This is a genomic window from Pararhizobium gei (genome assembly GCF_029223885.1).
GTDB classification, from domain to species: Bacteria; Pseudomonadota; Alphaproteobacteria; order Rhizobiales; family Rhizobiaceae; genus Pararhizobium; species Pararhizobium gei.
Window position 1 is genome coordinate 171,011 of the sequence record NZ_CP119410.1, and the last position, 100,869, is coordinate 271,879.

Consider the following 100,869-nt stretch of genomic DNA (forward strand, 5'->3'; position numbering starts at 1 on the left):
CGGTGACGAAACGGATGACCGAGAGCGGAACGCGGGGTTCCATTATTAACATGTCGTCGCAGATGGGGCATGTCGGAGCGGCGAACAGGACGTTGTACTGCGCATCGAAATGGGCACTGGAGGGATTGACGAAGGCGCTGGCCGTCGAAGTGGGCGTGTACGGGATTCGCGTCAACACCATCTGCCCCACATTCATCGAGACGCCGCTGACACGGCCGTTCTTCGAAGATCCCGCCTTCAAGGAGGCCGTTCTGAGCAAGATCAAGCTGGGTCGTCTGGGCCAGCCGAGCGACGTCACCGGCGCTGCGGTATTTCTGGCGTCCGACGCATCGGCGATGATGACGGGAAGCGCTCTGATGCTGGACGGCGGATGGACGGCCGAGTAAGCGTCTGCCTAAAAGCCTGTTCCCCTGCACGGCATCTAGGGCGAAACGTGCTCAGAATCAGTTGACGAGCGGCTGTCTGGTCGGCGGACCATACCAGCAGCGGCGAGTCCGAAGGGCTGCCCGGGATCACCTCCCAAGCCGGGCAGCCCACCCGTTCCTGCTGGCCCCCTTGCCTTGGAGGAACGGAAAGACACGCGCCGAAAACGGGGATGCATGCCGCAGAGACGGGAATTCTGACGGTCGTCGCGGAGCACCTAGTCAAATCACAAATCCATCGCTCTCACCGAGTATGCCTCCATGCCCGGTTGTCTTCGGCAGGTTACATACCTATAGCTGGGGCAAACAGGATTTGAGATGCTATGGATCAGGATAAAAGCCTGCAGAAGCTTGTTCCGGCGGTCGAACGCGCCGCCGGCGTTCTCGATATCGTATCGGCTTCTAAACGCTTTTTGACTCTATCCGAATTGTCGCGTGAGACAGATCTCCCGAAAAGCACCGTGCACAGCCTCTGCCTGACCATGGTGCAGCTTGGCATGCTGATCCGGCGCTCAGACCAGACCTTCCAGCTCGGCCCGCATCTGCTGCGCTGGTCCCATGCCTTCGACATGCAGACCGACGTGGCGACCGAATTCTCCCTTCTGTGCGCGGACCTGTCGATTGCGCCTGAGGCGACGGCGACACTGTCGGTACAGGAGGATGTAGACATGGTCTTCATCGCCATCAGGCAATCCGGGGCCGGCCATCGCTTCAATGCTCGTCCGGGGATGCGGATCGCCGCACCGTTCGTGGCATCCGGCAAGGCGATCCTGTCGAAATGGTCGGACTTCGAGATCCGCAGACGGTTCGCTGATGGCCTGCCGAAACCGCTGACGGCGGCGTCCGTTCATGGCGTCGATCGGCTGCTGGAAGAAATTCGGTCGATACGGGAAACGGGCCTTGCCGAGGACGTCGGGCAGTGCCTCGACGGCGTGACCAATGTAAGCGCCCCGGTTCTGGATGCTCTCAACCGGCCATTGGCTGCCGTGATGCTCAGCCTTCCGACCGAACTGGCCGAAAGCACCGCGCTGGCGGAGGCGTCAAACACCGTGGTGGTCCTCGCCGACCGGTTATCGCGCCGTATGGGCGCCGACCTGCCACAGTCAACCTGACCGGCTGCGGCGGGTGCTACACGCCACCGGACGCGGTCTCGATTTTCCTCCTGTGAGCAGTGGAACGGTCGATCGAAAGATCCGCGCCCATGCGATGCGACAACCGCGTGGCGATTCGCTGGACGTTGGCAATGATCCTCGGTCGCTCGGCCTGGGTCAGCAATTCGGCCGGCAGGCTGACGGCGACGCCAGCGATCGGCCGGTTGCGGCTGTCGAGAACCGATGCGCCGAAACAGACGATCCCCTCGGCGACTTGTTCATGATCACAACTGTAGCCCGTCTTGCGTATCTCCCGCAATTCGTCGAGCAGCGTCTCGATTTTCTGCACGCTCTTCGGCGTAAGTCCGGCGGGCAACCCATCCGGAAAGAGCCTGCGCACCTCGAAGTCGCTGATATGGCTGAGAAAGGCCTTGCCCGTGGCCGTGAAGGCCGCCGGTAGCCGCATGCCGGCTCGAAACTCGATCAGGGAGTGGCTGACGACGGAATTTCGCGCGGCGAGGTAGACGACTTCCGCGCCCTCCAGCACCGAGAGTGTGATCGTCGCACCCGGCAGTTCCGTTTCCTGATCCCAGATCGAGGCAAATTCCGCAGCGACGTCCGACTGCTGCGTGAAAGCATTGGACCAGCGCATGACGTGGGGGCCGAGCTGATAGGTCTGGTCGTTGCGTCTGAGCAGAAGTTCGAGCTGCACCAACGTGTGGCACAGCGTGTGAACGGAGCTGCGGGCAATCTTGAGCTCGCGAGAAAGATCCGACAGGCTCAGGAAGCCTTTAGACCGCGCGACAAGATCCAAGATCCGTGTGCCTCTCTCAAGGGCCGGCGCAAACTTCACCTTACTTTCCAGCTGATCCATGGCGGGTCCTTAAGATGCGTCCTGCGCCTGCAGAATTCGCTTGACATATGTTTAACCTGAAGATTAGGTTTCCGTCCAGAGGAAATTGTTCGATATACGGAACACAATTCGGTTTACGGGACGGTATATTCTATTTCGAATATGATTTTCCGCCGGATGACTGCAAGATGGGAGGCAAACATGGTTATGACCGTCCGGGACTGGGCTGTGCGCTTTGGTGAGGCGTCCGATCGCGACCAGACGATTGGCGCGATGGCAAGGTATTTTACCTGCACATACATGTGGGACATGGGCACCCAGAAAGTCATCGTCGAGATGGTCGACGGGAAGGTCTACCGGGTCAATACGGATCCCCAGCCACTCGACGCCTATGACTTCGTGCTGCGCGCCAGCGCGGCCACCTGGCGCGAATTCGCGCAGCCCATTCCGGCGCCGATGTATCATGGCATCTGGGCCGCCAGCTTCCGCCGCGACCTCAAGATCGAGGGCAATATCCTCGTGATGATGCAGAACCTGCGGAACTTCACCGTTCAATTCGAGCTGCTGCGCAAGGTGGGCGTCCCCGTCTGATGCCCGGCTCTCCCATCACACATTACAGGGGTTTCGCATGGCCAAGCATTCACCGGTCATCGGCCGCTACGTCACGATCGATGTAGACGGCTACGAATACAAGGTCTTCTACCTGAGGAACGGCAGCGGCACGCCGATCCTGTGCCAGCATACGGCTGGTTGCCACAATCACCAGTGGCGCGGCCTGCTCGAGGACGAGCACATCACCAAGACCTATGACATCATCGCCTACGATCTCGCGCGTCACGGAAAGTCCGACCCACCGCACAATCGCGAGTGGTGGAAGGAAGAATATACGCTGACGGCCAGCCACTACATGAACTTCATCATCGCGCTCAGCGATGCGCTGGAACTCGACCGGCCGATCTTCATGGGATCGAGCTTCGGCGGCAACGTGGCGCTGCAGTTGGCACTGTATCACCCCGACAAGTTCCGAGCGGTCATTCCAGTCGAGGCGGCGGAGCATGCTCCCGGCTTCTTCCTCGACTGGTGGCGCCACCCGCATGCCAATGCGGCGCAGGTCTGCGCCAGCGGCGTCTGGGACCTGATGGCGCCCCAAAGCCCGGACATGGATCGCTGGCTCACCTGGCATTATTACACCCAAGGCTCTGAAGTCTTCAAAGGCGACCTGTTCTTCTACTCGATCGATCACGATCTGCGCGGCAAGCTGGGCAATATCGATACCAAGCGCTGCCCGGTCATCATGATGACCGGCACCTACGACTTCCTGACGCCGCCGGAAGCGACCGAAAATACGGCGAGGCAGATCCCGGGCGGCATTTACATCGAGATGGAGGACATCGGTCATTTTCCGATGTCGGAAAACTATCCCCTGTTCGCCGTCTACCTGAACGAAGCGCTTCGCATCGTCGAAGCCCGCACCTGACCAGAACCGGAACGGAGGAGGGTTTCGACATGAAGATCGTAGAGTTCGACGACAAGGGACAGCGGGTCGAGGTGGAGGGAAACTCCAACGCGGCAAAGCCGCGCCAGTCGGCGCTGGCGGCACGGCCGTCCTTTGCCGCCAAGGCGAGAGAGCTTCCTCGCGAGCGACGAAAGTCATCCGGTATAGAGTTGCACATGTTCCAGACCGGGACGCTGAAGACCAAGACGAAATACGTGAAGATGAACCAGGGCGAGGGAAACTACGAGATTCCCGTGCCGTGGTACCTGATCAAGCATCCACAGGGAAATGTGGTCATTGACGGCGGCACGCCCGTCGAGGCGGCGATCGACAAGCGGGGCCACTGGGGTTCCGTCGTCGATGTCTACGATCCGGTCATGGCACTGTCGGACAATTGCGTGGACCAGCTGAAACTGGTCGACGTGGCGCCGCACGACATCCGCTTTGTTCTGCAGTCGCATCTGCACCTCGATCACACAGGCGCGCTCGGGCGCTTTCCGAAGGCGCAATACATCGTCCAGCGGGCCGAATACGATTACGCCTTCAAGCCGCACTGGTTCTCGGCGGGCGCTTACATCCGCGCCGATTTCGACCGGCCGGGCGTGAACTGGAAGTTTCTCGGCGGCGAATTCACCGACAATTACGATCTGTTCGGAGACGGCACGGTCCGCACCATCTTCACGCCGGGTCACTCGCCGGGCCACCAGTCCTTTCTCATCACATTGCCCAAGACCGGCCCGATCCTGCTGGCGATGGATGCTGCCTACACCGTCGATCACTGGGAAAACCGCACGCTTCCGGGGCTGGTGGTGTCGTCGGCGAAGGCAGCCGATTCCGTTGCCAAGCTGCGCCGCATCGCGGCTGACACGGGCGCCATGGTGGTGACGGGACACGACCCGGACACATGGCCCGATTTCCGCAAGGCCCCTTACGACTTTTATGACTGAGCAAACGAACATTGGGAGGAGACCTGACATGTTTCGGACTTTGGCACTAACGACGACACTACTGGCACTAACGGCATCGACGACGCTCGCGGAAGGTCTTGACGAGATCAACCCCGAGGTCGCAAAGCGGCTCTACAACGCGGAGATGCTTGACCCCGGTCAGCCGATCAAGCCGAGCAAGTGGCGCGACTTCGTCGCGAAGAATCCGCCGCCGTGGAAGATCGGCTACGCGTCCTCCTATGCCGGCAACACATGGCGCGCCGCCGTCATGGACGAACTGCAGAACAAGATCGTGCCGGAATGGAAGGCGCTCGGCCTCGTGTCCGAGGTGGTGATCACCCAGTCGAACCTCAACGATTCGACGCAGATCCAGCAAATGCGCCAGCTTGTCGATCAGAAGGTGGATGCAGTAATCGTCTGTTGCTCAAACCCGACGGCGCTGAACGCCAGCGTCAAATATGCCGCCGACAAGGGCGTGCCCGTCTTCTCGCTGACCGGCTACCTGACGTCGGAATACTCGGTCAACTCCTCGGTCAACTACCAAGTCGCCGGCTACGAGATCGGCAAGGACATGGCCGATCAGCTCGGCGGCAAGGGTAAGGTTCTGGTCGTTGAGGGCATTCCGGGAACATCGGGTTCCGACAGCCAGAATCGCGGCGTTCTCGCAGGGCTTGCCACGGCACCGGGGATCGAGATCGCCGGCAGCGTCGCTGGCATGTGGACCGACCAGGTGGCGCAGGGCGAGGTGCAGAAATGGCTTGCGACCAATCCCGGCAAGCTCGATGGCATCGTCGTGCAGTCGGCGGCGGAAATGGGCGTACTGCGCGCCGTTCAGCAATCGGGCCGGGGCGATATTCCCGTGGCGATAGGCGGCGAACTCGGCGCGCTTTGCTACTGGCGCAACAATCCTGATTACATCCGAAATTCCTATCAGGTCTGGCCGCCAGCCGACGAGATCGGGCTAACCTGGAACATTATGATGCGGACGCTGCAGGGGCAGGGGCCGAAAATCCAGTCTATCCTCGTCGATCCGGTCAAGCTCACCCATGACGATCTCAAGGCCGTGATGAAGGAGGATTGCTCCGTGGACACCGCCGAATGGCTGAAGGTCGGCGCGGACCGCTGGGGCGGCGCCTCGTCCTATCTCGACGACTTCTTCCTTCGCCCGGCCGATCCGAAGGCTTTCAAGCCAAAGTAAGCCGGCGGCTGCTCCCAAAAGCTGCCTGAGCACAGCAGGGGCCGCGACAGCCCCTGTCACCACCCTTTATTTTCAACTGCGTGAGTCCGTAACCATGGCCGCCATTGTATCTGACGATGCCGTATCGGCCGGCCGGGACACGATCCTGGTTCGCAACGTCAAGAAATATTTCGGCCCGACCCGCGCGCTGGACGGGGCCTCGTTTTCGGCGCGCGCCGGAGAGATCCATGCGATCGTCGGCGGCAATGGCTGCGGCAAGAGCACCATGGCCAAGGTCGTCTCCGGCATTCTTCCGGTCGACAGCGGCACCGTCTCCATTCTGGGCGAAACGCCCTCCACACCCGCCGAGAGCCGGGCGCTGGGCATCTCGACGGTCTATCAGGAAGTGATGGTGGCCGACGAAAGCTCGGTGGTCGACAATATCTTCATGGGTGCCGACCGCCTTTTTGCCAAGACCCTTTCGCAGGAGCGCAAGGTGGCGCGGGCCAGCGAACTGATGGAGGAACTGGCCGGCGAGCCGGTCGATCCGCATGCCCTGGTTGGCACGCTTCCTCTCGGCCTCAAGCAGTGGATCACCATTGCCCGCGCGCTTCTCTCGGAGCCAAAGATACTCATCCTCGACGAAAGCTCGGCGGCGCTCGATTTCGACAGCACGGAACGTCTGTTTTCGAAAATGCGGGCCTTGCGGGATCGCGGCACGACGGTGCTGATCGTTACGCACCGGATCGCGGAACTGATTCGCATCTCGGACCGCGCCACCGTGCTGCGCGACGGCCGCGATGTCGGCGTCCTTGAAAAATCCGAAATTACCGAAAAAAACCTGCTGGCGCTGATGACCGGCGAGAACCGGAGTGCCGGGCACCATAGCGCGGTCGCGCCGCAGCCGAAGACGGCGGAGCGGGCGCTGAAGGCGCGGGGCCTGGCGATCTGGCCGGAGGGCCGGTCCTTCGATTTCGACCTGCGCCGCGGTGAAATCGTCGGCGTCGCCGGTCTGGACGGGCAGGGGCAGGATGCGTTCGTGCGGGTTCTGGCCGGTGTAATGCCGGCCGCACGCGGCCTCGTGCAGGTCTCCGACCGCCACGATAACTGGCAGCCGGTCCGCACTCTGGCGGAGGCCGTCAAGGGCCGCATCGCCTATGTCTCCGGCGACCGCAAGCGCGAGGGGATTTTCGCCTCGCTCTCGATCTTCGAGAACATGGCGATGCCGCTCTACCGCGAAAAGAAACGCGGCGGCATTCTCGGCATCATCGATCGCGCAACGCTCGGCACCATCTTCAAACGCGAAGCCGACAACCTTCTGATCAAGTTCGGCCAGAAGGAAGACCGGATCACCTCGCTCTCCGGCGGAAATCAGCAGAAGGTTCTGATCGGTCGCGGCTTTGCCATGCGACCGGATGTCATCGTTCTCAACGACCCCGCGCGCGGGATCGATGTCGGCGCCAAGGCCGAACTCTACAAGCATCTCCGCACCTTCGCCGACGAAGGCCGGGCGGTGGTCTACATGTCCTCGGAAATCGAGGAATTTCTCGGCTTCGCCACCCGCGTCATCGTCTTTCGCGACGGCGCGCCGTTCGATGCCTTCGACGGGCGCAAGCTCGATCCGAAACAGGTTCTCGAGGCGATGTTCGGGCAAACGACCGGCCAGGGCCTCTCGACCCAATACGGCCTGACGCGCGGGCGCGCCGACGCTGCGCCCGCCGATACCGCGCTTGCCGGCTCCGGAGATGGCGTCCGGGTGCGCGTCGAGGTGCCGGAAGCCATCAGGGCGCAGATGCAGGCTGCAACCGGACGTCTTCCGCAATCCCAGGTGCCGGTGGAGAGGCTGGTGGCGGCGGTCGCGAGCGATGTGAAGCTCGCGCCCAAGACCATTCGCGTCGTCGAGTTCGACAACGAGGGACGCAAGCGGGCGGAGGGTGCACGATGAGCCAGCCCCTGTCCGGAACCGCGCCCCGAAAGGCCGCCGCGCAAACCGAAGCGCAGGGCGGGCGCTCCAACCCCTTCCTGCTGATGCCGATCACTCTGTTCTTCGCGCTGCTCGCGCTGGCCGTCCTGCGCTCGCCGAGCCTTATGACGTCGTCGGGCATCGGCGCGGCCATCATCGTCGCGACGCCTCTGATCCTCGCGACCTACGCCCTGATGGCCTCCGCCATCTCCGGGCGCGGAACGGTGGACCTGTCGATCGGGCCGCTGATCGGCTTCATCAACGTGACGCTGATCCAGCTTCATGGCGCGGGCCTGCTCGAAAATCCGATCGCCGTCTTCCTCTATGCCATGGCGGTCGGCGCGCTCTATCAGTTCGTCTTCTCGCTGATCGTCATCTTCGTGCGCGTCCAGCCGATCATCGTATCGCTGTCGGGCTATCTGGCGCTGACCGGCATCAACCTCGTCATCCTGCCGCGACCCGGCGGCGTAGCACCGCCTTTCATGGCAGAATGGGGCTATGGGACCACGATCTTCTCGCCGATCCTCGTCATTCTGCTTCTGGCATCCGCCGCCTGGCTGCTGTTCACCGCGACCGCCTTCTACACGCATCTCCGGCTGATGGGATCGGACGAGCGGGCTGCCTACACATCCGGCGTGCCGATTACCATCGTCCGCATCGGCGCGCATCTGATTTCGGGATGTTTCGCCGGCCTCGCGGCGATCTGCTTCACGGCGCTGATCGCGTCCGGCGATCCCTCGCAGGGCACGACCTATACGCTGATCGCCGTCACGGCGCTGGTTCTCGGCGGTGCGTCGCTGGCCGGCGGGCGGGGCGGGGTGTTCGGATCGGCGCTGGGCGCGCTCAACCTCTATCTCATCACTTTCGTGCTGGCGACGTTCAACTTCGGCACGGTGCAGAGCTTCGTCACCAATCTCGCCTACGGCACGATCCTGGTCGTCTCGCTGCTCCTGACGCTGCTGATCCCGGTCATCCAGCGCTATATCCGCAATTTCTCGCCGCTGCTCTATTTCGTCGCCCTGTCGGTCGTCGTCCTCGGCGTCATCCTGCATGCGACCTTTGACTATGCCGCACTTGGCGCGGCCGGCGCTTTCCTGCCGGGACCGCTCGACATGCAGGCAGCGCTGACCGGCCCGCTGGAAATCGCCACGCTGTCGTCCGCCACCGAAGCCCTGCGGCTTTCCGCGGCACCGCTCGTCCTGTCCGCGCTGCTTCTGGTGGTCATCGCGGTCTTTCTCCGGCTGGCGCTCGGCCAGTCCGATCGCCGGACCATCGCGCCCGCCGTCGCCGTCATCGTGGCGGCGCTCGTGCTGGCCGGAGCCTATGCGGTCTCCGACACGGTCGGCAGCCCAGACGTGGAGGTCAGCGAGTGATGGAAAACCTGCCGCAGCCCAGTCTCCCGGCGCTCATCCTCGGCCTTGTGACCGGCCTCGTCCTCACCGCCATCGGCGTGGGCTTCGGCTTTGCGCAGGGGCTGACCGTCCAGATCATCATCCTGTCGGCCATTGCCACTCTCATCCTGTTCGTCTGGGGCTGGCGCTACGTCCTCGGCCTCTTCCTGAGACGAGCGCCGGATACGGTCACCGACGGTCCCAGCCCCTTGAGACAGGCGTGGAACCAGTATCGCTGGCCGCTGTTCGGGCTGGCGCTGATCCTGCTGGCCTTTCTCGTGCTGTCGCTGACGGTCGAGGGCTTCTTCAACATCTGGAACGTGCTGTCCCTGTTCATCCTTCTGGGCATTCTCGTCCTGACACGGACGCTCGGCCGCCAGTTTCAGCAGAATCGCTCCGCCTTCATCGGCATCATGGTGCTGGCCGGCCTGTTTTCCGTCGGATCGATGAACATCGAAGGCTTCGCATCCGGCAACAATATCAAGTCGATGCTGCTTTTCGCGTCCTTCCTCGGGCTCGCCTCCATCGGGCAGACGCTGGTCGCCCTTCTCGGCGGTCTCGACCTGTCGATACCCTTCATCATCGGTGCTGCGAATGTCGGGCTTCTCTATCTTATCAGCCTTGGCGTTCCGCCCTGGCTTGCAACGATCGTCGTGCTGGCGATCGGCGCGACGCTCGGCGTCATCAATGGGTTCCTCAGCTACAAGCTACAGGGCCAGGCGCTTATCGTGACGCTCGGAACCGGTTTCGCGATTTCGGGCGGCGTACAGATCGTCACCTCGATCGGTTCGCAATATTCCGGCAACGTCTTCGGCACCGTGCCAGCCTGGCTTGCCAATCTCTCGGCCATGAACGGCACCACGTTCGGCCTGCCGTTCCCGCCGGTCATCGCCATATGGGGCGTGATCGCGCTCATCCTCATCGTCGGCATGCGCCTCACCGTCTACGGCCGGTTTCTCTATGCCCTCGGCGTCAACCGGACGTCGGCCAGCCGGGTGATGATTTCCGAAATGCGCTACTGGGTCATCGCCTATGCGCTGTCCGGTTTCTTCGCTGCCATGACCGGCAGCCTGCTGCTCGGCTGGTCGGGCGGCGGCTTCATCGGGGTCGGCGACCAGTATCTGTTCCTGACGCTGGCGGCCGTCGTCGTCGGCGGGACCTCGCTTCTGGGCGGGGCAGGCGGCTACGGCTTCACCGTCATCGGCGTGCTCGTCCTGCAGGTGCTTTCGAGTTTTCTCGTCGGCATCGGCCTCAAGTTCGAGTGGCAGCAATTCATCTTCGGCCTGCTGATCCTGCCAATGGTCGCGCTCTACGCCCGCTCTCCACACATCCGAACACAGATCTGAGGACATCTCCATGAAACATATCACGATCCGCAAAGGGGGACATTGAAATGGCGGTGTTTCAGACAACCGACCTGACCGCGGCGAGCTATTCGGTGGCGCTGTTCGGGCTGGCCGCAACGACGATCCTGCTTCTCATGGGAACGGCCTGGGTGGGGCGGACATGGAAAGTGCCGATCGCGCTCTGCGCCATCGCCGCCCTCGTCGGCATCGGCGCGACCTTCGAGGGACGCGCGGCATGGGCCGCCAACGGCAGCGTGCCGATCGTCTATCACTATGTCGGCTGGATGGTCTCCATGCCGCTGCAGATCATGGCCATGTTCTTCTTTGCCCGGACGGCCGGCAAGTTGGGTGCCGGTTTGTTCTGGCGCCTGCTGATCGTTGCCGTGCTGATGGTGTTCGTGCGCTATCTCGGCGAGGCCGGCTTCATGCATCCGACGCTCGCCTTCCTGATCGGCCTCGTCTTCTGGCTCTACATTCTCGGTGAGTTGTATTTCGGGCAGATGGACGATGTGGTCCGGTCCTCCACCGGGGACTATCTGCGGCGCGGATATTTCTGGCTGAGGCTGATCGTCACCATCGGCTGGGCGATCTATCCGCTCGGCAATTTCCTGACCGCCTTCGCAGGCATTCCCGACGATGGCAGCCTGACGGTCGCCTATAACGTCGCCGACATTCTCAACCGCATGGCCTTCGGCATCGCCATCCTTGCCACCGGCGCGCTCATTTCCAACGAGGTGCGCCATGCGTAACGCACGTCGCCTGCCCGCCACCCCCGCACCTTCAGAAGGAGAACGTCCATGAACGGCGCAAACGTCATTGCCATCATCATTCTCGCCGCGATCGTCATCGCCGTCGCGGCCTATCTCCTGCACTGGCTGTACCGGCGCTCAACCAAGGATGTCAGCTTCGTGCGCACCGGCTTCGGCGGCGAAAAGGTCGTCATGGGCGGGGGCGCGCTGGTGCTGCCGATCCTGCACGACCTGACCGAGGTCAACATGAACACGCTCCGGCTGGAAGTGACGCGCGCCCGCGAAAAGTCGCTTATCACCAAGGACAGGATGCGTGTCGAACTGACCGTCGAGTTCTACGTCCGCGTCGCCCCCAATGACGATGCAGTCGCCACGGCTGCGCGCAGCCTGGGCAATCGCACCATGAATGCCGAGCAGCTGAAGGACCTCATCCAGGGCCGGTTCGTCGATGCCATGGGTGCCGCCGCCGCCAAGATGACGCTGGAACAGATCCACGAAAACCGGCAGGCCTTCGTGCGCGAGGTGAAGACCGAAGTGGCGGACAGCCTCGAACTCGACGGGCTGGAGCTGGAATCCGTCTCGCTCACCTCGCTCGACCAGGCGGATATCAAGCTGTTCGATCCTTCCAACACGTTCGACGCGGAAGGCCTGACGCTTCTGACCGAGCAGATCGAAAGCCGCAAGAAGAAGCGCAACGATATCGAGAAGGATACCGCCGTCGCCATTCGCGCCAAGAACCTGGAAGCGGAAAAGCGCAGCCTCGATATCCAGCGCGACAGCGAATATGCGCGCATGGTCCACGAAGCCGAGGTTTCCATCCAGCGCGCCACGCGGAAATCCGAGATCGCTGCCGAGAACGCGGTACGGGAACGCGAGATCGAATCGGTGAAGATCCGCGAACGGGAAACCGTCGAGCGGACGCGGATCGAGATGGAGCGCCAGATCGAGATGCTGGAGATCAAGCGCCGCGAAACCGTACAGATCGAGGAGCAGGCGCTGGATATCGCCGTGTCGCTCAAGTCGAAGCAGCGATCGGAGGCCCAGACGGAGGCCGAGAATGCACGGGCGTCGATGGTCGAGGCGCAGGAACGCGTCCAGACCATCCGCGACACCGAGGTCGCCAATCGTCAGAAGGCGATCGAACTGATCGACGCCGAGCGTGTGGCGGAAGCGGACGGCGCCCGTCAGCGCATCTCGGCACAGGCGGAAAAGGCAGCGGCGCAGGATCTCGCCGATGCCGACCGCATCACCGTGGCCGCACTAGAAGAGCGGCTTCGGGTCGAGGCCGACGGCAAGCAGAAGCTCAACGTCGCCGAGAACCTGCGGTCCGACAGCAGCCGCAAATCCGCGCTGCACAAGGCCCTGGTCGAAAACCTTCCCGCCATCATCCGCGAAAGCGTCAAGCCGATGGAGCGGATCGAGGGCATCAAGATCCTTCACGTCGAAGGCCTGCCGGGTCTGTCGGGCGCTGTGGGAAGCGGCGGCCCGATCGGCGCCGAACCGTCAGGCCCACGGGACGGCAATCTGGCCGAACAGGTGGTCAGTTCCGCCTTGCGCTACCGCACGCAGGCGCCGTTCGTCGATACGCTGCTGGGAGAGATTGGGCTGACGGGCGATACGATCCACAGGGCCCATACGCTCAGTGACCTGTCGAAGATCGTCTATACCGAACCCTCGGCGCCGGAGCCGCGCGCCAAGGGCAAGGGCAACTGAATACGCCAGGGGACCGGGCGGCGCACGCCGCCCGGTCCCGGTCCTTCCATGAATTTTCCGCTGGAGCCTGAACGATGCTTTCGCCTCTTCCGATCGTCGAACGCAGCATCCTTGTCTTTTCGACATGGGCCGTCCTCGGCTTCCTCGGCCTCGGCCTTCTGCTGGAAGGACTGACGCGCGACAGCGTCACGCTGTCATCGCTCGGCGTCGGCGGCATCGTTCTTGCCTTCGTGGTCCACATCGTCATCAACGGCGTGTTCGACACCGGTTTTTCGCCCGGTGAAACGGCCCTTGGCATTGGCGCCTACGGGTTGCTGGGGCTGGTCTTCGTCATCGGCGCCATAACCGGGGAAACGACCATGGCGGACTTCTATTCCGGGCTTATCTTCTTCGGCGTGCTGGCCTTGGGGTTCCTGACCTATCTGTTCACCCGGCATGGATTGCGCGGAGCGTTCTCGCGCTTCCACGTGAAGCCCGCCTCGCTCGGTGAGGGCGCATAATGATCTGGCTGTCGCTCTACGGACTATTCTACATCGCGATGACGCTCTATTGGGCGCGCGTCGGTGCCCGCGAAAATGGCGACTTCGAAACCTACTTTTCGGCCGGCCACGCCCTGTCGCCCTGGGTGTCGGCGCTGGTGCTGGCCGGGGCCAGCCTTTCGGGCTGGGCCATCCTCGATGCATCGGCCGAAGTCGGGCATTCCGGTTTCGGGTTTCCCGCCCTGCTGCAGGCCGGCATTGCGCTTGCGCTGCCCGGTGTCCTGTTCTTCAAGCGCATCTGGCTGGTCGGCCAGAGATTGCGGCTGTCCTCCCAGAGCGAATTGCTGCGCAGCTATTACGGCTCCGAATTCCTCGTCTGCGTGTCGACCGTCATCGCCGTGCTGTTCGCGGTCGCCTTTGCCGGCCTGCAACTGTCGGCCCTGTCCCGGCTGGTGGAAGGGCTGACGGGCGGTGCGGTCTCGGCGCCGGTTGCCGCGACGCTGCTGGCGGTGGTTCTTTTCGGCTATGTGGTGATCGGCGGCATGCGCATCGTCGGCTATCTCGGCGCCATCCAGGCCGTGCTGGCCGCAGCATCCGTGGTGGGTTTCGCCGGCTTTGCCCTCATCGCCGTCGGCGGTTTCGGCGCGCTGAACGCGGGACTTGCAACTCTTTCGGCGGATCCTTTGCAGGCCGGTCGCTTCATGGTTTCGGGCGTGATCCAGTTTACTACCGGCGCGGGTCGCGAGGCTGCGGCCGGACACGAGGGAACGGCGCTGGCCAGCCTGTCGATTGCTTTCGCGCTCATGGGTTTCCAGGCAAGCCCGCTGGCACTGAAGGTCATCCTGTCGATGCGCACTCCACGTGCACTTGCGGCCGGCCAGACCTGGGTGATGGCCGGCGCCTATGGCGGGCTGGTCGCGCTGTGCGTCGGAACGGTCGGTGCGGCCTCTCTCATCCGGCCGGATCTGGGGCTTTCCGGCCTGCTGGCGAGCCTGTCGCCGTGGTTTGCCGCCTGGCTGTTCATCGGCCTTCTGGCCGGGGTGCAGCTGATGGCCGGGCTCGGCCTGCTGACCGCCGGCGAGGCACTTGTCCGGCATCTCTACAAGCCTTGGTTTCACGGGCGTCTCGGCCGGCGGGACACCGTGACCCTGACGCGTGTCGTCATCGGGCTTCTTGCCATCGCCTCCGTCCTCATGCAGGCCCTGACGCCCGTCACGCTGTCGATGCTGGGATCGCTGGCTCTTCCGCTGTCCTTCCAGCTGTGGACCCCGCTTCTCGGCATCACTTGGCTGCGGTGGATCACCCGGCCGGCGGCCGTCACCGGCGTTGGCTTCGGCATTGCCGGCGTGCTTCTGACCGAACCTCTCGGCATTGCCGTCCTCTCGTTCTTCGGCCTTGACGTTCCGTGGGGACGGGCGCCGTGGACCCTGCATTCGGCCGCCTGGGGCATGGCGGCAAACCTTGCCGTCACCCTGCTGGTGTCGGCGTTTACCCAGCGTCGCGGCTTTTCCGAAGAGGCGCAGGAAATCCGCCGGTTTCTCGGCATTGCATTGAGAACGAGTGCGCGGGCGCGGGCGCTGCGCTCCACGGCCTGGTCCGTCTCGCTCGCATGGCTGTTCCTCGCCGTCGGGCCGGGGCTGGTGTTCGGCAACGGCGCATTCCTCGGTCCGGACCGGCAATGGCTCGTCGGCATGCCGTCGCTCTGGGGCTGGAGTCTGCTGTTCTGGGCGCTGGGCGTCGGCCTCGTCTGGTTCCTGTCCTACAAGATGGAAATGGCCAGTCCTCTGTCCATGGACATTCCCGCCTATGCACCCCACCCGAAGCTTCGCGTTCATCAGGACGCGCAGGAACGCGACCGCGTGCGCGCGCTTGTCGTCACCTCCGCCGTCGCCTTCGCACTGATCGTTCTCACCGCGCTTGGCTTTAGCCGCTGAGCAACAGGCAGGAATCCCCCATGCCCCCCTTCGTCTTCAACACATCCAGAAGCATCCAGTTCGGCGCTGGCGCGCTGGCGCGGCTCGGGGAGATTGCCCGGCCGCTGATCGGCTTGCGCGTGCTTCTGGTGACGGATCCCGGTCTGCGATCGACCGGCATCGTCGATCGCGCCCTTGCAGTGCTGTCGGATGCCGGCATGGAGGTTACGCTGTTTTCGGACGTACAGGCCGACCCGCCGGAAGCGATCATCCTGCGGGCGGCTTCCCTCGCGCAGGAGGCGGGCATTCAGGGCGTGATCGGCCTCGGCGGCGGGTCCTCGCTCGACGTAGCGAAGCTGGTGGCACTGCTTGCTGTGGGCAAGGAGAGCCTTGCCTCCGTCTACGGCGTCGGCAAGGCGCAGGGGCCGAGACTGCCGCTCATCCTCGTTCCGACGACGGCGGGAACCGGTTCCGAGGTCACGCCCATTTCCATCGTGACAACCGGGGCATCCGAAAAGATGGGCGTCGTGTCGCCCGTCCTGTTGCCGGATGTCGCGATCCTCGATCCCGGACTGACCACCGGATTGCCGCCTCACGTCACGGCGGCGACCGGCATCGACGCCATGGTCCATGCGATCGAGGCTTTTGCTTCCGCCAGTCCGAACAACAATCCCCTGTCGCGCATGCTGGCCGTTCAGGCCTTGCAACTGATGGCGCCCGCCCTTCTGACGGCGGTCCGTAACGGAACCGACGCCACGGCGCGGGGCGACATGCTGCTCGGCTCCATGCTGGCGGGACAGGCCTTTGCCAATTCGCCCGTTGCTGCCGTTCACGCGCTCGCCTATCCGCTCGGTGGCCATTTCCACATTCCGCACGGCCTGTCGAACGCGCTGGTCCTGCCGCATGTCCTGCGCTTCAATGCGGTGACGGTGGCCGGGCCCTACATCGATCTTGCCCCGCATGTCTTTCCGGCCCTTGGGCGGCTCGAAGGTCAGGAGAGGGCAGCGGCCTTCTGCGAAGCCCTCGAACAATTGTCCCGCGACTGCGGCCTTCCGCAGCGGCTGAGGGACATGGACATTACCGAGGACTGGCTGCCGCGTCTTGCGCGCGACGCAATGAACCAGACGCGGCTGCTCGTCAACAATCCGCGCGAGATCACCGAAGCGGATGCGCTGGCCATTTACCGGGCAGCCTACTGACCAAACTGCGGTTCAATCGATGCGCGACGGAGATCGTTTATGTGAACGACCGTTCCGATCAGGACAGGGCGTGCAACGCGATGTTGACGAGGGGCGCGAGCAGGACGTTCAACAGTCCGACTGCGACCATCATCAGGCCGGCGATGGTACCCTCCTCTTCGCCGATCTCGCTGGCTTTGGCGACGCCAGCACCATGGGCGCCCATTCCAAACATGGCGCCCCGGGACAGACTCGATCGAAGGGGTACGACGCGCATGACGATCTGTCCGATGATGGCGCCAAGGATGCCGGTGACGATAACAAACACGGCCGTGAGATCCGCAACGCCGCCGATATCTCCCGAGACGCTCATTGCAAAGGGCGTGCTGATGGATCTCGGCAACAGGCTCAGGCGCAATGGGCCATCGATGCTGAGCAAACTCGCCACCGCCCACGCCGACATCATCGCCGCCGCGCTACCGACGAACGCACCGGCGAGAAGAGGCAGCCAGTACCTACGAACGAGCGAGCGCTGGTTCCAGATGGGAACGGCGAAGGCGACGGTTACCGGTCCGAGAAGCGCGACCAGCCAATGTGTGGATCCGATATAATCGGCGTAGCTGACATGGAGAAACCCCGTGAGGACAATGAGGATTGTCGGCACGATAATCAAAGGCGACAGAAGCAGCACATGCCAGCGCCAATACGCCCAGCGCGCGGCGAGGTAGAGGCCGATCGTCAAAGCTGGCCACTGAAGGTAGGTGAGGAATCCAGCAAGCATTTTATGGCTGTTTCGGGCGAACGGCGAGAGACATGACGATCTCGACTGCAACGCCGGTCATGGTCATGACCACGAAGGTTCCCGATACGATGACGAGCAGGACCTTGAGACCAAGCAGGCCCAGCAACTCGTGATGATCGATGATGGCGAGAACCGCGGGAATGAAGAACAGCAGCATTTCGCCGATAAGCCACCGTGCTCCGCCCCCCAGACTGGCAGGGCGAATGATGCCGCATGCAAAAAGCGCAAGCACGATCACCATGCCGATGACGCCACCGGGGATCGGAAGAGAGAGAGCGGTCGCAATTGCGTTGCCGACGAGCCAGAACAAGCAGATCACGACAGCTTGAAAGAGGTGGCGACCGTACTGCAAAATATCACGCATAATGTGCTCCATAAACCTTGCAGTAATTTACACGGAGCTGTCGTATTCGTAAAACGAATTGAATTCACGTAAAGAAGTCTTGAAGGGAATACTGATGGAGCTGCGTGCGTTGAAAGCGTTTGTGGAGGTTGCGCGGCAGGGCAGCTTTTCTCTGGCTGCGAAATCGCTCTTTCTGACGCAATCTGCTGTCAGCAAGTCTGTGAAGCAGCTCGAAGACGATCTCGGCGTCATCCTGCTCGACCGGCTGGGTCATCGCTCGGCAATGACCACCGCCGGCGAGGTCGTCTTTGTGCGGGCGGTGAAAATGCTGACGGAGCGTGACGATCTTGTGACGGAACTGAGCGAGTTGCGTGGGCTGCGCCTCGGCAAGTTACGGCTGGGGCTGCCGCCCATCGGAAGCGATGTCCTTTTTGCGCCGCTGTTTACGATCTATCGCAGCCGCTATCCCGGAATCGAGATACAGCTCGCCGAATACGGAAGCAAGAAGCTGGAAGAACTGGTGCGATCGGGTGAGGTCGATCTCGGGGCCTCGCTGTTGCCATTGCCGGACGAGTTTGAATGGCGCAGCGTTCGGGAAGAACCCATGGAGGTCCTGTTGCCTGCTTGGCACGCCCGCTCACGAGATGAAAAGCTTGCGCTCGGCATGCTCAAAGATGAGCCTTTCATCTTGTTCGACAATGACTTTGCCTTGAACGCGCTGATTCTGAAGGCATGTGAAGAAGCGGGCTTTCAGCCCAACATCGTCGCACGAAGCAGTCAGACCGGTTTTATCGTGGAATTGGTCGCATCCGGTCTCGGGATCGGATTTCTCCCGCGGTTCATGGCGGAGGGCCGCAAGCACTCTGGCGTTTGCCACCGCCCTGTAATCGACCCCTCCATTTCATGGCATCTTGCATGGATGTGGAGGAAAGGATCCTATCTATCGCATGCGTCCCGCGCGTGGCTGGATCTGGACCATGAGCCCAACATGCTGCTGCAGAGTTGACCGGGCCGCGACTGCAAACGGCCCGATCCACAATACTTACAGCGCACCGGAATCTTTTGCTGCTGGCAGCAAACGGCGCTCATTTCACTTGAGAATTGACAAGTATCCGGTTGCTGGCCAAACGTAATGGAACTGCATTTTTGACCGGGTCGGGAGGACTGGGCCGTCGGATGGGTGCCGTGCGCGGGAGGCGCATGCCGTTTCACTGTTTCAACAGCGAAACGGCGGCGGCATGGATAGTTCTGGAGGAACATCATGAAGGGTGACTATCGTTCATTTCCGACCGCGGCGACACCCGCACGTGAGAGCGGAGCCTTGGGTACGGGTGCCGATATGGGCACTCTCCTTGGAAACAAATACGAGATCGGCGGCAGCAGGCTTTTGCATTCTTCCGTCGATCTGGGATGGCGCAGTTCGGTCACGGCTGAGGTGCGTCGTCATGAAGAGTTGCATTGCGAACCTTTCGTGCAGCAGGTGAACGAGGTGATCATAGCGCTGTCGGGGTCGGCGCAGATCCGTCGGCGCGCGGATGGAGCGGAGCAAAAATTCGTGTCCCGCCCCGGTTCGGCCTGTATTTGTCCAAGAGGCGTCGCGGTCAAATATCTGCATATCCATGCCGGTTCCCTGGATATGCTGCACCTGTACCTTCCACAAAATCTTTTTGGAAATCTCGAATGCTCCGACAACAGTCCGATCGACTCCGGCCTGATGTATACGGGCGGTTTTTTTGATCCTCTGGTGCAGCATATCGGACTGGCGATAGCCGAGGAGATGCAAACGGAAGGTTCTACTGGCCGTATACTGCTGGATTCTCTCGGGGTCGCACTCGCCGCCAGAATGCTGCAGCATTACACGCGCCAGGACCCCAAAAATTTCACGGGGTCCTATATGGACTCGAAGGCGGCCGGCGGGCTTGATCGTCTGCGGCTGAACCGCGTTCTGGACTACATGTATCAAAATGTCGGCGCGGATATATCGTTGGAAGAGTTGGCGAGCGTCGCGTGCCTGAGCATCTATCATTTTGCCCGGGCGTTCAAATTGGCGACGGGCAGTGCGCCACTTCATTATTTCACGGACTTGCGCATATCCCGCGCCAAGGCTTTGCTGACAGACTCGGGTAAAACGCTGGAGGATATCGCGTCCTCGACAGGTTTTTCATCCGGGGCGAACTTGACCCGAGCGTTTAAGAAATCTGTTGGGGTATCGCCGACCCAATATCGAACGGGCGGTTGATCACAAAAAGAGGCTGCTGGATTTATGCTTCGGGCGTGATGGTCGGCAAATTCTGTGCGCCTCGTCATACTTTCGCGCGTTGAACCGCAAAGCCGAATATCCATCCCTACAGGGCTGCAAATATGCTCAGCCCTCCGTCATGATCTGCACGGTCATGTCCTTGTTGTGCTGCCAATACACGAGGAATAGGCAACACGCCTTCCGGGTCGGAGCATCGACTAGGAAGTCCTTTGCGATGTCGATGCGGCGGTCGTGAAAATGGTAGGAACGCTCAAACAGCAATTGCTGCTATTAAAAAAGCAAGATGCGGACTGGCGGGTGTCGATATGCTGTTTAGCTTATAAAATCAGCGGGACACCAATTAAGGGCGGCATCCGTACAGGCAATAAATGAGTTACAGCGACGGATCGTTGCAAGTCATGTGTGCACTTAGATATTTGACATGAAATGCCGTTCATCATGACGACGATCGGATTAAAACGTGTATCTGGAATGCGGCACTGCGACGAGAAATAGAGCTGGAGACGGGGACGGATAAAATTCGGTTTGGCTCGTGCGGAGGATGTCGGGCGAGTTGATTGAAACCGAGCTTAAGGACTGTCATCGTTAGGCAGTCGTAGACGAAGCGAGGAGGCTACGTCGTGGGCAAAATGAGCAACACCGCTGCAGACCGCAAGCCGCATGTGTCACCAATTGTTAAATCGTTTGTTCAAACAAGTGTCGGCCCTATAGAGGTCGCCTGTTTCGGCATTGGAGCAGGCGATCCCGTCATTCTCATCGGTCATGGCTTGGGAGGGTGGACTTCGCTGGCTCAAATTGCACTGCAATTGGTAGAAAAAAAGCCGGATCTGCGTATTCTCGCTTGGTCAAGACCTCGGTTTAAGTTGAGTGCCGTCAACGAGCAGACAACTGCTGCGTTTGAGCCGCTGCTTTATGAGGCCAATGTCGTTCTTCCGGCTCTGATGAATGCAATGCAGATTGGCGCGGCGCAATTTTTGGCGCACTCAGACGGAGCAACGGTCGCAATGATGTTTGCAGGGCTCTTTCCTGAGAGGACATTAGGTGTCGTTGCCTTGGCTCCATATGGAGTAGCAGATTCTTACCTCCGCTCGGCTTTGGAGGCATTGCCAATCCAGGAAATGGGTGAGAAATTTCCTGAAATCATCTCTGTCGATGATCCTCAGCCTGCAGTGGCTTATCGCACTTGGCGTCACCAAAGAATTTCGGAGTGCCATAGAAACTGGTCAGCCCTGGCGCTGTTTGCTCAAATCTCTGCCCCACTTGTCGTCGTGCAAGGGACGCTCGACAGGTTTTTGAGTACTAGCCAAATGAATGCAATTTCCAGCTGTATCCTTGGGCCTCTCAACTGGATCACACTGCGAAACGCCGGTCATTTTCTGCATCTCGAAGTCCCTGAACAAATTACGGCATTGGTTCTGTTGCATCTGCGGAGTGTTGGCGCACTGCCAGCTAAGGTAACCCTGTAATAGGATGATCTCGACTTCCAGTCCGCAAATCGCATTTCAGCAAAGTCAGCTCGGGTCAACGGCAAACCAGCGACGTCGGGATCATCGTGACCCAATCGGTATTCTAAATTGAGGAGGAACTCTGGCGGCGTAGCTGACTAGCCGCCAGAAAACAAACGGTAAGATCTGCATCTTGCGACGGTGAGATACCCTGGCACGTTCGGCCCTGTTGGACCGATACTCACTGTTGCCTCCCTACCGGCGGTTCTGGTGCGTTGATATTCACCAGAGTCGCCTGACTTGTCTCGGAGAGTCATCAAGCTGTTCGTAGACCAAGGAGAGCGTCGGCATTGCCGTGGGCGATTCGCTCCCTGTCCGCGGGAGAAACCGGGAGGCTGTTGAGAAACGCCACGCCGGCGGTATTCGCGGCGTACGGATAGTCGACTGAGAACAGGATGCGATCCGCACCAAAAGCGGTCAGCGCGGCGAGAAACGCGGACGTGTCGAAGAAGCCACTGGTCGTGATCCAAACCTGATCCAGAATAGTTTGCGATACGGTCCGCAGCCGTCCCGCTTCTGCTCCCGTCCCGAAGGTCTAATCAACGCGTTGAGCAGCATTGGGAGCAACTCACCCAAGTGACCGATGATGAGCTTCAGACCCGGGTTCCGATCGAGCGTGCCGGACAGCACGAGGCGAAGAATGTGAATCGCCGTTTCAGAATGCCAGCCGAAGCCGGCGTTGGACAGCAGATACGATGAAATTTCGCCCGGCAGTCCGCTATAATAAGCATCCCGCACTGCACGTGGCGGCGGTCCGGGATGAATATAAAGCGGGGACCCGAGCGCCTCGGCACGCGCCAGGATAGGAGCGAACCGCGGGTCGTCCAGGAACAGTCCATCCGTGGTCCCATTGATGGAGGCCCCGCGAAAACCGAGCTTTTTCACGCAGCGCTCCAGTTCGTCAGCCGCCGCCGCGGGTTCTTTCATAGGCAAGTGGGCGAATGCCGCGAAACGATCCGGATTTTTTTCGACCGCAATGGCAAGTCGATCATTGTAGTCGCGCGCAAAGCTTATGCCTTCTTCTCCTGCCAGCAACTCGGCGCCCGGACCTATGACAGACAGCACTTGCAGGGTAAGTCCGGCCTGGTTCATCGCATCGATGCGCCCCTCCTGTATATCGCCCAGCGCCTCGTTGAGAGGTCCCGGCCCCCAATGACCGCTCGACGGCACCCAGCCGGCTTCTACGGCAACCGAAGCCGGAATTCGTTGGGTCATTTCAGGGAGCATGACATGCTCCTCTAAAGCAATGATACGCATGATCTCGTTTTCTCCATTGGACGGCGGAAACTCTGAAAGTACGCCGGCAGCAATGTCAGTATCGCGTCTATTAATGGCGTGATACGCGTCGAAATGACTATCGATATCGAAAATCTGCCAATCGCACCCGTCCGAGCGCCGACGGCAGCCGCGTGGGACGTCGAGTTCGCGACACCCGCGATGGCGTTGCTTGTCGGGTACGACGAGGACTGGGTTGAGTTGCCGCTGCACGAGCATGCGAGCGGGCAACTTATCATCGCGCTGAGCGGTGCGGTAATGTGCCATGTTCCAGGGTCTTTATGGATCGTCCCGACAGGATGCGCCGTGTGGGTTCCGGCCGGCCTTCGCTACCGCAGCCCGGCATCGCCGCACTCGCGCATATGCATGCTGTTCGTTAAACAGGATGCCGCCTGCCTGCCTTATAATTGTTGCACCCTCGAGATTACCCCCTTGGTGAGGGAGATAGTCCTGCGCCTCGTTGGCACGACCGTAGGGAGCGACGCCGACGAGCACGAACTTCTTCTGATGAAGGTATTATTGAGGGAACTGGAGGGGATGCCGACTGGCGGACTGAGGCTCCCGGTTTCGTCCCATCCGAAGATGGTGGCGATCCAGGAGGCGCTGATGGCGCACCCGGGCGACCGCACGACGCTTGCCGAATGGTCCGGCCGAACCGCGACCAGCGAGCGCACCCTGGCCCGCTTGGTGTTCAGGGAAACGGGAATGACCTTCGGCCGATGGCGGCAGCAGCTCCATCTGCTTGTTGCGCTCTCTAAGCTGTCCGACGGAGTGCTCGTACAGCAAGTCTCCGATGCCCTTGGCTACGAGTCGGCAACGTCTTTCATAACAATGTTCCGTAAGGCATTGGGAACAACGCCGTCGCGCTACTTCGACCGCACAGTTGCCGATCCGCAAAGGCTTAGAAGGTAAAGTCACCAAGCCGAATAGTTTGGTAAGTCCCTTAAAAAGCAAACCATGTTCGTTTCTCCATTATCGGTGCGACTTGCTGCAAAGGCGTTTGTACGGCGATCTTCTGGACTGTGAGGCGAGCGGCGGCGTAGCGATCAAAGGCCTTGAGAAGGATTGAGGACCAGTTCACTTTAAATCGGCGTCTGTCTCTACTTAAATTGAGGCCTACATCTTGCTCGATTCAGAGATTTCCGCCGCTGGCATTCCCGGTGCTGCTGTTTCCCTTGATCGGACCACCCAATGTGGCCTTGAACCACTCGACCACCCGGTCGATGATCGGCGGCTGATACCAGGTGAGATCGCCATGACCTGCGCCCTCGACAAGAACGTACTCAACCTTGTCGCCCTTCTTCTTCAGGGCCTCAAAGAGCTGCACGCTCTGGAGGGGCGAAACGAGCGTGTCGGCGCTTCCATGCATGATGAGGAACGGCGGCTTGCTGCCTTCGACATGGCCCATGGGACTTGCCTGTAAGGCCTTCTCGGGGTCGCTACCGATCGATGCACCGGGGAAATCCCCAAACGCCGTGCCGTTCACCAGCAGCGCCTCGGTCACCGCCGGTGATTGATGCACCTTTGCGATATCATCCGGAAAGCCGTCGCCAATTTCCAGAAGGTTCGAGATCCCGTACATCGTCACGGCCGCCTGGACGTCGGAGGATTTGTCAAGAAACTGCCCCTTGTCGAAGCTCTTCTCGCCATTCGTCATGCCCATCATCTGCGACACATATCCGCCGGCGGAATCCCCGAGCACGCCGATGCGGGCAGGATCGATACCGTATTCGTCCGCATGTTTGCGCAGATAGCGGATCGCAGCCTTACCGTCCTCGACGAGAGCTGGATACTTGTTCGGAACCGTGCGGTATTGCGCAGCCGCGACCACGAAGCCCGCCTTGGCGAGCGGCATGCGTAGGTCTATGAACTTCTCATGATCCGCCGAGATAAAGCCGCCGCCCGGAAAATAGACAATCGCCGGTTTCAGATCTTTGGTCCGCGGCACGAGCAGCGACATTTCAAGCTGGGTGACGGCTCGAACTTGCTTGATTTGCGTAAAAACCACGCCGCTGATCTCATCGATCTGGCCTTGTGTTTTTTCGACGCGGACAACCTGCGCGCCCTCTGCGTAGCCCGGAAGCGAGGTTTTATCGTCAGCTTGAACAAGACTGCTGGCCACTGTGGTTGCTCCCCAAAACAAGGTGCCAAGAAGTATCTTCTGCTTCGTCTTCATTTCGATTTTTTCCTACGGATGGGATTAGATCACGCCTTAGACGGTGGTTGGTACATTGCATATCAAGAGCCCGCACGTCCGGCGGCTACGTTACGCTCACGCCGGCTTTCGCTTGGATGCGCTTTCGACGGTCGTCCAGAACTTCTCGGCCAACTCCGTCATCCGCGATCGGGATCGGATCAGCACGATCTTGACCGGCACCATCCACTTCTCGTCGCCGGCGATTGCGAGCTTTCCTTCAGGCTCCAGCTCGGAACTGGCAAGGCTGCTTGGTATCCAGGCAACGCCTTTCCCTTCCAATGCCAACGCTTTCAAGACCATTGCCAAATGGGATGTGAACACACGAGCGAGATGCAGTTCGCTCCCCACGTGGGGCAGATTGGCGGCCAAGATTCGCCCCATTCCTGATTTCTCGTCGAACGAAATATGTGCGACCGGATCCGATGGCGTGCCTGGCAGCTTGTAAATCGGCGCTCCCTTGTCATTCTTCTGCGCAACCGGGAGAAGGACGTCGCTGGCAAGTTCCATGTACTTGAAGTCTGCGTCATGCAGACGAATTCCGCTGTTCGGATGGAAGTGGCAGAGCAGAAACTGGGCTCGGCCTTCTGCCATCATCCTCTCGCACTCGTTCATATTATCCGAAAGGAGCCGGATCGGGACGGTCGCCACCGACGAGCCCAGACTTTGGACCCAACCCGGGAAAAAGGTGAAGGACAATGCATGCGTCGCCGCAAACGTTAGGGTGGCGGTCGCAGCCCGTTCGTGGCTCAAGTCCTGAACGGCCCGTTCGATTCTTTGAAGAATATCGTTTGCGGCATCGAGCATGATTTCGCCGGCGGGCGTAATCCTGATGCGGTGTGTCGAACGGTCGACCAGAACCGATCCGCTCCAATCTTCAAAAGCCTTTATCCGTCGACCAAAAGCGGGCTGGGTGATGTTGCGCAGCTCCGCTGCCCTCGAGAAATTGAGGGTGTCGGCGAGTGCTCGCAAGTCCAAAAGCCAGGCAGTATCCATCTCATTCTCTCACTTCCGGCACCAATTGAAGCCGAAACGGCATTGGACCGTCAATCGCTTGTTCGCGAATGTTGCGTTGAGGAGTGCCGTTGTTGGAGACGACGGCAAATGGGAGGAAGAAATGAAGTTACTACCGATCATAGCGGCCTTTACGCTATCAGTCACCTCGGTTTTTGCGGCCGATTACCCAGAGCGCAACATATTCATGGTGGTTCCCTACGCAGCGGGCGGGCCAACCGATACCATTGCCCGGCTGACCGCAGACGCCATGTCGAAGTCTCTCGGCAAGCAGATCGTCGTGGAGAACGTTGCGGGCGCAGGTGGAACGATCGGTGCCCGGCGCGTGGCGGACGCCGACCCCGACGGTTACACCATCCTCGTCCATCATATCGGAATGGCGACCGCACCAGCCCTCTACAGACAGCTACCCTACAAACCGACGGAAGCTTTCGAATCGATCGGCCTCGTCAGCGACGCCGCGATGACGGTGATTGCGCGCAATGAGTTCCCGGCTTCGACGTTTCAGGAACTCGTCGCCTACATCAAGCAGAACGGTAACAAGGTAACCTATGCCCATGCCGGGATCGGAGCCGCGTCCCACCTCTGCGGCACGTTGTTCATGTCAACAATCGGAACCCAGATGACGACCGTTCCGTACAAGGGAAACGGCCCGATCATGACGGATTTGCTCGGCGGCCAGATCGATATGACCTGTGACCAGGCGACGAACACGGTCGGTCCGATCACGCAGAAGCAGGTGAAGGCATATGCGATCACCAGCGATGCACGGGCTGCCACGCTGCCCGACGTGCCGACGACCACCGAGGCCGGATTGCCTGAATTCAAAGTCGGGGTCTGGCATGGCGTCTACGCGCCCAAGGGCACTCCGAAAGAAGTCCTGGACAAGCTGACGACGGCACTCCAGGCCGCAATGGAAGACGCTACCTTGAAAGAACGCTTCGCGCAGATCGCCACCATGCCTGCGACGAAGGAGCAGGCGACCCAGGAGGCGCTTCGTACGAAGCTCGATTCCGAAATCAAGCGGTGGGATCCGATCATCAAGGCTGCCGGTCAGTTCGCAGATTAACGGTGATGGTTCGACTGCGGGGTAAAGCCCGCAGTCGAACGGAGGGCTTCCATGGATATCAAGAATATTGCCGCCTCCGGCACGCTGCTGGCTGTCGGGATCGGGTTCGGCATATCATCCATATTTACAATGGATGTCGGATCCGCGCTCAGAATGGGCCCGGGCTATTTCCCTCTGATCCTGTCGATCGTCATCACGGTGATCGGCATCGCCATCGGCATAAAGGCCCTCAGGGACACTGAAGGCTTTCACCCGCAGATCGCACCCTTGCGGGCTCTGGCCGCCATCATCATCGCGCCGATCCTGTTCGGCCTGACCGTCCGTGGCCTGGGGTTTGTGCCAGCGGTTGCGCTCACCTCGTTGTCCGCGGCAACAGCGGCGACCGGGCAAAGGCCGCTCGTCGTTCTCGCCATCACGCTCGGCATTACCGTGTTCTGTCTCGGCGTCTTCTATTATGGCCTCGGGCTGCCCGTCCGTCTTATCGGCCCCTGGTTGGGAGTTTAGGCTATGATGGACCTCATCGGAAATCTCGGGCTCGGCCTGAGCGCCGCGCTGACGCCCTACAATATTCTCTTTTGCTTCGTTGGCACGCTGCTCGGAACGCTGGTCGGCGTTCTGCCGGGGATAGGTCCGACGGCAACGATCGCCATGCTCCTGCCGATCACCCTGTCGCTTTCGCCCGAAACATCCCTGATCATGCTTGCCGGCATCTACTACGGCGCACAGTACGGCGGCTCGACGACGGCAATTCTGATCAATCTGCCGGGCGAATCCTCGTCGGCCGTGACGGCCCTGGATGGATACCAGATGGCACGGCAGGGGAGGGCCGGGCCGGCGCTTGCGGCCGCGGCGTTGAGTTCCTTCTTTGCCGGCACCATCGCGACGGTGGTTGTGGCCGCCCTCGCACCGCCCTTGACCTCGATCGCTTTGAAATTCGGCTCGCCCGAATATTTCGGGCTGATGGTGCTGGGTCTTGCCGCTTCCATCGTTCTTGCGCGCGGATCGGTGTTGAAAACGATCGCCATGGTGTCGATGGGCCTCGTCTTCGGACTTGTCGGAACCGACATCAATACCGGAGCGATGCGCTTCACGCTTGGTCGACCGGAACTGGCAGACGGATTGAATTTCGTGGCCGTCGCCGTCGGTCTTTTCGGCATCGCAGAAATCCTGCGAAACCTGGAGACGACGATCGAGCGGACCTCCGTTATCAGCCGTGTGGCAGGCCTCTGGCCAAGTCGTGCAGATTTCAGGGCTATGATCGGTCCAGCGTGCCGGGGCACTTTGCTCGGATCGGCTCTCGGCGTTCTTCCGGGCGGCGGCGCGATCCTGGCGTCGTTTGCGTCCTATGCGCTTGAGAAGAAAATCTCCAAGACGCCGGAGCGATTTGGCCAAGGAGCGATCGAGGGTGTGGCGGGGCCGGAGGCCGCGAACAACGCCGGGGCGCAGACCTCGTTCATTCCCATGCTGACCCTTGGCGTGCCGGCCAATCCCGTCATGGCGCTGATGATCGGCGCGATGATCATCCAGGGGATCGTGCCGGGACCACAGGTTGCAACTGAGCAACCCGTTTTGTTTTGGGGCCTCATCGCCTCGATGTGGATCGGCAACCTGCTTCTGGTCATCCTCAATTTGCCTCTAATAGGCTTGTGGGTTAAGCTTCTGACCGTTCCCTACACGGTGCTCTTTCCGGCCATCCTCGCCTTCGCCTCCATCGGCGTCTACAGCGTGAACTCCAACACGTTCGATCTCTATGTGATGGCAGCGTTCGGTGTGTTTGGCTACGCTCTGTCGAAGCTGGATTTCGAGCCTGCGCCCATGCTGCTGGGCTTCGTCCTCGGGCCCCTGCTGGAGGAGCATCTGCGCAGGGCGATGACGATTTCGCACGGCGACGTTTCCGTCTTCTTTACCCGGCCCATCAGCGCAGGACTTCTGACGGTTGCCCTCATCGTGCTGATTGTCGCCTTTCTTCCTAACATCGCGAGACGTCGCAAACAGGTCTTCGTCGAGGAAGACTGATAGAATTGGAGCATGACTTTGGAAAAAAGAACCAACCGCATACACAAGATCGCTTCCATCGCCGGTGACGGCATCGGCAAGGAAGTCGTTCCCGAAGGCCTCCGGGTTCTTGAAGCGGCGTCGAAGAAGTTCGGCTTCGAGCTCCAGATCGACACCTTCGACTTTGCCTCCTGCGACTACTACGTGAAGCACGGCCAAATGATGCCGGAGGACTGGAAGGCGCAGATCGGCAGCCATGATGCCATCTTCTTCGGCGCAGTCGGCTGGCCAGAGATCGTTCCCGACCATATCTCGCTCTGGGGCTCGCTCATCCGGTTCCGGCGCGAGTTCGACCAGTATGTCAGTCTGAGGCCCGTGCGGTTGATGCCGGGCGTGACCTCGCCGCTGGCCGGGCGTGGTCCAGGGGACATCGATTTCTACGTCGTCCGTGAAAACACCGAGGGCGAATATTCATCGGTCGGCGGGCGCATTTTCCCGGGAACCGAGCGGGAAACGGTTCTCCAGGAAACGGTGATGACGCGCATCGGCGTCGATCGGATCCTGAAATTCGCCTTCGATCTCGCGCAGACGCGCCCCCGCAAGCGGCTGACCTCCGCCACCAAGTCGAACGGTATCTCCATCTCGATGCCCTATTGGGACGAGAGGGTCGAGGAGATGGCGAAGTCCTATCCGGATATCGCCTGGGACAAATACCATATCGATATTCTCTGCGCCCATTTTGTTCTCAATCCCGATCGCTTCGACGTGGTTGTGGCATCAAACCTGTTCGGCGACATCCTGTCTGATCTGGGACCGGCCTGCACCGGTACGATCGGCATCGCGCCGTCGGGAAACATCAACCCGGAGCGGAAATTCCCCTCTTTGTTCGAGCCCGTCCACGGATCGGCGCCGGACATCGCAGGACAGGGCGTTGCCAATCCGATCGGCCAGATATGGTCGGCCGCGATGATGCTGGAACATCTTGGAGAGTATGACGCCAGCGCAGCCGTGATGGCTGGCATCGAGACCGTTCTCGCGGACCAAAGGCTGCGGACACGCGACCTTGGCGGAAGCGCGGATACCGTCACCTGCGGAACTGCCGTCGCGGAGACTCTTGGATGACATGACCGGCTTAGGTAATGAGTGCGCCGGCAGGTAACCACTATTTGAAGCCAAAGCGGCATAGGCGGCAATCATTGCTGTGGAGCCGGATAGAGCCGGTGCAGTCAGTTCCCCTTGTTTCTGCCGCATATTCTTCATTCCATTTCGTCGAACTGTGAGAGATGCCATGCCGAAACGGCACTAATACAAATCGTCAGAGCATTGGAATGTGCGGCTACCCCCGGCTACCAAGGCTTTAGTCCTCTCGTCTGATCGCTACGAAGGTGCGGCAGAGAGGCCACATTCGCTACCTACCTAAAAACTGAACGGGAGATCCAAATGCGTATCGTCGACGTCTGCGAAGTCACCAAGCCCATCGCTTCGCCCATCCGCAATGCCTATATCGACTTCTCGAAGATGACAGCCAGCCTCGTCGCCGTCGTCACCGATGTCGTCAGGGACGGTCGCCGCGTCGTCGGCTATGGCTTCAACTCGAACGGTCGTTATGGCCAGGGTGGCCTTATCCGCGAACGGTTCAAGGACCGTATTCTCGAAGCCGATCCGGCAGACCTGATCAACGACATCGGCACAAATCTCGACCCGCACAAGATCTGGGCGAAAATGATGATGAACGAAAAGCCCGGCGGTCATGGCGAGCGGTCGGTCGCCGTTGGCACCATCGACATGGCGATCTGGGATGCGGTCGCCAAGATCGAGGGCAAGCCGCTCTTTCGCCATCTCGCCGACATGAAGGGCCGGGAAGCCAACCCGAAGGTCTTCGTCTATGCCGCCGGCGGCTACTACTACCCAGGCAAGGACAACAGCGCGCTGCGCAAGGAAATGCGCGGCTATCTCGACCGCGGCTACAATGTCGTGAAAATGAAGATCGGCGGCGCCTCCATTGACGAAGACCGCGGCCGCATCGAATCCGTCCTGGAGGAAATCGGCTCGCAGGCGAAGCTTGCAGTGGATGCAAACGGTCGCTTCGATCTGGAGACCGGCATCGCCTATGCCAAGATGCTCCGCGACTACCCGCTCTTCTGGTACGAGGAAATCGGCGACCCGCTGGACTATTCGCTGCAGGCGGCGATCTCCGAATTCTACGATGGCCCGATGGCGACCGGCGAAAACCTCTTCTCCCACCAGGATGCCCGCAACCTGCTGCGCCACGGCGGCATGCGGCCCGACCGTGACTTCCTGCAGTTCGACTGCGCGCTTTCGTACGGTCTCGTCGAGTACCTTCGCACGCTCGACGTGCTGCGCCAGTTCGGCTGGTCGCCGTCGCGCTGCATCCCGCATGGCGGTCACCAGATGTCGCTCAACATCGCCGCTGGCCTCGGGCTGGGCGGTAACGAGAGCTATCCGGATCTGTTCCAGCCCTATGGCGGCTTCCCGGACGGCGTGAAGGTCATCGACGGCCACATCACCATGCCGGAACTGCCGGGCATCGGCTTCGAAGGCAAGTCCGACCTGATCAAGGTCATGCGTGAACTCGCCGAGTAGTGGTGTCGTGCGTCGGGAGCGTTCATGAAGCTCCCGACGCTTTTTCTTAGACTGATACGCAGCGCGATCTGGCGCGCACCTATTTTCCGTTCACAGCATGATACGCGTATCAAGCCCGTACCGGGGCGGGGCGCCGAGATGGTCGCGCAGGGTCGTTCCCGAGTAGTCGTGATGAAATAGTCCGCGTTCCTGCAGGAGAGGGACCACCTGATCGACGAGCGCATCGATACCGTCCTCGTAGACGTCGGGCGACAGCCAGAAGCCATCGGCCGCACCCGCCTCGAACCAGGTCTGCATATGGTCGGCAGCTTCGACCGCCGGGCCGGCGATGACCGGGTGGTAGTCGATCACGCCATGCGCCAGAATATCCCGCAGGCTCCAGCCCTCCCGAGCGATGTCGAGGGCACGGGCCGACCGGGGATCGCGCGGTGAAGGGCGAGCAGTCACAAGTTGAGCCGTTGACAGCGGCTCGTCGAGCCGTGCCGCGTCTAGCTGCAATCCCAACATCTGCCCGAGATATTCTACGCGCTGCGGGAAGGTTTCCCCGCTGACCGTAATCCGGCGATCAAGCCCGCTTCGTCTGTCGGGCGTGATCGTCGTCATGAGGCCGGGGAAAAACTTTATCTCGTCAGGATCGCGACCAACACGTTCCGCAGCGTTGCGGAGCGCCATGCGCTGGGCACGGGCCGCCTGGATGGTGTAGACCGCCCCGATCACGCCGCTTGCATAACGGGCCGCGACCTCCAGTCCCTGATCGCCGCCGCCCGCCTGGAAGATGACCGGCTGACCCTGTTCGGATGGCGGCAGCGGCAGCGGACCGCTGGAACCAACGTAGTTTCCCTGAAGATTGATTGGCCGTATCCTCGAAGCATCCGCGAAACGCCCCGACGCGGCGTCGTGCAGCCATGCTCCCTGTTCCCAGCTACCCCAGAGGGCCTGAACGATCTGGATCGACTCGTGCAACCGCTGATACTTTTCGCTACGGGGCGGAAGATTGCGACCATAATTGGCGGCGATCGCCGGATCGCTGCTAGGGACCGCATTCCATCCCGCCCGGCCATGGCTCATCAGGTCGAGAGCCTTGAACTGCCGTGCAAGGTTATAAGGCTCGTTGAATGTGGTCGAACCGGTCGCGACCAACCCGATCCGTTCGGTCCCGCGCGCGACGGCCGCGAGCGTTATCATCGGATCGATGTTGATCATCGGTGCTTCGGTTTCGACATTGCCGGTCAGCGCCGGAAAGTCCGGCATGAACAGGAACTGAAACTTGCCCCGTTCCGCCGACTGGGCATAGCGCACCTGGCTGTCGAAGTTCGTGTAGTTCCGGGGATCGACCCCGGCCATGCGCCATGCACCCGGCTGGGAGCCATAACCGTTTCCGAAATGCATTCCGATCATCATTTTACGCGACATTGTCGATTCCATTTTCCGGCACCCCCGCGGTTTACGGGCCGCGGGTCATCAGTTTTTTTACCGGGGATTATATCCGTTGCTACCGAGTGGCTATCTACAGGAACAGGGCCCTGTTCAAACGCACGAGGAAATCCGCGTCGGGATTGCTCTTCGTATCGCCAAGCCTCTCCTGAACGGCAGCAACGGAAAGGTCTCGCCGCTTTGGCAACCGGGATCTTTCCGCGGCGGCGAGTACATAGGGCATCTCTAAGGCCGTGAGGTCCGTGCAATAAACGGGAGAGCCCGGCTGCTGGCGCCACGACTCCGCAAGCGTTCCAGCATCGACCGCGTCAAATCCCGTGTCGCCGACAAGCGCCATGGCGACAAGTCGGTCGCGTTCATTGTCTGCAGCGACCGGTATAGCGATCCGATCCGGGTGCCCAGCAGGTTTTCCCAGTCGGGCGAAAGAATCGGAACCGATTGCATTCCAAGCCTTTGCGACTGGTCGGCCGAGTTGTCTGGATACCCAGACGCTCTCGGCTTCGCCCGCCTCGATATCGGCGATCTCGGTGTCGCGCATCGGATAGTAGTTGGACGTGTCGATAACGACGACGTCCTTTGGAAGAGCGGCAAGTTTGGCAGCGATTTCGGGCAGGCGGTTGAGAGGGATCGAGAGAATCAGGACGTCCACGTCCTCGACGGCCTGTTCGAACGTTACGGCGCGTCCGCCGAATGCAAGCACTGATGGCGCGATCGTCTCAGGACCACGTGAGTTTGCCACCTTCACATCGTACCCAGTTCTGCTGAGTTCACGGACCAGCGTTTTTCCGATGTGGCCCGCGCCAAGAATACCAACTTTCATGATGTTTCCTGCCCTGCTCACGCTGTTACGGCGCGGTTGCGGGCGACGATGTTGTCGTGGGTCAGGCTCTCGCCCCCTTCCATGAAACCCTTGATCAGAGTCTCGCGGTTGTCCGCCGAGCGGTTCGGGTCTGCTTTTCCAAGAGCCGTTTTCAGCTCGTCAGCCGTCAGTTCCGTGCAATAGGCAGGCGTGCCCGGCTGCTGTCGCCATGAGGTCGCAAGGCCCCCGGCATCGAAGGCGTCGAAGCCTGTCGCCTCGACCAGTTCCAGCACGCGCGATTTCTTTTCAGGATCGTCGCCCGCGACCGGAAGGGCGATGCGGCCGGGTTGCGTCTTGTCTGCGCCTTTCTTGGCAAGGGTCTCGGCAAGCACTGCGTTCCACGCCTTGATGATGGGCCGCTCGATCTGCTCGGTGACCCAGACCGCTTCCGGCTTGCCGTCATCGATCTCGGCGATCGCACCGTCGCGGAACGGATAATAGTTGGATGTGTCGATAACGACGACGTTCTCGGGAACGGTCTGAAACAACGCGGCGAGATCGCGATGCGCTGCGAACGGGATGGAGAGGATCACCGCATCCACACCTGTTACGGCATCTTCCCGGGTCGTTGCCGTCGCACCGACTTCGGCGGCAAGGTCGCGGATCGATTCCGGCCCCTTGGAATTGGCAAGCTTGATCTCGTGCCCTGCCGCCGCGAGCTTGCGTGCCAGTGTCGAACCGATGTTGCCTGCGCCAATGATTCCGACCTTCATTGTCATTCCCTTGCTGAGAGTATTGAACTCAACGCACTCCGATGGAGACGTGACTTTTCGTGCTCCGAAGAATAGGTATAGCTAGATGATACGGCAAGAACCTACTTTAAAGTGGGTAACCCACCTGGAGGTAAGTATGGCTATAGAGAGAGACTGGCGCTGCGACGATCCCAAGCGGCAGTTGATCTGGGCAGCAGCGACCAGGGACGCTCTTCAGGTCCTTGAGGGCAAGTGGAAAATTGTCATCATCTGCCAGCTGTTTGGTGCGAAGGGGCCGCTAAGATTTTCGGAACTTGAGAAGCGTGTAGAGGGCGTGAACCAGAAAATGCTCATCCAGCAACTCAAAGAACTGGAGAAAGACGGTATCGTCACGCGAACCGTGTTTCCTCAGGTTCCGCCCAGGGTAGAGTATGCGCTCAGTGAGATGGGGATCGCCCTTGGTCCATCCATGGCGGAACTGATTGACTGGGCTTTTATGCGACGTGACGCACGTGCTGCGGTGTCGCAGGATCCCGCGTAAGCGGCAATACCACTCCCAGCGACCCGGGCGTCGCGCATTGATTTTTAGCAGGCTGTTCGAAGGTTTGCGGGTAGAAGAGAGGGAGACGCCAACAGGCGCTTGCCAGAAGGAATTAATCGGACAACCCATGCTCCAACAGGAGTCTGGCTGCATCGCGGTTTGCTTCAACAATTCCACCGTTAGGAATGGATTGCGCCATCACAAACGAACCCTGAACGAGTGACAGGATTTGGATGACGGCTTGCTCAGGCTTATCTAAAGCGAGCGGCTTAATCAGCGATTCAACGAATTCATGCAGTTCCGTGAAATACTCGGCAATTGTCGCCTGCACCTCTGGAGTGTTTGCCTCGGGTCCGAATTCTGCCAATCCTCTCGCAAACGAACAACCGCGGAAAGTTTTTGCCCTGAGAGGTTCATCTATCGCGTCGAAAATCGCGAGCACCCGCTCAGGCGGTGATAGGCCAGGCTTTTCGGTCGCGGTCGCGAGCATCTGGAACCAGATGACTCTCTTGTGGCGCAGATAGGTAGCGATGAGGGTGGCCTTCGAGGGGAAGTGCTTGTAAAAAGTCATCTTCGCCACGCCGCTCTCGGCGATGATCCGGTCTATCCCGACAGAGTTGATGCTAAGCCGGTAAAACAGGTCAGACGCAGTCTTCAATATGCGTTCTCGCGGCGCGAGGGCTTCAAGCGAGTGCCCATCCACATCTACAAACTCAAGCACGCTGCGCGTCTGCATTTCCGTCACCTCAGATCATTGGCCGACATATAGACAGACTATTCTGTAAATTCCGGGATTGCAAATACATACAGGTCTGTCTATTGACGGTTTACGGCCAAAGGATTTCAAAGAGAGAGAACTGAAGATGAGCGGAAAAGTCGTTATTGTCACAGGCGCAAGCAGTGGTTTCGGAAACCTCACGGTGCTGGAACTCGCAAGGCGGGGCCATACGGTGGTTGCGACCATGCGGGACGTTGAGGGAAGAAATGCTAAGGTCCGAACGGACCTTATCGACTCATCGAAAGCCGAAGGCCATGAGCTGCAAGTCCTTGAAATGGACGTCGCCGACGAGGCCTCGGTCAATTCCACGATCGACCAGGTCTTCAAGCAGCACGGAAAGATCGATGTTCTGGTCAACAATGCCGGACTTATGCCCGTCGGGGTCACCGAAGCCTACACGGTGGCAGACATCGAACGGCTATTTGCGGTGAATTTCTTCGGCGCCGTACGGGCAGACCGCGCTGTTCTGCCGCATATGCGTGCCGCCGGCAGCGGACTCCTCGTGCACGTGACATCCCTGATGGGTCGGGTGGTTTTTCCGTTCTTCGGCACCTACTCCGCGAGCAAGTTTGCGCTCGAGGGGCTTGCCGAAGCCTATCGGTATGAACTGAAGGGCTTCGGAATCGACTCCGTCATTGTCGAGCCGGGGCCATTCCCGAGCAACCTCATCTCGTCGAGCCCGGAGCCATCCGACCAGACCGTGCTTGCGTCCTACGGCGAGGTCGCGGCGATCCCCGGTCAGATCAAGGCCCACGCCAATGATGGACAGGACGAGGCCAATCCCCCGCGCCCCCAACGCGTGGCCGATGCCATCGCGGAGCTGGTCGAGGCCACGGAGCGGCGTCCATTGCGCACGGTCGTCATGCCCGAAGGTCTGGACTTCGGCGTTCATCGACTGAACGAGGCCGTACGCCCGATTCAGAACGAGATGCTGACTTCGTTTGGCATGTCAGAGATGCTGTGACAGGAGCCCGACGATGAGCGCACTCTACAGCACCAAAGTCACCGCGATCGGTGGCCGCAGCGGCACCGTCCTCAGCGAGGACGGTCTTCTTGATCTTCCGCTGGCGCTGTCCGCGACGATGGCGGCAAGGGCGGTGCGACTAATCCCGAGCAACTGTTCGCGGCCGGCTATGCGGCCTGCTTCGAAAATGCGGTGATCCACATCACACGCAACAAGGCGATCAGGGTGAAGGATACTGACATCGTGGTCGTGGCCGAAGTGGGTTTGCAGCCAAATGGCAGCGGTGGTTTTGCACTTTCAGTGGCGCTCGAAGTGGCGATTACTGGGCTCGATCAGGCAACGGCTGAGGAGATCGTGCAAGTGGCGCATGCGACGTGCCCCTATTCGAACGCGGTAAGGGGCAATATCGACGTCGCCATCACCGTTAAGACGACCTGATGTCGATGCGGGAGGCGGATAGGACGGAAGGGCAACAACGCGTCGATCCCTAACCTGCACTGTAAAGTTAACTGAGAAACGATTAAAATGTGGGATCTGTCGGCATGGCCAGATCTGCACGTGATCTTCTCTATCGTCGCCACCGGTTTCCAGCGGAAGTGATTGCCCATGCCGTATGGCTCTATTTCCGGTTTCCGCTCAGCCTGCGCATGGTCGAGGATATGCTGGCAGCTCGAGGTATCATCGTCTCTCACCAGACCGTAAGATTGTGGGCAGAGAAATTCGGCAGGCAGTTCGCCAATGATATCCGGAAGCGATCAGCCGGTAGGCTCGGTGACAAATGGTACCTCGACGAGGTCGTCATCACCATTGGAGGGAAGAAACACTGGTTATGGCGCGCCGCCGATCAGCATGGCTTCGTCCTCGACGTTCTGGTCCAAAGCCGCCGCGATGCCAGGGCTGCCAAGCGGTTGATGCGCAAGCTTCTGAAAGGGCAAGGTTCTGCCCCGCGCGTTACGATAACCGACAAGCTTCGATCCTATGGTGCGGCGAAGCGGGAGATTATGCCGGCGTCGAGCATCGTTCGCACAAGGGCCTGAACAATCGGGCTGAGAATTCTCATCAACCTATCCGGCGACGGGAGAGGATCATGAAGCGGTTCGAGTCACCGCGACAACTTCAGCGCTTCGTTTCAATCCACGACCCGATCGCCAACCTCTTCCAAATTCCCCGCCACGACATTCCATCTCACCACTATCGCGAGCTGCGAGGCGCCGCGATGCAGATATGGAGCGGGATCGCCCATCTTCAGGTAGCATGATCGCAGACCTCGTGCCTTACCTTGACCCAAGGCCGTTAAGTTTACAGTGCCCGCCACGGGCATGAAGATTGGGTAAGTATCCGATGTAGCGCCATGTATGCTTCTATGGGATTTGGTGTGACTTAGGTCCGAATTGGTTAAAGGCGGTACACTGGGAGAAAAATTATCCTATCTCCTTGGAAATTTTGGTTTGTCTAAGTAGAGCTCGCCCGCACGATCAATTCCGGCATGATCGTTAGGTTCGAGACATCGCCGGACCCGGTAAGAATGTCGAGAATGAAAGCACCGGTCTTCTCGCCGATCGCCCTTGAGCGGGCGTCGATCGTCGTTAGGGTCGGTACGCAGACATCGCTGATCTCGTAATTGCCAAAACCGCCGACGGCGATCTTTTCGGGCACTGCGATGCCCTGGCGCTGACATTCGGTGAGAGCTCCGAAGGCAGAAAGGTCAGAAACGCAGATCACCGCGTCGGTGTCCGGATAACTGTCCAGCAGGCGGGACATTGCATCAGCCCCTTCGCGCATCGAAATCGGCGGAGGACCGGCAGCAATCAACCGGGTAGGGTCGAGGCCATGCGCCGTCATTGCTTGCACGAAGCCGAGACGGCGGTCGCTGCCGCGTGTGTCACCACCAGCATCGCCACCGATGAAGGCGATGCGCCGGTAGCCTACAGCGATGAAGTGATCGACCATAAGCTGCACCGCCGCGGCATTGGAAAAGCCGACGTAATAGCCGACAGGCTGTTCCGGCACATCCCAGGTCTCGATCACCGGAATATTGGAGTTTTCGAGCAGCTTCCGGCCCCGCTGCGTGTGGCGGCCGCCGGTGACGACAATCGCCTGTGGCTTGCGGCGCAGCAGTTGCTCGATCAACCTCTCCTCGATCTGCATGTCGTAATTCGTATAGCCCAGCAGGGTCTGCATGTTACTGCGGCCGAGCACCTCGGACAGGCCGGCGACCGTATCGGCGAAATTGGCGTTGTTGATCGACGGGATGATGACGGCGACGAAATCCGTCTTTTTCGAGCGCAGGTTCGAGGCCGTGGCGTCGAAGACATAGCCCAGTTCCTCGGCCGCCGTCAGAATGGCATCGCGGGTTTCCGGGCTGACCAGGCTATCTGCCTTGAAGGCACGCGACACCGTCATCGACGATACGCCGGCCCGGCGAGCGATATCGGCCATGATCGGCGGCTTGCGGCCTGAACTCATCGGATCGGATACTGTCTGTGGTTTGACGTCATGGCACTACATCGCCTTTCAGGCTGCATTGCAAGCGGTTCGCCTCAAGGATCCAGCGCCGCGATCGATGCCGTCACCATCGATACAACCGCTGCCAATGGCTGGTTGATGGCGACGGTTACCGAGGCTTCATCGGCGGTTGGCGGTTCGAGCGTGGCGAACTGGCTGTCGACCAGCGATGCCGGCATTAAATGACCCGGCCGGGCTTTCATCCGCTGGGCGATGACCTCTTTCGGGCCGGACAGATGCACGAACAGCACCCCTCCGCCGGCATCCTTGCGGATACGGTCGCGATAGATCCGCTTCAGTGCCGAGCAGCCGACGATGGTGGTGTTCCCGGCCATGGCCAGCGTCTCGCCGATCCGGTCGAGCCACGGCCAGCGATCGCTATCCTCAAGCGGTTTCCCGGCCTGCATCTTGGCGATGCTGGCTGGCAAATGCATGTCGTCGCCGTCGATATAGCGGTCGCCAATTGCTGTGGCGAGCGCTTCGCCGACCGACGACTTGCCGCAACCGGAGACGCCCATGATGACGATGCGGGTCGGTTTCGCCATATCAGAGCGATGCCGTGATGCCGCCATCGACATAGAGCGTGTGGCCGTTGACGAAGGAAGAGGCGTCCGATGACAGGAAGATACAGGCGCCGACCAGTTCCTCGACCTTGCCCCAGCGGCCGGCCGGCGTGCGCTTTTCGAGCCAGGCTGAAAATGTCTCGTCGCTGACCAGAGCGGCATTGAGCGGCGTGTCGAAATAGCCGGGGGCAATGGCGTTGCACTGCAGGCCGTGTTTTGCCCAGTCGGTCGCCATGCCCTTGGTCAGGTTGCCGACAGCACCCTTGGTGGCGGTGTAGGGCGCTATGCCAGGTCGGGCAAGAGCCGTCTGGACGCTGGCGATATTGATGATCTTGCCCTTGCCGCGCGCGATCATGTGACGGGCGACGGCCTGGCCGACATTGAAGACGCTCGACACGTTGGTGCGCAGAAGGCGCTCGAAGGCGTCGGCGGGAAAGTCTTCCAGCGCGGAACGGTATTGCATGCCGGCATTGTTGACGAGGATGTCGATGGCGCCGGTTTCCGCCTCGAAACGATCGACGGCGTCGCGCGCCGCCTGATGATCGGTGGCATCGAACGCGAGGATATCGACCTCAGTCTCGAAGCCTTCGGCGGCAGCTTTCAGCTTGGTCTCGTCGCGACCATTGAGGACGATCGAGGCGCCGGCTGCCGCTAGACCCTGTGCCAGGGCAAACCCTATTCCCTGCGACGAGCCGGTGATGAGCGCGCGTTTTTCCTTCAGGTCGAAAAGCTGCAGCGACATGGTGTCCTCCGATTTTTATCTCGACAAAGTTCGTTGTCGATGGTTATGTTATCGATAACATTGCCTGTCAAGACGTTTCCATGGGAGTGAACACCAAAATGGCGAAGCCGCAGATCCTACAAATCGGCCCTTATCCGCAGTGGGACGAGGAACCCCTTAACGCAGCATTCGAAGTGTATCGATACTTCGACGCGGTCGATAAGCCTGCCTTCCTCGCGGAAGTTGGCCCCGGTATCCGTGGCATCGCCACGCGTGGCGAACTCGGCGCCAACCGGGCGATGATCGAGGCCTGCCCCGATCTCGAAGTCATCTCGGTCTATGGCGTCGGCTACGATGCCGTCGATCTCGCCGCCTGCCGCGAAAAGGGCATTCGCGTCACCAATACGCCCGACGTGCTGACCAATGACGTGGCCGATCTCGGTATTGCGATGATGCTCTGCCAGTCGCGCGGTGTGATCGGCGCAGAGACCTGGGTGAAGGATGGCAGCTGGGTAGCCAAAGGTCTTTATCCGCTGAAGCGCCGTGTCTGGGGTCGTCGCGCCGGCGTGCTCGGCCTCGGCCGCATCGGCTTCGAGGTCGCCAAGCGCCTCAAGGGTTTCGACATGCAGATTTCCTATAGCGACGTCGAACCAAAATCCTTCGCCGAAGGCATGACCTTCGTGGCAGATTCGGTGGAACTGGCGAAAAACGTCGACTTCCTGTTCGTCACGCTGGCGGCCTCCGCCGATACCCGCCATATCGTCGGGAGGGATGTCATCGCAGCACTCGGTGCCGAGGGCATGTTGATCAACATTTCCCGCGCCTCCAACATCGATGAAGACGCGCTTCTCGCGGCGCTGGAAGACGGCATCCTGGGTTCGGCTGCGCTTGACGTGTTCGAGGGCGAGCCGAAGCTCAACCCGCGCTTCCTGTCGCTCGACAATGTGCTGCTGCAGCCGCACCATGCCTCGGGCACGTTCGAAACCCGTCAGGCGATGGGCAAGCTGTTGCGCGACAATCTCGAAGCGCATTTTTCGGGCGCAGCGCTCCCGACACCGGTTCTGTGAGGGTTACGATCATGAAAGCCATTGTCGCACATGCGGCCAAGGACCTGCGCATCGAAGACGTGCAGGATAAAAAACCCGGTCCGGGCGAAGTCAAGTTGAGGCTCGCCACAGGCGGCATCTGCGGCAGCGACCTGCATTATTACAACCATGGTGGTTTCGGCGCCGTTCGCCTCAAGCAGCCGATGATCCTTGGCCACGAGGTTTCGGCCTATGTCGAGGAACTGGGGGAGGGCGTCGAAGGTCTGTCGATCGGCGAACTTGTCGCCGTGTCGCCGTCGCGTCCCTGCCGGATCTGCCAATATTGCCAGCAGGGCCTGCACAACCAGTGCCTCAATATGCGTTTTTACGGCAGCGCCATGCCGTTCCCGCATGTCCAGGGCGCTTTCCGCGAGAGCCTGGTGGCCGATGCGTTGCAATGCGTACCGGCCGGCGACCTGACCCCAGCCGAAGCGGCCATGGCCGAACCACTGGCCGTCGTGCTGCATGCTACCCGCCGCGCTGGCGAACTGCTCGGCAAGCGCGTACTGGTCACCGGCTGTGGCCCAATCGGCGTGCTGGCGATCCTTGCCGCCCGCCGGGCCGGCGCTGGCGAGATCGTCGCGACCGACCTGTCCGATTTCACGCTCGGCATGGCCAGGAAGGCCGGTGCCGATCGCATCATCAACACGAAGAACGAGCCGGAGGCGCTGGCCCCCTATTCCGTCGACAAAGGCACGTTCGACATTCTCTACGAGTGCTCTGGCGCAGTCGCGGCACTGACCGGTGGCATCGCAGCCCTGCGTCCGCGCAGCATCATCGTCCAGCTCGGCCTCAGCGGCGATATGAGCCTGCCGATGATGGCGATCACCGCCAAGGAACTCGACCTGCGCGGTTCCTTCCGTTTCCACGAGGAGTTCGCAACCGGCGTGCAACTGATGCGCAATGGGCTGATCGACGTCAAGCCGTTGATTACCCATACCGTGCCGCTGGAACAGGCGCTGTCCGCCTTCGAGATCGCCTCCGACCGCAGTCAGGCAATGAAGGCGCAGATCGCATTTTCATAAAACGCCTTGATCATTTGCCTGCCGCATTCACCTGCGGCAGGCAGGTCCAGTGACCTTCCAGCCCAAGACGCGAGACCACGCCGAGCAGAATGGCGCGCACCTCGAGGACGGCGCGGGTTGGCGGATGGTTGACCGGCATGTCGAGCACCAGCCGCCGCGCCAGGCTGGGGCGCGACAGAGGGACGGCGGAGAGATCGCCGTTTTCGTGATCGGCATAGGCCGCGCCACGCCCGAAAATGGTCAGGCCATGCCCGGCGCGTATCGCCGCCTTGGTGCTGGCCACACCTTCTATTTCCTGAACGATATTCAGTTCCCGCCCCAGCATCAGCGCCTGCCGCTCGAGCAGGATGCGAATGCCGTGCCTGCGCGTCGGCAGGATCATCGGCAGGCCCAGCGCCTCCTCGACCGTCAACACCTCGTCGCGTGAGAACCGCCCCTGTGGCCCTATCGCATAAAGCGTCTCGTCGAACAGCGGAACAGCGGTCGATTTGGCGACGCTCTCCAGTGTGACCGCAAGATCATGCATGCGGGTCTCCACCGCTGTGCGCAGCGCCTGACTGTCGCCTTCGCTCACCGTCAACCGGATTTTGGGAAAACGCGCTGAGCATTCCTCAATCACCGGGACTGTCAGCGTCGGGCAGATCGAACTGAGGATGCCAAGCGACACGTCGCCGGTCGGATATTTCGCCTGCTCTTTTGTCGCGGCTTCGGCTTGATCGACCGCGCGCAGGATGGCTTGCGCATGTGACAGCAGGGTCTGTCCCGCCTCGGTCACCACCGCGCCTCTCGGGGTTCGGTTCAGCAACAGAACGCCTAACTGCGCCTCAAGTGCGCGCATGTGAGAACTGAGCGCCGGCTGCGCGACACCCAGTTCGCTGGAGGCGCGGGTGAACGAGCCCAGTTCGGCGATCTTGGCGAAATAGCGCATTTTCAGAAGGTCGAGTGCCATCTTGTGCCCCTTCTCCGATATATATATAACATATAACAGATATCTCCAATATATATTTGTTCGAATAGTGGTGGCTGCTTATAAATGACGCTTGCAGCAGGAGGATGCTGCCAAGGAGGATCACCATGAGACTGAAGCACATCCTGGCTGCCGCCATTTTTGCCGGCGCCGCTGGCCTTTCAACCATCGCTTCTGCAGAACAGCTTAACGACATCAAGGCTGCCGGCGAGCTCAACTGCGGGGTGCTGACCAATTCGCCGCCACTCGGCTTCCAAGACCCAAAAACCCGCGAGCCGGCCGGATATGAGATCGAAATCTGCCAGATGCTGGCGAAATATCTCGGCGTCACACCGAAGCTGACTGCTGTTTCACCGCAGACACGCATGGCCGAACTGACACAGGGCCGTGTCGATATTCTGTCTTCGCTTTTGAGCTACAGCAAGCAGCGCGCCGAGCAGGTGGATTTCAGTGGCGCTTATGTCGCCGAGGACTTCAATTTCGTCGTGCTCGACAAGTCGGATATCACCAAGGTCGATGATCTTGCCGGCCAGCGTATCGGTCTCGTCAAGGGCTCCGTTCTGATCCCGCTTACTGAAAAACGCGTTCCCGACGCCCGCGTGCTTTCGTTCGAAACTAGCGCCGCATCCTTCCTGGCTCTGCAGCAGGGAAAGGTGAAGGCCACCGTCTATCGTTACTCGGAAGGCAAAGCCGTCGAGCGCAATGCTGGTGCCGACATCAAGGCCCTGCGCTTCCTTGACGAACCGCTGCTCTCGATGCCGTCCGGGTTTGCATTCCGCAAGGGCTCGCCGGAATTGGTCAAGGCAACCAACACCTTCCTCGCTGAGCTTGAAACCTCAGGCGAAGGCCAGAAGCTTTACGACAAGTGGCTGGGCAAGGATTCCGAGCTGAAGGCTGAGCGCAAGTTCGAATTCGGCAAGCCGCAGGAAAGCTGGTTCAAGGAATAGGCACCTGCCAACACCTTCCGGCAGGTCGACTGCCTGCCGGGCCAATCTCAACGACGGCCGGAATGAAAAGTGAGCCGTCTGTCGGCTTTGCGACGCGCCAGAGCGGGACTGTATCGATATGGGCTATCAACTCGATTTCAGCAAAGTCCTGCAGGGAGAGTATCTCGATCTCATCCTGCAGGGTCTTCAGACCACGCTGATCCTGTTCGCCATCTCGTGGGTCATCGGACTGGTTCTGGCGGTGTTGCTTACTGTGGTCAGGGCGATCGAATTCAAGCCGACGCAATTCCTCGTCGCGGCCTTCGTCGAATATCACCGCAACGTGCCGATCCTGATCCAGCTGTTTGTCTGGTATTTCGGCTTTGCAGTGGTCCTGCCGGAAGCGGTCAATGATTATCTCAACGATGTCGGTGCCGAAATCGGCTACGCCATAGTCGCCCTGGCGCTCAACAAGGCCGCGTACATGTCGGAGGATTTCCGCAGCGGTCTTCGCTCGATCCATCCGGCCCAGATGGAGGCGGCCCGCTCGATCGGCCTCAACTATCTCGGCGCGATGCGCTGGGTGATCCTGCCGCAGGCCTGGCGGTTGGCGCTTCCGGCGCTGCTCGGCCAGACGCTGATCCTGTTCAAAGGCACCAGCCTTGCGGCCGGCATAGGCGTCGCCGAACTCAGCTATCAGGCGCGCTATGTTGAGGAACAGTCCTTCCGGATTTTCGAAGCCTACGGCCTCGTGACGGCGATCTACATGGTCATTTCATTTGCGATCATGTGGGGCTCGTCGATCCTGTCCACGCGCTATCGGTTGAGGGTTAAGTAGATGCTCGAGATTCTGCAAGAATACGGCATCCTGCTGCTGATCGGTGAATATCCGCACGGCAAGCTCGGCGGCCTGGCGATGACGCTGATCATCTCCTTTGTCAGCCTGCTCGTCACCTTTCCCTGCGCCATCCTGATCGCGCTTGCCCGCACCGGCGATTCGAAGCCATTGAAATCGATCGCCAGTGGCTTCGTCCACTGCGTTCGCGCCATCCCGCTGCTGATGCTGATCTTCTGGGCCTATTTCGCGCTGCCGGTGGTCATCGGTTTCCCGATCGATGCCACCTATACGCTGATCATCGCCATCGTCGTTTATCAGACCGCGTATCTCGGCGAGATCATCGCTGCCGGTATCGAAGGCCTGCCGAAAGGCCAGATGGAGGCCGCCAAGGCGCTTGGCCTGGGTTACATCCCGACGACGTTCAAGATCGTGTTGCCGCAGGCGCTGTTCAACGTCGTTCCCGGTATCGTTAACCAGCTGACGACGATCATCAAGGAATCGTCGCTGGGCTCGATCATCGCAGTGCCGGAGCTTTCCTACGCCATGCTTCAGGTGAACTCCAACGAAGTCACCAAGCCGCTGCAGATTTTCGGCATTCTCGCCGCCACCTATTTTGTCCTCTGCTTCGCGCTCAGTCAGGCAACCGGCGTCCTTGAAAGGCGAATTTCCAAACGTCGCACCGGGCGGGTCATCGTGGAGGTCGTGGCATGATCGCGTTCCAGAACGTTTCCAAATGGTATGGCGCGCTGCAGGTCATCCATGACATCACCGCTACGGTCGAGAAGGGCACCACGATCGTGCTCTGCGGACCATCCGGCTCGGGCAAATCCACTTTGGTCAGAACCGTAAACCGGCTGGAGCCGATCCAGAAAGGCAAGATCACGCTTGCCGGTAGGGACATCCACGCAAAATCCGTCGATGTGAACGAACTGCGAACCGGCATCGGCTTCGTCTTCCAGCAGTTCAACCTGTTCCCGCATCTGTCGGTCATCGACAATGTCATGCTGCCGTTACGCCGTCTGCGCGGGCAATCCCGCAAGCAGGCGCTGCCAACAGCCATGCTGATGCTGGAGCGGGTCGGTCTTGCCGACAAGGCAGGATCCTTGCCGGCGGATATTTCTGGTGGCCAGTCACAGCGCGTGGCGATCGCTCGCTCCATGATTTTGCAACCCGAAGTGCTGATTCTCGACGAGCCGACCAGCGCGCTCGATCCGGAAATGGTCAGTGAAGTTCTGAAACTCCTCAAGGAGCTTTCCGGCGGCGGCATCACCATGATGTGCGTCACCCACGAAATGGCATTCGCCCGTGAAGTCGCCGACCGCATTTGGTTCCTGAAGAAGGGCGAACTGACCTTCGACGCAGCGCCGGACCTGTTTTTCTCGAAGGACACGCATCCCGACGTTCAAGGGTTCATGTCCGCCATCCACCGAAATCACTGAAATCGCAAAAATCCATACGGAGATCACCATGATCCACATCAAGCAGATTCCCGAGCGTCCGAGCAAGGAAGACATCGCAGCGCTGACGCCGTTCTCGCCGGCCACCATCCATGAGGCGCAGGGCCGTCGCGGCGCATTGTCGTCGCGTATCAAGCCAGTCGATTACCGGATGAAGCTCTGCGGCCCGGCCTTCACGGTCAAGAGCGCGCCGCGCGACAACATCATGCTGCAGCTTGCCATCAACTACGCCAGTCCGGGCGATATCATCGTCGTCTCCGGCGGCGAATACGAAGAAGCCGGCTCGTTCGGCGACGTTCTCGCCAACGCCTGCCTTGCGAAGGGTATCGGCGGCCTCGTCACCGATACCGGTGTTCGCGATACGCTACAGCTTCGCGACCTTGGATTCCCTGTGTTTTCGCTCAGCGTCTGCATCAAGGGTACGGTTAAGGAAACCCTAACGTCCGTCAACGATCCGATCATAATCGGTGACGAACTGATCTATCCCGGCGACATCATCGTCGGCGATGCCGACGGACTGGTTGTGGTGCGTCGTGGCGAGGCCCAGGAGGTCGCAAAGCTTTCGCAGGCTCGTGAAGATGCCGAAGCCGGCTATATCGCGGCCTACAAGGCCGGCAAGTCGGTGATCGAGGTCAGCAACCTCGAGCCGGTGCTGAAGGCCAAGGGCTTCAAGTCCGATATCTGATAAAATCCCGGAAGAGCGAGAACGCGTCAGGTCTCGTGCTTGGCCAGCGCGTTTTCCGCCAGCTGCATGCTGCGCTTCAGCCGGCTTTCCCGCCACACGGCAAAGAGACCGGCGGCTGCGACGACGACACCGCCGACGATCGTCGTTGCGACCGGCAGTTGGCCGAGCGCGAAATAGCCGATCAGCACCGACCACAGCATGGTGGTGTATTCGAACGGAGCCAGAAGCGAAGCCTGTGCGTGACGCAGGCTGACGGTGACCAGTATCTGCGCCATGCCGCCGAATATTCCGGCTGACAGCAGAAAACCGAACTGCCAGATCGTCGGCATGGTCCAGCCGAAGACGATCGTCGCCAGGCCGATGACTGTGGTGATCAGCGAGAAATACAGCACGATCGCGCCAGGCTGTTCGGTCCTGGCGAGATGGCGGATCTGCACCGCCGAGACTGCCGAAAACAGTGCCGCCAGAAGGCCCGCCGCGCTCCCGAGCATCGTTGCGGTGCTTGCCGTATCGAAAAAATTGAGATGCGGCAAGAGCATCAGCAGCACTCCGAGGAAGCCGATCGCCACCGAAGTCCAGCGATAGCCACGGATGACCTCATCTAGGAGGACGGCAGCGAGAACGACCGTAAACAGCGGCGCCGCGTAACTCAGCGCCGTCGCATCGGCGAGCGGCAGGTAGGCCAGTGCCAGATAGCTGAAGAACATGCCGCCAGTGCCGGAAAGGCTGCGCACCGCATGGCCGCCGAAATGCCGGGTTTTAGTCAGCGCGAGAATGTTTCCTTGTAGGCTAAGCCAGATCAGCAGCGGCAGCAGAGCGAAGATCGAGCGGAAGAACACCACTTCACCACTCGGGATCTGGCCATCCAGCGCCTTGATGCTCGCCGCCATCAGCGTAGCGCAGAGCGCCGCCAGCACCTTGAGGGCTATTCCTAGTCTGGGATTCATGACCGTTCACCGCATTCACAAACCTCCCGATTGTCTTTCAACACGGACGGTGCCGGGAGAGAACTGGAAAAGCGCTCCATCAAAACTTCGTCTGACCCCATCACGCGGCCACTGATGTAGTCAGAATGGCGCCTGACGCTGCATCTGCCAGCGGAAATACCGGCGGCCTTGTGCATGGGTGACGTATGGACCTCTCGAAAATCAAGACGTTGATCGACTTCGTCGGCCAATCGAACATCACCGAACTCACGGTCACGGAAAAAGACACGACCGTGCGGATCTTCCGCAATGGCAAGCCTGCCGCCACCTCCGCTGCAGCTGCAAAGCCGGCAGAAAGTGCTGCTGCGACCAAGACCTCCACCTCGGTCACCTCGCCGATCTTCGGTCTTCTGCACGTCGCGCCGGCACCCGGCGAAAAGGCGTTCGTTGCGCTCGGCGACATGGTCGAGGTTGGCCAGACATTGTTCATCATAGAAGCCATGAAGGTTTTCAACAGCATCACCGCGCCGCGTGCGGGCCGCATCGTCAGCATTGATGCTGCGGATGGCGCCGAGGTCGAGGTCGGTGACCTTCTGGCGGAGATCGCCTGATGTCACAGGTCGCCCACGAAAATACCGGAGACAAGCGCGGTTTCGATACCGTGCTGATCGCCAACCGCGGCGAGATCGCCCTGCGCATCCTGAAAGCCTGCAAGGATCTCGGGCTGAAGACGGTGATGGTCTGTTCCGAAGCCGACCGTCAGGCGAGCTACGGCAAACTCGCTGACAAATTCATTTGCATCGGCCCGGCCAGTGCCGGCAAGAGCTATCTCAACAGGGATGCGATCCTGCTGGCGGCTAGAATGACCGGCGCTGGAGCGGTTCATCCCGGCTATGGGTTTCTGTCCGAGAATGCAGCGTTTTCGGCAGCCGTCGAAGATGCGGGCATGGTATTCATCGGCCCGACCGCACAGTCGATCTCCACCATGGGCGACAAGATCGCCGCCAAGACCGCGATGATCGCCGCCGGCGTGCCCTGCGTCCCCGGTCCTGATTCCGAATTGCCCGACGACAGGGCGGCGGCCGAGGCCATCGCGGCGGAAATCGGCTATCCGGTCATCGTCAAGGCGGCCGGTGGTGGCGGCGGACGCGGCATGCGCGTTGTCGCGGATGCCGGTGCGCTGCACTCATCGGTTTCGACGACCCGGGAGGAAGCCCGCCAGGCATTCGGCACGCCGGCGCTCTACATGGAGAAATTCCTCCAGCATCCGCGCCATGTGGAAATACAGGTGCTGTGCGATGTGCATGGTAACGCCGTCTGGCTCGGTCACCGCGACTGCTCGATGCAGCGCCGTCATCAGAAGGTCGTCGAGGAAGCCCCGGCACCCGGCATTCCGCACGAGATCATCGGCCCGGTGGCCGATGCCTGCGTCACGGCCTGCCAGCAGATCGGCTATCGCGGCGTCGGCACGTTCGAATTCCTATACGAGGACGGCGGCTTCTATTTCATCGAGATGAACACCCGGTTACAGGTCGAACATCCGGTGACCGAAATGACCAGCGGTATCGACATCGTCCAGGCGCAAATCAGGGCCGCGCAGGGCATTCCGCTGACGATCTCCCAAGCCGATGTCGCGGCCGACGGCCATGCCTTCGAATGCCGCATCAATGCTGAAGACCCAGAGACATTTCTCGCCTCGGCCGGCACAATTATCGGTTTGCAGCTGCCATCCGGCCCCGGTATCCGAGTCGATACGCATGTGCATGCCGGCTACAAGGTCCCGCCCTATTACGACTCACTGATCGGCAAGCTGATCGTCCACGCGCCAACCCGCGCCGAAGCGATCGTGCTGATGCGGTCGGCGCTGGCGGACACGCAGGTCGAAGGCATTTCCACCAATCTGCCGCTGCTGCGCTCGCTGTTCGAGGACGAAGGCTTTGCCGCCGGCGGCACCGATATCCACTATCTCGAGAAATGGCTGAAGCAGCGGAACGCATCATGAGCGACTTCAATCTCAGCGATCCCTCTGCCATCGCCGCGATTTCCGAAGCCCTGACGAAGGCCGGTGTCGACGGCATCGAGATCGAGCGCGGTGCACAGAAACTGCGCATCGTCGTTGAGCGCACCGGCGCTGCCTCGGTACTGGTCGATGCTGCAAAGACTGCGGAAACAAATATTGTCAAGGCTCCGTTGGCCGGCGTTTTTCAGCCGGTTCCTGGCACTTTGACGCGTGAGGTTGGCCCTGGCGAAATCCTCGGCTTCATCCGCGTCGGCCCGGTCCTGCTGCCGGTCAAGGCCCCGAAAGCAGGCGTTCTGGCCCACATTCTTGCCGAACACGGCGCGCTGGTCGGCTACGGCCATCCACTCTTCGAAACAGAGCTGCTTCCATGAACCGTGCATCGAATTCCATTGCTGTTCGGCCGCTCGGCGCTCCTCTCGTGCAGGAACGGGTGCAGATTTCGGCCATCGGCGGTCGTGCTTTCCTGCTTGAGGCGCCGGGTGGTTTCGATCTCGCGGCACAGCGGCGGATCTGGGCGCTGACGCAGGTCGTTGCCTGTTGGGACGACGTGATCGAGACCGTTCCCGGCATGACCAATCTGCTGGCGATCTTCAAGGCCGTGCCGGAAAATCCGGATGCGGTGGTAGCAAGGCTTGTCGACGCCTGGGATCGCGCCGAAAGCATCGACATTCACGGCAAGATGATCGAGATTGCCGTGACCTATGGCGGCGAACACGCCACCGATCTAGCTGCGCTCTGCGACCTTTCCGGCCTGCGCGATCGGGAAATTGTCCGTATCCATCACGAGGGCACCTATACTGTGTTCGCCCTCGGCAGCGCGCCCGGCTTCGGCTACCTTCATGGGCTCGACCCGCGCATTCATATGCCACGCAAGACCGTGCCGTCGCTGAAAATGGAAAAGGGCTGCGTCACCATCGGCGGCATGCAGACCGGCGTTGCGGTGCTGACCGGCCCGAACGGCTGGAACTCGATCGGCTTTGCTGAACTGCCGATATTCGACCCAACCGCCGCAACGCCCGCTCTCATGACGCCGGGCGATATCGTGCGTTTCATCCCGGAAAGGATCGAGCTGTGATCGAGGTCGTCGATACAGGACCGCTGAACACCATACAGGATCTCGGCCGCACAGGTTTTCGCGATATCGGCGTAACCGTCAGCGGCGCGATGGATCCGCTGGCACTGAAGGTCGCCAACTTGCTCGTCGGCAACGACGATGGCGCTGCGGCGATCGAGTTGCAGACGTTTCCGTTCCGCGTCCGTTTTGGCAAACAGACCGCCTTTGCCGTCACCGGTGGCGGCGCTGCGACGCTCGATGATGTCGCCATACCGGCGTGGTGGATGCAGATGGCCGAAGCCGGGCAGGTGCTCGAGGTCACGCCGGTGGCCGGATCGGCCCGCGCCTATGTCACCTTCGGTGGCGGTGTGGACGTCGAACCGGTGATGGGATCGCGCAGCACGTCGTTAAGGGGTTCCTTCGGCGGCATGGGAGGCCGGTCCCTGAAGAAGGGCGATCTGCTCCCGCTCGGTGAAACGATGATCTCCGGACTGGCTGCCTATGGTTTTGGTGTCGTTCCGCCGCTGCTCGAAATGGCCTCGCTGTTTCCGGTTGCCGACGATGGCACGCTGCTGATCAGGGCGCTGCCCGCCGGTGAACATGACCTGTTCGGCGCCGATGCCGAGCGGTTCTGGAGCCAGACGTGGAAGATTTCCTCGCAGAGCGACCGCACCGGCTACCGGCTTTCCGGGAATGCCATTCGGCCGATCGCGCCGGTGGAAATGCGTTCGCACGGCATTGTTGCCGGCGTCGTGCAGGTGCCGCCGGCAGGCGAGCCGATCATCCAGATGAGCGATGCCAATACTGCCGGTGGCTATCCTAAGATCGCCGGCGTCCTCGAAGCCGATCTCTGGTTGCTCGGCCAGGCGCGCAGCGGCAGCCGGTTGCGTTTCGTGCGCTCCAGCCATGCGGAGGGCCGCGCACTCGACAAAGCCATCGCAGAATATCTCAAGGATATCCGAGTGACATCGCAGATGGTCGATCGTGCCTTGAAGACTATTTCCGGCCGTTGAAATATGGGGAAGAGTTATGAAGATCGACTTGAATTCAGACATGGGCGAGGGCTTCGGTCCCTACAGTCTCTGCGATGACGAAGCGATGATGAAGGTCGTCTCGTCGGCCAACATCGCCTGCGGTTTCCACGCCGGAGATCCGGATACGATGGCCCGCATGGTTCGGCTGGCCAAAGCCAATGGCGTCGGTATCGGCGCTCATCCGGGCCTGCCGGACAGGCAGGGTTTCGGCCGCCGGGAAATGCCCTATTCCAATGACGAACTTCGCCAGCAGATGCTCTACCAGCTTGGTGCACTGACGGCGATTGCCAAGGCCGAGCAGGTGCCTGTGGCCCATATCAGTTTTCATGCGGCGATGGGCAACACGGTCAACCGCGATCCCACACTTGCCGACCTGATGATGAACGCGATCCGCACCGTCGATCCCAATCTCATCGTCTTCGCCATGCCCGGAAGCGTCATTGCCGACGCGGCAGCGCGGGCAGGGCTGAAGTCGCTGCTGCTGTTCCTTGCCGACCGTGCCTATGACGCCGATGGCAAGCTGGTTGCCCGCGGCCAGCCGGGTGCCGTCATCAAGGAAGAGAATGCCTTGCGTGCGCGTGTCCGGCAATTCCTGAAAGACGGAACCGTGACCACCATCGAAGGCGCTACGCTTGTCATGCCGGCCCGTTCCATCCTAGTCCACAGCGATACGCCAGGATCGCTCGAACTCGCGCGGATCGTTCGAAGCGAGATCGAGGCGACAGGCGCGGTCCTCGCCCCGGCCTCCGAGATCGTCGGGTAAGTTCTCCTATCCATCCTCTAGTCAACGCTACCGAAAGCCAAACCCGATGCCAGCAATCGCCGATCGTCTGAAGAACGTCTCCATCTCCGCTTCCGCCGCGATGACCCAGCGTGCGCGCGACCTCGCCGCAAAGGGCGTCAATGTCATCAGCCTGTCGGCCGGCGAGCCCGATTTCCCCACGCCGTCGAACGCGATCGAGGCGGCACATGCGGCAGCGCTGGCGGGCGATACCAAATATCCGTCGATGGATGGCACGCCGGCCCTAAAGGCGGCGATCTCGCGGAAGTTCAAGCGGGATAACAATCTCGAGTACGATGTCAGCCAGATCATCGTTTCCGGCGGTGGCAAGCAGGTGATCTTCAATGCCATGCTGGCGACCATCAATCCGGGCGACGAAGTGGTCATCCCGACGCCGTCGTGGATCAGCTACGCGGATATCGTCAAGTTTGCGGGTGGCGTCCCGGTGCCGGTCGCCTGCCCGCAACAGGCCGGCTTCAAGCTCCGTGCTGAAGACCTGGAAGCTGCGATCACCCCGCGTACCAAATGGCTTTTTCTCAATTTCCCCAACAACCCGACCGGTGCCGCCTGCTCACGCGAGGAGATGAAGGCGATCGCCGAGGTCATGCTGCGGCATCCTGATGTCTGGATCATGACTGACGACATCTACGAACACCTGATCTACGACGACTTCGAATTCTGCACGATCGCCGAAGTCGAGCCGCGGCTCTATGACCGCGTTTTGACCATGAACGGCGCCTCGAAGGCCTATGCGATGACTGGCTGGCGCCTCGGCTTCTGCGGCGGCCCGAAAGACCTCATCTCGGCGATCAGTAATGTCAACGGCCAGAATGGCGGCGGCACGGCAACCGTCGTGCAGGCGGCAGCGGTGGCAGTGCTCGACGGTTCGCAGGATCTGCTGAAGGAGCGTGCCGCAATCTACAAGGAGCGTCGCGATTTCGTTCTTTCGGAACTCGCAAAGATCGAGGGCCTCCGTTGCCACAAGCCGGAAGGCGCATTCTATATCTTCCCGAACATGTCGGGCCTGATCGGCAAGACCTCCAAGGCCGGCCACAAGATCGAGACCGATACAGATTTCGTCATGGCGCTGGTCAACGAGCACCACGTCGCAACCGTACAGGGTGCGGCTTATGGTATGAGCCCGTTCTTCCGGATTTCCTACGCGACAAGCATGGAAAAGCTGACCGAGGCCTGCGGCCGTATCAGCCAGTTCTGCTCCGAACTTCGCTAAGTGTCGCTACTGACCGCGCGGCAGTTTCAGTCGCGCGGTCAGTTCCAGCAGGATGTCGCGGACAGCGGTGGCCGGTTCCGACAGCGACACGCCGTCGGCCACACAGAGTGACAGTGTTTCCTCGATACGAGGGGAAACCATGCGGCAGATCAGCGGCTCGCTCGATTCCGTCACGATTCGGTCGGCGACAGCCTTCGGCATGATCGTCGCTCCAAGGCCGGCACTGACCGCTCGCGTAAGCGTTCTGACGATTTCCAGTTCGGCCACGACCTTCAGATTGATCCGGCTGCGCGTGAACGCCGTGTCGACGGCGCGTCTCACGAAATTATACGCAGGCGGCATCAGCAGCGGAAGGCCGTCCAGGGCCGCAATCTGAACCGGCTTGTCGTCAGGCTCGATGGCCAGATCTGGATGCGCGACGAGGTAAAGCTCCTCGCTCAGCAATGGCTCGAATTTCACACCCTTGATTGGGCCGGATCCGTGTAACAGCGCCATCTCCAGCCGGCCGGTCATGATCATCTGGCTGTAAGTCTGGCCGACGCTTTCGGTGAGATGCAGAAGGATGCCTGGGTGACGCTTGCGGGTCTCGGCCAGAAGATCGACTGACAGTGTCGCCGCGCTGCTGAACGGCACGAGGCCGACCGAGACGCGACCGACCAGCGAATTGCCGGCGGCCGAGGCATCCGCCTGGGCCTGATCCATCTGCCTAAGGATAATCTGTGCATGGCGATAAACAGCATGTCCGGCATCCGTCATGCTGACGCCCTGCTGGCTGCGCAACAGAAGCTTCTGACCGAAATGCTCTTCGAGCCCGGCGATCTGCTGGCTCAGCGCCGGCTGCGCGACATGCAGGATATCGGCAGCACGCGTAATGCTGCCGGTATCAACGATCACGATAAAGGATTTAAGGCGTCTGATATCCATCGCGCTGCATTTTACCCTATTATACTTTCAGTCACCAGCAACCACCGGCGGCCCTTCATCATTCCTAGATCATTATATTTCAATAGCTTACCATGCGCCAGAGGATTCTTGCTGCTCAATTAACAAGCACAAGGATTGCGCAACTGCGCAAATAGTCAGCGCCATAAGGCTTGCTTATCGCTCCAGAGATAATCGGTCTTATTCATGGTTCGCAAGTTCCATTAGGGTGCAGAAAACAGACGGGGAATAAGAATGTCATTTTCCGATTACAGGACCGCATTGGTCACCGGGGCGTCTTCCGGTATTGGGGCAGCCGTCGTCGAGCGGTTGCGCCGGGAGAATATCGAGGTCCACGCTCTGGCCCGAAGCGCCGAGCCGCTGCGGAAACTGGCCGAAAAGACCGGCTGCATTCCGCACGCGATCGACGTAACCGACCGCGCAACACTCGCCGAGCTGACCAGTTGGATCGAATTCGACATTCTCGTCAACAATGCTGGCGTCGATCGCCCGAAGAAGTTCCTCGAGGCGGACGAGGGGGACATCGACCTGATCATCGACGTCAATCTGCGCGCCGTCCTACATCTCTGCCGTATGATCGTGCCGGGCATGGTCGCTCGCGACAACGGCCATGTCATCAACATCTCTTCGATCGCCGGTGCTTACAATTTCGGTGGCAACTCATCCTATCACGCCACCAAGGCTGCCGTCAGCATGCTTTCCAACCAGCTGCGCATCGATGCCTTCGGCAAGCGCGTGCGAGTGACAGAGATCTGCCCGGGGCGCGTCGCGACCGACATCTTCGCACATGTCCACGGCGACGATCCATCGATCCGCGAGCGCTTTATCGACGGCTTCGAGCTGCCGGAAGCCTCCGACATTGCCGATGCGATCGCCTATGCCATCGGCACGCCGGTTGCCGTCAACATCGGCCATATGGAAATTACCCCGACGCTCCAGGTGATGGGCGGCCTCCAGACGGCACGGCCGGAAACACAGCGCACCAAGCCGGCGGTCTCTAGGCCGTGAGCGGGTTCGACCTCTCAGCAATCCTGACAAATCCCGAGTATATCTCGATGCTTATTCATGGCATCGAGATCACCTTCGTGATTGCCATCGGTTCCTGGCTGCTGGCAATGACGCTGGCGATCCTGCTTCTGGCGCTGCGATTTTCGCCCGGCCGTTTCGGCAATGCGTTTGTCGCCGGCTATGTTTCCTACCACCGGAACGTGCCTACCCTGGTGCAGCTTATGCTCTGGTATTTCGGCATCTTCACGCTGCTGCCGGACTGGCTGACTTACTGGCTGGCCAGCCATAATGCCGAAGCGATCTTTGCGGTCATCGGGCTCGGCCTCTGCCAGGCAGCCTATTTCAGCGAAGACCTGCGGTCAGGCCTTCGCTCCGTCAGCCCCGGGCAGATGGAAGCGGCAAGGGCGCTCGGCCACGGATATCTGTCGGCAATGCGTTTCGTGATGATGCCACAGGGAGTTCGCAATGCGCTGCCGCCGCTGATCAATCACAGCGTCTCTTTGTTCAAGAACAGCAGTCTTGGCATCGTTATCGGCGCCTCGGAGCTTACGCATGCGGTCAAGGAAATCGAAAACCTCAGCTTTCGCACGTTTGAGGTCTACCTGATCGGCACGGTCCTCTACCTGTTCTTCTCGCTGATCATCATGGGTGCCGGCGCCTTCATCTCGATGCGCGCAGATCCAGCCCGGAGGGCACGGGCATGATCCACGACATGATCGCCATCTTCCAGGATTACTGGCTGCTGCTATTGATCGGCCAATATCCGAACGGCCCGCTCGGCGGTCTCGCCAACACGCTCATTCTTTCGGCACTCAGCATCGCGCTGGCCTTCCCGATCAGCATCCTGATGGCGCTGGCACGGATCTCGAAATGGCGCCTGCTGCGCTGGCCGGTGACCGTGCTGGTCTATGTAACGCGCGGCGTTCCGCTGCTGATGCTGATCCTGTGGAGCTATTTCCTGGTTCCGCTGCTAACCGGCGCCGACGTGCCGAGCTTCGTCACCATGCTGACGACGCTGGTGATCTATCAGGGCGCCTTCCTCAGCGAAGTCGTGCGGGCCGGTATCGTCTCGCTCGGCCATGGCCAGATGGATGCCGCCAAGGCGCTCGGCCACAGCTATCTCGGAGCGATGCGCTTCATCATTCTGCCGCAGGCGCTGTACAACATGATCCCGAGCATCCTCTCCACCTTCGTGTCGACCATCAAGGACACGACGCTCGGCTACGTGATCAACGTTCCCGACCTCACCTTTGCGGCCAGCCAGGTCAATAACCAGCTGCTGACCCAGCCCTTCCAGGTCTTCCTCATTCTGGCGGTGATCTATTACGCGATCTGCTGGAGTATCACTTTCGTCGCCAATCGTCTGGAGCGCCGTATCACCCGCAAGCGCGCCGGTCTCGGCGGAGACCGCGCCGCAGCAGCAGTGGCCGTGCCCGCCAAAATCGCATCGGAGCAGCTATGACAAGCACAGCATCGCCGCAGGATCCAAATGCGATCCGGATTTCCAAGGTCTCCAAACAATATGGCGACTACCAGGTGCTCAAAGAGATCGATGCCGAGGTTGGTCGTGGCGAAGTGGTGGTCATCTGCGGGCCCTCAGGTTCGGGAAAATCGACGCTCATCCGCACCATCAACCGGCTGGAAGAGATCAACAGCGGTTCGATCTCTTTCGATGGACAGAACATTCATGCGGCGATGAGGACCAGCACGCTCAATCAGTTGCGCAGCCGTATCGGCTTCGTCTTCCAGAGCTTCAACCTGTTCCCGCATCTCTCGGTGGTCGACAACGTCTCAATGTCGCCGATCCGCGTCAAAGGCGTTCCCGCCCATCAGGCGCATGACAAGGCCCTGCTTCTGCTTGACCGCGTCGGTCTGGCCGACAAGGCGAATGCCTATCCCGGCCAGCTTTCCGGCGGACAGCAACAGCGCGTCGCGATAGCCCGGGCCCTCGCCATGGAGCCGCCGGTGATGCTGTTCGATGAACCGACCAGCGCGCTCGATCCGGAAATGGTCGGCGAAGTGCTGGCCGTGATGAAGAGCCTTGCCGCGGAGGGCATGACGATGCTGTGCGTGACCCATGAAATGGGTTTTGCCCGCGATGTCGCCGACCGCATCTGGTTCATCGACGCCGGTCAGATTCTCGAAATGGCGACGCCGGAAGAGTTCTTCAACAATCCGAAACATCCGCGGGCACAGCGCTTCCTCGCTGACCTCCGGCACTAATAACGCAACAATAATCAAAGGAGAACAGCATGAAAATGAAATGCATCCCCCTTGGCCTCGCCCTTGCGGCGGCAGCTTCGGTCACCCCGGCACATGCCGACCAACTCGCCGACATTATGTCGAATAAGACGCTGCGTTGTGCGACGTTCGCCGACGTTCCGCCGTTCGCAGCACCTGATACCAAGACCCGCGAAATGGCCGGTTTCGACGTCGACCTCTGCAACGCCATTGCCAAGCAACTCGGCGTCAAGGCCGAAGTCAAGCCGGTTTCGGTCGAAGCCCGCGTTCCTGAAGTCAAGCTTGGCCGCGTCGACATTACCGTCGCCAACCTGGCCTACACGCTCAGCCGCGCCGAACAGATCCAGTTTAGCGATCCCTACTATCTCGCCAAGGAAATGCTGATCGTTCCGGACGAAGATCCGGGCAAGTCAAAGGCCGATTTCGCCGGCCAGCGCATCGCTTCCACAAAGGGCTCGACCTCCGAGATGTCGATCAAGCTCAACAAGTCGGATCCGCTGACCTTCCAGGATACGGCATCCGCCTATCTCGCCGTACAGCAGGGCAAGGCCCGCGGCATGGTCGCCAATACGATGACGACAACGAAGTTCGTCAACGAGTCGCAGACTAAGGGCAAGAAGATGCGGATGATCCAGGATCCGATGCTGTTCCAGCCGATCGGCATCGGCATGGCCAAGGATCAGCCGGCCCTGACTGCCAAGATCAACGAAGCGCTGCACACGCTGGACACCTCCGGCGAACTCGGCAAGATCTGGGACAAGTGGCTCGGCCCGGACACGGAGTACAAGATCAAACGCAACGACAAGGTCGTTCCTCTCAGCGAACTGAAATTTGATCCTATTCCTTGATAACTACATTGTATGGCTGAAGAAGCGAAAGGAGGGTGATGCCTAGGCATCACCCATTCACGTTCCTGGCTAGCATCTGCAAAGAGTGATCGCGCTCGTCATTGCCCCGGTTAGGTCCTGCTCCTATTCATTCTTGTTACTTTGACATGCGGTTGCCCCGAGTATCTCTCCGGAGTTTAGCCAAAAGTTCCATAAATATGGTTACCTGATGTTTTCTAAGCTATTGAAATACTACATATAATGCCACCTCTCTATCATTCGGATTTTGTGGTAACTTGCCTCTATCGCCACCGGTCTCGAGAGATTGATGATCCGCTTCCTCACACAGTGGCGCGCACATCGCCGGGCAATACGGCGGCGATGGCAGGCTGATGCCAGGCTTCTCGCAATTTCGGATCCAGCCGGGTCCTACTACGAAGCACAGCGCCGTGCGTTCCATAGCCGGTCCAGTGGTGATCTCGACGAGTTCTGGCACTGGTCGAAAGTCGCAAGCGAGATAGCCCGGATAGAACCACGCGCTGAGATGGACTTCGCTGTTCTCAAAGCCCTGTCCGATCGGGAGAAAGCCGGCCGTCGCTGACTTGTGGGCTGGTCAGACAGATGCTCAGCAACAAATGCTGAGCTGGCTTCCGTGAACCATCTCTGCCGGATACCTCAATTCCCGCCGAATCAAACCAATCCCGCTCTTTATGATGGCGTCCTGGACCATGTCCGGATCTCCGTCGATCAACCCACTTTCGGGGTCGGCTAGCAAGCTGCCGCCGCTTGTCTTCGACTGCGCGGTGATCGCGACCGTCCCCGGTCCTTTGAGGAGCCATCGAGCGGGATCGGCCCGCTCCGGACGGAGGTTTCTCACATGGCACAGGATCTTGCACTCGCCCAAAGCCACGCATTTTCGCTTTCCCGCATCCTCATGGTTCCCGTCACCCTGTTCAAATCCGGGGACGAATTCGGCGTCCTTCCGTCCGACGAACTCGATGACGAAGACGATCTTGAGATCGTGCATGAATATTTCCCCCGCGGGTCTCATTGAGCCCCGCATGTCCCTGCCGCTGGCGACCTGTCGGCCGCAAGGGAAGCTCCGCCGCGGCCGGTGCAAATCTGCACCTTGATTGCCGCGCCCTTGCCCCCTCCATTCTTCGCGGCGGAAACGAGGATGGCCGCAGGTATGCGGATTGGAAAAGAAGGGCGATCGACAAGTGATCGGAAAACAATGAAGAGAGAAGAGTTGGAGGCGCTGCGCGCCAAGGTGAGTTGCGAAGCCGTGCTGGAGCAGGCCGGTTACGAAATCGATCTCAAAGAAAGCACGCGCCGCGCCGTCAAATACCGGTGTGGCGGCAACATCGTCATTGTCACGCATGACGGACGCGGCTGGTTCGATCCGCTCAGCGACGAGAAAGGCGATGTATTCGGCCTTGCCATGTTCCTGGAAGGAATTCCATTCCCGTCCGCAATAAAAGCGGTCGCGTCAATTGTCGGGTATCAACTCTCCCGGCCGGAATGGAGGTCCTCGCGGTCTTCAGTGCCAGTAAAAGACATTTGCGAACGCTGGCGCAGCCGGCGCTCGCCTTCGCCCGGATCCAGTACCTGGCGCTATCTGTGCTGGGCGCGCGGGATCCCGACTGCCATCGCCCGGCAGGCGATCCGGGCGGGTGTCCTGCGGGAAGGACCCTTCGGCAGTATGTGGGCAGCCCATGTCGATGGCGCGGGTCGCGTTGTGGGTTGGGAGGAGCGCGGTCCCGCCTGGCGTGGCTTTGCCACCGGGGGCTCGAAGGTTCTCTTCCGTTTTGGACCATGCGATGCCTTTCGTCTCTGCGTTACCGAGGCCGCGATCGACGCGATGAGCCTCGCAGCGCTCGAGGGTTTGCGCGAGCAAACTCTCTATCTCAGCACGGGTGGTGGGTGGTCTCCGGCGACAGATGCGGCGCTTGCGGAACTTGCGGTGCGCCCGGGCCTGACACTGGTCGCGGCCACGGATGCCAATTCGCAAGGGGATGTCTATGCAGAACGATTGCGGGCGCTCGCCGAGTCATCCGGCTGCGACTGGCAGCGGTTACGTCCGCCGGCGGAGGATTGGAACGAGGTTCTAAAAAACAGGGAGAGGGAAAAATGGGAAAGGAAGAGCGAGAAGAACAACGAGGCCTGCCGCATGCGCGCCGGCCGCATCAAGGGAGGCTCCGCCCGGCATGCGCCGGCCCTTGACCCGGCCGGACACGAGGCCGGCAGCGCGGAAGGGGTCATGAAGGACTGAAGAGAATGGCAAGGTCGAAAAGACTTGTACTGCCTTCGGTCCAAACCCCCGAAAGGATCAAGCTGATGACCTCGATAGCCCTTCCCCGCAAAATATTCCAGGGCGTGGCCAAGCGCGCCGACATGTTCCGGATGTTCGACAGGCACACGATGCGCCCCGACCGCTTTGATAGCGACCAATCCGCCGTCTATGCCGGCGAATGGTTTGAGATCGATGAAACCTCCTACTCCTATATGCTGGACATTCTGCCGCCGCTCTGGATGCGCGGGCCGATCTTTGCGATGCGGGAATTCATGACCGGTTCGGTGACCTCGGTGTTTTATGCGATCCGGATCGATGAAGCCGTCCGTTACTTTCACACCTACTGCGACCTCTCGGACCCGGACTCTGTGGAGGCGATGCGGATCGCGATCATTGACCGCGAAACCCGACCAGTCCGGGCGATGAGCCGCGAAGAACGGCTCGAGCATATCTGGAGCACGACCACCGACGACTATCGAGGCTATGCCAGCGCGCGTTGGCCCAAGCCCATGCAAGGCCATCGTACGGTGATGCTCTACGGTGGCAGTGAAGGCAGCTTTCTGAAGTTGCTCGACACCCTGTCTGACGGCGAGATCGCGGCCAAGCTGCCGGAGCATCTACGCCACCTCCCCTCAGCCCTCGCCGCCTGAGCCAGATCATCATTCGCAAACTCCGCGCCGAAAGCGGTCTTCTCGGTGGCCGAGCGATGGCGCACGCCCTCATTTCAAGGAGCTTTCCCATGAGCAACGATCCCTTTACATCAGACATGTTCGGCTCGAGCGTGCTTTCGTCCGGCCCCGGGCTTGGCGTGACAGCGTTCGGCGGGTTCTCGCCTGATGCCGCCAATGACGACGATCCGGATCCCCTGCCGCCAGCACCTGCATCCGCCCTCCCCGTCGCTGCCACGCCTGTCCGGCGCGCAAGGCTTCGGGCAAACTTCTATCTCGACGGTGACCGCAAGCTGGCCGCCTCCTGGAAGGATCGCGCCCGCGCCAATGTCGCGGCGATACTCGTCGCCGACGGCATTGCCAAGCAGGAGCGGCCGGCGACGGCAAAGGAACAGGCGCAGTTGATCCGCTTCACCGGCTTCGGCGCCGGCGAACTGGCCAACGGTATCTTCCGTCGGCCAGGCGAGGTCGATTTCCGCCAGGGCTGGGACGATATTGGTTCTTCGCTCGAGACCGCGGTTTCTGAGACCGACTACGCGTCGCTTGCCCGCTGCACCCAATATGCGCATTTCACGCCGGAGTTCATCATCAGGGCAATCTGGACTGGGGTCCAGAAAATGGGCTGGCGCGGCGGCCGGGTGCTGGAACCTGGCATCGGCACGGGGCTGTTCCCGGCCCTGATGCCGGAGCCATATCGCGACGTCGCCTATGTGACCGGGATTGAACTCGATCCGGTCACCGCTCGCATCGCCCGCCTGCTTCAGCCGAAGGCGCGGATCATCAATGGCGATTTTGCCCGCACGGATCTGGCTCCGATCTACGATCTCGCCATCGGCAATCCACCCTTCTCCGATCGCACCGTCCGCTCGGACCGCGCTTACCGATCGCTTGGCCTTCGTTTGCACGACTATTTCATCGCCCGGTCGATTGACCTGCTGAAGCCCGGTGCGCTCGCCGCCTTCGTTACCTCGCATGGCACCATGGACAAGGCCGATACCACGGCACGGGAGCATATCGCCAAATCCGCCGACCTGATCGCAGCGATCCGCCTGCCCGAGGGCAGCTTCCGTCGCGACGCCGGCACGGATGTCGCCGTCGACATCCTGTTCTTCCGCAAGCGGAAGCCCGGAGAGCCGGAGGGAAATCAGCTGTGGCTCGATGTCGATGAGATCAGGCCGGCCACCGACGAAGAAGGCGCCATCAGGGTCAATCGCTGGTTTGGTCGGCATCCGGACTTCGTGCTCGGCACACACGCCCTGACCTCCGGCCCGTTCGGCGAGACCTACACATGCCGGCCCCGCGAAGGAGAGAATCTCGAAGCCGCCATTGCCACTGCCATCGAGCTTCTGCCGGCCGATCTCTATGACGGCGAACCGACACTGATCGATATTGATCTGGAGGAAGAACTCGGCGAGATCGTCGATCTACAGCCGAAGGGCGGGACTGTTCGCGAGGGCAGCTTCTTCCTCGACCGGTCGAAGGGCCTGATGCAGATGCTCGACGGATCGGCCGTGCCGGTCACCGTCCGCAAGGGTCGCTCAGGCGATGGAATCCCGGAAAAACACGTTCGGATCATCAGCAAGCTGATCCCGATTCGCGATGCAGTGCGCGAGGTCCTGAAGGCGCAGGAAGCCGATCGGCCATGGCGCGATCTCCAAATCCGATTGCGCATTGCCTGGTCGAGTTTTGTGCGCGATTTCGGGCCGATCAACCACACAGTCGTGTCCGTTCAAGAGGATATCGAGACCGGCGAGGTCAAGGAAACGCATCGCCAACCGAACCTCGCACCGTTCCGCGACGATCCCGATTGCTGGCTGGTCGCCTCGATCGAGGACTACGATCTGGAGACGGACACGGCGAAACCGGGGCCGATTTTTTCCGAACGCGTGATTGCTCCGCCGGCCGCACCGACGATTACCTCACCTGCCGATGCGCTCGCCGTCGTGCTGAATGAACGAGGCCACGTCGATATCGACCATGTCGCCGAGCTGCTGCACAGCGATCCTGCTGATGTGGTCGACGCGCTGGGCGAGGCCATCTTCCGTGATCCGGCCGATGGATCGTGGAAGATGGCAGACGGATATCTTTCAGGGGCCGTCCGCACGAAGCTCGCCGCCGCGCAGGCAGCGGCCGAGCTCGACCCCGCCTATGAGCGCAATGTCCGCGCCCTCCAGGAGGTCCAGCCGGCTGATCTCCGGCCATCCGACATCACAGCCCGCCTCGGCGCACCTTGGATCCCGGCCGCCGATGTCGTCGCCTTCGTCAGGCAAAAGATGGAGGCGGAAATTCGCATCTACCACATGCCGGAGCTTGGGTCCTGGACGGTGGAGGCACGGCAGCTTGGTTACAGCGCTGCTGGCACATCGGAATGGGGAACGAGCCGCCGCCACGCCGGCGACCTGCTGTCTGACGCGCTGAATAGCCGGGTCCCTCAGATCTTCGACGTCTTTAAGGATGCCGACGGTGAGCGCCGGGTCCTCAATGTAGTCGATACGGAAGCCGCGCGCGACAAGCTCCAGAGGATCAAGCAGGCATTCCAGGACTGGGTCTGGACCGATCCGGATCGAACCGACCGGCTGGCCCGCGGCTACAATGACCGTTTCAACAACATCGCGCCGCGGAAATTCGACGGCTCCCACCTGAAACTCCCTGGCGCCTCTGGCGCCTTTGTTTTGTATGGGCACCAGAAACGCGGCATATGGCGGATCATCGCCGATGGCTCGACTTATCTTGCCCACGCCGTCGGCGCCGGTAAGACGATGACCATGGCGGCGGCCATCATGGAACAGCGGCGCCTTGGACTGATCGCCAAGGCCATGCTGGTCGTCCCCGGCCATTGCCTGGCGCAGGCGGCGCGCGAGTTTTTAGGCCTCTATCCGAATGCCCGCATTCTCGTCGCCGACGAGACCAATTTCACCAAGGACAAGCGCGCCCGCTATCTGTCGCGTGCGGCGACTGCAACGTGGGATGCGATCATCATCACGCATTCGGCGTTCCGATTTATCGCCGTGCCGTCTGCCTTTGAGCAGGAGATGATCCACGGCGAGTTGCAACTCTATGAGGATCTGCTGACCAAGGTCGACAGTGAGGATCGCGTTTCGCGCAAGCGCCTTGAGCGGCTGAAGGAAGGTTTGCAGGAGCGGCTCGAAGGTCTCGCTACCCGCAAGGATGATCTTCTCACCATCTCGGAAATCGGCGTCGATCAGATCGTCGTCGACGAGGCGCAGGAATTCCGCAAGCTCTCCTTTGCCACTAACATGTCGACGCTGAAGGGCATCGATCCAAATGGCTCGCAGCGCGCTTGGGATCTCTATGTCAAATCCCGCTACATCGAGATGCGGAACCCAGGCCGCGCGCTCGTGCTTGCCTCCGGCACGCCGATCACCAATACGCTTGGCGAGATGTTCTCCATCCAGCGCCTGCTCGGTCATGCGGCACTCTCTGAGCGAGGGCTGCACGAGTTCGATGCCTGGGCTTCCTGCTTCGGCGATACAACTACGGAATTGGAGATCCAGCCATCCGGCAAATATAAGCCTGTCAGCCGCTTTGCTTCCTTCGTCAACGTGCCCGAACTTATCGCGATGTTCCGCTCGTTTGCCGATGTGGTGTTGCCGGATGACCTGCGGCAATACGTGAAGGTGCCCAACATCTCGACCGGCCGGCGGCAGATCATGACTGCCAAGCCGACGGCTTTGTTCAAGACCTATCAGCAGGCCCTCGGCAGCAGGATCAAGGCGATCGAGCAGCGCGAGGGTCCCGCCAAGCCCGGTGACGACATCCTGCTGTCCGTCATTACTGATGGGCGCCATGCGGCGATCGACCTGCGCTTCGTCATGCCGGCGGCCGACAACGAGGAGAATAACAAGCTCAATCTGCTCGTCCGCAATGCCCATCGGATATGGAAGGAAAGCGGGGAAGCCATCTATCGGCGTCCCGATGGCAAGGATTTTGAGCTACCGGGCGCTGCCCAGATGATCTTTTCCGATCTCGGCACGATCAACGTCGAGAAGAGCCGAGGCTTCTCGGCATATCGGTTCATTCGCGACGAGCTGATCCGGCTCGGCGTGCCCTCCTCGCAAATCGCCTTCATGCAGGACTACAAGAAGACCGAAGCCAAGCAGCGACTGTTCGGCGATGTCAGGGCCGGCAAGGTTCGTTTCCTGATAGGCTCGTCTGAAACCATGGGCACGGGCGTCAACGCCCAGCTTCGGCTGAAGGCGCTCCATCACCTGGATGTCCCATGGCTGCCGTCGCAGATCGAGCAGCGAGAAGGCCGGATCGTCCGCCAGGGCAACCAGCACGAGGAGGTCGATATCTTCGCCTATGCGACGGAAGCCTCGTTGGATGCCAGCATGTGGCAGAATAATGAGCGCAAAGCCCGGTTCATTGCCGCGGCCCTATCCGGCGACACCTCGATCAGGCGGCTGGAAGATGTCGGTGAAGGGGCTGCCAACCAGTTCGCGATGGCCAAGGCCATTGCCTCCGGTGACGAGCGCCTGATGCAGAAGGCCGGGCTTGAGGCCGACATTGCCCGGCTTGAGCGGCTGCGCGCTGCCCACGAGGACGATCAATACGCCGTCCGCCGGCAGATGCGCGATGCAGAGCGCGAAATCGAGGTCTCAACCCGGCGGATTGACGAAATCGGCCAGGACATCGCGCGGCGACAGTCGATCACCGGCGATGCCTTCACCATGACGGTGCTCGGTAAAGAACATGCCGAGCGCAAGGAAGCGGGCCAGGCGCTGATGAAGGAAATCCTCACGCTTCTGCAGCTTCAGCATGAGGGCGAGGTGCATCTTGCCACGATCGGCGGCTTCGATCTCGTCTATGAGGGGGAGCGGTTCGGCAAGGGCGACGGCTATCGCTATGAGACCCTGGTCCAGCGCACCGGGGGAGAGTATGGGATCGACCTTGCAATCACGGTCACGCCGCTCGGCGCCATCTCACGGCTGGAGCACGGACTCGACGGCTTCGAGCAGGAACAGCTTCAGTATCGCCGGCGGTTGGAAGAGGCCGAGCGCCGGCTGGCCTCATACCGTTCCCGAGACGGAGGAGCGTTCGCGTTCGCTGACTACCTGAAGGAGAAAAGGCGCGAACTACGTGACATCGAAACTCAGCTGGCGGGCAGCCTCGGCAATGAGACCAACGCGCTGGCTGCATAGCTGTATTGCACAATAAATGTTTTCCGATTGGCCAAAAATCAGGCATAAAGCCTACAGCTGATGCATATGGCGGTCTCCTCCCAGTTCCGCCGCAGCAGCTGTTCCCCTCTGGAGGTCAAAGATCTCCACACTTTATGGGCCGCGGTTTACTCCGTCGGCCCTTTTTTCTTGCCGTCTTATTGTGGCCACGTCATTTGCCACAAGACCGATGCGACGTACGAGCCCAGTACACCAGGCAAGACGGCGATACCGCGCTCTGCCCACCGTTGCGCTTTCGTCGGTACTCCCAGCGCTTTTCGGGCTGCTTCCGTCTCAATAGCTTTCAACGCCTCAAGTGCCTGCGCTTCTGTAATCAAAGTCGACTTTTGATCGTTCGCAGCTGCTATCGCTGTCGCAAGCATCGAAAGCTCTGCCTTGTTCCTGTCGGCTTGGATCCCCAGTTCGTCAATAGCCTCAAGCGCCTCGCGCATGTTTTGTCGGGCGGCGTCGATTTTCTTCAATCGCTCATCGACTGTTTCGCGTGACTGGCCTACCGCGATCGATAGATCGAAGGGCCCGAGCTTCGCTTTGATGCCAAGATCTCAGTAACGAGATGCTTGCGCCACGCAGTGCGTCTAGCACCTCCCCCAGGATCACGCCGCTTATCTGCGCCTGGCCTTGAGGCTTCATGTTCCAACGAGGCCCAAGGCCTCTGGCCTCTCCCGGTTTGTCTTTTTCGTCCATCTTTCCCCCTCGGTCCGAACGATCGGTTTCGAACCATGCGCCGCAACGACATTCGATTAAGCTGAAAGAAGCTTGGCCTGCAATGAAAAGGAGGAGAGTTGCAGGGAAGAATAGATCAAGAAAGCGCTCGCCGATCGGTCCTCCTGCCGACGCGTACGCTCAACCGCCGCCTGCGCTATCCCGGCCACTCGTTCTTCGCAGGGCTGTCAGCCCCGCTTGTCCTTCGCAGCAGGGATGCTCGGCCGCAGTTGCGTCAGTCCGGCCGTTCGGCGGTCCGGGAGGTGTCTTCGAGAACAATGAAGACAGGAAGGGCTGGCATGGCGCTGGTCCGGAACTCTCTAGACAAGGACAAATCCCATGCAGATCATGAAGGTTGACCCGCGCGCTCTGAAGGAAAACCCCGACCGGATGCGCCAGTCGAAGTCCTCGCCGCAGGCCGATGCGCTGATGCTGGCGACGATCAAGGCCGTCGGCATCGTCCAGCCGCCGGTGGTCGCGCCGGAAACAGATGGTGGAAACGGCTACATCATCGACGCTGGGCATCGTCGGGTGCGCCTCGCCATCGCGGCCGGTCTCGAAGAAATCGAAATCCTCGTCGTTGATGCAGCCAACGACAATGGCGCGATGCGTTCCATGGTCGAGAACAGCGTTCGCGAGGCTCTTAATCCCGTCGATCAATGGCGCGGCATCGAACGGCTCGTTGCTCTCGGCTGGACCGAGGAGGCGATCGCCGTCGCTCTCGCCCTCCCCGTTCGCCAGATCCGCAAGCTGCGCCTGCTGGCCAATGTCCTGCCAGCTATGCTGGAGCAGATGGCGCTGGGCGACATGCCGTCCGAGCAGCAGTTGCGGACCATCGCAGCGGCGGGCCAGGTCGAACAGAAGGAGGTCTGGAAAGCGCACAAGCCCAAGAAGGGTGATACGGCGCCATGGTGGCAGATCGCCAATGCGCTGACGAAAAAGCGCATGTATGCCAGGGACGCGAGCTTCGGTGACGATCTGGCTCAGGCCTACGGCATCGAATGGGTGGAGGATCTCTTCGCACCGGCCGACGAGGACGGCCGCTACACCACCAATGTCGAAGGTTTTCTTGGCGCCCAGCACGAATGGATGACGAGCAACCTGCCGAAGCGCGGCGCGATCGTCGAGGTCAACAGCTGGGGCCAGCCGGAACTGCCGAAGAAGGGATCCCAAGTTTACGGCAAGCCGTCCAAGTCCGACCATACGGCGCTCTACCTCGATCGTGACGGCAAGGTCCAGACGGTGCATTACCGCATGCCCGAGGCGGCGAAGCCGAAGGGTGCTGTTGGCGACGGATCGGTCACTGGCGGCGATGACACCGACGCTGTCGCCACGCCGAAAGCCCGGCCCGACGTCACCCAGAAGGGCCACGACATGATCGGCGATTTCCGCACTGATGCCCTGCACGATGCGCTCGGTCGCGCGCCGATCGAGGATGATATGCTGATGGCGCTGATGGTCCTGGCGTTCGCCGGCCAGAATGTCCGCATCGACTCCGGCGCAGATGGCACCTTCTACGGCGGCAAGCGCTTCTCGCGTCATGCCGTCGGACTGTTTGACGAGCATGGCAGGCTCGCCTTCGATCAGGACACGCTTCGGGTCGCCGCCCGCTCGGTGCTGATCGACGTCCTCTCGTGCCGGCGTGGCATGTCGAACAGCGGCATGGTCGCGCGCATCGCCGGCGAGGCGATCGGCGCCGACGCGTTCCTGCCAAACATGGGCTCGGAAGATTTCCTCTTGTGCTTGTCGCGCCAGGCACTGGAAGCCTCTTGCGCTGAGGCATCGATCCAGCCGCGCCCGAAGGTCCGCGAGACGCGTACAGCGCTCGTCGAGCATTTCGCAACTAAGCACTTTGTCCATCCGTCGGGTCGCTTCGCACCGCCGGCTGACGAACTGCTCGACTGGATCCAGGCAGGTTCTGCCACAGATGTCGTCGGCGCCGGGTCGCGCGACGACGGCCGCGCTGATGATCCCGCTGAGGACCAGGATGGGGAGAACGACAACGATATGGAACGGGAAGGCATGCAGGGGGCAGACCGTCCCGATGACGCTGAGCTTGACGAGGACTTCGATCAGAGGGCCGCAGCATGACTGCCGCCCTCGATTCGAACATGACAGCATCCACCCCCGATCTTCGGGGGTGGAGTTTGCCACCAGCGCGGACGGTCTACCCGTGGCCCGCATCGGTGACCTAGTCCTTGGCATGATCACATCACCCAGCGGCTATGCTTTTGTTGCAAGCGCCGGTGCGATCCGTCGGCCACTCGCCGATCTGACGCGGGCAGATTTCATCGGGCAGGACGGCCGGGTTGCCGATGAGGCCGAGTTCCGGGCGCGCGTTGCCGAGACTGCTGGTCACAAACGCGATGTGGCCAAGCTGCACCGCGTGCAAACCCGCATGTCGGTAAGCACACCATGGGGCGGATCGCAGACGGCGGTTGTCTATGCCGAGGGCGTCGTCGCTCACATGACATCAGGGCATGGCGGTTTCCATCTGTCGACAGAGCGCAATGCCAAGGTCCATCCGCTGCTGCGCAAGGATATGCCCTGGTACGAGGAAGACTGCGAATGGGCGATCGTCGCGGTAAGTTTCCCGGACCTCTTCACCGCCTACGAGCGGTCAACGGCAGAAAAGATCATCCGCAATACCTGGCCCGACGCCTGGGAGAAAATCCATGGCCGCTCGCTCGCCGAGGGAGAGAGCTGGGCCAAGGATCGCCGTGTGTTCGATCAACGCTATGCGGCGGACTACATCGTTATGTCGGCAATCTTGTCCGATCAGCGCCCCGGCATGACGGAGGTCGTGGCGAAGATCGGCGGTGGTGAAGAACGCCGCTTTCTGGTGGCAAGCGACGAATATGCGGTGCGGGGGCGGTTCGGCTTCGTCATCGATCTCGCTCGTCACGCTGAATATGATGGCCCCTCCTCCCTCATTGGCTGGCGAAGCCGGGGGGATGGGTCATGATCGACATCCGCCTCTCGAGGCCGCTGGCGAAAGCAATCGGCGCCCGGCGCGAGACCCAGCGGCATCTCGATTGTCTGACTCGCCAGATTGCGGCGCGCGCCGGAAGACAGGCGACCACAGTGAAGGTCCGGAGCCGCGCGCGGCGCCGGTCCAGTCCCCGTCTCTACCATCGGGAGATCGTCGACCGCCTTGCCTTCGAGCGCTGGGTCGAACTCGACATGATCGCCTGCAGGCTGGCGATGCAGGAGCAGGTCATCGGGGCGTTCCAGCATCGCGACCGCGAGCCTGTGCTGCATCCGGCGATATAGGAGGACCCGAGGCGAAAGGACCTGGCGATGTCCTACCCGGCTGCGATGTCATCGTCATGGTGGGCTTGGCCATGTCTATCGCTTGCCTTGGGATTGATATCGGACTCGTGGCGGACTGCCCTTCTTGTTCGCTGCGGTCTGAACCGGCGGCCGGTCGTTTCAAGGCCGCTTGCGCGCCGCGGGGCGGCCGATCCAGCCTCTCTGCGCGAGGGCAGGCTCGCGGTCTGCTCAGGTCAAGACCTGCTGGCCCGCAACCCTGCCCTGCTGGCTCAGCCGGATCGGACCTGTGAAGCCACCCGTCCCTTGCCGGTTCTTGGTCGTCCGCATCGAAGGGCAGACCGGCACGGGCCGGTACCGCTTCGGAAGCCAAGGAAGGAACAGACATGGCCAAGTCCTCTACCCCAAATCGCTCCAACGCACGGGTCTCGCAATCTCGCCGCGCTACCACCCTCGAAATGGTCCGCCTCTCCTGCCCCGACGCCACCCAGGCGTCCAAGATCGCGACAAGCTTCGGCACGGCAGTCGTCGACAGCGATGGCATACGCAGCCTTCACGAGCGGCTGATCGTCGAGACCGCCGAAAGCCTCTCCGAAGGCCTCGGCGAGAAGGCGATGCAGATCCACCTCCAGCGCATCGTCGGGGCGTTTGTCGGATCCGCGCATGGCGCCGGGCAATTCTACTCCCGCGCCGTCACAGAGGCGCGCGACGCAACGGCCAAGGCGTCCAACGATGCCCGCGACGAGGATCTCGATGGTCCGGTCGGCTATGACAGCGCCGCCCAGCGCAAGCGGGAGTTCGCGGCCGACATGGGTGTCCAGTCGCACGCGCTGCGCATGGCAGCCGAGGGCGCAGTCGCGGCTTACGAACAGGTCATCGGCGAGACCTGGAAGCCCTTCGACCGGCCGGTCGAAAATCCGGGCGCATCGCTCGACCGCAAAGCAGCAGAAGCTCAGTTAGCCGCTTTCGGATAATACGAACGGCGGGGTCGCACCCCGCCCCTTCCTTCTTGTTCCTTGGCTGGCGCCTGCATGCGCCGGCCTTTTCTTTGTTGAAATGGAGAACGGGAGACGCGCCTATCGCGGCCCGTCCCGCTCGGCGGTCCTGCAGGAGCCGGGCACCCATGCAAGGGCTTCGCCGTCCTCCACGCTGTTGCGGCCGTTCGGTGCATGGCCGCGCCATCGGCCCCTGACTTCGGACCTCCGTGACGGACCGCGATAGGCGCGGTCCTGAGAAAAGGAAAAGAAGTCATGACGAAGAAATCGGAATCGGACCGTGCGGATATCTACACGCAGATCACCGATCGGATCGTTGAAGATCTCGAACAGGGCGTTCGCCCCTGGATGAAACCATGGAGAGCCGCCAACACGCATAGTCGCATTACACGGCCGGTGCGCCACAATGGCCTCCCCTATTCCGGCATGAACGTGCTGCTCCTGTGGTCGGAGCAGGTATCGCGCGGCTTCTCCTCCTCGATGTGGATGACCTTCAAACAGGCCCTCGAGCTGGGCGGGGCCGTGCGAAAGGGCGAAACCGGCTCGACAGTCGTTTTCGCCAGCCGGTTCACAAAGTCGGTGGCCGACGGAAACGGCAATGATGTCGATCGAGAGATACCGTTCCTAAAGGCATATTCTGTGTTCAATATAGAGCAGATCGAGGGTTTGCCCGACACCTATCATGCTCCGCCGGCCAGGGTCCGGGATCCTGTCGAGCGAATAGAAAGCGCCGATCTCTTTTTCCGCAACACCGGCGCGGTCATCCGGCACGGCGGCAACCAGGCCTATTATTCGCCGATCATGGATTACATCCAGATGCCGCCCTTCGAGGCGTTCTGTGATGCTGCCGGATACGCGGCCGTCCTCAGCCATGAGGCGACCCACTGGACGGCGGCGGAACATCGCGTCGGACGTGACCTGTCGCGCTATGCGAAGGACCGGACGGATCGCGCGCGCGAAGAACTTATTGCCGAGCTCGGCAGTTGCTTCCTCTGCGCCGATCTCGGCATCGCACCGGAGCTCGAGCCGCGGCCGGATCATGCATCCTACCTGCAGTCGTGGCTATCGGTGCTGACCAACGACAAGCGGGCGATCTTCCAGGCGGCGGCTCATGCGCAGCGCGCTGTAAGTTTCCTGCATTCCTTGCAGCCGCAAGCGGAAGTCAAGGCTGCAGCCTGACGCTCAGTCGCGGTTGTCACCGCCTGTGGCGACCGCGTGATCCATGTCCCGTTCGTCCTTGAGACCTTGTGCGATGTCAGCATCCAGCCTTCCCCAGATTGACGGTTTTTGAGCGTCGGGTTTGGGTTTGCGGGTCGGTCTACGTTCGACAATAAACGGCTTGGTCTGCTGGCGCATTGATCCTCCAGGTGGCAATTCGCGAGTGCAACGATATCGCACAGGGTAAGTTGGGCAAGTGGGCCGATGATGCGAGGGGCTCGTGTCCCCCGACAGAAGCAAGCAACGACGGTCGAAGCGGGGGATGGCGCAAGATGCCATTCGTGCCCGGGCGAGAGCGGCGGAACACCATTGCCATATCCCTTCACGTCAGAGTTTCCGGCAACCCATCTGCGGGCTCGATGAGGCATGTCTGACCGGAGACCGGCTGCGCCTCGATCGTTTTCCCGCAACGGCTAGCCGCAGATTTCTTACCCCGGAAGGCTGCGCCTTTCTCCTCGCCCACTAACAAATCTGCGACTTGCCGCCCTCCATTTCATTCCGGCCCTATTGGGTGCGGTCCGATCGTCACCGGTCTTTTGACAGCTATCGAGGTCGCGATGGGCGCGGCCCGAACACGAGAAAAGGAATACGACAATGGCAACCATCGGCACATTCACCTCCACCGAAAACGGCTTCACCGGCTCCATCCGCACGCTCGCCCTCAGCGTCAAGGCCCGCATCGCCCGGGTCGAGAACCCCTCCGACAAGGGCCCGCAGTTCCGCGTCTACGCCGGCAGCGTCGAGCTAGGTGCCGCCTGGCAGAAAACCTCCGAACAGGGCCGCGACTACCTCTCGGTCAAGCTCGACGATCCGAGCTTCCCAGCTCCGATCTACGCAACGCTCGCCGAAGTTGAAGGCGAGGATGGCCTCCAGCTCATCTGGTCCCGCCCGAACCGGGACTGATTGACATCACGGGGCTCCGCCGTCGGCGGAGCCTTCTCCTTTGCCGAGAAGTCAAAGCAGGACCCGGTATCGAGCCAGGTCCTGCTTTTTTGGTGGCATACGGAAACGGGGGATAGCTGCTCAGATCTGTCGAGGATGCCGGGTCGGAATGACGGCCTCAAGGACGAGCGGTTCCCCCAATTTCGCGCGAACGCTCATTGAGCGCCCGCACGAAATCGGCTCCCCCACTCGCCACCGCTGGCGGTCGCATCCGCGATCCCTGACCCCGCCATCCCGTCCCGCCCTGCCAAATCGTCTTTCACAAACTCAAGGAGATGAGACGATGACGATCGAACAGCACATCGAAGAACTGCGCGCCGAGCTCAAGAACGCATGCGACGCTGCGGAGCGCCGCGAGATCCAGACCGAGCTGGACCTGGCTCAAGCGGAGTTGGCAATCATCACGGCAGGGCAGGACGGAAGCGTCGATGCCGAGCCGCCCTTCTGAGGGCGGTAGACTACACAGCCAGGCGTGGTCTCTGTGTAAGGTGTCGAAAGGCGGAGACATTGCACGGTGTCCTTGTCGAGCGAGGCCATCGACATCAGGGATGTTGCAGTCCGGTCGTCGGGCAGCAACTCATCGCCATCAGAATTTTCCCCGCCGCTTCGCGTCTTCTCGCGCGCCAAAATTCAGATGTCGATAAGTCCTCCGCTTCGCTGCGGCCGTACCGATGCAACCCTCCTTGTCCCGGCCTGCGGCAGATCCCTGCGATGTCCGCAATCGACAAGGAGAAACCACCATGCAACGTCTCGCGCAATTCCTCGCAGCCACCGGCCGTCAACTCCGCAACCTTGGCAAAATCATCTGTCACTTTTTCCGGAAGGGCAAACTCGGCCTGAAGCTCGCGATCAAGATCCCGTTCTTCGTCGAGATCGAGATCTCCTTTGAAACAGATTGGAGCAGGCGCCGATAACGGCGTTGTGCAACGGCCAGCAATCGTGGGCCGGTTTCAGCACCAGGGCTGTCTACGGCCCGTCCAGGTTCTGGCCAGGCCTTCCGATACGAGGATATCGCCGAGGCTCCTGCCGTCACGGATGAGGACGCGGAGCTTGCGACCGTATCTGTCTTCGTCGCGTCCGGGCCATGCGCGAAGCTTGACGGAACCCTGATTGACCAGTTCGATCAGGCGATCGGTCGCTCGATTTCCAAGCGCCAGCTCCGTTGCGCATTTCGGCTCGCTGATCTCGGGAGCGTCGATATCGGCAATGCGGATTTTTGCGCCCTCAATCCAGAGAGTATCTCCGTCCACGACGCAGGCGAAGCGATCACCACCGAAACATTTCCGGTATGTCGTCTCCGGACTGATGACCAAGCTCGCAGCCTCGGCGACTGGAACGATCCCAAATATGTGAGCGCCCAGCGCACAGCCGGATACTGCGATCGAGACGATGATCTTTCTCACGGGATAACGGAACTCTGGCCGAAGGCTATGGTCATTCTTCTGCAATTCCATGGGTCTCAATTTGAGTTCGATCCGTCAGAGATGGTTTTCATATCGCTCTTCGGTGAAGCTGGCGCTAAGGCCGCTGCAAGCTGTCCCGGTACGTATGTTGCGCCGAGTTGATTGTACGGTATCCCCGGTGGCGTTTTTGCCTGACGAGATCGAGGAACAATTCAACCGCGTCTTTCTCTTGCTCGAAGTGATGAACCTTTAGCTGGCCTCTGGTTCCGATGCGTCCCCAGCGCCGCATAAGACAGGCCTCTCCGAAGAGGGTCGGTTCGATCGACATGGCATAGAAGCGCGCCATGTTGTTCTCGGCGTCCGTGCGTTCGATATAGAGGCGATATGGCTGGGCGATCATGGTGAGAGAATCGCGCAATTGGGCCCATGCGTCCAACGACAGTTGTGAATCGATGGTCGCGGAACGATTCAGTTTTGTGAAGTATGGACAGAAGGAGCGCGGGGCGGTCCGCCTTTGGCGTACGGCTCTATTCGCTGGAGCGAACGAAGCCCGGCTGTGGTCTTCGCCGATCCCGGTAACGATCCTCCCGCGATAGCCGACTGCCATTGATCAGTATCCCAGGTAACCGAGAATATCGGCGCCGCAATCGTTGGCTTGCTGGTCTGGCTGAGCGATGAAATCACCGGTCGTGACATCTACTAAAGCCCTATCGCTATTGCGAACGATTGCCTCAATTTGATGGATGCGGCATTCTTCGATGGCCGCTTCTGCCGTGACCTGTGCCTCGCAGGCTTCCCAATATCTCATCTCCCGATCTCCGGATCTGGGTTCTCCCTCAGACCTTGATTTCCAATGGTCCACGGTTTCCATGGAAGCGGTTATCGCCAACGCAGGACTTCATGTCGGCTCGCCGGAACCACATCGCGCGACCGCATCGAAGCGGCGCATTTCCCCCGGTGAACACAATCTGCTCATCGGCACGCATGCACAGGACTTCGTGCGGCTGGATCAATGGTCGGCTGGCAAGTTGCTTTGATCGGGTTCGTGACGAACCCCTCGCCTGAAAGCTGCGGCTGACCTGATCGATCTCGACCGTCGTTGTTCCACAACGCCGGGAGATATAGTCCGCGGTCTCCGGATCGTTGATCGCTGAGAAACTGATCCAGCTCGCGCTTTCGAACCACTTGCTGGTGGCGTCGCGTCCGCCATAGGTTTCGCGCATCTGGCCGATCGACTGATAGATCATCAGAAGCGTGATCCCGTACTTGCGGCCGGCATCGCGTGCCGTCTCAAGGATCCTCATGAAACCCAGGCGCGCGACCTCGTCGAGAAGGAACAGAGCGCGTCCCGGCATCGCTCCGTCACGATTATAAATGGCGTTCAGGAATGAGCCGATGATTACCCGCGCCAGACCTCCATTGGTCTCCAGCGTTTTAAGATCCAGGGCGACGAACACGTCGGTCTTTCCCGACGCGATGTCATCGGTCGAAAAGGTCGAACCGGACACGAGACCGGCATAGTTCGGATAGCTCAGCCAATGTGTTTCTTTGATCGCATTGGCATAGACGCCGGAGAAGGTTTCGGGCGTCATGTTCACGAACGCTGCCACGTTCTCCTTCACAAAATCGGACTCGGAGTTGTCGTAGATTTCCTGAAGCCGCGCGCGCAGCTTCGGCTCCGGTTCCGAGAGGTTCATGCGCACTGTCCGCAGCGTCTGATCCTTTTTTTCCGTATGACCGGAGAGGCAGACATCGGCGATGATCGCCGTCAGCAGCTGCAAGCCGGATGCCCGAAAGAAATCGTCCCGTACGCCGCTGGCGCGGCCGCTTTCGCTCATAATCCACGAGGCGACCGCGGCGATATCCTCTTCCTTCGTCCCGCCATGCTGACCGATCCAGTCGAGGGCATTAAACCCGATATCGGGATGCTTCGGGTCGAGCACGATCACATCACGGCCGGCCTTAATCCGGTGCGCCTTAACCATCGGCGCCACCTCATTGGATGGATCAAGGACGATCAGCGTGCCGCCCCATTTCAGCGCCGTTGGAATTGTCACCGACGTGGTCTTGAAACCGCCGGAGCCGGCGAACACGATGCCATGTGAGGATCCGAACGAAGCATCGAAGCAGAGCAGCGGTGACTTGCCCCCGGCGCCCCATGTTTCAGGCAGATCGGCCCGGAACGAGAGTGCCGCTGTGCTATCGCGATCGACACGATATCGCTCGCCGATGACGATGCCGCCACCCTCTGCGAACAGCTTCCCTGCTTCCGGCAGTTTCATCCATTCCGCCTCGCCATGCAGCGCACGTTTACCCCGGATTCGTTTCGGCTCGGAACGCGAGAATGCCGCGTTGCCGATCACCGCTACCCGCAGCGCGAAGATGCCGGAGAAGAGAGCTGCCGCAGCACCTGTCATTGTTGCCGGATCGATATAAGACAGGATCGGCCGGACCGCTGGCAACTCTCCGGCAAATTGCGAAAGCCGTATTCCTTCCCGAACGATGGCGAGTGCAATGACGGCCACCGATCCTGCCACGCCGCCCCACCCTGCGGTCTTGATATTGACCGATCCCTGGGCACTGAGGAGAAAGATCAGCCCGATCGCAGTGCTCGCGATATAGGGCAGCGACAGTCCAATTCGGCCGAGGGTCAATTTCGCCTCTGCCGTTTTTCCGAACGTCGCAAGCCATTGTTCGATCCCCGGCAACGCGAGGGCGATGGCAATCATCATCAGCGGCGGGACAACGGCGAGCAGGATCCTAGTCGCTGTCATTGCCGAATGCCTCCGCGCCGATTGCGGTCAGACGGGATCGCTCCGCCTCATCGTCCTTGATTTTCTTTTGCGCTTCGATCAGCACACCCAACAGAAGCGCGCGTTTCTCATAGCGCAACCCGGCTTTGACGATCAGGCCGCCCAACTCGATCTTCTCGCGAGCGTCCTTCTTTCTGGCCTCTGCTGTGGTCAGCCGCTGCATCCGCTCAAGCCTCGCCAGCCTGGCTCGTAGCCGCGCCAGCGCTGAGCGACGTGGCCGACGATGTTCCGGTCGCTCCAGCGGCACCCTTTTCTTTTCCGTTCGATCCGGCTTTCGTTCCGCGAAACCGCTTTGCAACGTCCTCGAAAGCTGCCTGAAGGTCGGCGTCGTCGACTTCGATCTCTCCAAGTCCGGCCTTCAGCGCAATGCGGCCGATGCGTTCGGCGTCACGCGTTTCCGCCTGCTTCAGCTGTTCCTGCAAGCGGGCAAGTTCTTCGCGGATTTTGGACATTGGCTTCTTCATCGGGATGCAATCTCCAGTGATATCCGTGGAATGGTGGGATGAGAGTCCCCGATTTTTCCCCGGCAGGACAGGTACAAATTTGTACCTCGCCAAAGCGTCAGCATTTGGCGAATGATCCCGCCGCTCGACAAGAGCGGATCCAAGGGCGCAATTATACGTCGCTGACGCGACGTTCTGCTTTTGCCCCCTGGCGGGGCCACCTCTTGCGATCAACCTGTTGATTTCGTTCGCAAGAAGGAGCGCTCCACCCGTGGCCGTCCCGCATTTCTCAGTTAGCATCGTCGCCCGTGGCTCTGGCCGCAGCGCAGTGCTGTCTGCGGCCTACCGGCACTGCGCCAGGATGGAGTATGAGCGGGAAGCACGCACAATCGACTACACCAGGAAGCAGGGTCTTCTGCACGAGGAGTTCGTGATCCCTGCCGATGCGCCAAACTGGCTGCGCGCCATGATTGCCGATCGATCGGTCTCGGGAGCCTCAGAAGCGTTCTGGAACAAGGTCGAGGTGTTCGAGAAGCGGGTCGATGCCCAGCTTGCCAAGGATGTGACCATCGCGCTGCCGATCGAGCTATCCTCCGAGCAGAACATCGCGCTGATGCGAGACTTCGTTGCCGAGCATATCACGTCGAAGGGTATGGTCGCGGACTGGGTCTATCACGATGCACCCGGCAACCCGCATGTCCACCTGATGACGACATTGCGGCCTCTGAGCGGGGACGGGTTCGGTGCCAAGAAGGTCGCTGTTCTTGGACCAGACGGCCAGCCCATTCGCAACGACACTGGCAAAATCATCTATGAACTCTGGGCGGGTGGCACCGAGGACTTCAATTCCTTTCGTGATGGATGGTTTGCTTGTCTGAACCGGCACCTGGTGCTTGCCGGGCTGGATATCCGCATCGATGGCCGATCCTTCGAAAAGCAGGGTATCGACCTGACACCGACCATTCATATCGGGGTCGGCGCGACAGCTATCGAGCGAAAATCGGAAACGGAAAACGGGCCGGCCACAGCCCGGTCACGGAAGCTCGAGCGGATCGAATTGCAGGAGGAGCGGCGCGCGGACAATGTCCGGCGCATCCAGCGCAATCCCGGTATCGTGCTCGATCTGATCACCCGGGAGAAGAGCGTTTTCGACAACCAAGACGTCGCGAAGATCCTCCATCGCTATGTCGACGACGCAGCTCTCTTCCAGAGCTTGATGGCGCGGATCATGCAGCATCTGGACGTGCTGCGTCTCGACCGCGAGCGGATTGATTTCGGCTCAGGCGTGCGTACGCCGGCTCGGTTCACCACGCGTGAGATGATCCGCCTTGAGGCCGAGATGGCAAACCGGTCGATCTGGCTGTCCCAGCGATCGTCACACCGCGTCCGGCAGAAGATCATCGAAGCGGTGTTCGCGCGCCATGAGCGCCTCTCGGATGAGCAGAAAACGGCCATTGAGCGTGTCGCAGGTCCTGAGCGGATTGCAGCCGTGATCGGCCGCGCTGGCGCCGGCAAAACCACAATGATGAAGGCGGCGCGCGAGGCCTGGGAAGCGGCCGGGTATCGTATCGTTGGTGCCGCCCTGGCGGGGAAGGCTGTCGAAGGATTGGAAAAGGAAGCGGGTATTCTTTCCCGTACACTATCCTCCTGGGAACTGCGCTGGGCTCAAGGTCGCGACCATCTCGATGACAAGACCGTTATGGTTCTGGACGAAGCCGGCATGGTCTCTTCGAAACAGATGGCGCAGCTTGTTGAAGAGGCAACGGTGCGCGGGGCAAAGCTCGTTCTCATCGGTGATCCCGAACAGCTGCAGCCGATCGAGGCAGGTGCCGCCTTCCGCGCCATCGCTGATCGCATCGGCTACGCCGAACTCGAAACCATCTATCGCCAGCACGAGCAATGGATGCGCGACGCTTCGCTCGATCTCGCCCGCGGCAACATCGCCAAGGCTGTCGCATCCTACAGCGCAAACGGTCGGATGATGGGATCGACCTTGAAGTCGCAAGCCGTCGAAAACCTTATTTCCGATTGGAACCGTGAGTACGATCCGTCACAGTCCTCGCTGATCCTCGCCCACCTTCGCCGCGACGTGCGGATGCTTAATGCCCTGGCGCGCGCCAAGTTGGTGGAGCGCGGACTTGTCGATGGTGGTCACGCCTTCAAGACGGAAGACGGTATCCGTCATTTTGCCGCTGGCGACCAGATCGTCTTCTTGAAGAATGAAGGCTCGTTGGGCGTCAAGAACGGTATGCTGGCAAAGGTCGTTGATGCGGCTCCCGGGCGTATCGTGGCCGAGATCGGCGAAGGTGAGCACCGGCGGCCGATCAGCGTAGAGCAGCGGTTCTACAACAACGTCGATCACGGATACGCGACGACGATCCATAAGAGTCAGGGAGCGACCATCGACAGGGTCAAGGTTCTGGCCTCGCTCTCCCTTGATCGTCACCTGACCTATGTGGCGATGACCCGTCATCGCCAGGATCTCGGCGTCTATTATGGCTCCCGGTCCTTCGCCAAGGCGGGTGGCCTTGCCGAGCTTTTGTCGCGCAAGAACTCCAAGGAAACCACGCTCGATTACGAGAAGGGCGCCTTCTATCGCGCGGCCCTTCGCTTCGCCGACATGCGCGGCCTGCATCTGGTCAATGTCGCGCGCACCCTCGTTCGCGACCGCCTCGACTGGACCGTTCGGCAGAAACAGAAGCTCGTCAATCTCACCGCCCGCCTGGCGACGATCGGCGCACAGCTCGGTTTAAAGCGCCCGAATACCCATGTGACCCCGAAACCCTTCATGGAGGCCAAGCTAATGGTATCAGGCATCACGACGTTCCCGAAATCGATCGACCAGGCCGTTGAGGATCGTCTGACTGCCGATCCCGGTTTGAAGAAGCAATGGCAGGAGGTCACGACACGCTTTACCCAGGTCTTCGCCGAGCCGGAGACCGCGTTCAAGGCGGTCAATGTCAATGCCATGCTGAAAGATCCGGCAAGAGCGCAGACAACGCTTGCGAAGATCGCAGCTGAGCCGGAAAGGTTTGGAGCGCTCAAGGGCAAGACCGGCATCTTCGCCGGAGCGAATGAGAAGGCCGCGCGCGAAACGGCGCTTGTCAACGCGCCTGCCCTGGCGCGAAACCTCGAGCGCTATGTGACGGCGCGCGTCGAGGCGGAGCGCAAGCATGAAGCGCAAGAGCGGGCAATCCGTCTCAAGGTCTCCATCGACATCCCTGCCCTCTCGCCATCGGCCAAGCAAACGCTTGAGCGGATCCGCGATGCGATCGATCGCAACGATCTTCCCGCCGGTCTCGAATATGCGCTGGCCGACAGAAACGTGAAAGCTGAGCTTGAAGGCTTTGCCAAGGCTGTGTCCGAGCGTTTCGGAGAACGTAGCCTGCTGCCGATCTCGGCAAAAGTTGCAAACGGCGAGACCTTTCACAAATTGACGGCCGGGATGAACCCTTCGCAGAAAAGCGAAGTGCAGTCGGCCTGGAACAGCATGCGCACTGTGCAGCAACTCGCCGCGCACGAGCGCACCACGCTGGCGTTGAAGCAGGCTGAAACAGCGCGGCAAACCCAGACAAAGGGGCTTTCCCTCAGATGATCATGATGATGCTTGAAGGTGGCACGGTGCCTCGTCAACGTCGCCGCGCCTGCGTCACGTTATCCGTGGCAGCCGGTCTGTTGATCGTCCTCTTTGCGGCCGGTTGGATTGGTGGTCTGCGCGTCAACACGACCCCGAGTGAGCCGCTCGGACTCTGGCGCATCGTTCCGCTCACGCGTGCCGCCGGGTCCGGGGAAACGGTTTTCGTCTGCCCGCCTGACAATGTCACCATGCGCGAGGCGAGGCAGCGCGGATATCTCCGCCCGGGACTTTGCCCCGGTGGGTTCGGACCGTTGATCAAGACCGTTATCGCGGTGGCGGGACAGCGCGTGGACGTCACCGATCGTGTCGCCATTGATGGCGTACCGATCCCCCGCTCTCGCATCATAGAGAGGGACGCACAGGGGCGATCTCTTCGGCACGATCTAAGCGGAATGGTGCGAGCCGGAGAGGTGTATTTGCACTCAGACTTCATCGGCTCATGGGATTCCCGGTATTTCGGGCCGGTGCCTGTTTCAGGCGTGCTCGGTCTGGCGCAAGAGGTGTTGACCTATGCGCCGTGAGATCATGATGACTGCCGTTCTCGTCCCGCTTGCCGTGGTGGTCGGTACGATCGGCTGGAGCGGCCAGGCGGCCCTGCTGCCTGCGGCAACCTTCTTCCCGCTTCTGTGGGCGCGATCACCAACGCGGATCGCAGCGGCCGTCGTCGCGGCCGGCTATTTCCTGGCGGCGTCACGGGGTTTGCCATCCGGCGTCGCACAGTTCTTTGCTGCGGATCTCTGGGTCGGCCTCAGTTTCTGGGTCGCGGCGGCATCGTCTTTCGTTGCTGTCCATGCGGCGCTTTGGACGATGCGGTCGGGCTCGGCAAAATCAGCACGCTATCTGCTCATCTTGGCTCTCACCGGTCTGCCGCCACTCGGCATCACAGGCTGGGCGCATCCGCTGACGGCGGCCGGCATACTGTTTCCAGAATGGGGATGGTGGGGGCTTCTCGCGTTGACAGCCGGCCTGATCGGTCTCGTAACCCGGATCGGGCGGGCTATCGCCATTGCCCTGTCAGGTCTATGGCTTTGGTCCGCCGCATCGGGGACAAATCAGATTCTACCGGAGGGGTGGCGTGGTGTCGACCTTGAAATGGGCGCGAGTCTCGGCCGCGATCAGTCCCTTCGACTTCAACGTGACCTGGTGACGGCTATTCGGCAGGCTGCCGGAACACGAGAGACCGTCGTCGTGCTTCCCGAGAGCACACTGGGCTTTTGGACGCCAACGCTTGAACGTTTCTGGCGGAATGAGCTGCAAGGAACGCACGTGACTGTAGTCGCCGGCGCGGCGGTCGTCGATGCGGTTGGCTACGACAACGTCATGGTGGCCATCGATGCGCATGGGGGGCGTGTCCTCTATCGCGAGCGCATGCCTGTGCCGGTTTCGATGTGGCGTCCATGGGAGCGATGGACAGGAGAGACTGGCGGCGCCCGCGCCAACCTCTTGGCCAATCCTGTCGTCGAGGTCGCGGGCCGAAAGATCGCGCCTCTTATCTGCTACGAGCAGCTCGTACTGTGGCCCATTCTCCAGTCGATGCTACACCGACCCGACGCGATCGTTTTGATCGGCAATGGCTGGTGGACGACGGGTGGCAACATCGTCGCCATCCAGCGCGCGAGCGCCAAAGCCTGGTCCGTCCTGTTCGGCGTCCCCCTTGTGATTTCCTTCAATACCTGAACTTTGGAGCCTTCGTCATGGATGCTGCCTTTATCGCGGAATGCGCCGATCCCTCGCTGAAACCCGCCATCGTCGAGCAGTTCGTAGCCGCTGTCGGTCAGGGCGATCCGCTGGCCGTCACCGTCAAAGCCGGAGGGCGGCTCATCCCTGTACCAAAACCGAAGACGGCCGACGAGGCTATGGAGATCATACGCCAGTATGTCGGGCAGGCCGTCGTGCGTGTGGGCCTTACACAGTTCCCGGCGGGTGTCGGCGTGAAGGACGCATCCGAGTTGAAACCAGATCTGATGGAGCCTTGCGAAAATCTTCGCATGGGGACGAAGATGTTTTCAAAGATCATGCGCATCGTTTCACAGTGGTATGGCAACCCAACGAGCAAAGAGGTGCTTCCACAGATCTTCGAAGATGCCGTTTACGCCTGGAACACCGGCCAGTTCGAGGGGCAAAGCGTGTTTCAGGCGCAGGATCCAGGAGGAACAATCGTCGATCGGAAGGAAGTTTCTTCGGATGCCGCGGACAAACCTGCGGATGCTAACCCCTCCCAGAGCGAAGGGGAGCCCCTAGACGAAAAAGAGGTTGGGACTGCGGGAATTCGGGTCGATTTGTCCCGGATCGGTGGGCAGAAGTAGTGCTGGATCCGACTTCGACGACAGGTAAAATATCAGGGATCAGGTTCGACAATTGCGACATTGAGGTCGTTTAGTATATCAGCCAGACCCGGCGCGCGGATCAGCTTCGTCGTGCGGACCGCCTTCAGTTTTCCAATAGCTCGATCGAACAGTGCAAGGTTGGTGTGGCCGTTGAGCCGAGACGGGTAGATGATGCCGTCCACCTGGCTGTCGTGTTCATTGAAGGCGACCGCCCACTTCCGTGCGAGGGATTGCTTTGAGCCCTTCGCGACATCCGTCGGCACACCCATCTTGATCGGCCCGTCGTCTCGAAGATCGACCATCATCAGCGGATTGATGACCTCGATCTCTGCGAAATTGCGGTCGTACAATTCGGATTCAGCTATCGGCAGGTCGCCGAGGACCCCATCGCGTTGATCGCGCAAGACGGCTTCGAGAAAGCACACCTTCACCGTATCGCCCAAATAGAGCACCCCGAACCGGTTAGCGAATTTGCGCCGGCGTGGATCGCTGAAACGGCTCGGCGTTTTACCGAAGCCCAGTGGATCAGGGTAGGTGCCCAGATAGATGCGACCGAACCGAAGTCCGGCTGCGACCGTATGCAGGTGAAGGCTTGCATTTGCAAAGCCGGGAGGCGGCAGAGTACGTGCCATTCAGCGGAAATCTCGACCAATGCTCTCGACAACCTCGAGCGCTTGCTCGGTCCGTCCCCGCTCCAATGCCTCGCGACCTGTCAGTCCGTCCAGCTCTCCGTGGGGCTGGACCAGGAACCGGTAAACCGCCCAGGCTCCGCCCAGTCGCTCCTGGAGCGTTGCAAGCGCTGCAAACGGCTTGCCATCGGCATCGATCTGCCAATCCGGGAAGCGAAAGCCGCGTTTCGCGCCATCCAGCCCCAATACCAGTCCGGTCTGGCGCTTTGAATTCACCGTTACCCTTGTCGTGCCAAGCAGCTTGGCGAATTCGTCGGCATTCAGCATGTCAGTGCCGCTGAGGACCTCAGCAGCCTTTATGCGTCCCCGCGCCCGTGCGGCCAACAACGCCTGCTCCAACTCCGGATCCAGTGCATCGTTCTCCTCTACGACAGGCACCGTTGTCATTTCCACCGCCTCAACGGGAGTGACAACCATCTCACCTTCGGAATCGACATCGACACGGAAGCTGACCGGGTGGCCAGCAGAACGGCTTTTTGCGATCGCTTGACCATATTCCTGGAGGAGCGCCTTGACGCGATTGGGATTGCCGGTCAGGGCTTTTGATGCATTGTCCGGGATCTTGATCTTGAAGGCGGCTCTCCCCTTCGCCAGCGGGGCGGCGCCTGTGGTCAGGAAAAAAGCCATGGATTCAGCGCCCGGTTTTTCGCGCCCGCTTGCACCGTCACGTATGCTGGTTTTGGACTTCAGAGATGCCATCTCTCACCCTCCGTTCGGAGAGCTATATATGGCAAGGTTGGTTAAGTTCGTCAAGTTGGTAAAGCCGTAGTGCTCCTGATCTTCTGTGTCCTGATTGCGGCTACGTGGACGACTGCGGAGTGATCGACGACAATCATGGTTGATGCAGGTCGTCGAGGATTTCTTTCGGGGATGATGTATCAAGCAGCGGTAGGGCAGAAACCTTTTCCCCGATCGCTGTCATCTGTTCGACGGTCATCCGATGTCTCACAGGCAGGTCGCCGAAAACCCCGATGGCCTGAGCTTCACGTTCGAGGGCAGCGCGTATGATATCGTCCGGTCTGCGCCCGACACGGGCCGCAATTTCCCGGGCAAGCTGTTCGGTGTCGTGGGTAAGCTGCAACATGGGTTCGCTCTAAATGGGTCCTTCCATGTAAAGCATTTCGCAAAACAATGACAGATTTCTGCTCAGGGGCCATGAAGCTGAGATCGCTTGGCCAATTGTGAGCTGACACGTTTTCCGCGAGTAAGCAAAATCCGTGGTTTGCAATTCCAAGAAAACGATTTAGAAAACCATTCCATCATGGTCAACTTACGCGATTGAATATGCTCATTCTTTACCAGGTCACTGTTCGCGCGCGTCGCGGTCCCTCTGACTGCCGACGCACTTCGCCACCGCGGAACGGGTGCGATTTACAGGGAGAGTATGGATGACAAACTGGGTCGAGAAACTGCTGGATATCACTGTGATCGGAAACGATCAGTCCATGGTCAAGGGCGCACTGGCCAATCTTGCTGATCGGTTCGATTTTGTGGGCTATGCCTTCGTCAACATTCGTCCGGGGCAGACCTATGCGGTCTCCAACTACGATATCGACTGGCAGAAAATCTATGACACGCTGGACTACCGGTTCATCGATCCGGTCATGCGGCAGGCCCAACTGATAAGGCGCGCTTTCGCCTGGTCCGGCGAAGCCGAAAAGAGCTCGCTGTCAAAAGAGCAGAAAAACTTCTTTTCGAAAGCCGCTGATTTCAACATTCGCTCGGGCGTTTCCATCCCGGTCGCCACCGCCAACGGTGCCATGTCCATGCTGACCTTTGCATCGGCGAAGCCTTCTCTTGCCAGTGATATGGAGATTGATGCCATTATGGCTGCATCAGCGGTCGCTCAACTTCATGCCCGTCTTGAGCACATGCGTGTCACGCCCTCCATCGAGGAAAAGATCGTCCTGACGCCGAAGCAGGTGAACTACATTCGCTGGCTGTCGCTTGGCAAAACCGTCGAGGTGATCGCTGAGCTGGAGCAGGCAAAGTATGCTGGCGTCCGCTCTGCGATTGACGATGTCAGAACGCGCTACAATCTGGCCAATCATGCGCAGGTGGTGGCTTTGGCTATCCGACGCGGCCTGATTTAGGCTGATGTGGCGTTGTCAGGCCTTGGGCGTATAGCCTAGAATGTGCAGGAGGGTGGTCAGCACCGACATTTGCGCGTGCATCCTGATGGTTGCTTCGAGATAGGCAATATGGGTATCGCCAACAAGCTCCTTACCGGCTTTAACGTCAGCCGGCAGTTCATTGAACAGATTTTCTGCCCGCTCCAATAGATCCCGATGTTCGCGGATTGCATTGATCGTGAGACGTTCGATGAGCGGTGACGGAAGCCCATGCAGGAGGCCTACCAGCGGCTTCAGATCGACTGCCTCGCCATTCAATCGGTCGTCGGCGTCCATGTTCAACTCCCAAAACAGGAATGCGCGGTGCGCCCCCGCAAAGTTCCTGACCCCTGGCGATCGGGGAGTTAGTAACCGAGCATGCGCCGGCCCATAGACCTTTAGTTCCGAGGAACCTGGACATACGTCCACGGCTCCCCGACCATAGGTCGAGGAATTCGGCGCCCTAACGGCGGACGCCAAACCGGCATGCGTCGGGTTACTAAGCCCGGAGGCAGCGCGTACTGCCTCACCAGCGCTTATAGCGACCTAACCTCATCCGCACCACCGCAGATTTGTTGGCGTCCGAGGTCGGCTCGCGGCCAGCGATTGAAGAAGGAGACTGCGTCGTTGTCGCTTTGGTGTCCAAAATGAAACGGGTGATCGTCCAATAGTCGAACGAAATTAACCTCGGCATTGCAATGCCTCTCTTCGCCGGAAAGTTGCGTTTGAACCACGAAAGCAATCAGGCTACAGCACGATCCCTTGAAGTTCTGCATCGCCGCCGAACTCGTTTGGCTGATCATTCGATCTCTGCGGCGGATTGTCAGGTCGCAGTGCTGGAAGCGGATATTGACACGATCTCTCGCCGATTTTTCCGACGTCAAAGAGCGCCTTGCAAAGACGGGCTCGGTGACCGAAGCGCTCCATTTCATACAGTCGGTCTATCGCGTCGATTTCATAACCTACCATCTCGCTTCGACGGTGATCGGTGATTTTGACGCCCCGTTCGTGCGCACGACCTACCCGGATGCGTGGGTATCCACCTATCTGTTGAAGGGCTATGTCACCATCGATCCTGTCGCGCGGGAGGGCTTTTTGCGCCAGCTGCCATTCGATTGGCGAGAACTCGAAGTCGCGCCCGAGATGCTGATGTTTCTGGAAGACGCAATACGCCATGGGATCGGCCGTTTTGGTTTTTCCATCCCGATATCGGATAAAGCCGGCCGTCGCGCCATCCTCTCTTTGAATTCGAACGTCTCCGCCGAAGACTGGGAGGATCTGGTCAGTGCTCATCGGAGGGAATGGGTCGATCTCGCGTATCTCGTCCACCAGATGGCAGTGTTCGAGCTACATGGAGCGAGCGATCCGATCCCGGTCTTGAGTCCGCGGGAACGTGAGTGCCTCTACTGGAGCGCGCTCGGCAAGGATTACAACGATATCGCGCTTATTCTCGGCCTTTCCCATCACACGACCCGCAGCTACATCAAGTCGGCGAGGACAAAACTCGGTTGCGCTACGATCTCGGCGGCGGCCACTCTTGCCCTGAAGCTGCGCGTGATCACGATATGAGCCGATCGCACGCCAGCCTTTGACAATACCCGCATATGGGTCTGACCATATGCGGGAATATCTGGCTCCTCCGCCAGGCGGCATCTTCCAGCCAGTATCAACAGCTGGAGACAAACCTTGTTCATTCTGGTTCAAGCGCATCAGTACACCCGTTATCAGGCTCTCATGGATCAGGCATTTCGCCTGCGCAAACGTGTGTTTCACGATCAACTCGGTTGGGCCGTGACAATCGACGGTGATTGCGAGCGCGACGAGTATGATGCTCTGCGGCCAGCTTACCTGATGTGGTGCAATGATCGCGCGGATCGCCTTTATGGAACGCTGCGGCTGATGCCAACCACCGGCCCAACGCTTCTCTACGACGTCTTCCATAACACGTTTGCGGGTGCAAACCTGATTGCACCTGGCATCTATGAGGGAACGAGAATGTGCCTCGATGAGGAAACACTTTCCGAGGATTTCCCGAGGCTGGAAACGGGTAAGGCTTTCGGCATGCTGCTGCTGGCGTTGTGCGAATGCGGATTGTCGCACGGTATCGAGACGCTGGTCTCAAACTACGAGCCGCACTTGGCGCGCGTCTATCGTCGGGCGGGGCTCGCCGTTGAAGAGGTTGGCCGCGCAGAAGGCTATGGTCGCTCTCCGGTTTGCTGCGGTGTTTTCGAAGTTTCAGAGGAGGTTCGCACGCGCATGCAGCAGGCGCTTGGCGTCGCGGCTCCCCTCTATGCAGGATATCGGCCGCGCAAAATTGCGGACAGCGAGACCGTGCGCATATCGGCCTGATCCAGGAGTTGGCCAAAAGGCGGTTGCGACAACGTCTGCCTCAACCGCCATAATTTCCGGGAAAGACAATATCTTGGTCGACGAGAACGTTGAACTTGTAGCCCGGCCGGATTTGGATGGTGGGCTGAACATTCAAGTTCTTGGAAATCGTCTGCTCCGCGACGCGGCCGAAGGTCTCCGCAAAGTTCCGGCGTGCCGCGTCAGAGGCTGTATCCTGTGTGGCGAGGGTGGAACTCTCCGGAACCGCCATATCGATGCCAGTACCAATCAGTGCAACAAGCGCCGCCGAACCGAAGGTGCGGAAATAGTGATTATTGACCTTGTCAGAGAACCCGCCATAGCCCTGCGAGTCCGTTCCAGCCATGCCGCCGATCTGCAGTGTCGAGCCATTCGGGAAGATGACATCCGTCCAGACGACCAGAACGCGGCTTTGGCCAAACGAGACCTTGCTGTCATAGCGTCCGAGTAATTTGGTACCTTGCGGAATGAGAAGAAAATGCCCCGTGGCGCTGTCGTAGATGTGCTGGCTCACCTGCGCGGTAATCCGGCCCGGCAAATCGGAGATGATACCGGTGATCATCGTCGCAGGGATGACGGAGCCGCGTTTCAGTTCATAGCGTGACTGCTGAGGTACAACCTGGTTCGGCAGGTAGCCGAGATCCTTGATGTCGGCGTTGAAGAAATCTTCCTTCGAAGTCTGCCCGTTCGGATCGGCATTCTGGCCCATGGCCGCCGCATAGAGATCGGAGGCACCGTTATTGGTGGCCGGCTGCCGGTCTGTTGTCCTGGTGTCGTTGGAGATATTTCCCAGCTCCGAGATTTTGAGCTTCAGCGGCGAGTCAAAGGCAGTGGCACGCGCCTGAAGGCTGGCCATCCGCTGTCGCTGCTGTTCACGCAGGACTTGTTCGCGCTGCTCGCGGCGAAGTCGGGCCAACCATTCTTCTTCCGACTCCATTTGCGGTCGGCGCTCTTCCCGTGCCTGCTGCTTTATCTGCTCTTCTTCAATCGGCTTGGCTTCCACCTTTGTCTGGGTTGTGGGCGTGGGCTGGAATACGGACTGCTCTTCGCGATCCCCGATGATGCCGTCTTTCACCCCGCGCTTCATCTGATCAGCGAAGGTCGAGGCCGGGACGTTCGAGCCTGCTTCATCCGGAATTCTGTCGCCGAACCGCAGTCCCCTGGATGAGATGCCGTAGACAAGGACACAGGCGACGACGACTGCGATACCGATGCCAAAGAACACCGGCAGGCGATTGAGCCGTTTCATGCCCTTTTCCTGCGAGGCGCTGCTCGGATTGCCGAGCTGGAGCGACTGGACCATATCTGTCTCTCCTCAGTTTCGCTTCATTAATGAAAGCGGGCTCGCCGGCGTGGCGCCACCAGATGACACCGAATAGGCCCGCCCAAGCTCGAGTGTCTCGCTGGAAAGCCTCACGAGTACCTGTCCGTCAACGTCGATCAACGAATATGCCAGCTCGATCGGTTTGGCGGTGTTCTTCACGGAGCGTGCCTTATCATCCGTCACGACAGTGAAACCCCACCCTTTTAACGCGGCCTCGAGCGCGGTCGCGAAATCCGAAGTGTCGTTGTGAAGCCTGATCGGCGCGGCGGTTGACCCTGCCTGCTCGGCGTAACGTCCAGCCATGTCGCCGGCGATCGCGCTTGCCACGGGACCTGTTACCGTCGAGGGCGCGGCGCTCGTCGTGAGCGCGTCTGTTCCGGTCTGGCAACCAGAGAGAAGAACGGCAGCAACAATAGGAAAATGGCAAAGGCGCATCGATCAGCCTCCCCGCCGGATGGTGATTTTCTGCTGACGCCAGCCGACGCCCGAAACAAGGACAGCCTTGTCGATATTGTAATCGACGATCATCATGTCGTTCTTCATCCGGTAGTTTACGATCCGGTTTTGCCCGCCAGAAACTACGAAGAGGACCGGCGCATCCTGACCGGAGAGCGTTCGCGGAAACTGTATGTAGGTCTTCTGCCCATCCGAATAGACGCGCTTCGGCTTCCAGGGCGCGCTGCCGCTCAGCGAATAGGCGAAGGCAAGTTGCTCTGGCGGTACGCCGCCGTCGGAATTGGTCATCGTCTGAATTCGAGCGTTGATGTCGGACAATCTCGTCGCGGCCTCTTCCGGATACTCGAAGCCGACCCGGGCCATATACTGGTTTGGATGCGATTTGAGCTGAATATGATAGGTGCGCCTCGACGTCGTCACCACCATCGACGTCACCAGACCCGCTTCAGACGGTTTGACGATCAGGTGAATTGCCTGGCCCCCTGCAGCACCGGATGTGGCCGGCTCGACCTTCCAGCGCACCGTGTCCCCAACAAGCACGTCGCGGACAATCTCCCCACCCTGAAGCTCGATGTCGCAGACCTGTAAAGGTGAGCAAACGACAGAGGGCTGCGTCTCACCGAACAGAAAGATGACTTTTCCGTCGGCACCAGTTGTTACCAGTCCCCGCTGCCCACGCCATTTGTTGGAGAGGGTGGTTCCTTTCGCCTCATTCGTCGTCAGGCTCTGGGCAAAGCCCGATGTCGTCGCCGTGATCAAAAGCGCAAGTGCGGTCATGCAGCAAAGCGCTGCCCGATTTAACCTTGTATTCATTGAAGTCCCCTGCCCTTACAGTTGCGCGGTCCAGTCGAAGTCCTTGACATAGAGGCCGATGGGATTGAGCCGGATGGTCGCCTCGTCCTGGGGCGGGGTGATCGCCACCGTGGCTATGCCGCGAAATCGGCGTGTCGCGATTTCCTTGCCTTTGCGGTCCCGTTCGTACTCAGTCCAGTCGATCTGATAGGTCTGGTTCGACAGCGCGACGATGTTGTTCACCTCGATGGCGACGGTCGCATTCACGGCCTTTTCGAATGGCGAGTTGCCACGGAACCAGGCATTAATCTTCTGGGTCGATGGATCGCTTGTCCTGAGAAGCGCATAGGTCCTGTCGATGTATTGTTTCTGGACGACGGCATCCGGCGTGATCGAGCGGAAACTGGTGATAAAGCCGCCGAGCGTTGCCCGGATGACCCGGGCGTCGGCATATTCGATCTGCTGCGGAAATCCTGCCGAGACGGTGTTTCCGAGCTTGTCGACCTCGACGATGTACGGCACGAGTTTGACCTGCGTGCTCAGATACAGCGAGTAACTGAGACCGATCACCGCCATGCCGAGGCTCAAGATGCCGACCGTCCGCCATGCCGAGGCCGCCCTCACGTAAGAGCCGTATCGTTCCGACCATTCCTGCCTTGCGGCAAGATACGGGTTCTCCGGGGCGCGTTGCGCTGCCATATTATTTTCCCTGTCTTGAATTTACGATTTATCCTGCCGCTCCGGCGGCTGACCGGGTGAGGCTCCCTTGCCGCGAGCCTGGTCGAGCTTCGCGTTCGCTAGGCCAAGGATGGAGCCGGCATAGGCACCGGGCGACCCGATCGCCTTCTCCTTGGCTGCGGATCCTGCGGCCTGCCCGGCCGAGCCAAGGCCTGCACCCACTCCGCGAATAGCCGCTCCTCCAAAGGATGATCCGGCGGCCCGCGCCGCTTGACCTGCTGCAAATCCTGCTCCGGCCGCACCTGCGGCCAGGAAGGCTCCGCCAGTCGCGAAAGACGCCGCCTGCCCACCGTGCTGAATGGCTTCCATCCCGCCGGAAACCGACGCCCCCTGAACGACGCCCTGCATGATGTTTGGAACATACATCGCGATGATAAACACAACGACCGAGATGCCGGCGATCGCAAGTGTCGTGATGAACTGGTCGGTCTCGGCGGTTGGGGCCTGAGCAAGTCCCAAGAGGACACCGGAGCCGATTTTAGCGATCATGACCAACGCCATGAGCTTCATGCCAACGCCGAAAGCATAAACGAGATATCGGACAGCAAAGTCCTTGGTGAACGAGGATCCACCGAGGCCGAGCATAATCATTCCCGCGAGTAGGCCGACATACATCTCGACCATCACAGCCACGAAAATCGCTGCCACCAGCGAGAAGCAGATTACAACAATACCCATGGCGAGAACGGCTGCGATCGCAAGGGCATTATCCTCGAAGACACCGAACTTGGCCTGTTCCGACATCTGCGAAGCGACACGGATACCCGCATCGAACACCTCCGCAGGCGAAGCTGACCCGCTGCCGGCCCCGATCTGATAGAGACTATCGACAACAGCTTTGGCAAACGCCGGTCCCTGGGTCAAAACAAAGGCAAAAAAGCCGATGAACATGATCCTCCGCACAAGCTCAGCGAACCAGCTGTCGAGGGATGCCGACTGAATGGCGAGCCACACCGCGGCAATCCCTACCTCTATTCCGGCGAGGATCCAGAACAGAGACCTTGCCGCATCCATGATGGTTGTTTCCCAACCCTTGGCAGCGGAAGAAACCTGATTTTCAAGCTCTGTGAGGACTTGGCCCTGCTGTGCAAACGCAGGGCCGGCCAGCATAAGGCAGGCAAGTCCGGTTGCGAAAAAGATCAACTCGATCCGTGCCCTCACCATCTTGGACGCATTTCCTGGCCCTTTTCGATCGGGGGCAGGTCCTTTTTCACACCGAAAAACTTCTCACTCATTTTGGATGCGGACCGATCGTCGGATTTCATGATGAACACCGTTGCTGCGGACACCGAAGCCGCCGCGACCAAAAGCGCGCTAGCAATGACAACTGCGCGGCTCACCAGCGTGGCTCCATCTTCTGACCTTCGGGGACGGCACTGGTATCGGCGTTGAAGAACTTTTCTCGCCGAGCTTGTGCCAGATCCTTGTCGGTCTGCTCGCTTTGCAGCCACGTCCCCATCATCGTCATCTGCTGGGAGACGAGACCACGCAGCTTCTGCATTTGCGCAACCTGCTGCGCCGCAATTTCGTGGCCGACCTGGAGAGCTTTCATTTGGCCATCGGCCGATTCCGACATGTTTCGGAGGGAGCCCATCGTATCCTCCTCGCTGTCGAACTGGTCAGCCGTCAGGCTTGCAGCCTTGAGCGTGCTGGCGATGGTGTCGCGGTTGGTATCTGACCAACGGGCATAGTTCGAGGATAGGTCCGTCCCGTCGGCGGCGGCAGTCTGAAGATCAGCATAGGATTGAAAGCGCTGTTTCAGCACATCATCTGCGCTCCCCATCGAGAAAGAGATGCTCTGTCCTTGATCGACGATACTGCGGAGCTGATTGAGGTCGCTCTCCACCTGCCCCCAGATATGATCGGGCAGCTGCGCCGTGTTTTGCAGCATGTTTTCGTAGATGTTCAGCTGGTTTTGGATCTGCTCGGCCAACTGACTGATCTGTGTCAGCTGATTGTCGACTTGCAGGCCGGAGCTTTTAAGAAGGTCGACGAGCTGTGCATTGTTGGCAAGCTGTGTCCACTCGGTTGCAGCGCCCGTCGCTGAGCCAGCAAATGCCGGTGTGGAAGCGCCGGTTACAAATGCTGCAATGACAACGGTCGCGGATTTTCTTCTGAGCGATAGGATATGGTCAAGCATAGCGATTGATCCCTCTTTCATTGAGCCATTGGGTCGGCCAGTCTTTGCCGTAAGTTGAGAGAAGTTCCCGGATCCGAGCGAGGTCGGCTTTGCCGGAAGCACCGACGAAGGAGAGGGTGAGCGGCCCCAGCGCCATATCGAAAAGGCGGCGTCCGTCCGGCGACGTCACGTAATATTCCCGCTTTGGAATAGCGGCTGCGACGATTTCGATTTGGCGAGGATTAAAGCCGATGCGCTCATAGAATTCTCGTGTCCCGGACTCGCGGGCAGCCCCATTCGGGAGGCAGATCTTGGTTGGGCAGGATTCCTTCAGGACATCGATGATGCCCGAGCGCTCTGCGTCCGAAATTGACTGGGTGGCGAGAACGACAGCGCAGTTCGCCTTTCGCAGCACCTTCAGCCACTCGCGGATCTTGTCGCGAAAAACCGGGTGACCGAGCATCAGCCACGCCTCATCGAGAATGATGAGACTTGGTGCCCCGGTGAGCCGCTTTTCGATCCTGCGAAACAGATAGGTCAGCACTGGCACGAGATTTCGCTCGCCCATGTTCATCAGTTGCTCGATCTCGAAGCACTGGAATTGACCGAGGGTCAGCGAATCCTGTTCAGCGTCGAGAAGCTGACCCATTGGGCCATCGACAGTGTAGTGGTGCAACGCGTCCTTGATCTCCCGCATCTGCACGCCACTCACAAAATCCGACAGCGACCGGCCTGGAGCCCCCGCCATCAAACCGATCTGCCGAGATATGGCGTTTCGGTGGTCCGGGTTGACCGTGACACCCTGCAGGGAGACGAGTGTTTCGATCCACTCGGAAGCCCAGGCGCGGTCGGTATCGGTCGAGAGGTCGGAGAGAGGGCAAAAGGCAAGCCTAGCCCCCTCCCCTGCCTCGCCGCCGATTTCGTAATGATTGCCATCCACGGCCAGCGTCAGCGGCAGAATAGAGTTGCCTTTGTCGAAGGCGAAAACCTGCGCACCCTCATACCGGCGAAATTGCGCTGCGATGAGCGCGAGAAGCGTTGACTTGCCGGAACCGGTCGGTCCGAAAATCAGCGTATGCCCGACATCGTCCACGTGAAGGTTTAGTCGGAAGGGTGACGATCCGGAAGCCACCTGCGTCAGTGGCGGCGCGTCCGGTGGATAGAACGGGCAGGGCGCAAGCGGACTGCCCGACCAGACGGAATTGAGCGGGATCAGGTCCGCGAGGTTGCGGGTGTTTATCAGCGGTTCCCGGATGTTGCAGTACCAGTTGCCTGGCAGGCTCCCGAGGAACGCGTCAGTTGCGTTCAACGTCTCGATCCGCGCCCCAAATCCTTCAGCCTGGATTATCCGCCGAACGGACTCGGCTTTATTGGCAAGATTTTCTCTGCTCTCGTCGAATAGGATGATCACCGGCGTGTAATAGCCATATGCGACTAGCTGCGAAGAAGCCTCGGCGATCGCGTCTTCAGTCTCCGAGACCATGGCCATTGCATCCTGGTCAACCGATCGGCTCTGCGTCTGGAAGAGTTGGTCGAAGAAAGGCCGTACCTTCTGCTGCCATTTCTTGCGCGTGCGCTCCAACCGCTGTTTGGCTTCCTCAGCATCCAGAAAGATGAAGCGCGACGACCAGCGGTAGGTGAGCGGCAAGAGATCGAGGCTATTCAAGATGCCTGGCCAGCTCTCGGCCGGCAAACCGTCGATTGCAATGACGCTGAGGAACCGGTTTTCGACCTTCGGGGTAAGGCCGTGCTCCAGCTCCGCGGTCGCCAGCCAGTCCAAATATATGGGAATTTCTGGCAAACGCACCGGGTGATTTTCACCGGTAATGCAGAACCGGATGAACTGGAACAGCTCATCGTAGCGGGCAATACGGGCGCCATCGCGTTCCGGCACCTCACGCGTCCGCATACGGTCGATTGAGATGACGTTGCCGAGGTACTGCTCGATCTCTCGGATAGAGCGCCTGAAACTGTCGAGCACTGTGTCGGCATAGGTCGCCGTCCGGCTCTCAGTGTCCGAGTAGATATAACGCGTGACGCCAGATCGCCGGCGCTCGGGAGGGCGATATGTCAGGACGAGCGCATGCCGGCTCTCGAAATGCCCGCGCTCCTGTTCGAAGTGCTTGCGCCGCTCATCATCGATCATGCGGGTGACAGCATCGGGAAAATAACTGCGCTCCGCAGAAGGATAGTCGTTCGTTGGAATGCGCACAGCCTCGACTTGGATCATCCAGCCGGAACCCAGCCGCGAAAGGATCGTATTGATCTGACGGGACAGCTCGTTGCGCTCGAAATCCGTGGCGCTCTCGGAGTCAGGGCCGGCAAAATACCATCCCGCCATGAGACTTCCGTCCTTGAGAAGAATGATCCCGTTATCGACCAGTCCGGCATAGGGCACGAGATCGGCGAACGACGGTGCGGACGGACGAAGGGAACGCAAAGCGACCATCATTGCACCTCTAGAAACGTCGCCACGGCGAAGACGTGGGCAGGTAGTGATGCCGGTAGCGCAAATGCCGCACATAGACATGACGCATGAGGGGATCGGATTTTGCCATCATGCGCAGTGCGCCGACGATCACGAACCAGATGGCCATGCCGAACAGCGCGGAATATAGGGTGAGCACGACGAAGATCAGGATGATTGCCACCAGCCCTGTGACAAGCAGAAGCTCCCGGTCTGCCCCCATCAGCAGGTTCGGTCGTGAAAGAGCGCGGTGAATGCGATTGCGTTGGAGAGCGGAATGCGGCTCACCCATTGGCCCCCTCCCCTCTTGAAACGGACATCGGATGCGAAACGGTACCTGGCAAACTTGTGGCAGTGATGCCGATCGATGCGCCGGTCGCACCGAACAGTCCGACAATCGTCGTGGCCCCCAGCAGGATACCGGCGACCAGTACGATGTAGACGAGGCGTCGCGCGAAATCGTTGAGCTCGCCGCCGAAGATCAGCATTCCGCCGGCGATTGCCATGGCAGCCAACGCGATCGCTCCGGCAACCGGACCCGTGATGGACTCCTGGATCTGTTCAAGCGGCCCTTCCCATGGAAGACTTCCACCGGAACTGGCGAGGGCTGGCGCCGCAAGCGCCGTGCAAAACAGAGCAGCGAGTAGCCCGAGGCGAAAAGAGCGATTATGCAGCATGAATGTCCTCATCTATTTGAGCGTAATGTTCGGTCTGGTATCGGCTACCGCTGAAGCCCTCGACATTGATGACCTCTCGTACCCGTCTCCCCCTCCCCGCGCGCTCGATCGAAATGACAAGATCAACGGCCTCGCCGATCACAGCCTGCATCGGCTGCTGACTGACCTCGGCGGTCAATTGCTCCAGACGACGCAAGGCAGACATGGCAGTATTGGAGTGGACAGTGGTGACGCCACCGGGATGGCCGGTATTCCAGGCCTTCAACAGCGTCAGTGCGGCGCCATCGCGGACTTCGCCAACGATGATGCGGTCAGGACGGAGGCGCATGGTGCTCTTGAGCAACCGCGCCATATCGATCGTGTCACTGGTATGGAGGCACACTGCATTCTCTGCCGCACACCTGATTTCCGCAGTATCTTCAAGAATGACCATGCGGTCATCCGGTGCTGAAGCTATGATTTCAGCGATCACCGCATTGGCGAGGGTCGTTTTGCCTGAGCCCGTACCTCCTGCAATCACGATGTTTAGCCGGTTCGCGATAGCGCTCCTGATCACTGTCGCTTGTGCCTCTGTCATCACTTTGTCAGCGATATAGTCGTCGAGTGGGATCAGCCTGGAGGCTCTGCGCCTGATCGTGAAGGTTGGCGACGCTACGACTGGAGGCAGCAGTCCTTCAAATCGGTGCCCTCCAATAGGGAGCTCGCCGGAGATGATCGGTCGTCCGTCGTCCGCCTCTGATTGGAGAGCGTGTGCGACGGAGCCAATGATTGTTTCCGCTGCTGTCGCAGCCATCTCACCCGCAGGCGCAATACCCTGCCCTAACCGTTCGATAAAAACCCTTCCATCGGGGTTGAGCATGATTTCCACGACACTGGGGTCGTCGAGGGCGACACAAAGGCGGTCGCCCAAGGCTTCTTGAAGTTTGCGGACAAGGCGTGAGTGCGATTGCAGCATGGGTGGCACTGTCTCCTCGTTGGATGTTTCGAGAGGGAGACAAAACCGGAGCGGGAGGACATGTCCATCTACAAATTTGTACCTCGCGATTCTCCTTGGATTCCGTCACGGTCGCGCAAATCACTACGTCGGCCGCCTTTCAGATGCGTTGAGGCTGGCAAAAGGCTGTGGGAAGCCTCAGTGTGGCAGGTCAATTTAGCGGATCTAAGTATATGAAAATGCAACCTGATTGTAAATTTTCATCGCTTAGCCGCAACTGCGTTAAGGTTTTGTTAACCCAAAACTTCTTGCTCGAAAAACAGAATCGGCGCTATTTATCAGTGGCGGAATTTTTCAGGTTTCGCGAAAATTACCGCCAATGGCAAAAAATGGGTTTTGAG

The 100,869-nt window shown here is 60.2% G+C and carries 104 protein-coding genes and 2 pseudogenes (1 of these 106 running past the window's edge); 65 read left to right on the forward strand and 41 right to left on the reverse strand.

The genetic code is table 11. The features are described 5' to 3' along the window. Positions 1–386 carry the 3' portion of an SDR family NAD(P)-dependent oxidoreductase gene (locus tag PY308_RS21845; protein ID WP_275791277.1) on the forward strand. The gene continues 373 nt to the left of window position 1, outside the view, so the window shows 386 of its 759 coding nt (coding positions 374–759); its start codon lies off the left edge, out of view; the stop codon is at positions 384–386. A 359-nt stretch (positions 387–745) separates the two neighbouring features. Then, complete coding sequence (locus PY308_RS21850; RefSeq protein WP_275791278.1) at positions 746–1,534, forward strand: IclR family transcriptional regulator; 789 nt, start codon at positions 746–748, stop codon at positions 1,532–1,534. Positions 1,535–1,550: 16 nt separating this feature from the next. Here the strand turns inward: PY308_RS21850 and PY308_RS21855 are convergent, their stop codons facing one another. Next, on the reverse strand, positions 1,551–2,327 hold the full coding sequence (locus PY308_RS21855) for an IclR family transcriptional regulator (RefSeq protein WP_275791279.1): 777 nt from the start codon (positions 2,325–2,327) through the stop codon (positions 1,551–1,553). Between the two features lie 240 nt (positions 2,328–2,567). Between PY308_RS21855 and PY308_RS21860 the strand changes: the two genes are divergently transcribed. The 12 genes from PY308_RS21860 to PY308_RS21915 all read left to right on the forward strand — a co-directional run bounded on the left by PY308_RS21860 (position 2,568) and on the right by PY308_RS21915 (position 16,738). After that, positions 2,568–2,957, forward strand: coding sequence for a hypothetical protein (locus PY308_RS21860; RefSeq protein WP_275791280.1), 390 nt, complete (start codon positions 2,568–2,570; stop codon positions 2,955–2,957). A 37-nt stretch (positions 2,958–2,994) separates the two neighbouring features. Beyond that, positions 2,995–3,843 carry an alpha/beta fold hydrolase gene (locus PY308_RS21865; RefSeq protein ID WP_275791281.1) on the forward strand — a complete coding sequence of 283 codons (849 nt, stop codon included), beginning with the start codon at positions 2,995–2,997 and terminating at the stop codon, positions 3,841–3,843. A 194-nt stretch (positions 3,844–4,037) separates the two neighbouring features. Further along, the gene (gene attM, locus PY308_RS21870; protein WP_275791505.1) at positions 4,038–4,808 is read left to right on the forward strand and encodes an AttM family quorum-quenching N-acyl homoserine lactonase; all 771 of its coding nucleotides are present in this window, start codon (positions 4,038–4,040) and stop codon (positions 4,806–4,808) included. Positions 4,809–4,836: 28 nt separating this feature from the next. Further along, positions 4,837–6,006, forward strand: coding sequence for an ABC transporter substrate-binding protein (locus PY308_RS21875; protein WP_275791282.1), 1,170 nt, complete (start codon positions 4,837–4,839; stop codon positions 6,004–6,006). A 94-nt stretch (positions 6,007–6,100) separates the two neighbouring features. Then, entirely contained in the window at positions 6,101–7,930 is a 1,830-nt protein-coding gene (locus PY308_RS21880) for a sugar ABC transporter ATP-binding protein (protein WP_275791283.1), read from the forward strand. Further along, positions 7,927–9,321: an ABC transporter permease gene (locus tag PY308_RS21885; protein ID WP_275791285.1), complete on the forward strand. Its 1,395-nt coding sequence runs from the start codon at positions 7,927–7,929 to the stop codon at positions 9,319–9,321. The genes PY308_RS21880 and PY308_RS21885 overlap by 4 nt, the downstream gene beginning before the upstream one ends. Then, positions 9,321–10,685 (forward strand): ABC transporter permease, encoded by a 1,365-nt coding sequence (locus PY308_RS21890; protein WP_275791286.1) that lies wholly within the window; start codon positions 9,321–9,323, stop codon positions 10,683–10,685. The genes PY308_RS21885 and PY308_RS21890 overlap by 1 nt, the downstream gene beginning before the upstream one ends. A 47-nt stretch (positions 10,686–10,732) precedes the next feature. Next, entirely contained in the window at positions 10,733–11,434 is a 702-nt protein-coding gene (locus PY308_RS21895; RefSeq protein ID WP_275791287.1) for a bacteriorhodopsin, read from the forward strand. 48 nt (positions 11,435–11,482) lie between these two features. Then, a complete protein-coding gene (locus tag PY308_RS21900; protein WP_275791288.1) occupies positions 11,483–13,147 on the forward strand; it encodes a flotillin family protein in 1,665 nt (554 codons plus the stop codon). A gap of 74 nt (positions 13,148–13,221) precedes the next feature. Then, the gene (locus tag PY308_RS21905; protein ID WP_275791289.1) at positions 13,222–13,647 is read left to right on the forward strand and encodes a hypothetical protein; all 426 of its coding nucleotides are present in this window, start codon (positions 13,222–13,224) and stop codon (positions 13,645–13,647) included. Then, positions 13,647–15,560, forward strand: coding sequence for a sodium:solute symporter family transporter (locus PY308_RS21910; protein ID WP_275791290.1), 1,914 nt, complete (start codon positions 13,647–13,649; stop codon positions 15,558–15,560). Before PY308_RS21905 ends, PY308_RS21910 begins: the two co-directional genes overlap by 1 nt. Before the next feature lie 20 nt (positions 15,561–15,580). After that, positions 15,581–16,738 (forward strand): iron-containing alcohol dehydrogenase, encoded by a 1,158-nt coding sequence (locus PY308_RS21915; RefSeq protein WP_275791291.1) that lies wholly within the window; start codon positions 15,581–15,583, stop codon positions 16,736–16,738. A 58-nt stretch (positions 16,739–16,796) separates the two neighbouring features. On the opposite strand, the gene PY308_RS21920 is transcribed toward PY308_RS21915, so the two are convergent. Then, positions 16,797–17,498: an LrgB family protein gene (locus PY308_RS21920; protein WP_275791292.1), complete on the reverse strand. Its 702-nt coding sequence runs from the start codon at positions 17,496–17,498 to the stop codon at positions 16,797–16,799. 1 nt (position 17,499) lies between these two features. After that, a complete protein-coding gene (locus PY308_RS21925; RefSeq protein WP_275791293.1) occupies positions 17,500–17,883 on the reverse strand; it encodes a CidA/LrgA family protein in 384 nt (127 codons plus the stop codon). 94 nt (positions 17,884–17,977) lie between these two features. On the opposite strand from PY308_RS21925, the gene PY308_RS21930 reads away from it, so the two are divergent. The 3 genes from PY308_RS21930 (at position 17,978) to PY308_RS21940 (ending at position 21,588) form a co-directional block, all read left to right on the forward strand. Then, complete coding sequence (locus PY308_RS21930) at positions 17,978–18,868, forward strand: LysR family transcriptional regulator (protein WP_275791294.1); 891 nt, start codon at positions 17,978–17,980, stop codon at positions 18,866–18,868. A 255-nt stretch (positions 18,869–19,123) separates the two neighbouring features. After that, the gene (locus PY308_RS21935) at positions 19,124–20,101 is read left to right on the forward strand and encodes a helix-turn-helix domain-containing protein (RefSeq protein ID WP_275791295.1); all 978 of its coding nucleotides are present in this window, start codon (positions 19,124–19,126) and stop codon (positions 20,099–20,101) included. Positions 20,102–20,751: 650 nt separating this feature from the next. After that, positions 20,752–21,588, forward strand: a complete 837-nt coding sequence (locus PY308_RS21940) for an alpha/beta fold hydrolase (RefSeq protein ID WP_275791506.1) — start codon at positions 20,752–20,754, stop codon at positions 21,586–21,588. A gap of 295 nt (positions 21,589–21,883) precedes the next feature. On the opposite strand, the gene PY308_RS23030 is transcribed toward PY308_RS21940, so the two are convergent. Together PY308_RS23030 and PY308_RS21945 are read right to left on the reverse strand one after the other, a co-directional pair. Next, complete coding sequence (locus PY308_RS23030; RefSeq protein WP_350339850.1) at positions 21,884–22,132, reverse strand: amidohydrolase family protein; 249 nt, start codon at positions 22,130–22,132, stop codon at positions 21,884–21,886. Further along, positions 22,045–23,169 (reverse strand): amidohydrolase family protein, encoded by a 1,125-nt coding sequence (locus PY308_RS21945; protein ID WP_275791296.1) that lies wholly within the window; start codon positions 23,167–23,169, stop codon positions 22,045–22,047. The genes PY308_RS23030 and PY308_RS21945 overlap by 88 nt, the downstream gene beginning before the upstream one ends. 168 nt (positions 23,170–23,337) lie before the next feature. On the opposite strand from PY308_RS21945, the gene PY308_RS21950 reads away from it, so the two are divergent. Further along, the gene (locus PY308_RS21950; protein ID WP_275791297.1) at positions 23,338–23,814 is read left to right on the forward strand and encodes a helix-turn-helix domain-containing protein; all 477 of its coding nucleotides are present in this window, start codon (positions 23,338–23,340) and stop codon (positions 23,812–23,814) included. 220 nt (positions 23,815–24,034) lie between these two features. On the opposite strand, the gene PY308_RS21955 is transcribed toward PY308_RS21950, so the two are convergent. Next, positions 24,035–25,078 carry an alpha/beta hydrolase gene (locus tag PY308_RS21955; protein WP_275785378.1) on the reverse strand — a complete coding sequence of 348 codons (1,044 nt, stop codon included), beginning with the start codon at positions 25,076–25,078 and terminating at the stop codon, positions 24,035–24,037. A gap of 96 nt (positions 25,079–25,174) precedes the next feature. Further along, positions 25,175–26,092, reverse strand: a complete 918-nt coding sequence (locus PY308_RS21960; RefSeq protein ID WP_275785377.1) for a LysR substrate-binding domain-containing protein — start codon at positions 26,090–26,092, stop codon at positions 25,175–25,177. 121 nt (positions 26,093–26,213) lie between these two features. Here PY308_RS21960 and PY308_RS21965 point away from each other — a divergent pair, with 121 nt between their 5' ends. The 5 genes from PY308_RS21965 to PY308_RS21985 all read left to right on the forward strand — a co-directional run bounded on the left by PY308_RS21965 (position 26,214) and on the right by PY308_RS21985 (position 31,778). Continuing rightward, a complete protein-coding gene (locus PY308_RS21965; protein ID WP_275785375.1) occupies positions 26,214–27,179 on the forward strand; it encodes a tripartite tricarboxylate transporter substrate-binding protein in 966 nt (321 codons plus the stop codon). A 51-nt stretch (positions 27,180–27,230) separates the two neighbouring features. Next, positions 27,231–27,683 (forward strand): tripartite tricarboxylate transporter TctB family protein, encoded by a 453-nt coding sequence (locus PY308_RS21970; RefSeq protein ID WP_275785374.1) that lies wholly within the window; start codon positions 27,231–27,233, stop codon positions 27,681–27,683. Between the two features lie 6 nt (positions 27,684–27,689). Beyond that, complete coding sequence (locus PY308_RS21975; RefSeq protein WP_275791193.1) at positions 27,690–29,195, forward strand: tripartite tricarboxylate transporter permease; 1,506 nt, start codon at positions 27,690–27,692, stop codon at positions 29,193–29,195. Between the two features lie 12 nt (positions 29,196–29,207). Next, positions 29,208–30,296, forward strand: coding sequence for a tartrate dehydrogenase (locus PY308_RS21980; RefSeq protein WP_275785372.1), 1,089 nt, complete (start codon positions 29,208–29,210; stop codon positions 30,294–30,296). Between the two features lie 318 nt (positions 30,297–30,614). Beyond that, positions 30,615–31,778, forward strand: a complete 1,164-nt coding sequence (locus PY308_RS21985) for a mandelate racemase/muconate lactonizing enzyme family protein (protein WP_275785370.1) — start codon at positions 30,615–30,617, stop codon at positions 31,776–31,778. Positions 31,779–31,868: 90 nt separating this feature from the next. Here PY308_RS21985 and PY308_RS21990 read toward each other — a convergent pair whose 3' ends face one another. The 3 genes from PY308_RS21990 to PY308_RS22000 all read right to left on the reverse strand — a co-directional run bounded on the left by PY308_RS21990 (position 31,869) and on the right by PY308_RS22000 (position 34,784). After that, the gene (locus PY308_RS21990) at positions 31,869–33,191 is read right to left on the reverse strand and encodes an NtaA/DmoA family FMN-dependent monooxygenase (protein WP_275791298.1); all 1,323 of its coding nucleotides are present in this window, start codon (positions 33,189–33,191) and stop codon (positions 31,869–31,871) included. Between the two features lie 94 nt (positions 33,192–33,285). Beyond that, positions 33,286–34,032 (reverse strand): NADPH-dependent F420 reductase, encoded by a 747-nt coding sequence (locus PY308_RS21995; RefSeq protein WP_275791299.1) that lies wholly within the window; start codon positions 34,030–34,032, stop codon positions 33,286–33,288. A 17-nt stretch (positions 34,033–34,049) separates the two neighbouring features. Next, a complete protein-coding gene (locus PY308_RS22000; RefSeq protein WP_275791300.1) occupies positions 34,050–34,784 on the reverse strand; it encodes an NADPH-dependent F420 reductase in 735 nt (244 codons plus the stop codon). A gap of 136 nt (positions 34,785–34,920) precedes the next feature. Between PY308_RS22000 and PY308_RS22005 the strand changes: the two genes are divergently transcribed. Further along, entirely contained in the window at positions 34,921–35,304 is a 384-nt protein-coding gene (locus PY308_RS22005; protein ID WP_275791302.1) for a winged helix-turn-helix transcriptional regulator, read from the forward strand. Positions 35,305–35,416: 112 nt separating this feature from the next. Here the strand turns inward: PY308_RS22005 and PY308_RS22010 are convergent, their stop codons facing one another. Next, positions 35,417–36,040 carry a TetR/AcrR family transcriptional regulator gene (locus tag PY308_RS22010; RefSeq protein WP_275791303.1) on the reverse strand — a complete coding sequence of 208 codons (624 nt, stop codon included), beginning with the start codon at positions 36,038–36,040 and terminating at the stop codon, positions 35,417–35,419. A gap of 127 nt (positions 36,041–36,167) precedes the next feature. Between PY308_RS22010 and PY308_RS22015 the strand changes: the two genes are divergently transcribed. The 3 genes and pseudogenes from PY308_RS22015 (at position 36,168) to PY308_RS22025 (ending at position 38,304) form a co-directional block, all read left to right on the forward strand. Continuing rightward, positions 36,168–37,046, forward strand: a complete 879-nt coding sequence (locus PY308_RS22015) for an SDR family oxidoreductase (protein WP_275785359.1) — start codon at positions 36,168–36,170, stop codon at positions 37,044–37,046. 13 nt (positions 37,047–37,059) lie between these two features. Further along, positions 37,060–37,484 (forward strand): annotated as a pseudogene (locus PY308_RS22020) (organic hydroperoxide resistance protein). Between the two features lie 104 nt (positions 37,485–37,588). Continuing rightward, positions 37,589–38,304, forward strand: a pseudogene (locus PY308_RS22025) (IS6 family transposase). Between the two features lie 194 nt (positions 38,305–38,498). Here PY308_RS22025 and PY308_RS22030 read toward each other — a convergent pair. The 3 genes from PY308_RS22030 to PY308_RS22040 form a co-directional block, all read right to left on the reverse strand. After that, a complete protein-coding gene (locus PY308_RS22030) occupies positions 38,499–39,512 on the reverse strand; it encodes a LacI family DNA-binding transcriptional regulator (RefSeq protein ID WP_275791304.1) in 1,014 nt (337 codons plus the stop codon). A gap of 74 nt (positions 39,513–39,586) precedes the next feature. Then, the gene (locus tag PY308_RS22035) at positions 39,587–40,096 is read right to left on the reverse strand and encodes a gluconokinase (RefSeq protein ID WP_275791305.1); all 510 of its coding nucleotides are present in this window, start codon (positions 40,094–40,096) and stop codon (positions 39,587–39,589) included. Between the two features lies 1 nt (position 40,097). Beyond that, a complete protein-coding gene (locus PY308_RS22040; RefSeq protein WP_275791307.1) occupies positions 40,098–40,856 on the reverse strand; it encodes an SDR family oxidoreductase in 759 nt (252 codons plus the stop codon). Positions 40,857–40,954: 98 nt separating this feature from the next. Here PY308_RS22040 and PY308_RS22045 point away from each other — a divergent pair, with 98 nt between their 5' ends. After that, the gene (locus tag PY308_RS22045; RefSeq protein ID WP_275791507.1) at positions 40,955–41,902 is read left to right on the forward strand and encodes a 2-hydroxyacid dehydrogenase; all 948 of its coding nucleotides are present in this window, start codon (positions 40,955–40,957) and stop codon (positions 41,900–41,902) included. An 11-nt stretch (positions 41,903–41,913) separates the two neighbouring features. Beyond that, positions 41,914–42,945 (forward strand): L-idonate 5-dehydrogenase, encoded by a 1,032-nt coding sequence (locus PY308_RS22050; protein WP_275791308.1) that lies wholly within the window; start codon positions 41,914–41,916, stop codon positions 42,943–42,945. A gap of 10 nt (positions 42,946–42,955) precedes the next feature. Here PY308_RS22050 and PY308_RS22055 read toward each other — a convergent pair whose 3' ends face one another. Then, positions 42,956–43,894: a LysR family transcriptional regulator gene (locus PY308_RS22055; protein WP_275791309.1), complete on the reverse strand. Its 939-nt coding sequence runs from the start codon at positions 43,892–43,894 to the stop codon at positions 42,956–42,958. Positions 43,895–44,019: 125 nt separating this feature from the next. On the opposite strand from PY308_RS22055, the gene PY308_RS22060 reads away from it, so the two are divergent. From PY308_RS22060 to PY308_RS22080, 5 genes are all read left to right on the forward strand, one after another. Further along, positions 44,020–44,859 (forward strand): transporter substrate-binding domain-containing protein, encoded by an 840-nt coding sequence (locus tag PY308_RS22060; RefSeq protein WP_275791310.1) that lies wholly within the window; start codon positions 44,020–44,022, stop codon positions 44,857–44,859. A 118-nt stretch (positions 44,860–44,977) separates the two neighbouring features. Further along, positions 44,978–45,676: an amino acid ABC transporter permease gene (locus PY308_RS22065; RefSeq protein ID WP_275791311.1), complete on the forward strand. Its 699-nt coding sequence runs from the start codon at positions 44,978–44,980 to the stop codon at positions 45,674–45,676. After that, positions 45,677–46,387, forward strand: coding sequence for an amino acid ABC transporter permease (locus PY308_RS22070; protein ID WP_275791312.1), 711 nt, complete (start codon positions 45,677–45,679; stop codon positions 46,385–46,387). It abuts the gene before it with no gap. Beyond that, entirely contained in the window at positions 46,384–47,115 is a 732-nt protein-coding gene (locus tag PY308_RS22075) for an amino acid ABC transporter ATP-binding protein (RefSeq protein ID WP_275791313.1), read from the forward strand. Before PY308_RS22070 ends, PY308_RS22075 begins: the two co-directional genes overlap by 4 nt. A gap of 28 nt (positions 47,116–47,143) precedes the next feature. Next, positions 47,144–47,818 (forward strand): 4-carboxy-4-hydroxy-2-oxoadipate aldolase/oxaloacetate decarboxylase, encoded by a 675-nt coding sequence (locus tag PY308_RS22080; RefSeq protein WP_275791314.1) that lies wholly within the window; start codon positions 47,144–47,146, stop codon positions 47,816–47,818. 26 nt (positions 47,819–47,844) lie between these two features. On the opposite strand, the gene PY308_RS22085 is transcribed toward PY308_RS22080, so the two are convergent. Further along, on the reverse strand, positions 47,845–48,765 hold the full coding sequence (locus PY308_RS22085; protein ID WP_275791315.1) for a DMT family transporter: 921 nt from the start codon (positions 48,763–48,765) through the stop codon (positions 47,845–47,847). A gap of 185 nt (positions 48,766–48,950) precedes the next feature. Here PY308_RS22085 and PY308_RS22090 point away from each other — a divergent pair, with 185 nt between their 5' ends. From PY308_RS22090 to PY308_RS22120, 7 genes are read left to right on the forward strand one after another with little or no spacing between them, the layout of a single operon-like run. After that, positions 48,951–49,355 carry an acetyl-CoA carboxylase biotin carboxyl carrier protein gene (locus PY308_RS22090; protein WP_275791316.1) on the forward strand — a complete coding sequence of 135 codons (405 nt, stop codon included), beginning with the start codon at positions 48,951–48,953 and terminating at the stop codon, positions 49,353–49,355. Then, positions 49,355–50,746, forward strand: a complete 1,392-nt coding sequence (gene accC, locus PY308_RS22095) for an acetyl-CoA carboxylase biotin carboxylase subunit (protein ID WP_275791318.1) — start codon at positions 49,355–49,357, stop codon at positions 50,744–50,746. The genes PY308_RS22090 and accC overlap by 1 nt, the downstream gene beginning before the upstream one ends. Further along, a complete protein-coding gene (locus PY308_RS22100; protein WP_275791319.1) occupies positions 50,743–51,135 on the forward strand; it encodes a biotin/lipoyl attachment domain-containing protein in 393 nt (130 codons plus the stop codon). The genes accC and PY308_RS22100 overlap by 4 nt, the downstream gene beginning before the upstream one ends. Beyond that, a complete protein-coding gene (gene pxpB / locus PY308_RS22105; RefSeq protein WP_275791320.1) occupies positions 51,132–51,839 on the forward strand; it encodes a 5-oxoprolinase subunit PxpB in 708 nt (235 codons plus the stop codon). The genes PY308_RS22100 and pxpB overlap by 4 nt, the downstream gene beginning before the upstream one ends. Continuing rightward, positions 51,836–52,831 (forward strand): 5-oxoprolinase subunit C family protein, encoded by a 996-nt coding sequence (locus PY308_RS22110; RefSeq protein WP_275791321.1) that lies wholly within the window; start codon positions 51,836–51,838, stop codon positions 52,829–52,831. Before pxpB ends, PY308_RS22110 begins: the two co-directional genes overlap by 4 nt. A 16-nt stretch (positions 52,832–52,847) precedes the next feature. Further along, positions 52,848–53,615 carry a 5-oxoprolinase subunit PxpA gene (locus PY308_RS22115; RefSeq protein ID WP_275791322.1) on the forward strand — a complete coding sequence of 256 codons (768 nt, stop codon included), beginning with the start codon at positions 52,848–52,850 and terminating at the stop codon, positions 53,613–53,615. Positions 53,616–53,661: 46 nt separating this feature from the next. Further along, the gene (locus PY308_RS22120; protein ID WP_275791324.1) at positions 53,662–54,864 is read left to right on the forward strand and encodes a pyridoxal phosphate-dependent aminotransferase; all 1,203 of its coding nucleotides are present in this window, start codon (positions 53,662–53,664) and stop codon (positions 54,862–54,864) included. A gap of 6 nt (positions 54,865–54,870) precedes the next feature. Here the strand turns inward: PY308_RS22120 and nac are convergent, their stop codons facing one another. Continuing rightward, positions 54,871–55,788 (reverse strand): nitrogen assimilation transcriptional regulator NAC, encoded by a 918-nt coding sequence (gene nac, locus PY308_RS22125; RefSeq protein ID WP_275791325.1) that lies wholly within the window; start codon positions 55,786–55,788, stop codon positions 54,871–54,873. A gap of 252 nt (positions 55,789–56,040) precedes the next feature. Here nac and PY308_RS22130 point away from each other — a divergent pair, with 252 nt between their 5' ends. From PY308_RS22130 to PY308_RS22155, 6 genes are all read left to right on the forward strand, one after another. Continuing rightward, complete coding sequence (locus PY308_RS22130; RefSeq protein WP_275791326.1) at positions 56,041–56,814, forward strand: SDR family oxidoreductase; 774 nt, start codon at positions 56,041–56,043, stop codon at positions 56,812–56,814. Further along, positions 56,811–57,518, forward strand: a complete 708-nt coding sequence (locus PY308_RS22135) for an amino acid ABC transporter permease (protein ID WP_275791327.1) — start codon at positions 56,811–56,813, stop codon at positions 57,516–57,518. The genes PY308_RS22130 and PY308_RS22135 overlap by 4 nt, the downstream gene beginning before the upstream one ends. Further along, on the forward strand, positions 57,515–58,276 hold the full coding sequence (locus PY308_RS22140; protein ID WP_275791328.1) for an amino acid ABC transporter permease: 762 nt from the start codon (positions 57,515–57,517) through the stop codon (positions 58,274–58,276). The genes PY308_RS22135 and PY308_RS22140 overlap by 4 nt, the downstream gene beginning before the upstream one ends. Beyond that, entirely contained in the window at positions 58,273–59,037 is a 765-nt protein-coding gene (locus PY308_RS22145) for an amino acid ABC transporter ATP-binding protein (RefSeq protein WP_275791329.1), read from the forward strand. The genes PY308_RS22140 and PY308_RS22145 overlap by 4 nt, the downstream gene beginning before the upstream one ends. 29 nt (positions 59,038–59,066) lie before the next feature. Then, positions 59,067–59,903 (forward strand): ABC transporter substrate-binding protein, encoded by an 837-nt coding sequence (locus PY308_RS22150; RefSeq protein ID WP_275791330.1) that lies wholly within the window; start codon positions 59,067–59,069, stop codon positions 59,901–59,903. 307 nt (positions 59,904–60,210) lie between these two features. Beyond that, a complete protein-coding gene (locus tag PY308_RS22155) occupies positions 60,211–60,483 on the forward strand; it encodes a hypothetical protein (RefSeq protein WP_275791331.1) in 273 nt (90 codons plus the stop codon). 24 nt (positions 60,484–60,507) lie between these two features. Here the strand turns inward: PY308_RS22155 and PY308_RS22160 are convergent, their stop codons facing one another. Next, positions 60,508–60,909 (reverse strand): hypothetical protein, encoded by a 402-nt coding sequence (locus tag PY308_RS22160; RefSeq protein ID WP_275791512.1) that lies wholly within the window; start codon positions 60,907–60,909, stop codon positions 60,508–60,510. A gap of 207 nt (positions 60,910–61,116) precedes the next feature. On the opposite strand from PY308_RS22160, the gene PY308_RS22165 reads away from it, so the two are divergent. The 3 genes from PY308_RS22165 (at position 61,117) to PY308_RS22175 (ending at position 68,005) form a co-directional block, all read left to right on the forward strand. Then, positions 61,117–62,154 carry a DUF3991 and toprim domain-containing protein gene (locus PY308_RS22165; RefSeq protein WP_275791333.1) on the forward strand — a complete coding sequence of 346 codons (1,038 nt, stop codon included), beginning with the start codon at positions 61,117–61,119 and terminating at the stop codon, positions 62,152–62,154. A 65-nt stretch (positions 62,155–62,219) separates the two neighbouring features. After that, positions 62,220–62,825, forward strand: a complete 606-nt coding sequence (locus PY308_RS22170) for a DUF1419 domain-containing protein (protein WP_275791334.1) — start codon at positions 62,220–62,222, stop codon at positions 62,823–62,825. Positions 62,826–62,914: 89 nt separating this feature from the next. Then, the gene (locus tag PY308_RS22175) at positions 62,915–68,005 is read left to right on the forward strand and encodes a helicase-like domain-containing protein (protein WP_275791335.1); all 5,091 of its coding nucleotides are present in this window, start codon (positions 62,915–62,917) and stop codon (positions 68,003–68,005) included. A gap of 176 nt (positions 68,006–68,181) precedes the next feature. Here the strand turns inward: PY308_RS22175 and PY308_RS22180 are convergent, their stop codons facing one another. After that, on the reverse strand, positions 68,182–68,505 hold the full coding sequence (locus tag PY308_RS22180) for a hypothetical protein (protein WP_275791337.1): 324 nt from the start codon (positions 68,503–68,505) through the stop codon (positions 68,182–68,184). 580 nt (positions 68,506–69,085) lie between these two features. Between PY308_RS22180 and PY308_RS22185 the strand changes: the two genes are divergently transcribed. The 5 genes from PY308_RS22185 to PY308_RS22205 all read left to right on the forward strand — a co-directional run bounded on the left by PY308_RS22185 (position 69,086) and on the right by PY308_RS22205 (position 74,190). Further along, complete coding sequence (locus PY308_RS22185; protein ID WP_275791338.1) at positions 69,086–70,837, forward strand: ParB N-terminal domain-containing protein; 1,752 nt, start codon at positions 69,086–69,088, stop codon at positions 70,835–70,837. A 112-nt stretch (positions 70,838–70,949) separates the two neighbouring features. Further along, on the forward strand, positions 70,950–71,711 hold the full coding sequence (locus tag PY308_RS22190; protein ID WP_275791339.1) for a DUF7007 domain-containing protein: 762 nt from the start codon (positions 70,950–70,952) through the stop codon (positions 71,709–71,711). Further along, the gene (locus tag PY308_RS22195) at positions 71,708–72,019 is read left to right on the forward strand and encodes a hypothetical protein (protein WP_275791340.1); all 312 of its coding nucleotides are present in this window, start codon (positions 71,708–71,710) and stop codon (positions 72,017–72,019) included. Before PY308_RS22190 ends, PY308_RS22195 begins: the two co-directional genes overlap by 4 nt. Positions 72,020–72,402: 383 nt before the next feature. Beyond that, positions 72,403–72,990 carry a hypothetical protein gene (locus PY308_RS22200; RefSeq protein WP_275791341.1) on the forward strand — a complete coding sequence of 196 codons (588 nt, stop codon included), beginning with the start codon at positions 72,403–72,405 and terminating at the stop codon, positions 72,988–72,990. A gap of 276 nt (positions 72,991–73,266) precedes the next feature. Next, positions 73,267–74,190, forward strand: coding sequence for an ArdC family protein (locus tag PY308_RS22205; RefSeq protein ID WP_275791342.1), 924 nt, complete (start codon positions 73,267–73,269; stop codon positions 74,188–74,190). A 3-nt stretch (positions 74,191–74,193) separates the two neighbouring features. On the opposite strand, the gene PY308_RS22210 is transcribed toward PY308_RS22205, so the two are convergent. Continuing rightward, positions 74,194–74,367, reverse strand: coding sequence for a hypothetical protein (locus PY308_RS22210; RefSeq protein WP_275791343.1), 174 nt, complete (start codon positions 74,365–74,367; stop codon positions 74,194–74,196). A gap of 456 nt (positions 74,368–74,823) precedes the next feature. Between PY308_RS22210 and PY308_RS22215 the strand changes: the two genes are divergently transcribed. The 3 genes from PY308_RS22215 (at position 74,824) to PY308_RS22225 (ending at position 76,085) form a co-directional block, all read left to right on the forward strand. Further along, complete coding sequence (locus PY308_RS22215) at positions 74,824–75,132, forward strand: DUF736 domain-containing protein (RefSeq protein WP_275791344.1); 309 nt, start codon at positions 74,824–74,826, stop codon at positions 75,130–75,132. A 322-nt stretch (positions 75,133–75,454) separates the two neighbouring features. Then, positions 75,455–75,619, forward strand: a complete 165-nt coding sequence (locus PY308_RS22220) for a hypothetical protein (RefSeq protein WP_275791345.1) — start codon at positions 75,455–75,457, stop codon at positions 75,617–75,619. A 292-nt stretch (positions 75,620–75,911) separates the two neighbouring features. Further along, complete coding sequence (locus tag PY308_RS22225) at positions 75,912–76,085, forward strand: hypothetical protein (protein WP_275791346.1); 174 nt, start codon at positions 75,912–75,914, stop codon at positions 76,083–76,085. Positions 76,086–76,121: 36 nt separating this feature from the next. Here the strand turns inward: PY308_RS22225 and PY308_RS22230 are convergent, their stop codons facing one another. From PY308_RS22230 to traC, 6 genes are all read right to left on the reverse strand, one after another. Continuing rightward, positions 76,122–76,625: a thermonuclease family protein gene (locus PY308_RS22230; RefSeq protein WP_275791347.1), complete on the reverse strand. Its 504-nt coding sequence runs from the start codon at positions 76,623–76,625 to the stop codon at positions 76,122–76,124. Between the two features lie 64 nt (positions 76,626–76,689). Then, positions 76,690–77,181 carry a WGR domain-containing protein gene (locus PY308_RS22235; protein WP_338051095.1) on the reverse strand — a complete coding sequence of 164 codons (492 nt, stop codon included), beginning with the start codon at positions 77,179–77,181 and terminating at the stop codon, positions 76,690–76,692. Between the two features lie 3 nt (positions 77,182–77,184). Next, complete coding sequence (locus PY308_RS22240; RefSeq protein WP_275791348.1) at positions 77,185–77,382, reverse strand: hypothetical protein; 198 nt, start codon at positions 77,380–77,382, stop codon at positions 77,185–77,187. A 28-nt stretch (positions 77,383–77,410) separates the two neighbouring features. After that, positions 77,411–79,348, reverse strand: a complete 1,938-nt coding sequence (gene traG, locus PY308_RS22245; RefSeq protein WP_275791349.1) for a Ti-type conjugative transfer system protein TraG — start codon at positions 79,346–79,348, stop codon at positions 77,411–77,413. Further along, positions 79,335–79,550, reverse strand: a complete 216-nt coding sequence (gene traD, locus PY308_RS22250) for a type IV conjugative transfer system coupling protein TraD (protein WP_275791351.1) — start codon at positions 79,548–79,550, stop codon at positions 79,335–79,337. The genes traG and traD overlap by 14 nt, the downstream gene beginning before the upstream one ends. Positions 79,551–79,554: 4 nt before the next feature. Beyond that, complete coding sequence (gene traC, locus PY308_RS22255; RefSeq protein WP_275791352.1) at positions 79,555–79,851, reverse strand: conjugal transfer protein TraC; 297 nt, start codon at positions 79,849–79,851, stop codon at positions 79,555–79,557. A 250-nt stretch (positions 79,852–80,101) separates the two neighbouring features. On the opposite strand from traC, the gene traA reads away from it, so the two are divergent. The 4 genes from traA to PY308_RS22275 are packed head-to-tail and all read left to right on the forward strand — an operon-like array spanning position 80,102 to position 85,773. Further along, entirely contained in the window at positions 80,102–83,425 is a 3,324-nt protein-coding gene (gene traA / locus PY308_RS22260; RefSeq protein WP_275791353.1) for a Ti-type conjugative transfer relaxase TraA, read from the forward strand. Beyond that, complete coding sequence (gene traF / locus PY308_RS22265; RefSeq protein WP_275791354.1) at positions 83,422–83,988, forward strand: conjugative transfer signal peptidase TraF; 567 nt, start codon at positions 83,422–83,424, stop codon at positions 83,986–83,988. The genes traA and traF overlap by 4 nt, the downstream gene beginning before the upstream one ends. Next, a complete protein-coding gene (locus PY308_RS22270; RefSeq protein WP_275791355.1) occupies positions 83,978–85,144 on the forward strand; it encodes a conjugal transfer protein TraB in 1,167 nt (388 codons plus the stop codon). The genes traF and PY308_RS22270 overlap by 11 nt, the downstream gene beginning before the upstream one ends. 17 nt (positions 85,145–85,161) lie before the next feature. Further along, positions 85,162–85,773 carry a TraH family protein gene (locus PY308_RS22275; RefSeq protein WP_275791356.1) on the forward strand — a complete coding sequence of 204 codons (612 nt, stop codon included), beginning with the start codon at positions 85,162–85,164 and terminating at the stop codon, positions 85,771–85,773. Between the two features lie 32 nt (positions 85,774–85,805). Here PY308_RS22275 and PY308_RS22280 read toward each other — a convergent pair whose 3' ends face one another. The 3 genes from PY308_RS22280 to PY308_RS22290 form a co-directional block, all read right to left on the reverse strand. Beyond that, positions 85,806–86,426: an RES family NAD+ phosphorylase gene (locus PY308_RS22280; protein ID WP_092938373.1), complete on the reverse strand. Its 621-nt coding sequence runs from the start codon at positions 86,424–86,426 to the stop codon at positions 85,806–85,808. Then, positions 86,427–87,182, reverse strand: coding sequence for an XRE family transcriptional regulator (locus PY308_RS22285; protein ID WP_275791357.1), 756 nt, complete (start codon positions 87,180–87,182; stop codon positions 86,427–86,429). It abuts the gene before it with no gap. 133 nt (positions 87,183–87,315) lie between these two features. Continuing rightward, positions 87,316–87,567 (reverse strand): type II toxin-antitoxin system VapB family antitoxin, encoded by a 252-nt coding sequence (locus PY308_RS22290; protein WP_275791358.1) that lies wholly within the window; start codon positions 87,565–87,567, stop codon positions 87,316–87,318. 304 nt (positions 87,568–87,871) lie between these two features. On the opposite strand from PY308_RS22290, the gene traR reads away from it, so the two are divergent. Continuing rightward, positions 87,872–88,576 (forward strand): autoinducer-binding transcriptional regulator TraR, encoded by a 705-nt coding sequence (traR, locus tag PY308_RS22295; protein WP_275791359.1) that lies wholly within the window; start codon positions 87,872–87,874, stop codon positions 88,574–88,576. Between the two features lie 15 nt (positions 88,577–88,591). Here traR and PY308_RS22300 read toward each other — a convergent pair whose 3' ends face one another. Then, positions 88,592–88,891, reverse strand: a complete 300-nt coding sequence (locus tag PY308_RS22300) for a transcriptional repressor TraM (protein WP_275791360.1) — start codon at positions 88,889–88,891, stop codon at positions 88,592–88,594. Positions 88,892–89,443: 552 nt separating this feature from the next. Between PY308_RS22300 and PY308_RS22305 the strand changes: the two genes are divergently transcribed. Together PY308_RS22305 and PY308_RS22310 are read left to right on the forward strand one after the other, a co-directional pair. Then, a complete protein-coding gene (locus tag PY308_RS22305; protein ID WP_275791361.1) occupies positions 89,444–90,163 on the forward strand; it encodes a helix-turn-helix transcriptional regulator in 720 nt (239 codons plus the stop codon). A 117-nt stretch (positions 90,164–90,280) separates the two neighbouring features. Further along, entirely contained in the window at positions 90,281–90,943 is a 663-nt protein-coding gene (locus tag PY308_RS22310; protein ID WP_275791362.1) for an acyl-homoserine-lactone synthase, read from the forward strand. A 40-nt stretch (positions 90,944–90,983) separates the two neighbouring features. On the opposite strand, the gene trbI is transcribed toward PY308_RS22310, so the two are convergent. The 11 genes from trbI to trbB are packed head-to-tail and all read right to left on the reverse strand — an operon-like array spanning position 90,984 to position 100,489. Then, positions 90,984–92,264 carry an IncP-type conjugal transfer protein TrbI gene (gene trbI / locus PY308_RS22315; RefSeq protein ID WP_275791363.1) on the reverse strand — a complete coding sequence of 427 codons (1,281 nt, stop codon included), beginning with the start codon at positions 92,262–92,264 and terminating at the stop codon, positions 90,984–90,986. 12 nt (positions 92,265–92,276) lie between these two features. Next, the gene (gene trbH / locus PY308_RS22320) at positions 92,277–92,720 is read right to left on the reverse strand and encodes a conjugal transfer protein TrbH (RefSeq protein WP_275791364.1); all 444 of its coding nucleotides are present in this window, start codon (positions 92,718–92,720) and stop codon (positions 92,277–92,279) included. A 3-nt stretch (positions 92,721–92,723) separates the two neighbouring features. After that, the gene (gene trbG, locus PY308_RS22325; protein ID WP_237681286.1) at positions 92,724–93,518 is read right to left on the reverse strand and encodes a P-type conjugative transfer protein TrbG; all 795 of its coding nucleotides are present in this window, start codon (positions 93,516–93,518) and stop codon (positions 92,724–92,726) included. Between the two features lie 51 nt (positions 93,519–93,569). Then, entirely contained in the window at positions 93,570–94,232 is a 663-nt protein-coding gene (locus tag PY308_RS22330; protein ID WP_133037040.1) for a conjugal transfer protein TrbF, read from the reverse strand. Positions 94,233–94,253: 21 nt separating this feature from the next. Further along, positions 94,254–95,435 carry a P-type conjugative transfer protein TrbL gene (trbL, locus tag PY308_RS22335; protein WP_434064273.1) on the reverse strand — a complete coding sequence of 394 codons (1,182 nt, stop codon included), beginning with the start codon at positions 95,433–95,435 and terminating at the stop codon, positions 94,254–94,256. Next, complete coding sequence (trbK, locus tag PY308_RS22905; RefSeq protein ID WP_338051096.1) at positions 95,429–95,722, reverse strand: entry exclusion protein TrbK; 294 nt, start codon at positions 95,720–95,722, stop codon at positions 95,429–95,431. The genes trbL and trbK overlap by 7 nt, the downstream gene beginning before the upstream one ends. Next, positions 95,608–96,411: a P-type conjugative transfer protein TrbJ gene (gene trbJ / locus PY308_RS22345; RefSeq protein ID WP_275791366.1), complete on the reverse strand. Its 804-nt coding sequence runs from the start codon at positions 96,409–96,411 to the stop codon at positions 95,608–95,610. The genes trbK and trbJ overlap by 115 nt, the downstream gene beginning before the upstream one ends. Further along, the gene (locus PY308_RS22350; protein WP_275791510.1) at positions 96,404–98,839 is read right to left on the reverse strand and encodes a conjugal transfer protein TrbE; all 2,436 of its coding nucleotides are present in this window, start codon (positions 98,837–98,839) and stop codon (positions 96,404–96,406) included. The genes trbJ and PY308_RS22350 overlap by 8 nt, the downstream gene beginning before the upstream one ends. Before the next feature lie 10 nt (positions 98,840–98,849). Then, positions 98,850–99,149, reverse strand: a complete 300-nt coding sequence (locus PY308_RS22355; protein ID WP_147182446.1) for a conjugal transfer protein TrbD — start codon at positions 99,147–99,149, stop codon at positions 98,850–98,852. Continuing rightward, a complete protein-coding gene (locus PY308_RS22360; protein ID WP_275791367.1) occupies positions 99,142–99,534 on the reverse strand; it encodes a TrbC/VirB2 family protein in 393 nt (130 codons plus the stop codon). Before PY308_RS22360 ends, PY308_RS22355 begins: the two co-directional genes overlap by 8 nt. Beyond that, positions 99,524–100,489 (reverse strand): P-type conjugative transfer ATPase TrbB, encoded by a 966-nt coding sequence (gene trbB, locus PY308_RS22365; RefSeq protein ID WP_275791368.1) that lies wholly within the window; start codon positions 100,487–100,489, stop codon positions 99,524–99,526. The genes PY308_RS22360 and trbB overlap by 11 nt, the downstream gene beginning before the upstream one ends. Between the last annotated feature and the right edge of the window lie 380 nt (positions 100,490–100,869).

Excerpts from the sequence above, each read along its gene's own strand:
- PY308_RS21850 (WP_275791278.1), top strand. The coding sequence starts at position 746 with ATGGATCAGGATAAAAGCCTGCAGAAGCTTGTTCCGGCGGTCGAACGC.
- PY308_RS21860 (WP_275791280.1), top strand. The coding sequence starts at position 2,568 with ATGGTTATGACCGTCCGGGACTGGGCTGTGCGCTTTGGTGAGGCGTCC.
- PY308_RS21865 (WP_275791281.1), top strand. The coding sequence starts at position 2,995 with ATGGCCAAGCATTCACCGGTCATCGGCCGCTACGTCACGATCGATGTA.
- attM (WP_275791505.1), top strand. The coding sequence starts at position 4,038 with ATGTTCCAGACCGGGACGCTGAAGACCAAGACGAAATACGTGAAGATG.
- PY308_RS21875 (WP_275791282.1), top strand. The coding sequence starts at position 4,837 with ATGTTTCGGACTTTGGCACTAACGACGACACTACTGGCACTAACGGCA.
- PY308_RS21880 (WP_275791283.1), top strand. The coding sequence starts at position 6,101 with ATGGCCGCCATTGTATCTGACGATGCCGTATCGGCCGGCCGGGACACG.
- PY308_RS21885 (WP_275791285.1), top strand. The coding sequence starts at position 7,927 with ATGAGCCAGCCCCTGTCCGGAACCGCGCCCCGAAAGGCCGCCGCGCAA.
- PY308_RS21890 (WP_275791286.1), top strand. The coding sequence starts at position 9,321 with ATGGAAAACCTGCCGCAGCCCAGTCTCCCGGCGCTCATCCTCGGCCTT.
- PY308_RS21895 (WP_275791287.1), top strand. The coding sequence starts at position 10,733 with ATGGCGGTGTTTCAGACAACCGACCTGACCGCGGCGAGCTATTCGGTG.
- PY308_RS21900 (WP_275791288.1), top strand. The coding sequence starts at position 11,483 with ATGAACGGCGCAAACGTCATTGCCATCATCATTCTCGCCGCGATCGTC.
- PY308_RS21905 (WP_275791289.1), top strand. The coding sequence starts at position 13,222 with ATGCTTTCGCCTCTTCCGATCGTCGAACGCAGCATCCTTGTCTTTTCG.
- PY308_RS21910 (WP_275791290.1), top strand. The coding sequence starts at position 13,647 with ATGATCTGGCTGTCGCTCTACGGACTATTCTACATCGCGATGACGCTC.
- PY308_RS21915 (WP_275791291.1), top strand. The coding sequence starts at position 15,581 with ATGCCCCCCTTCGTCTTCAACACATCCAGAAGCATCCAGTTCGGCGCT.
- PY308_RS21920 (WP_275791292.1), bottom strand. The coding sequence starts at position 17,498 with ATGCTTGCTGGATTCCTCACCTACCTTCAGTGGCCAGCTTTGACGATC.
- PY308_RS21925 (WP_275791293.1), bottom strand. The coding sequence starts at position 17,883 with ATGCGTGATATTTTGCAGTACGGTCGCCACCTCTTTCAAGCTGTCGTG.
- PY308_RS21930 (WP_275791294.1), top strand. The coding sequence starts at position 17,978 with ATGGAGCTGCGTGCGTTGAAAGCGTTTGTGGAGGTTGCGCGGCAGGGC.
- PY308_RS21935 (WP_275791295.1), top strand. The coding sequence starts at position 19,124 with ATGAAGGGTGACTATCGTTCATTTCCGACCGCGGCGACACCCGCACGT.
- PY308_RS21940 (WP_275791506.1), top strand. The coding sequence starts at position 20,752 with ATGAGCAACACCGCTGCAGACCGCAAGCCGCATGTGTCACCAATTGTT.
- PY308_RS21945 (WP_275791296.1), bottom strand. The coding sequence starts at position 23,169 with ATGGCACATTACCGCACCGCTCAGCGCGATGATAAGTTGCCCGCTCGC.
- PY308_RS21955 (WP_275785378.1), bottom strand. The coding sequence starts at position 25,078 with ATGAAGACGAAGCAGAAGATACTTCTTGGCACCTTGTTTTGGGGAGCA.
- PY308_RS21960 (WP_275785377.1), bottom strand. The coding sequence starts at position 26,092 with ATGGATACTGCCTGGCTTTTGGACTTGCGAGCACTCGCCGACACCCTC.
- PY308_RS21965 (WP_275785375.1), top strand. The coding sequence starts at position 26,214 with ATGAAGTTACTACCGATCATAGCGGCCTTTACGCTATCAGTCACCTCG.
- PY308_RS21970 (WP_275785374.1), top strand. The coding sequence starts at position 27,231 with ATGGATATCAAGAATATTGCCGCCTCCGGCACGCTGCTGGCTGTCGGG.
- PY308_RS21975 (WP_275791193.1), top strand. The coding sequence starts at position 27,690 with ATGGACCTCATCGGAAATCTCGGGCTCGGCCTGAGCGCCGCGCTGACG.
- PY308_RS21980 (WP_275785372.1), top strand. The coding sequence starts at position 29,208 with ATGACTTTGGAAAAAAGAACCAACCGCATACACAAGATCGCTTCCATC.
- PY308_RS21985 (WP_275785370.1), top strand. The coding sequence starts at position 30,615 with ATGCGTATCGTCGACGTCTGCGAAGTCACCAAGCCCATCGCTTCGCCC.
- PY308_RS21990 (WP_275791298.1), bottom strand. The coding sequence starts at position 33,191 with ATGTCGCGTAAAATGATGATCGGAATGCATTTCGGAAACGGTTATGGC.
- PY308_RS21995 (WP_275791299.1), bottom strand. The coding sequence starts at position 34,032 with ATGAAAGTTGGTATTCTTGGCGCGGGCCACATCGGAAAAACGCTGGTC.
- PY308_RS22000 (WP_275791300.1), bottom strand. The coding sequence starts at position 34,784 with ATGAAGGTCGGAATCATTGGCGCAGGCAACATCGGTTCGACACTGGCA.
- PY308_RS22005 (WP_275791302.1), top strand. The coding sequence starts at position 34,921 with ATGGCTATAGAGAGAGACTGGCGCTGCGACGATCCCAAGCGGCAGTTG.
- PY308_RS22010 (WP_275791303.1), bottom strand. The coding sequence starts at position 36,040 with ATGCAGACGCGCAGCGTGCTTGAGTTTGTAGATGTGGATGGGCACTCG.
- PY308_RS22015 (WP_275785359.1), top strand. The coding sequence starts at position 36,168 with ATGAGCGGAAAAGTCGTTATTGTCACAGGCGCAAGCAGTGGTTTCGGA.
- PY308_RS22030 (WP_275791304.1), bottom strand. The coding sequence starts at position 39,512 with ATGAGTTCAGGCCGCAAGCCGCCGATCATGGCCGATATCGCTCGCCGG.
- PY308_RS22035 (WP_275791305.1), bottom strand. The coding sequence starts at position 40,096 with ATGGCGAAACCGACCCGCATCGTCATCATGGGCGTCTCCGGTTGCGGC.
- PY308_RS22040 (WP_275791307.1), bottom strand. The coding sequence starts at position 40,856 with ATGTCGCTGCAGCTTTTCGACCTGAAGGAAAAACGCGCGCTCATCACC.
- PY308_RS22045 (WP_275791507.1), top strand. The coding sequence starts at position 40,955 with ATGGCGAAGCCGCAGATCCTACAAATCGGCCCTTATCCGCAGTGGGAC.
- PY308_RS22050 (WP_275791308.1), top strand. The coding sequence starts at position 41,914 with ATGAAAGCCATTGTCGCACATGCGGCCAAGGACCTGCGCATCGAAGAC.
- PY308_RS22055 (WP_275791309.1), bottom strand. The coding sequence starts at position 43,894 with ATGGCACTCGACCTTCTGAAAATGCGCTATTTCGCCAAGATCGCCGAA.
- PY308_RS22060 (WP_275791310.1), top strand. The coding sequence starts at position 44,020 with ATGAGACTGAAGCACATCCTGGCTGCCGCCATTTTTGCCGGCGCCGCT.
- PY308_RS22065 (WP_275791311.1), top strand. The coding sequence starts at position 44,978 with ATGGGCTATCAACTCGATTTCAGCAAAGTCCTGCAGGGAGAGTATCTC.
- PY308_RS22070 (WP_275791312.1), top strand. The coding sequence starts at position 45,677 with ATGCTCGAGATTCTGCAAGAATACGGCATCCTGCTGCTGATCGGTGAA.
- PY308_RS22075 (WP_275791313.1), top strand. The coding sequence starts at position 46,384 with ATGATCGCGTTCCAGAACGTTTCCAAATGGTATGGCGCGCTGCAGGTC.
- PY308_RS22080 (WP_275791314.1), top strand. The coding sequence starts at position 47,144 with ATGATCCACATCAAGCAGATTCCCGAGCGTCCGAGCAAGGAAGACATC.
- PY308_RS22085 (WP_275791315.1), bottom strand. The coding sequence starts at position 48,765 with ATGAATCCCAGACTAGGAATAGCCCTCAAGGTGCTGGCGGCGCTCTGC.
- PY308_RS22090 (WP_275791316.1), top strand. The coding sequence starts at position 48,951 with ATGGACCTCTCGAAAATCAAGACGTTGATCGACTTCGTCGGCCAATCG.
- accC (WP_275791318.1), top strand. The coding sequence starts at position 49,355 with ATGTCACAGGTCGCCCACGAAAATACCGGAGACAAGCGCGGTTTCGAT.
- PY308_RS22100 (WP_275791319.1), top strand. The coding sequence starts at position 50,743 with ATGAGCGACTTCAATCTCAGCGATCCCTCTGCCATCGCCGCGATTTCC.
- pxpB (WP_275791320.1), top strand. The coding sequence starts at position 51,132 with ATGAACCGTGCATCGAATTCCATTGCTGTTCGGCCGCTCGGCGCTCCT.
- PY308_RS22115 (WP_275791322.1), top strand. The coding sequence starts at position 52,848 with ATGAAGATCGACTTGAATTCAGACATGGGCGAGGGCTTCGGTCCCTAC.
- PY308_RS22120 (WP_275791324.1), top strand. The coding sequence starts at position 53,662 with ATGCCAGCAATCGCCGATCGTCTGAAGAACGTCTCCATCTCCGCTTCC.
- nac (WP_275791325.1), bottom strand. The coding sequence starts at position 55,788 with ATGGATATCAGACGCCTTAAATCCTTTATCGTGATCGTTGATACCGGC.
- PY308_RS22130 (WP_275791326.1), top strand. The coding sequence starts at position 56,041 with ATGTCATTTTCCGATTACAGGACCGCATTGGTCACCGGGGCGTCTTCC.
- PY308_RS22140 (WP_275791328.1), top strand. The coding sequence starts at position 57,515 with ATGATCCACGACATGATCGCCATCTTCCAGGATTACTGGCTGCTGCTA.
- PY308_RS22145 (WP_275791329.1), top strand. The coding sequence starts at position 58,273 with ATGACAAGCACAGCATCGCCGCAGGATCCAAATGCGATCCGGATTTCC.
- PY308_RS22150 (WP_275791330.1), top strand. The coding sequence starts at position 59,067 with ATGAAAATGAAATGCATCCCCCTTGGCCTCGCCCTTGCGGCGGCAGCT.
- PY308_RS22155 (WP_275791331.1), top strand. The coding sequence starts at position 60,211 with ATGATCCGCTTCCTCACACAGTGGCGCGCACATCGCCGGGCAATACGG.
- PY308_RS22160 (WP_275791512.1), bottom strand. The coding sequence starts at position 60,909 with ATGCACGATCTCAAGATCGTCTTCGTCATCGAGTTCGTCGGACGGAAG.
- PY308_RS22165 (WP_275791333.1), top strand. The coding sequence starts at position 61,117 with ATGAAGAGAGAAGAGTTGGAGGCGCTGCGCGCCAAGGTGAGTTGCGAA.
- PY308_RS22170 (WP_275791334.1), top strand. The coding sequence starts at position 62,220 with ATGACCTCGATAGCCCTTCCCCGCAAAATATTCCAGGGCGTGGCCAAG.
- PY308_RS22175 (WP_275791335.1), top strand. The coding sequence starts at position 62,915 with ATGAGCAACGATCCCTTTACATCAGACATGTTCGGCTCGAGCGTGCTT.
- PY308_RS22185 (WP_275791338.1), top strand. The coding sequence starts at position 69,086 with ATGCAGATCATGAAGGTTGACCCGCGCGCTCTGAAGGAAAACCCCGAC.
- PY308_RS22190 (WP_275791339.1), top strand. The coding sequence starts at position 70,950 with ATGATCACATCACCCAGCGGCTATGCTTTTGTTGCAAGCGCCGGTGCG.
- PY308_RS22195 (WP_275791340.1), top strand. The coding sequence starts at position 71,708 with ATGATCGACATCCGCCTCTCGAGGCCGCTGGCGAAAGCAATCGGCGCC.
- PY308_RS22200 (WP_275791341.1), top strand. The coding sequence starts at position 72,403 with ATGGCCAAGTCCTCTACCCCAAATCGCTCCAACGCACGGGTCTCGCAA.
- PY308_RS22205 (WP_275791342.1), top strand. The coding sequence starts at position 73,267 with ATGACGAAGAAATCGGAATCGGACCGTGCGGATATCTACACGCAGATC.
- PY308_RS22210 (WP_275791343.1), bottom strand. The coding sequence starts at position 74,367 with ATGCGCCAGCAGACCAAGCCGTTTATTGTCGAACGTAGACCGACCCGC.
- PY308_RS22215 (WP_275791344.1), top strand. The coding sequence starts at position 74,824 with ATGGCAACCATCGGCACATTCACCTCCACCGAAAACGGCTTCACCGGC.
- PY308_RS22220 (WP_275791345.1), top strand. The coding sequence starts at position 75,455 with ATGACGATCGAACAGCACATCGAAGAACTGCGCGCCGAGCTCAAGAAC.
- PY308_RS22225 (WP_275791346.1), top strand. The coding sequence starts at position 75,912 with ATGCAACGTCTCGCGCAATTCCTCGCAGCCACCGGCCGTCAACTCCGC.
- PY308_RS22230 (WP_275791347.1), bottom strand. The coding sequence starts at position 76,625 with ATGGAATTGCAGAAGAATGACCATAGCCTTCGGCCAGAGTTCCGTTAT.
- PY308_RS22235 (WP_338051095.1), bottom strand. The coding sequence starts at position 77,181 with ATGGCAGTCGGCTATCGCGGGAGGATCGTTACCGGGATCGGCGAAGAC.
- PY308_RS22240 (WP_275791348.1), bottom strand. The coding sequence starts at position 77,382 with ATGAGATATTGGGAAGCCTGCGAGGCACAGGTCACGGCAGAAGCGGCC.
- traG (WP_275791349.1), bottom strand. The coding sequence starts at position 79,348 with ATGACAGCGACTAGGATCCTGCTCGCCGTTGTCCCGCCGCTGATGATG.
- traD (WP_275791351.1), bottom strand. The coding sequence starts at position 79,550 with ATGCAGCGGCTGACCACAGCAGAGGCCAGAAAGAAGGACGCTCGCGAG.
- traC (WP_275791352.1), bottom strand. The coding sequence starts at position 79,851 with ATGAAGAAGCCAATGTCCAAAATCCGCGAAGAACTTGCCCGCTTGCAG.
- traF (WP_275791354.1), top strand. The coding sequence starts at position 83,422 with ATGATCATGATGATGCTTGAAGGTGGCACGGTGCCTCGTCAACGTCGC.
- PY308_RS22270 (WP_275791355.1), top strand. The coding sequence starts at position 83,978 with ATGCGCCGTGAGATCATGATGACTGCCGTTCTCGTCCCGCTTGCCGTG.
- PY308_RS22275 (WP_275791356.1), top strand. The coding sequence starts at position 85,162 with ATGGATGCTGCCTTTATCGCGGAATGCGCCGATCCCTCGCTGAAACCC.
- PY308_RS22280 (WP_092938373.1), bottom strand. The coding sequence starts at position 86,426 with ATGGCACGTACTCTGCCGCCTCCCGGCTTTGCAAATGCAAGCCTTCAC.
- PY308_RS22285 (WP_275791357.1), bottom strand. The coding sequence starts at position 87,182 with ATGGCATCTCTGAAGTCCAAAACCAGCATACGTGACGGTGCAAGCGGG.
- PY308_RS22290 (WP_275791358.1), bottom strand. The coding sequence starts at position 87,567 with ATGTTGCAGCTTACCCACGACACCGAACAGCTTGCCCGGGAAATTGCG.
- traR (WP_275791359.1), top strand. The coding sequence starts at position 87,872 with ATGACAAACTGGGTCGAGAAACTGCTGGATATCACTGTGATCGGAAAC.
- PY308_RS22300 (WP_275791360.1), bottom strand. The coding sequence starts at position 88,891 with ATGGACGCCGACGACCGATTGAATGGCGAGGCAGTCGATCTGAAGCCG.
- trbI (WP_275791363.1), bottom strand. The coding sequence starts at position 92,264 with ATGGTCCAGTCGCTCCAGCTCGGCAATCCGAGCAGCGCCTCGCAGGAA.
- trbH (WP_275791364.1), bottom strand. The coding sequence starts at position 92,720 with ATGCGCCTTTGCCATTTTCCTATTGTTGCTGCCGTTCTTCTCTCTGGT.
- trbG (WP_237681286.1), bottom strand. The coding sequence starts at position 93,518 with ATGACCGCACTTGCGCTTTTGATCACGGCGACGACATCGGGCTTTGCC.
- PY308_RS22330 (WP_133037040.1), bottom strand. The coding sequence starts at position 94,232 with ATGGCAGCGCAACGCGCCCCGGAGAACCCGTATCTTGCCGCAAGGCAG.
- trbL (WP_434064273.1), bottom strand. The coding sequence starts at position 95,435 with ATGGTGAGGGCACGGATCGAGTTGATCTTTTTCGCAACCGGACTTGCC.
- trbJ (WP_275791366.1), bottom strand. The coding sequence starts at position 96,411 with ATGCTTGACCATATCCTATCGCTCAGAAGAAAATCCGCGACCGTTGTC.
- PY308_RS22350 (WP_275791510.1), bottom strand. The coding sequence starts at position 98,839 with ATGGTCGCTTTGCGTTCCCTTCGTCCGTCCGCACCGTCGTTCGCCGAT.
- PY308_RS22355 (WP_147182446.1), bottom strand. The coding sequence starts at position 99,149 with ATGGGTGAGCCGCATTCCGCTCTCCAACGCAATCGCATTCACCGCGCT.
- PY308_RS22360 (WP_275791367.1), bottom strand. The coding sequence starts at position 99,534 with ATGCTGCATAATCGCTCTTTTCGCCTCGGGCTACTCGCTGCTCTGTTT.
- trbB (WP_275791368.1), bottom strand. The coding sequence starts at position 100,489 with ATGCTGCAATCGCACTCACGCCTTGTCCGCAAACTTCAAGAAGCCTTG.